General features: G+C 47.1%; 66 protein-coding genes and 3 pseudogenes (1 of these 69 running past the window's edge). 40 read left to right on the forward strand and 29 right to left on the reverse strand.

From position 1 onward, the window contains the following. Positions 1–94: 94 nt before the first annotated feature. The gene (locus CZ379_RS01000; protein ID WP_110929894.1) at positions 95–310 is read left to right on the forward strand and encodes a hypothetical protein; all 216 of its coding nucleotides are present in this window, start codon (positions 95–97) and stop codon (positions 308–310) included. Positions 311–745: 435 nt separating this feature from the next. Here the strand turns inward: CZ379_RS01000 and CZ379_RS01005 are convergent, their stop codons facing one another. Continuing rightward, a complete protein-coding gene (locus tag CZ379_RS01005) occupies positions 746–4,753 on the reverse strand; it encodes an endo-1,4-beta-xylanase (protein ID WP_110929895.1) in 4,008 nt (1,335 codons plus the stop codon). Positions 4,754–5,187: 434 nt separating this feature from the next. Between CZ379_RS01005 and ahpC the strand changes: the two genes are divergently transcribed. Then, on the forward strand, positions 5,188–5,751 hold the full coding sequence (ahpC, locus tag CZ379_RS01010) for an alkyl hydroperoxide reductase subunit C (RefSeq protein WP_110929896.1): 564 nt from the start codon (positions 5,188–5,190) through the stop codon (positions 5,749–5,751). A gap of 14 nt (positions 5,752–5,765) precedes the next feature. Beyond that, the gene (ahpF, locus tag CZ379_RS01015) at positions 5,766–7,295 is read left to right on the forward strand and encodes an alkyl hydroperoxide reductase subunit F (protein WP_110929897.1); all 1,530 of its coding nucleotides are present in this window, start codon (positions 5,766–5,768) and stop codon (positions 7,293–7,295) included. Positions 7,296–7,458: 163 nt separating this feature from the next. Here ahpF and CZ379_RS01020 read toward each other — a convergent pair whose 3' ends face one another. Beyond that, a complete protein-coding gene (locus CZ379_RS01020) occupies positions 7,459–8,175 on the reverse strand; it encodes a helix-turn-helix transcriptional regulator (protein ID WP_234404764.1) in 717 nt (238 codons plus the stop codon). Further along, positions 8,168–8,398 carry a helix-turn-helix transcriptional regulator gene (locus tag CZ379_RS26485; RefSeq protein WP_234404765.1) on the reverse strand — a complete coding sequence of 77 codons (231 nt, stop codon included), beginning with the start codon at positions 8,396–8,398 and terminating at the stop codon, positions 8,168–8,170. Before CZ379_RS26485 ends, CZ379_RS01020 begins: the two co-directional genes overlap by 8 nt. 112 nt (positions 8,399–8,510) lie before the next feature. Here CZ379_RS26485 and CZ379_RS01025 point away from each other — a divergent pair, with 112 nt between their 5' ends. The 13 genes and pseudogenes from CZ379_RS01025 (at position 8,511) to CZ379_RS01080 (ending at position 50,747) form a co-directional block, all read left to right on the forward strand. Beyond that, the gene (locus CZ379_RS01025) at positions 8,511–8,960 is read left to right on the forward strand and encodes a VOC family protein (RefSeq protein WP_110929898.1); all 450 of its coding nucleotides are present in this window, start codon (positions 8,511–8,513) and stop codon (positions 8,958–8,960) included. A 680-nt stretch (positions 8,961–9,640) separates the two neighbouring features. Further along, positions 9,641–10,228, forward strand: a complete 588-nt coding sequence (locus CZ379_RS01030; RefSeq protein ID WP_110929899.1) for an anthranilate synthase component II — start codon at positions 9,641–9,643, stop codon at positions 10,226–10,228. Positions 10,229–10,273: 45 nt separating this feature from the next. Beyond that, positions 10,274–12,076, forward strand: a complete 1,803-nt coding sequence (gene pabB / locus CZ379_RS01035) for an aminodeoxychorismate synthase component I (protein ID WP_324616319.1) — start codon at positions 10,274–10,276, stop codon at positions 12,074–12,076. 19 nt (positions 12,077–12,095) lie between these two features. Then, on the forward strand, positions 12,096–15,902 hold the full coding sequence (locus CZ379_RS01040) for a condensation domain-containing protein (protein WP_110929900.1): 3,807 nt from the start codon (positions 12,096–12,098) through the stop codon (positions 15,900–15,902). Between the two features lie 79 nt (positions 15,903–15,981). Further along, positions 15,982–18,366, forward strand: a pseudogene (locus CZ379_RS01045) (non-ribosomal peptide synthetase); the annotation flags it as partial. Further along, entirely contained in the window at positions 18,359–31,921 is a 13,563-nt protein-coding gene (locus tag CZ379_RS01050) for a non-ribosomal peptide synthetase (RefSeq protein WP_110929902.1), read from the forward strand. The pseudogene CZ379_RS01045 and the gene CZ379_RS01050, both read left to right, overlap by 8 nt. A gap of 106 nt (positions 31,922–32,027) precedes the next feature. After that, positions 32,028–46,151 (forward strand): non-ribosomal peptide synthetase, encoded by a 14,124-nt coding sequence (locus CZ379_RS01055; protein ID WP_110929903.1) that lies wholly within the window; start codon positions 32,028–32,030, stop codon positions 46,149–46,151. A 44-nt stretch (positions 46,152–46,195) separates the two neighbouring features. Then, complete coding sequence (locus CZ379_RS25835; RefSeq protein WP_199925387.1) at positions 46,196–46,360, forward strand: hypothetical protein; 165 nt, start codon at positions 46,196–46,198, stop codon at positions 46,358–46,360. A 249-nt stretch (positions 46,361–46,609) separates the two neighbouring features. Next, on the forward strand, positions 46,610–47,224 hold the full coding sequence (locus CZ379_RS01060) for a TetR/AcrR family transcriptional regulator (protein WP_110930448.1): 615 nt from the start codon (positions 46,610–46,612) through the stop codon (positions 47,222–47,224). A gap of 75 nt (positions 47,225–47,299) precedes the next feature. Beyond that, positions 47,300–48,517, forward strand: a complete 1,218-nt coding sequence (locus tag CZ379_RS01065) for an MFS transporter (RefSeq protein WP_110929904.1) — start codon at positions 47,300–47,302, stop codon at positions 48,515–48,517. A gap of 293 nt (positions 48,518–48,810) precedes the next feature. Beyond that, positions 48,811–49,578: a prolipoprotein diacylglyceryl transferase gene (locus CZ379_RS01070; RefSeq protein ID WP_110929905.1), complete on the forward strand. Its 768-nt coding sequence runs from the start codon at positions 48,811–48,813 to the stop codon at positions 49,576–49,578. A 154-nt stretch (positions 49,579–49,732) separates the two neighbouring features. Next, a complete protein-coding gene (locus CZ379_RS01075; RefSeq protein ID WP_110929906.1) occupies positions 49,733–50,089 on the forward strand; it encodes a hypothetical protein in 357 nt (118 codons plus the stop codon). A gap of 82 nt (positions 50,090–50,171) precedes the next feature. After that, positions 50,172–50,747, forward strand: a complete 576-nt coding sequence (locus CZ379_RS01080; RefSeq protein WP_110929907.1) for a dihydrofolate reductase family protein — start codon at positions 50,172–50,174, stop codon at positions 50,745–50,747. A gap of 209 nt (positions 50,748–50,956) precedes the next feature. On the opposite strand, the gene CZ379_RS01085 is transcribed toward CZ379_RS01080, so the two are convergent. The 3 genes from CZ379_RS01085 to CZ379_RS01100 all read right to left on the reverse strand — a co-directional run bounded on the left by CZ379_RS01085 (position 50,957) and on the right by CZ379_RS01100 (position 54,075). Continuing rightward, positions 50,957–51,253, reverse strand: coding sequence for a hypothetical protein (locus tag CZ379_RS01085; RefSeq protein WP_110929908.1), 297 nt, complete (start codon positions 51,251–51,253; stop codon positions 50,957–50,959). Between the two features lie 850 nt (positions 51,254–52,103). Beyond that, on the reverse strand, positions 52,104–52,583 hold the full coding sequence (locus CZ379_RS01095; protein WP_110929910.1) for a hypothetical protein: 480 nt from the start codon (positions 52,581–52,583) through the stop codon (positions 52,104–52,106). A 160-nt stretch (positions 52,584–52,743) separates the two neighbouring features. Continuing rightward, on the reverse strand, positions 52,744–54,075 hold the full coding sequence (locus CZ379_RS01100; RefSeq protein ID WP_199925389.1) for an ABC transporter substrate-binding protein: 1,332 nt from the start codon (positions 54,073–54,075) through the stop codon (positions 52,744–52,746). 245 nt (positions 54,076–54,320) lie between these two features. Between CZ379_RS01100 and CZ379_RS01105 the strand changes: the two genes are divergently transcribed. After that, complete coding sequence (locus CZ379_RS01105; RefSeq protein ID WP_110929912.1) at positions 54,321–57,743, forward strand: AAA domain-containing protein; 3,423 nt, start codon at positions 54,321–54,323, stop codon at positions 57,741–57,743. Between the two features lie 243 nt (positions 57,744–57,986). Then, a complete protein-coding gene (locus tag CZ379_RS01110) occupies positions 57,987–59,966 on the forward strand; it encodes an ATP-binding protein (protein WP_110929913.1) in 1,980 nt (659 codons plus the stop codon). Positions 59,967–60,943: 977 nt separating this feature from the next. On the opposite strand, the gene CZ379_RS01115 is transcribed toward CZ379_RS01110, so the two are convergent. The 5 genes and pseudogenes from CZ379_RS01115 to CZ379_RS01135 all read right to left on the reverse strand — a co-directional run bounded on the left by CZ379_RS01115 (position 60,944) and on the right by CZ379_RS01135 (position 67,617). Then, positions 60,944–62,134, reverse strand: coding sequence for a restriction endonuclease subunit S (locus CZ379_RS01115; protein ID WP_110929914.1), 1,191 nt, complete (start codon positions 62,132–62,134; stop codon positions 60,944–60,946). Between the two features lie 3 nt (positions 62,135–62,137). Continuing rightward, the gene (locus CZ379_RS01120) at positions 62,138–63,691 is read right to left on the reverse strand and encodes a type I restriction-modification system subunit M (RefSeq protein WP_110929915.1); all 1,554 of its coding nucleotides are present in this window, start codon (positions 63,689–63,691) and stop codon (positions 62,138–62,140) included. Positions 63,692–63,712: 21 nt separating this feature from the next. Further along, positions 63,713–64,303, reverse strand: a complete 591-nt coding sequence (locus tag CZ379_RS01125) for a restriction endonuclease subunit S (protein ID WP_110929916.1) — start codon at positions 64,301–64,303, stop codon at positions 63,713–63,715. Between the two features lie 161 nt (positions 64,304–64,464). Then, positions 64,465–67,224 (reverse strand): annotated as a pseudogene (locus CZ379_RS01130) (type I restriction endonuclease subunit R); the annotation flags it as partial. Positions 67,225–67,383: 159 nt separating this feature from the next. Continuing rightward, positions 67,384–67,617, reverse strand: coding sequence for a helix-turn-helix domain-containing protein (locus CZ379_RS01135; RefSeq protein ID WP_110929918.1), 234 nt, complete (start codon positions 67,615–67,617; stop codon positions 67,384–67,386). A gap of 161 nt (positions 67,618–67,778) precedes the next feature. Between CZ379_RS01135 and CZ379_RS01140 the strand changes: the two genes are divergently transcribed. The 11 genes from CZ379_RS01140 to CZ379_RS01185 all read left to right on the forward strand — a co-directional run bounded on the left by CZ379_RS01140 (position 67,779) and on the right by CZ379_RS01185 (position 77,940). Then, positions 67,779–68,081 (forward strand): DUF6809 family protein, encoded by a 303-nt coding sequence (locus CZ379_RS01140; RefSeq protein WP_110929919.1) that lies wholly within the window; start codon positions 67,779–67,781, stop codon positions 68,079–68,081. 371 nt (positions 68,082–68,452) lie between these two features. Then, the gene (locus tag CZ379_RS01145) at positions 68,453–70,873 is read left to right on the forward strand and encodes an AraC family transcriptional regulator (RefSeq protein WP_234404766.1); all 2,421 of its coding nucleotides are present in this window, start codon (positions 68,453–68,455) and stop codon (positions 70,871–70,873) included. A gap of 24 nt (positions 70,874–70,897) precedes the next feature. After that, complete coding sequence (locus CZ379_RS25840) at positions 70,898–71,119, forward strand: hypothetical protein (RefSeq protein WP_199925390.1); 222 nt, start codon at positions 70,898–70,900, stop codon at positions 71,117–71,119. A 152-nt stretch (positions 71,120–71,271) separates the two neighbouring features. After that, positions 71,272–72,885, forward strand: a complete 1,614-nt coding sequence (locus CZ379_RS01150; RefSeq protein ID WP_110929920.1) for an ABC transporter substrate-binding protein — start codon at positions 71,272–71,274, stop codon at positions 72,883–72,885. A gap of 11 nt (positions 72,886–72,896) precedes the next feature. After that, positions 72,897–73,811 (forward strand): ABC transporter permease, encoded by a 915-nt coding sequence (locus CZ379_RS01155; RefSeq protein WP_110929921.1) that lies wholly within the window; start codon positions 72,897–72,899, stop codon positions 73,809–73,811. 25 nt (positions 73,812–73,836) lie between these two features. Beyond that, positions 73,837–74,856: a carbohydrate ABC transporter permease gene (locus tag CZ379_RS01160; RefSeq protein ID WP_234404767.1), complete on the forward strand. Its 1,020-nt coding sequence runs from the start codon at positions 73,837–73,839 to the stop codon at positions 74,854–74,856. Positions 74,857–75,158: 302 nt separating this feature from the next. Further along, positions 75,159–75,533, forward strand: a complete 375-nt coding sequence (locus CZ379_RS01165) for a PH domain-containing protein (RefSeq protein WP_110929922.1) — start codon at positions 75,159–75,161, stop codon at positions 75,531–75,533. A gap of 254 nt (positions 75,534–75,787) precedes the next feature. Further along, on the forward strand, positions 75,788–76,243 hold the full coding sequence (locus tag CZ379_RS01170; RefSeq protein WP_234404807.1) for a MarR family winged helix-turn-helix transcriptional regulator: 456 nt from the start codon (positions 75,788–75,790) through the stop codon (positions 76,241–76,243). Beyond that, positions 76,224–77,099: a DUF6544 family protein gene (locus tag CZ379_RS01175; RefSeq protein WP_234404768.1), complete on the forward strand. Its 876-nt coding sequence runs from the start codon at positions 76,224–76,226 to the stop codon at positions 77,097–77,099. Before CZ379_RS01170 ends, CZ379_RS01175 begins: the two co-directional genes overlap by 20 nt. 248 nt (positions 77,100–77,347) lie before the next feature. After that, positions 77,348–77,545 (forward strand): helix-turn-helix domain containing protein, encoded by a 198-nt coding sequence (locus CZ379_RS01180; RefSeq protein ID WP_110929924.1) that lies wholly within the window; start codon positions 77,348–77,350, stop codon positions 77,543–77,545. Positions 77,546–77,616: 71 nt separating this feature from the next. Then, positions 77,617–77,940 carry a helix-turn-helix domain-containing protein gene (locus tag CZ379_RS01185; protein WP_199925392.1) on the forward strand — a complete coding sequence of 108 codons (324 nt, stop codon included), beginning with the start codon at positions 77,617–77,619 and terminating at the stop codon, positions 77,938–77,940. Between the two features lie 419 nt (positions 77,941–78,359). On the opposite strand, the gene CZ379_RS01190 is transcribed toward CZ379_RS01185, so the two are convergent. The 5 genes from CZ379_RS01190 to CZ379_RS01210 all read right to left on the reverse strand — a co-directional run bounded on the left by CZ379_RS01190 (position 78,360) and on the right by CZ379_RS01210 (position 84,330). Next, positions 78,360–78,656: a M26 family metallopeptidase gene (locus tag CZ379_RS01190; protein ID WP_110929926.1), complete on the reverse strand. Its 297-nt coding sequence runs from the start codon at positions 78,654–78,656 to the stop codon at positions 78,360–78,362. A gap of 578 nt (positions 78,657–79,234) precedes the next feature. Continuing rightward, complete coding sequence (locus tag CZ379_RS01195; protein ID WP_110929927.1) at positions 79,235–81,226, reverse strand: glycoside hydrolase family 31 protein; 1,992 nt, start codon at positions 81,224–81,226, stop codon at positions 79,235–79,237. Positions 81,227–81,265: 39 nt separating this feature from the next. Further along, positions 81,266–82,090, reverse strand: coding sequence for a carbohydrate ABC transporter permease (locus CZ379_RS01200; RefSeq protein WP_110929928.1), 825 nt, complete (start codon positions 82,088–82,090; stop codon positions 81,266–81,268). Further along, entirely contained in the window at positions 82,087–82,950 is an 864-nt protein-coding gene (locus CZ379_RS01205) for a carbohydrate ABC transporter permease (protein ID WP_110929929.1), read from the reverse strand. Before CZ379_RS01205 ends, CZ379_RS01200 begins: the two co-directional genes overlap by 4 nt. An 81-nt stretch (positions 82,951–83,031) precedes the next feature. Continuing rightward, positions 83,032–84,330 (reverse strand): ABC transporter substrate-binding protein, encoded by a 1,299-nt coding sequence (locus CZ379_RS01210; RefSeq protein ID WP_110929930.1) that lies wholly within the window; start codon positions 84,328–84,330, stop codon positions 83,032–83,034. 200 nt (positions 84,331–84,530) lie between these two features. Between CZ379_RS01210 and CZ379_RS01215 the strand changes: the two genes are divergently transcribed. Continuing rightward, positions 84,531–85,424: an AraC family transcriptional regulator gene (locus tag CZ379_RS01215; protein WP_110929931.1), complete on the forward strand. Its 894-nt coding sequence runs from the start codon at positions 84,531–84,533 to the stop codon at positions 85,422–85,424. Between the two features lie 73 nt (positions 85,425–85,497). On the opposite strand, the gene CZ379_RS01220 is transcribed toward CZ379_RS01215, so the two are convergent. Together CZ379_RS01220 and CZ379_RS01225 are read right to left on the reverse strand one after the other, a co-directional pair. After that, complete coding sequence (locus CZ379_RS01220) at positions 85,498–85,803, reverse strand: hypothetical protein (protein ID WP_407668588.1); 306 nt, start codon at positions 85,801–85,803, stop codon at positions 85,498–85,500. Positions 85,804–85,954: 151 nt separating this feature from the next. Beyond that, positions 85,955–86,830, reverse strand: a complete 876-nt coding sequence (locus CZ379_RS01225; RefSeq protein WP_110929932.1) for a TetR/AcrR family transcriptional regulator — start codon at positions 86,828–86,830, stop codon at positions 85,955–85,957. A 161-nt stretch (positions 86,831–86,991) separates the two neighbouring features. On the opposite strand from CZ379_RS01225, the gene CZ379_RS01230 reads away from it, so the two are divergent. Both CZ379_RS01230 and CZ379_RS01235 read left to right on the forward strand, forming a co-directional pair. Beyond that, the gene (locus CZ379_RS01230) at positions 86,992–88,488 is read left to right on the forward strand and encodes a DHA2 family efflux MFS transporter permease subunit (RefSeq protein ID WP_110929933.1); all 1,497 of its coding nucleotides are present in this window, start codon (positions 86,992–86,994) and stop codon (positions 88,486–88,488) included. A gap of 199 nt (positions 88,489–88,687) precedes the next feature. Continuing rightward, positions 88,688–90,709: a sialate O-acetylesterase gene (locus CZ379_RS01235; RefSeq protein ID WP_110929934.1), complete on the forward strand. Its 2,022-nt coding sequence runs from the start codon at positions 88,688–88,690 to the stop codon at positions 90,707–90,709. Between the two features lie 847 nt (positions 90,710–91,556). Here the strand turns inward: CZ379_RS01235 and CZ379_RS27105 are convergent. From CZ379_RS27105 to CZ379_RS01270, 8 genes are all read right to left on the reverse strand, one after another. Further along, positions 91,557–91,754, reverse strand: coding sequence for a GyrI-like domain-containing protein (locus CZ379_RS27105; RefSeq protein WP_199925393.1), 198 nt, complete (start codon positions 91,752–91,754; stop codon positions 91,557–91,559). After that, on the reverse strand, positions 91,687–91,974 hold the full coding sequence (locus CZ379_RS26490) for a helix-turn-helix transcriptional regulator (RefSeq protein WP_234404769.1): 288 nt from the start codon (positions 91,972–91,974) through the stop codon (positions 91,687–91,689). Before CZ379_RS26490 ends, CZ379_RS27105 begins: the two co-directional genes overlap by 68 nt. Before the next feature lie 223 nt (positions 91,975–92,197). After that, positions 92,198–93,943, reverse strand: a complete 1,746-nt coding sequence (locus CZ379_RS01245) for an extracellular solute-binding protein (protein WP_110929936.1) — start codon at positions 93,941–93,943, stop codon at positions 92,198–92,200. A gap of 58 nt (positions 93,944–94,001) precedes the next feature. Continuing rightward, positions 94,002–94,892: a carbohydrate ABC transporter permease gene (locus CZ379_RS01250; RefSeq protein WP_110929937.1), complete on the reverse strand. Its 891-nt coding sequence runs from the start codon at positions 94,890–94,892 to the stop codon at positions 94,002–94,004. Between the two features lie 10 nt (positions 94,893–94,902). Next, positions 94,903–95,871, reverse strand: coding sequence for an ABC transporter permease (locus tag CZ379_RS01255; protein WP_110929938.1), 969 nt, complete (start codon positions 95,869–95,871; stop codon positions 94,903–94,905). A gap of 309 nt (positions 95,872–96,180) precedes the next feature. Then, entirely contained in the window at positions 96,181–97,698 is a 1,518-nt protein-coding gene (locus CZ379_RS01260; RefSeq protein WP_110929939.1) for a response regulator, read from the reverse strand. Between the two features lie 13 nt (positions 97,699–97,711). Continuing rightward, positions 97,712–99,481 carry a sensor histidine kinase gene (locus CZ379_RS01265; RefSeq protein WP_110929940.1) on the reverse strand — a complete coding sequence of 590 codons (1,770 nt, stop codon included), beginning with the start codon at positions 99,479–99,481 and terminating at the stop codon, positions 97,712–97,714. A gap of 30 nt (positions 99,482–99,511) precedes the next feature. After that, complete coding sequence (locus CZ379_RS01270; protein WP_110929941.1) at positions 99,512–100,372, reverse strand: helix-turn-helix transcriptional regulator; 861 nt, start codon at positions 100,370–100,372, stop codon at positions 99,512–99,514. A gap of 211 nt (positions 100,373–100,583) precedes the next feature. Here CZ379_RS01270 and galA point away from each other — a divergent pair, with 211 nt between their 5' ends. Then, a complete protein-coding gene (gene galA / locus CZ379_RS01275; RefSeq protein ID WP_110929942.1) occupies positions 100,584–103,355 on the forward strand; it encodes a beta-galactosidase GalA in 2,772 nt (923 codons plus the stop codon). Between the two features lie 90 nt (positions 103,356–103,445). Here the strand turns inward: galA and CZ379_RS01280 are convergent. Further along, a pseudogene (locus tag CZ379_RS01280) lies at positions 103,446–103,771 on the reverse strand (family 1 glycosylhydrolase); the annotation flags it as partial. Positions 103,772–104,028: 257 nt separating this feature from the next. Here CZ379_RS01280 and CZ379_RS01285 point away from each other — a divergent pair. Further along, positions 104,029–106,887, forward strand: a complete 2,859-nt coding sequence (locus CZ379_RS01285) for a glycoside hydrolase family 3 C-terminal domain-containing protein (RefSeq protein WP_110929943.1) — start codon at positions 104,029–104,031, stop codon at positions 106,885–106,887. Between the two features lie 613 nt (positions 106,888–107,500). On the opposite strand, the gene CZ379_RS01290 is transcribed toward CZ379_RS01285, so the two are convergent. After that, positions 107,501–108,661, reverse strand: coding sequence for a DUF4261 domain-containing protein (locus CZ379_RS01290; protein ID WP_199925394.1), 1,161 nt, complete (start codon positions 108,659–108,661; stop codon positions 107,501–107,503). A gap of 177 nt (positions 108,662–108,838) precedes the next feature. Here CZ379_RS01290 and CZ379_RS01295 point away from each other — a divergent pair, with 177 nt between their 5' ends. The 6 genes from CZ379_RS01295 (at position 108,839) to CZ379_RS01320 (ending at position 114,790) form a co-directional block, all read left to right on the forward strand. Next, positions 108,839–109,477 carry a PspA/IM30 family protein gene (locus tag CZ379_RS01295; protein ID WP_110929945.1) on the forward strand — a complete coding sequence of 213 codons (639 nt, stop codon included), beginning with the start codon at positions 108,839–108,841 and terminating at the stop codon, positions 109,475–109,477. A 33-nt stretch (positions 109,478–109,510) separates the two neighbouring features. Continuing rightward, positions 109,511–110,542: a TFIIB-type zinc ribbon-containing protein gene (locus CZ379_RS01300; RefSeq protein ID WP_110929946.1), complete on the forward strand. Its 1,032-nt coding sequence runs from the start codon at positions 109,511–109,513 to the stop codon at positions 110,540–110,542. Positions 110,543–110,634: 92 nt separating this feature from the next. After that, the gene (locus CZ379_RS01305) at positions 110,635–111,357 is read left to right on the forward strand and encodes a TPM domain-containing protein (RefSeq protein WP_110930452.1); all 723 of its coding nucleotides are present in this window, start codon (positions 110,635–110,637) and stop codon (positions 111,355–111,357) included. Positions 111,358–111,378: 21 nt separating this feature from the next. Further along, a complete protein-coding gene (locus CZ379_RS01310) occupies positions 111,379–112,428 on the forward strand; it encodes an SPFH domain-containing protein (protein ID WP_110929947.1) in 1,050 nt (349 codons plus the stop codon). A 245-nt stretch (positions 112,429–112,673) separates the two neighbouring features. Continuing rightward, the gene (locus CZ379_RS01315; RefSeq protein WP_110929948.1) at positions 112,674–114,056 is read left to right on the forward strand and encodes a hypothetical protein; all 1,383 of its coding nucleotides are present in this window, start codon (positions 112,674–112,676) and stop codon (positions 114,054–114,056) included. 125 nt (positions 114,057–114,181) lie between these two features. After that, positions 114,182–114,790 carry a hypothetical protein gene (locus CZ379_RS01320; RefSeq protein WP_110929949.1) on the forward strand — a complete coding sequence of 203 codons (609 nt, stop codon included), beginning with the start codon at positions 114,182–114,184 and terminating at the stop codon, positions 114,788–114,790. An 85-nt stretch (positions 114,791–114,875) separates the two neighbouring features. Here CZ379_RS01320 and CZ379_RS01325 read toward each other — a convergent pair whose 3' ends face one another. Then, on the reverse strand, positions 114,876–115,343 hold the 3' portion of the coding sequence (locus CZ379_RS01325; protein WP_110929950.1) for a hypothetical protein. 3 nt of this gene lie beyond the right edge of the window; the window shows 468 of its 471 coding nt (coding positions 4–471); its start codon lies off the right edge, out of view; it ends in the stop codon at positions 114,876–114,878.

The following is a 115,343-nucleotide window of genomic DNA, read 5'->3' on the forward strand; positions in this document are numbered from 1 at the left end:
AGTGACAAATGTCACGGAAACAAATATTTAAATTTTGAATAATAGCACTAGTAGCTGTACCACGGAGATCAATTGGTAAAAGGGGGCATGAGACGTGGCAGTCCGTCGTGGAGCCGTAGAGCAGGATTATATTATTGAGCGTGTACGAGATATATTTCAATGCAGGGTTTTGTGGAGCGAAGGGCGACCGTGCCTGGAGTATAGAAGCATCGAAGAACTGGATCAAATCTCAGAATACATCCGGGTTAATTTCGAAGTAGAGCTTTTAGATGTATTTTTTACAGCGGTTGAAAGCTTGCCCACAGAATAATTAGAACGTTTAGCAGAGTGGGAAAAGATATTAACTTCTCGATGAAGCTAATGCAGGTCTCCAAACGGACATCATCTGCTCAATGTCACTAAGATAAGGCTTAACTTAATGACATTGATCATTTGGTGTCCGTTTTGGCTTGCCGTACTACGATCCAGCTTTGTTAACTACGGGGCGGGCTATTTTTAAGAGATAGAGCATTTATGGATGATATGAAGGAGAAAAAGGAGCTCAGAATCGAACTTTCATATGGTGGATTTCAATGGGGGCGAGAATAATAAGATTGGAAGCTTTAACTTAGCTGTCTAGCTGACTAGCTAACGACAAATATTTTGCTTCAAGTGAATTATCCAACAAGCATAATTTTAAAAAAGCATAAATTAAAAAGCTGACGTCGGTATGACCGGACGCCAGCTTTTTTGTCAAAGGCTCAACTTACGGTGATGACAGCTTCCAAATGCGGTACAGAATAGCGGCCGCTTCAGCGCGGGTGAGCGGATCGTTCGGCGCAAGTTTGTCGTTCTTGCCTGCTACGATGCCGTTCTTCACCAGCGATGCGATGCTGTCTTTGGCATAGTTGGCAATGCTCTCTGCATCCGTATAAGCATCTAATGCAGCGCTGCCTTCGAATAGCTTGCCAGCAGCCGCAAGCGCGCGTGCTGATAGAGCCATCATATCCTGGCGTGAGATCGAACTATCGGGCCTGAACGTGTTGTCCGCAAACCCGGCGGCAATGCCGAGTTCCTTTGCAATAGCCAGCGCATCCTGATAATAAGCCGTGGATGGAACATCGCTGAAGCTTGCCTCATGATTGCCGGTACCCTTCAGTTCCAAGGTTCTTATAAGAAGGGCGATGAAGTCAGCCCTATTTATAGTAGCTTCAGGAGAGAAGCTGTCATTCGCTGTCCCATGGATGATTCCCCGGGAGGCCAATGCATCAATGGCTTGTTTTGCCCAGGATACGTTCTGCAGATCGTCGAAGGTCTTGGACACATAAGCTACGGCATAGGTACCGAATTGAGTAGTTTGGAAAACCACCGTTCCGGTTGCCGCGTCATATCGTCCGTTCGGAATCGCTGTCGCATTGCCGTTGCCATCGATATACAGAACGACGATATGATCTGAATGGATCAGCTCATCCGCTGATGGCGAGTAAGGAATGGATACCTTTACAGACGCATTGGGATTATTCCAGGCAATCACCGTGTCGCCCGCTATGACGCTCAAATCGATCATCGGACGACTGCCGATCTGCTGCCGGGCAGCTGCATCCAAACGATCTGTAGAAGCATTGCCTATGCGGATGGATACATGATCACCATCTGCAGTTACGTTAGATAGCATATTGCTAGGAATTTGAAGTGTCGCGTTTTCCGTGTTTATCAATAGCTCGAAGGCTTCTTGACCTTTCAGGCTTTCAGACGGCAATTGTACATCGTACGTCTCCACGTCGCTCTGATTCGGCACGTCGATTACGATTTGCTTCTTGCCGTTTGCTGCTGGAGCAGCTTGCTCAAGCGCCCTTTTCAGTTCGTCGCCAGAAATGCTGCTTGTCGCACGTCCATTGTCGATCTTCCCTTCCGGCTTGATCGTGACTACACCGTCTTTAGCCTCGACGGTTCCTGTCTGCTGTGCAGTTCCGCTGCCGGTAGTAGTGCTGCTGCCACTGCCTACGTGACTACTGCTGCCTCCACTACCTCCACTACCTCCACTACCTCCGCTAGTACCGCCACTTCCACCGCCGCCTGGGCTGCCGGGTTTGTCGATGAGGGTGAGCACGCCGTAAACGGAAGTATCCTGATACCCATTGCCAGTGGTATCGTTCCATGCAGCGACGCTTTGACGGGCGCCGTCTTTGGCATCATTGATCTGGGCATCGAAGCCTATTTGCAAATTATTAGCCGGAGTAATCGACTTGAACGGGATCTTCATTTCCACTGTGTAATTTGAGCCGGAAACCTGGGTTGCCGATTCGAATCCTTCGGCGATGCTTGAAGGGTTGAATGAAGTCTCGTTGTCAAAGTTGATTCTGTACTGTCCATCGTCGTCTTGATAGAACGATGTCTTGGCATTGTTCTCGTCAAGGAAGATTTCGACGGAGTCCTGCTCCCACTCGTTTGCGCTGGATTTATCAAGCTGGGCATCGCTAACCTGAATCAGAATATAAAGATGCTCATCATCCCACAATGCCTTGGCTACTCCATTGGCACCCTGCCATGCCATTTGATAGCGGTTGATCGGCATCCCAGGGGTATCGCTCCAGACAGCATCTACGCTGCCGTCAATTACAGGGGTAGCAAATTTAGCAGTTGAACGATTGGCATTACTATACTCAGGCTCATGCTCCGCGATAAATTTGTCCGGATCGATGACCGCATAGTAAGCTGGTTTGGCCTGCAGTCTTTTGTTGAACAGCAAAGGATTAGTCGATGCCCTCCAGCTTGAGGCGTCATCCAATCCCCAGAAGGTAACGCGTGCGATATGATCGGCGTGCTCTTTATAGATATTGAATAGCTGTGCGTATAAATAGCCTTGTGCATCGGCAAGCTTATCGGAGAGCTGATAGTCGCTGCCAGCCTGAATGTCCAGCTCGGTGATGCTGACCTCTACGCCCAAGGAAATGAACTTCTTCAAGGACAGTTCAACATTGGCCGGGTTGGTGTTCACTGAATAGTGTCCCTGCATACCTACACCGTCGATCAGCAGCTTGCCAGGATGTTCTTTCGCATAATTCTCATTGATTTCTTTAACCATTCTATAGATGGCTTCGGCTTTATTCTGGTTATCATCGTTGTAATCATTGTAGTACAGCTTGATATCCCAGCCCTTCTCATCCAGCACCTCTCTTGTTGCCAGGAAAGCCTGCTCGACAAAGTCCGGACCGATCGCCTGGTACCATGGGGACTTGCGAAGTGCCCCCTCCCAATCGGCCGGGTTAGGCGGGTTATCCGTCATTGCTTCGTTGACGACATCCCAGGAAATAACTCTTTCGCCGAAATGCTCGACGACTGTTCTGATATGGGTTTTCATATTATTGAGAGCTTCTTCTCTGCCCAGTGGAACGTTGTTGTCTAGATCCGTATACATCCAATCTTTGGTTTGCTGATGCCATACCAGCACGTGACCATGCATCTGCATGCCTTCGTCTAGAACCTTATTCACCATTTTGTCGGCTGCATCAAAGGTAAAATTGCTTTTTTCAGGCTGCAGCGCATCGGGCTTCATGGCATTGCCGGCTGTAGCGACATTGTGATGCATCTTTAGCAGGTCAAGACGGATGCCTTCCAGATCCTCCGCCGTTATTGCGTTTCCGATCAGGAATTCGTTTTGGTAAACATTCTTGATTGGAGTCAGATCCTTCTCGAGCTCGATCGGTTCGGATTCAAGCTTTGTAAAGCTAATATCATCGATATAAAAAGAGGCCGTAGAATTTGTGCTTTCTACATAGATCGTAATATATTCGCTGCTAACGCTGTTGTAACGGTAGATGCCTTCGAATTGAACCCAATCGTCGCTGGCGCTAATCGTTTTGGAGGCAAGAGTCACATAATTCGCGCTGCTCTCGCTGCCGATTTGCGTAGATAACTGCAGCTGCGAGCTTGTGGGTTCGATCAGCTTGACCCAGGCTGAGATTTTATATTCGCTGCCTTTATCGACATATTCCTCGACATGCAGTGAGGGCCCGTGCCAGGTGTTGGATCTGCCGTCGACTTTCAAAGCGAAGGAGCCGCCTTCGGTATGATTCGCTTCACTTGTGACCGTCAGAGTTTCAGTCGTTGCCCTGCCTTCAAAGCCGCCAAGTGTCTGATCCTCGAAGGTAATGGTAGTAAAGTCCTTTGCTGGCGGTCTTGGTGGTTCAGGGTCGCCGCCGCCGGATGTCGCCTTCTCGATGATCAATATGTCCCCGATGTAGAATGGGACAGTCGCACCAGCATCGTTAGATTTAATGCGCAGGGCCTCATCTTTGCTGGTATCCACGGTAAAATCTTTGGTCAATATTACGGCGCCTCCAGCTGCAAAATCGGCACCGCCCACATCGCTATAACTGCTAACCGCTTGCAGGTTGAGTTGTGCACCGCTTGGTATATTTTCATCCACATCAACATACACAGACACCGTTACCGTGTAAGTGTTGTCGTTGACCAGGCCGAGATCGGCGAATTTGAAATCAGCTCCATCCCAGTTATCTGATCTGTTGTTTACATATAAAGCCGCTCCGTCGTCATTGCCGTCAAAAACCTTGCCGGTAACCGGAGTCAAGCTGACTCCGCCCGACTGCACAGCTTTTCCTTTGCCGTCTGCAAAAGTCTCGTGATACACCGTTCTCGTATCATCTGCGCTTGGCGCCTGAGCAGCCTCCGCTGCTGGAGCCAGCCAGCCTAAAGGAATAAGCAGGATTGCCGCAAGCAAAGTTGAGACGACTTGTTTGAACATTTTACCCATTCGCTCTACTCCCCTTAAACAGATAAATTTTATTAAGCGCTTTCATTTGTTAAGATGAGTCCTCCTTTCCCAACCCAAATCATAGCACCCGTGCAAAATGCGCTTCTAGCTAGAAATTAAAGAATATTCCGTAATTTCTATATATAATTTTCAATGTGTTCTTCTAGTTGAGGAACAGAGACCCTATATTGATGAAGTAATGCGTTTTAGGGGGGGATAGAACAACACTTACAAATAACTCTAGCCATATAATCCCCACCCATTCAGGGCATAATAAAATTATGAAGACTTGGTGAATACGTTTGACAATGAGAATCAATAGCATATAATAATGATTATAAATAAGAATTAGTTTTGGTTGCGTGAGGCAGTGTGATAAACTATTCTTAGGCAGCTAAACTATTACGAAAAATATTTAGGAGGTAGAATTAACCATGGCATTGATTGGAACAGAGGTACTACCGTTTAACGCAATGGCTTACCACAACGGTGAGTTTATCGAGGTAAGTGATGAGAATCTTAAGGGAAAATGGAGCGTAATTTGCTTCTATCCAGCAGACTTTACATTTGTTTGCCCTACTGAGCTTGAGGATCTGCAAGATCAATATGCAACTTTGAAAGATCTTGGTGTTGAAGTGTATTCCGTATCCACGGATTCCCACTTTGTGCACAAAGCTTGGCATGACAGCTCCGAAGCAATCGGTAAAGTTACTTATATTATGATTGGCGATCCATCCCATACCATTTCCCGTAACTTTGAAGTACTGGATGAAGCAACTGGTATGGCAAACCGCGGTACCTTTATCGTTGATCCAGACGGCGTAGTTCAAACGGTTGAAATTACCGCAGACGGTATCGGTCGTGATGCAAGTAATCTAATCGACAAGATTAAGGCTGCTCAATATGTTCGTAACCATCCAGGTGAAGTTTGCCCGGCTAAATGGAAAGAAGGCGGAGAAACATTGAAGCCTAGCCTCGATCTCGTAGGTAAAATCTAAGGAGAGAGAAAATTATGAAACTGGACGCAGACATTAAACAACAACTGGAGCAATATCTTCAGCTTTTGGAGGGCGATGTTCTGCTGAAAGTCAGTGCAGGTACGGATTCTGTATCTAACGACATGCTGGATTTAGTGGGTGAACTATCCAGCATGTCGGGCAGAATCACTGTAGAGCACACGCAGTTGGCTAGAACGCCAAGTTTTAGCGTAAATCGCGTAGGTGAAGACACTGGCGTAACATTTGCCGGAGTTCCATTGGGACATGAATTCACTTCGCTCGTCCTGGCACTGCTTCAAGTCAGCGGAAGAGCTCCGAAAGTTGAACAAAGCGTAATTGATCAGATTAAGAGCATTAAAGGCGAGTACCATTTTGAGACTTATGTTAGCCTATCCTGTCATAACTGTCCTGACGTTGTGCAGGCGCTGAATTTGATGAGTATCCTCAACCCTGGAATCACTCATACGATGATTGACGGAGCGGCCTTCAAGGAAGAAGTGGAGAGCAAGGACATTCTGGCTGTGCCAACGGTTCATCTAAATGGTGAATTCTTCGAGAGCGGCCGAATGACGATCGACGATATCCTCGGTAAATTGGTCACCTCGGATGCGTCCGAGTTCGAGAACAAAGAGCCATTCGACGTATTGGTGGTCGGAGGCGGGCCAGCCGGAGCTAGCGCAGCGATTTATGCGGCTCGTAAAGGAATCCGCACAGGTATCGTTGCTGAACGCTTTGGCGGACAAGTAAATGATACTCTGAGCATCGAGAATTTCATCAGTGTAAAATACACCGAAGGCCCTAAGCTTGCTGCAAGCCTTGAGGAGCATGCGAAGGAATATAACATTGATATTATGAAGGCACAGCGTGTGAAGCGCCTGGAGAAGAAAGAGCTCATTGAAGTTGAACTCGAGAATGGCGCCGTGCTGAAGAGTAAGACCGTAATCATCTCCACAGGTGCCCGTTGGCGTAATCTAGGTGTGCCTGGTGAAACAGAATATAAGAACAAAGGTGTGGCTTACTGTCCGCATTGCGACGGCCCTCTATTCGCAGGCAAAAGCGTTGCAGTGGTGGGCGGCGGCAACTCTGGTATTGAGGCAGCGATTGACCTGGCAGGTCTAACGAAACATGTTACCGTTCTAGAATTTATGCCAGAGCTAAAGGCTGACTCTGTATTGCAAGACCGCCTGAACAGTTTGCCTAACACGACTGTTATCAAGAATGCGCAAGTGAAAGAAATCACTGGTTCTAACAGAGTTGACGGCATCAGCTACATCGAGCGCGAGAGCGGTGAGACGAAGCACGTTGATCTGGAAGGCGTATTCGTTCAAATCGGCTTGGTTCCAAATACAGATTGGCTGGGTGATACGATTGAGCGCACCCGCATGGGCGAAATTGTCGTAGACAATCATGGTGCAACGAGCATGCCTGGCGTATTTGCTGCAGGAGACTGCACGAACTCGCCGTACAAACAAATCATTATTTCGATGGGATCCGGTGCTACCGCAGCGTTAGGTGCATTCGATTATCTGATTCGAAATCAATAAACATATATTTAACGGCTTTGGTCCTGACCTGCATCGGGACCAAAGCCGTTTTTAGTTTTGGAAGGTAATAAATTTACTTTGGACAGGGCTCTTTTTCTCCGCCCATGGTATATAAGTGGTTTTCTTAACTTGAAGGAACATCCTATTTTAATTTAATGCGGATTCACAATTTTTGATAATGATGTAAAAGACGCTCTACCCGGTTCTGGATCAATCGCTTCAAGGATTCGGGCTTCACGGATACAACAGAACAGCCATATCTCATAAAATAATTCGCTATAAATTCTTCCTCTCCCGGATTATAGAATCCCCTAATAATTGCTGTATCCCCACTTTCCATGCTCATTGAAGGATAATGTTCTTTATGGAAAATATCCTTGGCCTTTTCTAAAATCTCCACTTCAAATTCAATACTATCCTTAGATTGATAAATTGCTAATGAACGCCGAAGGAGCTCGTCTATAGAAAAAGGAGATTCGGCTTCCACTACTTCTACAGAGGTGATTCGGTCACATCTGAAAACCCGATGTTGCTGCGTATGTAACTCGATTCCGGCAGCATACCATTGACCAAACTTCGCGGAAATTTTGAAAAATTGAACGTGGTAGCTTGTTGTCTGCTTATTTTTAAAATATTGAATCTTACAGCTACTTTCATGAAGAATGCTATGCAGAACTCGATCTAAAAATCGGCTCACATACGGATGCGGATAAATCTCAAGCTGTAGAATTTTTCTCATGTTGTGAATCTGCTCGACTTGCTTTATGGAAAGGCAGTTTTCAAACTTCTCATGAAGTTGATTCGCGCTAAGATGAAATGGCGTGGATTGATAAGCCTCCAACGTCAGCATGGCAAAATACAGAGCATACACTTCATCCATCGTAAAAAATTATGGGGGATAACAATCTGTTTTTTAAGATACCATATCGTCCATGCCTGCCATGCTCGGAGAAGATTGGCATGCCTAATTGCTCTAATGAGCTTATATCCCGCAGAGCTGTACTTTTTGAAATATGGTATTTATCCATTAGGTCACTTAAATTAAAGTACTCTCGGCCGTTCAAGTATCGAATCATGTCATTTAATCTTTCCGCTTTCTTCATCACAAATCTCCTTAGTAAAGGTGTCGTGTTTTGATACCTTTATAAATTATGATGATTTTAAGGTCAAGTATCAAATGTATCTCAAAACACGATATCGAAGGAGTTGGATCCCATGAGTGCAACGCTAGAAGTGGCTATTTTCTTATCCATGGACGGAAGAGCGAAAGAAGCCATCGATTTTTACAAAAAGCATTTTAATGCCGAGGAATTGCTGCTGGTGACCTATGAAGACATGGCCAAACTCGACAGCTCGTTCCAGCTTACGGACGCGAATAAGCATTATATCACTCACTCCGTCCTGTCCATTGGAAGAACAAAGATCATGATGGCAGAAGATACAATGGATGCAACAGAAAAATACACCGTGGGCAACAACACCTCCTTGTGCATCCAAAGTGCGGATCTAGAGGAAATTGAGCATTTTTACGAGAGCTTGACCACCGATGATCGAGTGAGAATTATCGTTCCATTATCCAGCAATGTGTTTAGCAAGGCGTATGGTATTGTTGAAGACCCGTTCGGGATTCAAATCCAGTTGATGTATGATGAGAGATTACGGTAAAAATTTAGTTGATCAAAATTAATATTCAAAGTTCATGACCAATATGAACTGACGAGCATCACCTCAATTTCAAGAGGTGGTGCTTTTTTAATCTATAGAAAAAATTGATTATGAATAGTCACTTATTGGAGGATTATGCAAGCACTGCCGAAGAGTTCTATAGTCTCGGAAGATTCGTCATTGAATTTTGCAGAGATATGAAGCTCGCGCAGGTCGATCTATAGGAGCCGTAAGAGCTTACGCCACCTGTAGTTGTGTGAGACTCACATTAGGCTACAAGCAAATTAATGATGATTAACATTACGATTTTGTTTAATGTAAGCCAGCATCTTATTTAAATTGTTCGCCATTACGGTCACAGTGTTCACCTCTGAGGGGGATATTTTTCATGGAAATTACATTCGACATTTTTTGGAAAATGTAATTTGTGTAGCCGGCAGTAAGTAGGAAAAAATAACTATTTCCCACAAAATGCATCTATGGTATTATTTTAGGAAAATAGCTCAAATCCTGAGTATGCTTAGGTTTTTATTTACTTCTTGTACGTCGGCTGTTTTTTTGGAGCCTATGATTATGCTATAAGTCAGGGGGTGAAAAATGTCGTTTTATGTATTAAAAGACCGAATAGTCGGTCTTTTGGAGGATGGCAAATCCAGAGGGGTTCGAGGTGAGACAAGAAGATGATTGCGATGATTGATAATTTTGATTCATTTACGTACAACCTTGTTCAATATTTCATGGAACAAGAAGAAGAAGTGAAGGTATTTCGCAATGATTCGATTACTATTCAAGGAATTGAAGCGCTGCATCCTGATTATATCGTTATTTCACCAGGGCCGTCCAATCCAAGCAATGCCGGGATCTCTATGGATGTCATCTCGCATTTTGCAGGGCGAGTACCAATTCTGGGCGTCTGCCTGGGACATCAGGCCATTGGACAGGCCTTCGGAGCTAAGGTTGTCCCGGCTGGGCATTTAATGCATGGGAAGACATCTGATATTACGCATGATGGCCGGACGCTATTCCGCAATTTGCCAACACCTTTAACAGTGGCCAGATATCATTCGCTAATTGTTGATCCGGATATACCGGATGATCTTGAGGTTACCGCTTGGTCACCTGAGGGCGAAATAATGGGTTTGAGGCATAGAGAGTTTGCGGTAGAGGGAGTGCAATTTCACCCAGAATCAATAATAACCCCCTTCGGTAAAGAGATCATCGCCAATTTCTTAAGTTATTACGCTATGCATAGTCATAGGGTCAGCTGAATAAGGCGTCCCGTTAATTTACTAATCAATAAGGGAGGTTTCTGGGTGGCGAACTTGGATTCTGGGCCTTTTATTTTAATGGATTTCATGGACGAGCATCAGGAGATGCAACGTCGTGTGTTTACCGATCCTGTAGAGATTATGGAAGCAGTTCATGTGAGTGAAGTCAGGCCAGTGCTGCAAAGGGTACAGGATGCCGTAGACCAAGGCTATTACGCTGTTGGATACGTATCCTATGAAGCTGCGCCGGCATTTGATTCTGCGTTTCAAGTTCATTCCGATGTCGTAATGCCTCTCGTTTGGTTCGGAATCTTTCGTGGATATGAACCGGAAATGAGAGCAGCTGAAGCAGCTGAGGCCAACGGGAGTTACCATATATCGGAATGGACGCCGACAACGAGTGAAGATACCTACCATGAATGTATTCATCAAATTCGGGAGTCTATCGCCAAAGGGGATACATATCAAGTTAATTACACCATGCGATTGCGTGCGCAATTTGCCGGAGATACATATGCCTACTATAAACGATTGTGCGATGCGCAGCAGGCCCGTTACTCTGCAATGCTGCATCTAGGCGATTTCAGTATACTGAGCGCTTCGCCGGAGTTGTTCTTCAGAAAGAGCAAGGGCATCATCAGCACCCGACCTATGAAAGGAACGGTCAAGCGGGGCTTGTGGCTAGAAGAGGATGAGCGTCTGGCCCAATGGCTTAGGCAATCCGTGAAAAATCAGGCCGAGAACGTCATGATTACCGATCTTTTGCGTAATGATCTAGGAATCATTGCTGAGCCAGGAACAGTTCAGGTGCCAAACCTTTTTGATGTTGAAAAATACTTTACGCTGTTTCAGATGACCTCTACGGTTACAGCGATTCCCAAGGCAGATGTCGGCATGGAAGAAATCTTCTCCGCTCTGTTTCCCTGCGGTTCCATCACGGGTGCTCCCAAGATCAGCACGATGGGGCTGATTCAACAGCTTGAAAATTCCCCAAGGGAGATATATTGCGGAGCCATTGGCATGTTGAGCCCGGACGGATCGGCGGTGTTTAATGTCGCCATACGTACCGTATGGATAGACCACCGAAGCGGCCAGGCGGAATATGGCGTTGGCGGCGGCATTACCTGGGATTCCACCGCAGCGGACGAGTATGCGGAAGCAAAGACGAAGGCGCTGCTTCTTACGGAGCAGAGACCTAAATTTGAATTGCTGGAATCATTCCGTCTAGAGAACGGACAATACACGCTGCTTGAGGAGCATTTGGAACGGATCCGTAAATCGGCTGCATATTTTGATTACTGCTGCGATATAGAGGAAATTCGACGCATTCTTGAGGAACATGCCGTCATACATAACAAGGAACTTCGAAAAGCTAGGCTCCTCTTGTCTGCGGATGGCAGCATAACCGTGCAAAGTGAACCGATTTCCGAGATTTCGCACCCGCTGAACGTTGTTCTTGCGAGCGAATCTATCGATTCAAAGCATCGGTTTCTTTATCACAAGACAACATACCGACAGATATATGAGCAACATGCCCGGCACAAGGGCGAAGCATTTGATGTTCTGCTCTGGAATGAGAAGGGCGAGCTTACGGAATTTACGATGGGGAATGTCGTGGTGGAGATGGATGGCTGCCGATATACACCACCCCGGGAGAGCGGCCTTTTGGCAGGAATATTTCGCAGCAAGCTTCTACAAGAAGGCAGACTGGAGGAGCGAAGGCTCACTCTTGACGATATTAAGGAAGCGACCCAGGTCTGGCTCATCAACAGTGTAAGAGGATGGGTTCCTGTGGAAATTACGCAAAAGAGTCTGGACGATGTACTACACAAATTAATGGTTTATTAGTGAGGGGGAAGTTGTGTTCATGGCGATTCAAGCCGACCTGAAACATCGTATCCAACAGCTTTGCCGGATGGAGGATATTACGTTTGAACTCGTAAAAGGAACATGGCCTCATATAGAAAAGCCGAAGGCTACTGCCTCTGCTTCGGAGCTATTAAATCGGCAGCAGCATTTTCAATATCACGCCGCCCCTGCATTTAAGAGGGACTACAATCGGCAGTCGAACGAAACGAAGGAGGCCCTCATCGCGGGTACCCCGCTTCATTGGGAGGGGGAGCCGACAACGCTGGTTGAGGCGTTTCATAGAACCTTAAAGACAAGCGGTAACAAGAAGCTGCACATACATTTGCAAGACGGGACGATAAGGTGCTTGACCTATAACGAACTGAATCAACTGGCCAGTCGGATTCTTCAGGGATTAAGGGAGCACGGATTGAAACCGGGGGATGCGGTGCTGCTTCAAGTGGAACAGATCGATCGATTTATCGCCTTGTTCTGGGCTTGCATCCTGGGCGGGCTACTGCCTGCCCCGTTAAAACCTTCATTGAGCCAGGCTCCGGAACACGCGGAGCATAAGAAAGTTGAGCAAGTGTGGGAGGTGCTCGATCGTCCGCTGGTTGTGTGCGATCCATGGTTGGAGACACGTGACCCAGGGGTGGATCATCCATCGGTCATTCTTCGTGAAGGACGCATGGTTACTGTGGACGAGCTGCTCCAGCTTCAGCAGCAAGCAGAGCCCCAGCATTATGCCCCTGCTCCAGAGGATGGAGCACTGTATTTGTTTACCTCCGGCACAACCGGCATTCCCAAATGCGTCCGCTATCGTCATACGCACGTATTGGCTAATATTATCGGCATTCAACAGCATCTTGGGCTGTCCGGCGAAGGCGGAGAGGTGACACTGAACTGGATGCCGCTCTATCATGCTGGCGGGCTGCTGACGAACCATGTCCTTGGAGTCGTGCTGGGCAGTGAGCAAGTGCTTCGGCCAGTTGAGCAATTTCTTAATAATCCAAGCACATGGCTTGCCGATATCGATGCCTATCGTGTCACGTTTACATGGGCCCCCAATTTTGCATATGTACATATCAATCAAATGGATGAGACGCTTGAGCAAGGAACCTGGGATCTCGGGTCTCTTCGGATCATCTTGAATGTCGGCCAGCCTATTTCGGCGGAGACGGCGAAAGCTTTTCTAAGGCGCTTGGCTCCGTATGGCCTTTCCCCGAACTGTATAGTACCTGCATACGGAATGACCGAGTTTTCCGGCAGTCTTTGCTTCAATCGGCGGTTCAGCTTGCAAACCGAGAGCGGAGTTCAGTATGTTTTGAAGGATTCACTAGGCAATGAGCTTAGCTTTCTGGAGGAAGGAGCATCGCCGGACTGCGCCGCATTTACCGAAGTCGGAGAGGTGGTTCCGGGAATTCGTCTTCGTATCGTGGATGAGGATAACCGAATCATGCCGGAAGCCTGCATTGGAAAAGTTCAAGTCCAGGGCTCGTCCATTGTGGATGGATATTATAAAAATGTGGCGGCAACCTCAACCGCATTTCCCGAAGCAGGCTGGCTGGATACGGGGGATCTTGGCTTTATTCGCGAGGGGAGATTGACGCTAACCGGCCGGGAAAAGGATCTACTCATCATGAATGCCAAAAACGTCTACAACTTTGAAGTGGAATCCGTCATGGCCCAAGCCTATGGGGTGGATCCGGCTTATGCAGCAGCTGCTGGCATCTCGGGCGGCGAAGCCGGTAACGACGATCTGCTGCTATTCTTTTCTCCACCGGATGAGGATATAACGCTCAGTGTACTCATTGTACAAGAATTGAGAGGTCTTATAACCAGGTATTTCGGTGTCAATCCCCGCTATATTGTTCCTGTAAGCAGAACACAATTTCCACGCACTCCAACTGGCAAAATTCAAAGATTGCATCTGGTCAATGATCTCCTGAGCGGACAATTTGATTCCATATTAGAGACGGTCGAGAACAGGCTTCAGAGCCGTTTGGAACTTGAACGGCAGCTGTCCGGTCTCTTACCGGACAGTGTTCCCAATCATCATCCGCAGCAGGAAGAGCAGGAGCCGCAAGCCTTAATGGTGTACTATTCATCGCCTCGTATGGATATTAGCGAAGCCGCACTGTACGCAGATCTGCGCGACAGTTTGAACGGATGGCCGGATAGCTTTGAACGGGTCGAAATAATCAGGCAATTTGCCGAGCCCGCGGTGGGTTCAGCAGTCTCGGAAGAAGATGAAGAACGGCAGCTTTTTCTCTCGCAATGCTTCCAACAACTGTTGGGGCGGTCGCGAATTTCGCAATATGATGACTTTTTCCAGCTTGGCGGAGATTCCTTGCGGATGGTCAAATTGCTGACGATGATTGCTTCCCGATATCGTTACAGCATTCCGCTCCGGCAATTTTTCGACCAACCGACGATCGGCGGTCTGCTGCAGGCGCTGCGGCACGCTGAATCAGAAGCGGCTCCTTCCACGCTGACTTGGTGGAAGCCGGATTCTGATAACAGGCATAAAGCACGCCTCCCTCTGACACTAAAGCAGAAGAGTCAATGGATTCTGCATATACTAGCTCCTCAAAGCGCTTTTTACACCAATACATTTACCCTTCGATTTCAGGGGGACTGCGACCCGGTCAAGCTGGAGGATAGCCTCCAAGTACTGATGCAAAGGCATGAGGCGCTGCGCCTTCAATTTACGGTAGAAGAAGGAGAGCCTTTTCAATATATTGCTGCTTCTGCTGTCTTGCCAGTCCGGGAAATCGACTTGAGGGATATGGAGCCAACGGCACGATCGGCAGCGGAGCACGAATTAATCCATCAGGAAGCCAATCGGCGCTTTGATCTGCTGAATGAGCCCTGCCTTCGTCTGCTAATGATTGTATGCAGTGAGCAGGAGCATGTCCTAGTCGTATCGATGCATCATATTATGTCTGACGGATGGTCATCGAATCTGTTTGCAAGTGAGCTTTTGCATATCTATGAGCGGCAATTATGCGGACAGGAGCCGAATCTTCCGCCGCTGCCGGCATCTTATTCGGATTACGTCCTCTGGCAATGTTCACTAGAACAGGATCGTTCCTCACAGCTGTGGAGCAAGGCCGAATATTGGAACCAATCGCTGAGCGAACCGCTCCCGATGATTGAAGTGCCGGGCGACTATTCTCGCCAAGCGGACAAATCGTATAGAGGAAGAACGGCCAAGCTTATCATCGATGAGCACCTGACAGAGCTTGTGCGGGAGACGGGCCGCCGTTCAGGAGTCACTTTGTTTATGCTTCTGTTTGCGGTTTATTCTTATATGATTCATCGATTTACAAGACAAAATGTGATCCCGATCGGCACTGTGATGGCGAACCGTACCCTGCCTGAGACGGAGGGGATGATCGGCTTCCTAGCCAATACCGTCGTTCTATGCGTTCAGTTCGATGAGCAGATGACCTTCGGTGAATTGCTAGAGCAGGTTAAGGAGACTGTATTGGACGGCTGCCAGCACCAGGAGGTGCCTTTCGAGATGGTACTGCCTGTACTGAAGGAAAGGAATGCGGTGGCTCAGGGGAATTCATCCTTATTCCAGGTGATGTTTACGCTGCAGAATGAGTTCACCCACCGCTATCAAGTGGAAGACACGGAAGTAAGCTTGGGCATCGAGGCGGGAGACACGGCCAAATATGACCTTATTTTGCATGTATATGAGCAGCCGGGCCATTTGGAGATCCGGTTGGAATACAGCACCGATTTATATACCGGGGAAACGGCCGAACGTTTTCTTGAATTTTACAAAACGATATTAGAAGGGGTTGTCGAACATTAAACTATCCAGCTTGAACGTGATTCCGGAAGCGGAGAGGCGGAAGCTTTTGTATGAGTTTAACGATACAAAAGCCTCTTATCCAAAGGAGGCGGTTCTTCATCGCCTGTATGAACTGCAGGCGGACAGATGGCCGGATCGGATTGCGATTAGCATGGGAGAGTCGGCGCTGACTTATGAGCAATTGAATGCCAGGGCTAATGCGTTGGCAGGAGTGCTGCGGGATCGCGGCGTCAAGCCTAACCAGATCGTTGGAATTTTGTGTTCCCGATCAGAGAATATGGTGATCAGCATTCTTGCCGTTTTGAAGGCTGGCGGGGCTTACATGCCCATTGATCCGCAGTATCCCAAGGAACGCATCAAATTTATGATCGAGGATAGTGGCTCCGTATTGTGCATTGTTGAAGATGCGGCTCTTGCCCCTGTCGGGACATCTGTGCCGACTGTGAACCTTGAAGATAGAGAGGTGCGGCTGGAGCTAGGCGTTCAAAGCGCCAGCAATCTGGAAGCGGTGAACAAGCCGGAGGATCTTGCCTATATTATTTATACGTCCGGCTCAACCGGAACCCCGAAGGGGGTTATGATCGAACATCGCAATGTTGTCAGACTATTGTTCAATGACCGCAATTTATTTGATTTTAATGAGCATGATGTGTGGACATTGTTCCATTCCTTCTGTTTCGATTTCTCCGTCTGGGAGATGTACGGCGCGCTGCTGAATGGCGGCAAACTGGTTATCGTGCCGGAAGCGGCGGCCAGAGAGCCGCAGCGCTTCCTTGAGCTGCTGCGCAAAGAAGGCGTAACGATATTAAACCAGACCCCTACTGCCTTTTATCAACTGGCCAAGCTCGAGACCGGACAGCCGTATCCCGCAGATCTTCGCGTTCGTCATGTGATCTTCGGCGGGGAAGCGCTCCTTCCGATACAGTTGGCCGCCTGGAAGAAGAAATATCCGAATATCAAATTGATTAATATGTACGGGATTACCGAAACAACGGTTCATGTGACATATAAGGAGATAGGCCTGTCGGAGATAGAAGGTAGAATCAGCAACATCGGCAAGCCGATTCCAACGCTGCAGATATATCTCCTTAACGAAGACAGCGAGCTTGTTCCAATCGGGGTGGAGGGCGAAATATATGTGGGCGGCGAAGGTCTGGCCAGAGGATACGTCAATCGGCCGGAGCTGACGCAGGAACGCTTTGTTCCCCATCCGTTCGAGCCCGGACAGCGGTTGTACCGGACAGGAGATTCGGCCCGGTGGCATGCCCATGGAGAATTGGAATACCTGGGGCGAATCGACCATCAGGTGAAAATTCGCGGGTATCGTATCGAATTGGGTGAAATTACGACCCGGCTGCTTCACTGCGCCGGGGTGGAGGACGCTGTCGTTACGGTCAAGAAGGATAGTTTTGAGGAGGATATGCTTTGCGCTTATTTTGTAAGCGAACAGAAAATCAGCGGGTCGGAACTGCGGGAACAATTGAGCCGGCATTTGCCGCAATACATGCTGCCTTCTCATTACATCCAAATCAAGAGCATACCGATGACCTTGAACAACAAGGTGGACGTCAAGTCCCTTCCCGCTCCGGGGGAGCATGTGCAGCCAGCAGATGATTCAAACTTGGTCATGCCCTCCAATGAGATGGAACAGCGCATGTTGGATATTTGGAAGCTGCTGCTGAACCATTCGAATATTGGCGTTACCAGCAACTATTTCGGATGCGGCGGGGATTCGATCCGGGCGATTGAGCTGATAAGCCGCTGCAACCGGGAGCTTGGACTGCACCTGGAAATTGTCGATCTATATATGCATCCGACTATCCAGGGCCTGCTGGAGAACTGTTCCGCACCCGGGCTCACCCATGATATACAGCAGGAAATTAGGGGAGATTTAGAGCGTCAACGGCAGGAATGGCTGGATAATCCCGATTATCGCGGGATGCTTCCTCCCCAGGTGGAGGATGTGTTTCCGATGAGCGATATCCAACAAGGCATGGTGTATCACTATATGAAGCATGAGGGCTCTGGAGTGTATCACGATCAATTCGTATATCGGACGCCAGGCCGCAGGCTGAGCGCAGAAAAATTGAGAGAAGCCATCGCACTGATCAGCAGTAGACACCCGATGCTTCGGACAGGGTTCAATCTGACGGATTTTCCCGTCCCGGTTCAATTCGTATGTTCACAGATGGAGTATCCACTGGATGAGGTGGCGTTAGCAAATGAGGGGGACGACGGTCTCATAGAGCTGGAAATCAGGGCTTATCTGGAGCGGGATCGTAAGCGTCCGTTCCGAATCGAGAAGGCGCCGTTGTGGCGCATCGTCCTTTTTCATTCGGAAAGTGAGACCTACCTATGCTGGATATTCCATCACGCTATATTGGACGGCTGGAGCGTAGCTGCTTTTATATCAGAGCTGTTCAACCTCTATAAGGATTTGAAGGGGGAGGAAGTCAGTGCTTAGTCCGCTGCAAACAAGCTATAAAGATTATGTTGTCGAGCAATTGGCGATGGCTCAAAATCGGGAGACCGCTGAATATTGGCGCAATGAACTGGTCGATTACCGGAAATACGCCTTTCCCGATCCGCCAGTACTTTCCCAGGACGATCCGCCTAATTCCACGGTTACGCCGCTGCCTCAAGCGCTGTATAACAGCTTGCTGCTATCAGCTCAGCAGCAGCAGGTCAGCGTAAAATCACTATGCCTGGCGGCTTTTATCGGCACGCTGTACATGTATTCCTACGAAGAGGACATTCTCATCGGACTTGTAGAAAATGGGCGCCCTGTCCATGAGGATGGAGGACGGGTATTGGGTTGTTTTCTCAACACCGTTCCGATGCGCACGAAATTTCTTCCCTCGATGACCTGGGCAGAGCTGGCTGCGGACGTAAACCGCAAACAGATTGAATTGAAACAGCATGGACGCATGTCCCTGGTGCAGATTTTGAACGCGCTCGGAGAACAAAGCCATCGCGACAACCCGCTATTTGACATCGCTTTTAACTTTATTGATTTTCACATTTATGAATCGGTAGACAAAGGGTTGTTTGAGTTTATGCCGTACAGCTTCGAGAGAACGAATACGGTGCTTGATTTCAGTGTCTCGGTCACATTGGGGGAGCTGTCCGTTAAGATGGTGTCCTCCTATGACCAGGACTTCACCTCGCAGCTGCTGCAAATGTACATAAGAACACTGCATTGCATGACTCGTCAGCCCTCGGAGCGAATAAGCCCGTATTTCTGGATGACCGAAGAGGAGAAGGCGAAGCTGCAATCATTTAATCACACAGATGCTGATTATCCTAGGGAAGCTACGGTGGTCAGCTTGTTCGAGCAGGCGGTGCGGAATTATCCCCGCAATACGGCTCTCGTGAAAGGAGAGGAGGAGCTAACTTATTCCGAGCTTGACCGAAAGGTTAACGTGCTTGCCAGCCGATTGCTGGGCTCGGGAGTTGCGGCGGGAGAGCATATCGGCCTGCTGGCTGATCGCTCCTTCGAGATGATCATCGGCATCATGGCCATATTAAAGGCCGGATGTGCCTATGTGCCGCTGGATCCGGAGTTTCCGCAAGAGCGGCTTAGAGGCATTCTGGCGGATTGCGGGGCGAATTGGCTCCTCGCCGGCGAGGGCTTGTCTGTGGAGGGCTATGAGGGGACGAGTCTTGACTTGAGCGGGTTATGCCAAGACCTCTCAGAGGCTCAGGCTATATCCTTACCGGAGGTTCAGCGTAAGCCGGCCGATCTTGCCTATATTATGTATACCTCAGGCTCCACCTCGGCTCCAAAGGGCGTAGCGGTAACCCATGGAAACATTGTCAAAACCGTGTTCAATAACGGATTTATGGATATTTCCGATTCTGATCGGATGCTCCAGCTATCCAATTATGCCTTTGATGGAAGCACGTATGAAATTTTCGGCGCGCTCCTTCATGGGGCTGTCTTGGTTCTTATTGCGAAGAAGGATGTGCTGAATGCCTCGGAGCTGGCAAGGACTTTGGAGGAACAGAGGATTACATCCGCCTTTATGACCGCTGCATTGTTCAATACGATAGTGGATTGGGATGTTCATTGCTTGCGGCATGTGCGGCGGATGTTCTTCGGGGGCGAGGCCGGGTCGAAGAAGCATGTGCTCAAGGCGTTGGATTGTCTGGGGGAAGGCCGACTGGCGAACGGATACGGCCCCACAGAAACGACTGTATTTGCTTCAACTTATGTGGTCAATGACCAATTGCGCAAGTATAACTCCGTACCTATCGGACGTCCTATTCATAATACGCGCGTTTACATTTTGAATCAGCAGGGGGAACGGCAGCCGATCGGTGTGCCGGGAGAACTCTACATCGCTGGTGAAGGCCTTGCCAGTGGTTATTATGGACAGCCGGATTTGACCGGGGAACGGTATCTGCCGTGTCCCTTTGAGCCGGGGAACAGAATGTACAGAACCGGCGATCTGGCGAGATGGCTTCCCGATGGGAATCTCGAATACTTGGGACGGATCGATCAGCAGGTCAAAATACGCGGCAACCGGATCGAGCTTGGCGAGATCGAAGGAAAGCTGCGATCCATGGAGACGATATCCGAAGCTTTGGTCATCGCGGCACAGGATGATCGTGGGCATTCGTATTTATGTGCTTATGTTGTTCCGGCAGGGGAGAAGGGGACTGTTTCCGCTTGGAAGAAGGGTCTGCGGGAATCGCTGCCGGAATATATGGTTCCAAGTACATTCGTATCGCTGGAGAGCTTTCCTCTTACGACGAATGGCAAACTGGATCGCAGGGCGCTCCCGAAGCCGGAGCGAGTTCAGACTCAGAAAGGCTATACGGCACCGGCCAACCCAATGGAAGAGCTGCTGTGCCAGCTGTGGGAGGAAGTTCTGGATACTGAGGGTATCGGGGTTGAGGAGCATTTCTTCGAGATCGGCGGGCATTCTCTGAAGGCGATGCTTCTGGCAGCGAAGCTGCAGAAACAAACGGGCGTCCGTATTTCGCTGCAAGAGATGTTTCTGCGTCCAACGATACGCGAAATGGCGCTATGGCTGATGGATACGGAACCAGCGCAGGCAGCGAAGGGAAATATCGTACCCGCTCCGGTTATGGAGACCTATCCCGTCTCCTCCATTCAGAAGCGAATCTATATTGTGCAGCAGTTTGAAAATGCCGGGACAAGCTACAATATGCCCATGGTGCTCGAATTGAACGGCCAGCTTGACAAGGAACGGCTGCGAAATGCATTTTACGCACTGATCGAGCGTCATGAGAGCTTGCGGACCTCCTTTGAACTGGTGGACGGCGAGCTCATGCAGCGTGTTCATGAAATGAATGAAGTTAACGCTGCTCCTATATTTTCAGAAAAGTCATTTAGGGACAACGCCGAGCCTGAGTGGACAGAGGAACGGTTAAGCGATCATGCAAGGATGTTCATCCGTCCCTTTGATCTAGGTAAAGCTCCGCTAGTGCGGGCTGATCTGCTGGGGATTTCCCCGGAGCGGCATATTTTGCTTCTGGATATGCACCATATTGTGTCGGATGGCACATCAATAGAAATATGGGTGAGAGAGCTTGTCCAGTTGTATCAAGACGTCTCTCTGCCATCGCTGCGAATTCAATATAAGGATTTTGCTTACCAGGAGCAGCAAAGGGATGACGAAGCATATGCGAAGGGCGAGCAATATTGGCTGTCGCGCTTCAGCGGAGAATTGCCGCTTCTGGAACTTGAGACGGATCAGCCCCGTCCTCCGATTCGCAGCTTTGCGGGGCAAAGGCTGGTGAAGGAGCTGGAAGTTGAACTGGCGGAGGAGATCCAAGCTGCTGCTGCCTCCCGTCAGTCTACGGTCTTTATGATCATGATGGCGGCCTACCACGTGCTTCTCGCCAAATATTCCGGTCAGCATGACATTGTTGTGGGAACGCCGTTTGCATGCCGAGGAACTGTGCAGGACGAGCCGATCGTCGGTATGTTTGCCAATACGCTGGCTCTGCGCAGCCAGCCGTTGTCTGAGCTGACGGTTAGTGAATATTTTCAGCAGGTACGGGAGTTGGCTTTGACTGCCTTCGAGCATGGGGCTTATCCGCTGCACGAGCTGATCGGCCGTTTATCCTTGCCATACGATGCGAGCCGGCACCCTTTATTCGACACCATGTTTGTACTCCAAGAGGAGGGCCAGTCGGTTTATCGCCTGCCGGGGCTAAGCATTTCATCCCGTGAGTTTGATCAAAGCGCCGCGAAATTCGACCTGACCTGGGTATGTACAACATCCTCCGAAGGAGTAAAGATCGGGGTGGAATATCGGGTCGATCTGTGGAAGGAAGACTCGATACATCGCATGTTAGCGCATTATGTTCATCTTCTGCGGCAGATGGTGGAAGACCCGCACTTGCGGATTGGCGAATTGGAGCTGGCCACCGAGACAGAGCTTCAGCAGCTTGAAGCCTGGAATGCTACTGAAGCCGAATATCCGCGCCACGCATCCGTTGCTGATCTGTTCGAAGAACAGGTTATACGCCGCGGATCGTCCTCGGCCGTGATGATGGACGGCGAGTCCCTGACCTATCTTCAGCTTAACGAAGCTGCCAATCGGGTGGCATGGTACTTGATCGAAAAGGGAGTTCAGCCGGGAGAAACCGTGGGGATGCTGATGGAGCGTTCGCCGGAGATGATTGTCGCCATATTGGGCATCATCAAGGCTGGCGGCGCTTATGTTCCGCTGGATCCTGGATTTCCGGCGGAACGTATGGCTTATATGCTGGATGACAGTGATGCAAGATGGCTGATCGCATCGTCAGGGCATGCTGTGCCTGGCTTCCAGGGAGAAGTAATTCCTTATGAGGAGAGCAATTGGGCGCATCTATCCGGCAGCAATCCTGGCGGATCGTCCGAGGCTGGCGGCTCGGCGCAAGCTGAGGCTGTTGCCAGCCGACCCGGCCCGGATCATCCGCTTTATATCATGTACACCTCCGGGTCGACGGGAACGCCGAAAGGGGTCGTGACCACCCATCGCAACGTGGTGAAGACGAGCATCAACAACGGGTTTATCGAGGTGACTCCGACGGATCGGATGCTGCAGCTATCCAACTACGCTTTTGATGGCTCGACGTATGAAATCTTCGGAGCGCTGCTGAACGGAGCGACGCTAGTGCTGATTCGCAGGGAGGATGTGCTGAACCCCGCTGAGCTGGGGAGAATCCTGGAGCAGGAGCGCATTACGTCAGCGTTCATGACGGCTGCGCTGTTCAACACGGTGGTGGACTGGGATGTAAGCTGTCTGAAGCATGTGCGCAAGCTGTTCTTCGGAGGGGAAGCAGCATCGCAGAAGCATGTGCTGAAGGCGCTGGACTACCTGGGAGCCGGACGGATCGCCAACGGCTACGGCCCGACGGAGACGACGGTATTCGCGGCCACGTATACGGTGGATGAGGGGCTGCACGAGCGGGACAGCGTTCCGATCGGCCGGCCGATTCACAACACGAAGCTCTATGTGCTGAATCCGGATGGACTGCGCTTGCCTGCGGGCATTCCTGGAGAGCTGTATATTGGCGGAGACGGGCTTGCCCGGGAGTACTTGGGCCAACCGGAATTGACCTTGGAACGATTCGTGGACAATCCGTATGCTCCGGGGGAAAGGCTGTACAGAACCGGGGATCGGGTAAAATGGCATACCGATGGAAGCCTGGAATTTCTGGAGCGGATCGATCATCAGGTGAAGATTCGCGGACACCGGATTGAGCTTGGGGAGATCGAAGGGTGTTTGCGTCAGTTATCCGGGGTGAGGGAGACGGCGGTTACTGCCGGCAGGGACGAACAGGGGCATTCTTATTTATGCGCTTATGTTGTTCCGGCAATGGAGAACCCTGATGTGGATTCAGATGAAGCGAAGAAGCTTGTCGCATACTGGAAGAGGGAATTGAAGCGGCAGCTGCCCGACTATATGGTGCCTACGGCATTTACACTATTGAAGGAGCTTCCGCTGACAAGCAACGGGAAGCTGGATCGCAAATCCCTGCCGGAGCCGCAGCAAATCAGGGGTAAAATGTATGCTCCTGCTACGAACCATTACGAGGAAAGACTGATCGGGATATGGGAGGAAGTTCTGGGCGTATCCGATGTCGGAATTCACGACCACTTCTTCGAACTGGGCGGGCATTCGCTTAAGGCGATGCTCTTAGTCGGCAGAATCCATCAGGCGCTCAGCGTCAAGCTGCCCCTGCAGGATGTATTCCGCCATCCTGAATTGAAAGAAATGGCGGCATGCATTTCGCGTTCGGATCGGAGCAGTTATCAATCGATTCCGCTTGCTCCGAAGCAGGAGAGCTACCCCGTAACTGAAGTACTCAAGCAAATCTATTATACACGCGAGTCTGATCCTGCCGATGTCAGCTACAATATGCCGATGCTATTCGAAATTGCCGGCATATTGGACACGGATCGACTGACTGCGGCTATTCATCAGTTGTTGGCGCGTCATGAAGCGTTGCGTACCTCTTTTCATATGGAAGGAACAGGGCTTCTACAGAAAAATCATGATATCGGCGAAGTAGACTGGAAGCTGACATTCTTGATTGCAGAGGATGCCGCTGACAATGCCGAGAATGGGGAGGGCATCGCCGCTGCTCTGGATCAGTTTATGGATCAATTCGTTGTTCCATTCGATCTGGCGCAAGCTCCGCTGTTCAGGGCAGGGCTGCTGAAATTGGCAGCGGATCATCATTATTTAGCTCTGGATATGCATCATATCGTGTCTGACGGGGTATCTGCCCGTGTCATTTATGAAGAGCTGCTGCAGCTTTATCAGGGACTGCCTCTGCGTCCGGTTCGCCTGCAGTTCAAGGATTACTCCGTATGGGAGCAGCAACGGCGAGACAGCGCAGAATATGCCGAGCATGAGCAGTTCTGGCTCAATCAATTCGAAGATTATGATGGCACTGCGGAGCTCCCGTTGGATCGGCCTCGCCCAGCCATGCGGAATAATCAAGGCCAGGTGTACCGGTTTGCAATCCAACCCAAGCTTTTGCAGAAGCTGAAGGGGGAAGCATCCAGCCGCGACACGACATTATTTATGCTGCTGTTGTCTGCTTATGGAATTCTTTTATCCAAATACACTGGGGAAGAAGCCGCGATTGTGGGCACACCGACGGCCGGACGCGGACATGCTGATGTTGAAGAGACGGTGGGGATGTTTGTCAATACATTAGCGTTTCGCCTAAAGCCGGAGATGGAGCTCCAAGTTTGCGAGTATTTAACCCGAGTGAAGCATGAACTGCTGCAGGCTTATCAGCACGGGGCTTATTCGCTTAGCGAGCTTGTGGACAAGCTGAATATTCCCTACGAGTCTGGCAGAAATCCGCTCTTTGATACGATGTTTGTCCTTCAGGATATGGATTTGGAGACAAAAGAGCTTCAGGATCTGACGGTTACCCCATTATTGTGGCAGAACCGCCAGGCCAAGTTCGATATGACTTGGGCTTGGCAAGAGCGCGGGGGACAATTGAGCTGTGAAATTGAATACCGTCCGGATTTATGGGAGGAATCAACGATCCAGCGGATGGCTCGGCACTATGAATGGCTGCTGGAGCAGATGATGAACGATTTTGAAGTCAGAATACATCATCTGGAGCTGATCACGCCTGAGGAGAGAGAGCAGATCGCCGCATGGAACAGCACCTATGCTGAATATCCACGTTTTGCGACCGTGACTTCCTGTATCGAGGAAGCCGCGGCTGATAGACCGGATCAGACAGCGGTTGAAATGGGCGAATACTATTTGACCTATAGGGAATTGAATGAACGGGCTGACCGAATGGCCGCTTACTTAAGAAGCCATGGTGTCGAGGCAGGGGAGTTTGTCGGACTGATGACCCAGCCGCAGCCGGATATGATTGTGGCGATACTGGCTATTCTGAAGGCGGGCGCCGCCTATGTGCCGCTGGATCCAACCTTCCCTGAAGAACGGCTTGCCTACATGCTTCGCGCTAGCCATGCAAGGTGGCTTGTTGCGGAAGAGGGCAGCCAGCATATCGAGTTCGGCGGAACCCGCATTGGCTTGAAGGAGGCATATTCGCAAGCAGAGACTGGTGTCATGCCTGTTTCGGTTTCGTCTGCCGCTGATCAGCCGTTGTACCTGATGTTCACTTCGGGATCAACAGGAACTCCGAAAGGGGTCGTGATTACACACCGAAACGTAGTCAAGACCTGCATGAACAACGGCTATGCCGAAATTACCGCTGAAGACCGCATGCTCCAGCTGTCCAACTATGCTTTCGATGGCTCTACGTATGAAATTTTCAGCGCATTGTTAAATGGGGCTACTCTGGTGCTGGTATCCAGAGAGCAGCGACTGGATGCTGCCGAGCTGGCAGGAACGATTACAGGGAAGAGAATCTCCGCGATGCTTGCGACAACGGCTCTCTTTAATACGCTTGTTGACTACGATGTTCGTTGTCTTCAAGGGGTGCGGAAGCTAATTTTTGGCGGAGAGGCAGCATCGTTTAAGCATGCCGTTAAGGCTCTGGAGCATGCCGGAGAACATAGAATTATTAACGCCTATGGCCCGACGGAAACCACGGTAATTGCCGCAACCTATTCCTTAACGGATGACGTCAAGAAGCGAGGCCGTATTCCCATCGGCAAGCCGATTCATAACACAAGATGTTATGTCGTTAGCGATTGGGGTCAGCTTCAACCGATCGGCCTTCCGGGAGAGTTGTGGATTGCAGGCGACGGACTCGCCCAAGGATATCTGGGGCAGGATGAACTGACGTCTGAAAAGTTTATAGTCTGCCCTGAGCTCCAGGAAGAGAGGCTTTATCGTACCGGTGATCTTGTGCGCTGGCTTCCAGACGGAAATCTGGAATATGTTGGGCGAATGGATCATCAGGTCAAAATTCGTGGAAACCGGGTAGAGCTTGGGGAGGTCGAAGGAGCTATTTTATCGCTGCCTTCCGTAAAAGAGACCGTTGTCACCGAGTTCAGGGATAAGCAGGGGCATTCCATGCTGGTTGCTTATGTAGTCTCGGACGTTCCAGCGGAGGAGCAAGGAAGCGCTCATAGCGTCGGAGCTTCCGAATGGAAGCAGGCTCTGAAGGATCGATTGCCGGAATACATGATTCCTTCCGTCTTCATTTCCTTGCCGGATATTCCGCTTACGCGCAACGGCAAGCTGGATCGCAAGGCATTACCGGCTCCGAACATCGGGGATAATCATGAATATATTCCTCCCGGCAGTGAAACGGAGGCGGCTTTAGCCGAAGTATGGCAGGAATTGCTGGTCATTGAACAGGTAGGGGCTACGGATCATTTCTTTGAACTGGGCGGCCACTCGCTCAAAGTCATGATGCTTGCCGCCAAAGTGCACGAGCGCTGGGGAGTCAAGCTTGCCATCCCAGAGTTGTTTCAGAATCCGGTACTATGCGACATGGCCCGATTGATCGATGGCAGCTGTATGGAAGTGTTTGAGGAAATTCCTTCTGCTCCAGAGCAGGATACTTATCCGGTTTCTTCTGCGCAAGAAAGGCTGTATCTGGTCGAGCAGTTCGAGGATGCGAAGACGAGCTACAATATGCCGATGATTCTTCAGCTTACCGGCTTGCTCGATCGAGACCGCCTTGAATATGCCCTGCAGGGCCTGCTCCTGAAACATGAATCGCTCCGAACATCCTTCATCATGATCGAGGATGAGCTGAGGCAGCGCATTCATCCGATGGAGGAGCTGGATTGGCAATTGGAGCAAGGCCCGAATTTGTCGGGAGGGAATTTACCCGAAATGGGCAGGAATGCTTTCATGGAGTATGCAGGGAACTGGATTCGTCCTTTTGATTTAAGCCAGGCTCCTTTGTTCAGAGCGGTTCTTTGCTCCATAACGGAGTCCGAGCATTATTTGCTGCTGGACATGCATCATATGGTGTCGGACGGGGTAAGCACAGGGATTCTATACGAGGATATTACCGCACTGTATCAAGGTATGCCGCTGAAGCCGGCCGCGGTTCATTTCAAGGATTATGCGTATTGGCAGCAAGAGGAGCGCCAGAAGCCGCGCTATCGTGAAAGCGAGCAGTACTGGCTGAATCAATTCAAGACGGAGCCTCCGGTGTTGGATGTGCTGACTGGTGGAACGCGTCCCTTACAGCGCAGCTTCGAGGGGGATACGTACTCTTTCGATTTGAAGCCCGAACTGAGCGCCAAGCTGCGACAGCTTGCAGCAAGTGCAGAGGCGACCTTGTATATGGTCTTGTTCGGCGCATACAGCGTTATGCTTTCCAAGTATACGGGAGAAGAGGATATCGTCGTCGGAGCTCCGTATGCCGGAAGAAATCACGCCTCCATCTCTTCAGTGGCCGGAATGTTCGTCAATACGCTGGCCATGCGCATCGCTCCACAAAGCGATTATAAGGTTCGGCAGTGGCTGGGCAAAGTTCGGGAGGAACTGCTGAACGCATACGAGCATGGAGACTTCCCGCTGCATGAGTTAATGGAGAAGCTGCGCATTCCGCGTGATCCGGGCCGCAATCCATTATTCGATACGATGTTTGTTGTTCAGGATGTGAAGAGACGGGAAATACAGCTTCAGGAGCTGACCATCGCGCCCGTGGAATGGAGCGGAGGAACCGCCAAGTTTGATATGACCTGGGTCGTGGATGAAGGCGAGGATGCACTGCGTCTTACGATCGAGTATGGAACGGTGCTGTATTCGGAAGCGCAAATCCGGCAAATGGCAGAGCATTACGAGCACATTCTCTGGCAGATGGCCGACAACCCGGAAGCTGTATTACGGGAGATTGAACTAGCTACAGAGGAAGAAAAGCAGAAAATACTATACGAATTCAACGATACGGATGCCGAATACCCGAAAGAGGCGACGATTCAACAGTTGTTTGAACGGCAAGCAGCCATTCGGCCTGAGCATCCCGCTATTCTGACAAGACACGCGGCAATCAGCTATGGGGAATTGAACCGCCGGGCGGATCGTCTGGCCCGGTATATCGGGCAGGCAGGTATTCATCCAGGTGAACCGATTGGTCTTCTAGCTGATCGGTCTGTAGAAATGATTGCTGGAATCCTGGGGATATTGAAGGCCGGCGGGGCCTACGTACCGCTAGATCCGACGTACCCTGCGGAGAGGCTGCTGTTTATGCTCGGCGACTGTCAGGCCCGGCTGGTCCTGACTGACGATCAGGCGGCTCTGACCGGGTTCGATGGAACCTTGATATCCCTGTCTGATTCCGTCATGGAAGAGGCAAATGGACAGAGTGAAATGCGTTCTATTTCCTCGGGCACGCCAATGATCCATTCTGGCCCTGATGCGGAGAGCAGCGCGTATATCATGTACACCTCGGGATCGACGGGCACGCCCAAGGGTGTCGTAACTACGCATCGCAATATAGTTAAGACCTCTGTTAACAATGGCTTTATCGAAATTACGCCGCAGGATCGAATGCTTCAGTTATCCAACTATGCGTTTGATGGCTCCACTTATGAGATATTTGGCGCATTGCTGAATGGCGCTGCGCTGGTTCTAATACCTCGGGATGATGTCCTGAATGTGTCCGAGCTGGCTGGAACGATGAGGGATATGCGTATCACGACCGCTTTTATGACGTGTGTGCTGTTTAATGCGCTAGTGGATTACGATATGAGCTCTCTTCGCCACATTCGGCGGCTGTTTGTCGGCGGGGAGGTCGTGTCCAAATCACATGTGCTGAAAGCGTTGGACTATTTAGGCGAGCACCGCGTTGTCAGTGCTTATGGCCCAACGGAGACCACGGTTTATGCCACGACTTATCCTGTAGGCGAAGAGCTTCGCACTCGGGGAAGCGTCCCCATTGGCAGGCCGATCCATAACACGAAGGTTTATGTGGTTGACCGCCATGGCCATTTGGCGCCCATCGGCGTTCCGGGGGAGCTGTATATTGCCGGGGACGGGCTGGCGAAGCATTATTTGGGTCAGCCTGAGCTGACGGAGGAAAGGTTCCTTAAAGATCAGTTTTTGACGGATGGCCGGATGTATCGGACAGGGGATCTCGTCCGCTGGCTGCCGGACGGAAATTTGGAATTCCTGGCCAGAATTGATCAGCAGGTCAAAATACGCGGACACCGCATCGAATGCGGAGAGGTTGAAGCCAGACTTCTTCAGCATCCATCCGTTCGGGAGGTGGCCGTTATCCCTCGGCAGGATACCGGCAAGGGTACGTACCTGTGCGCTTATATTGTTCCGACGACGGCTTGCCGTCCGGAGGAATTGCGCAAGCACATGCAGGAAGCGCTCCCCGATTATATGGTGCCTGCTTACTTCGTCGAGTTGGCGGAGCTGCCGCTAACCTCGAACGGGAAGCTGAACCGCAGCGTCCTGCCGGAGCCGGATGTCAGCCAGGTTCAAGAAACGTACATGGCGCCGGAGACGGAGGATGAGCGTATTCTGGCGGAGGTCTGGTCCGACATGCTCGGGGTTGAGAAGGTCGGTATAAACGATAATTATTTTCTGCTTGGCGGGGATTCTATCAAGTCCATCCAAATTGTTTCAAGGCTTGCCCGATACAACCGTAAGCTGCAGGTTAAGCATTTCATGCTCTATCCGACGATTGCCGAATGCGCTCAATATATGGAGTACATCGAGGATAAGAGAACCTGTCAGGATCCGGTTGCGGGAGAACTGCCGCTGACGCCGATTCAACGCTGGTTTTTTGAACAATCGTTTACGGAACCGAATCATTGGAACCAGTCCATGATGCTGTACCGGGAGCAGGGCTGGAATCCGGAGCTTGTAGATAAGGTATTCCATCGTCTAGTGGCGCATCACGATGCGCTGCGAATGAGATTTGTTCGGGAGTCAGGCTCGGTACGGCAGATCAATGCCGGAATCGAAGGTTCTCATTTCTTGCTAGAGGTTTGCAAAGTGGGGAAAGACGAGACAGAGGCGGAAATTGAACGTCTTGCCAATATGCTGCAGGCCAAGATGAAGCTGGAGGAAGCGCTTGTCCGGCTTGGTCTGTATCAGACAGAGGACGGCGATCATCTGCTTATTACAATCCATCATCTGGTTGTAGACGGAGTATCCTGGCGGATCTTGCTGGAGGACTTCATGCATTTATATGATGCCATGCTGAACGATGAGCCGGCGTCTTTGCCGGAGAAGACGGATTCGTACATGGAGTGGAGCCGCAAGCTTGTCGAGCCTGCTACCCTGGCTAAGCTTGCCGCCGAGAAGGATTACTGGCGGGATGTCGAGAAGCAGGCCGCGCAGCTAAGCTATGCGGGAAGAAGGCCTTGTGCGATTGCGGATAGCAGGACGGCGGGCTTCCAATTGGATGAAGCTATGACCCGGAAATTGCTGACCGAAGCGAACCGGGCCTACCATACGGAGGTTACGGATCTACTGCTTACAGCACTGGCGCTGGCTTATGGGGAACGCAGCGATGAGGGCGTAGCCATACACCTTGAGGGACACGGCCGGGAGGAGTTTATGGAAGGTATGGATCTGACCCGAACCGTGGGCTGGTTCACTTCGATTTACCCCGTTGTACTCCCTGCTCCAGCTTCGGAGCTGGGAGAAACCGTACCTGTCATCAAGGAGTTGATTCGCAATATTCCAAATAAGGGGGCGGGGTATTCGATTCTAAAATATGCTGGTGCAACCTCGCAGGATAATCCAATCCCGAGCGGATTCCAGCCTGAGGCCGTCTTTAACTATTTGGGGCAATTCGGGACGTCAGCCTCATCGGGAGGATTCGATCCGTCTCCTATGCCTATGGGAAGTCTCATTAATGAGCTTAATTCGATGACTCATTTACAGGAATGGAACTGCGTGGTCAGCGAAGGCAGGTTCCAGCTCACGTTCCGCTACGATCCTTCAGCGATGGGAGATTCGGAAGCTATCCAGCTGCTTGAGAGCTATTCCCGGCATTTGCAGGCCTTGATCGAGCACTGTCTAGCCCAGGATACAGAGCAATTTACACCGAGTGATTTCAGCGACGATGATCTTACGTTCGAGGAGCTTGACGAAATATCGGATATGCTTCGCAAGCTTGAATGATAGAGCGAAGGAAGCGTAACACGGAAGCACCCAGTTAGGGTAGGGTGCTTCCCGCGTTTCGCTTGCAGCAACGCTCATACCGACGAAGAAAAGGATGTGATGGACCATGAAAAACTGGGAAATTAAAGACATCTACCCGTTGTCGCCCATGCAGGAAGCGCTGTTGTTTCACTCTCTTTATGAGCAAGGGGACGTCTATTTTGAACAGATGATTTTCTCTATTGAAGGGAAACTCGATATCGGGGCCTTGGAGCGCAGTCTGAATCAGGTTATTTCCAGATACGATATTTTAAGGACAATCTTTATTTACGACAAGATAAACAAGCCCAGGCAGGTCGTTTTAAAGGAAAGGACGCTAAAGATTGATGAAGCGGATATTTCCGACTGCAGCACGGATGAGCAGAATCGGCGCATCCAGGAATTTGCGGAGGCGGATCGCAGGCGTTCTTTCGATCTATCCAAGGATTTGCTTCTTCGGCTTACGGTGATCCGCCGAGGGGAAGAGAGCTACGAGCTGATGTGGAGCAACCACCATATTCTAATCGATGGCTGGTGCCTGGGGATTGTGCTTCAGGAATGGTTCTCTTTATATCAGCAGGAGACTGCGGGCCTGCCGGCTAAACTGGGCAAGGTGGTGCCGTACAAGAGATATATCAAGTGGCTGGAGTCGCAGGATCAGAACGCTGCCAGACAATATTGGCGGAGCTATTTAAGCGGGTATGGAGATTTGGCCAGTATATCGGGGCCGAACGGAGAGAAGCCGCAGGAAGAACCCGTCGTTCGGGATGAGGTATTCACTCTGGATGCCGACCTGACCCAGCAGCTCGTACAATTATCAAGAAAATACCAAGTGACGATGAGCAGTCTTATTCAGGCTATTTGGGGAGTCATTCTGCAGTATTACTGCAATACGGAGGACGTCGTGTTCGGCTCCATCGTATCCGGCAGATCGCCTTCCATAGCGGATGTAGATAAAATTGTCGGCTTGTTTATCAATGCCGTTCCGGTACGAGTCCAGTCCGGCAAGAATATGGCGTTTAGCGAGCTGGCTGCAGCCGTCCATCACAGTGCGGCTCTTTCGGAGGAGCACAGCTTCCTGTCACTCGCCGAGGTACAGGCGGAGGGGGGAGGCGCAGCTTTATTCGACCATCTGGTCGTCTACGAGAATTATCCTTCCAGTACGAGTATGTTCGATACGGAGGCATCGGGGCTTGATTTCCGCATCAAAGCTATTGAGGTCTTCGAGCATACGAACTATGATCTCAACATTTCTGTTGGTCCCGGCGAAGAGATGCTGATTAAGATAAATTACAACGAAAGGGTATATCCTGCCGAATTCATTCAGCGGCTGTACGGCCACTGGGTAGAGGTGTGCTGCCAAGTAACCGCTAATCCGAATGTGAAGATTTCACAGCTGCATCCCATGACCCGCGAGGAGCGGGAGCTGCTGGCCAGCTTTAATGAAACCTTCGTACCCTATCCTCGCGACAAGACACTGATCGAGCTGTTTATGGAACAGGTGCGCCGTCAACCGGAGCAGCCTGCCGTCATCTTCGGAGAGGAGCAATGGACGTATGCAGAGCTGAACGATCGGGTCAGCCAGTGGGCTGGAGGGCTGCGCAGGCAAGGTGTGGAGCGGGGGGATGTCGTCGGATTGCTGGCGGATCGCTCGGTAGAAATGATTATTGGCATTCTAGCAATACTAAGGGCCGGAGCGGCATATATTCCACTCGATCCGACGTTTCCTGCAGACCGGATGGCGTTTATGCTCCGGGATAGCGGTGCGCGGTTTCTATTGAAATTAACGAATGCCACCGGCTGGAGCTTGCCTGAATTCGAGGGTCTTGTAATATCCCCCGGGGATTGGACAGCGCCGTTCCCTGCAGACGAATCGCTGACCGGGCATGGCGCGGATAGTCCGGCATATATGATGTACACCTCCGGTTCAACGGGAACGCCTAAGGGCGTGGTCGTTACACATCGGAATATTGTCAAAACCGTGCTGAACAATGGCTATGTGGAACTGGACAGCCGCGACCGGATATTGCAAATTTCCAATTATGCTTTTGATGGTGCTGTTTTCGATATTTTCGGCGCATTATTGAATGGTGCGGCGCTAGTCCTGCTATCCAAGGAAGCCCTGCTGGATGCATCATCGCTGGCCGCCTCCTTTGACCGGCATGAAATCACGGTGGCCTTTATGACCACGGCTTTATTTAATACGCTTGTCGATCTGGATCCGGACTGTCTCCGCGGGCTGCGTCATGTATTGTTCGGCGGGGAGCGCGTATCGGTCAGACATGTGAATAAGGCGCTTCGGGTGCTGGGGGAAGGACGTCTGCTTCACATGTACGGCCCTACCGAGACCACGGTGTTTGCGACTTGCTCCCCGGTTCGGGAGGGCGAAGTTATACCGATTGGCCGTCCGATTCACAATACGACTGCCTACGTACTGGATATTTGGCAGCGGCTAATGCCGGCCGGTGTTCCAGGCGAGCTGTATATCGGTGGAGAAGGTCTGTCTGCAGGCTATCTGGGTCGCTCTGATCTTACGACAGAGTGCTTCGTTGATAATCCATTCCGGCCGGGAGAGAAAATGTACCGGACCGGTGATCTAGTCAGACAGCTTCCGGATGGTCAGCTGGAGTTTCTGGATAGATTGGATCATCAGGTGAAGATTCGCGGTCATCGGATCGAGCTTGGAGAAATCGAGGAGAAGCTGAAAGGACTGCCCGACATCCAGGATGTCTTCGTAACGGCATTTCAGGAGGAAGGACAGTCAGCCTATTTATGCGCATATATCGTGACTGGTGGCAAACCGCTTTCTCTCGCGGATGAAGACGAGATGTTGGAGGAGCGGATATCCAGCTGGAAAAGAGAATTAAAGGCCAGTCTGCCCGAATATATGGTGCCAGCTGTCTTTGAGCTTCTCCCATCATTTCCGCTGACCTCCAATGGCAAAATTGACCGCAAGGCGCTGCCCAAACCGACGACGGGCTTACAGCGAAGCTATAGTCCGCCTGCGGATGCTGCGGAGGAGAAGCTGGCCGCAATCTGGTCAGACATTCTCGGCTGTGCGCCGATTGGAAGAGAGGACCATTTCTTTGAGCTGGGAGGGCACTCTCTGAAAGCGATGGTGCTTGCAGCTAGAGTACATAAAGAGCTGGAGGTCAAAATTTCGCTGCAGGAGGTATTTCGTTATCCGCTCCTCCGGGAGATGGCTCAGCATATCCAGAGCTCCCGGCACAGTACCTACACGGCGATCCTTCCGGCTCCTTCGCAGGATACTTATCCGGTCTCCTCGGCTCAAAAGCGGGTGTATATTGCCCAGCAGCTGTCGCCGGAATCAACCAGCTATAACATGCCTATGGTGCTGGAGGTGGAAGGCAGCATAGATGCAGAGCGGCTGGAGCGCGCTTTTCTCCAACTGCTTGCCCGTCATGAAGCGCTGCGGACTATTTTCCTGTGGGATGAGCTGGAGCTGCGGCAGCAAATTGTTCAGGCTTCGGACTTAAGCTGGCAGCTTGAACGCCGCGATTTGGAAGACGGGATGAAGAATCTGCAGCCTGACGTGAAATCCAAGACGGATTTCTCATACATATTGTCGTCTTTCATCCGGCCGTTTGATCTAAGCGGCGAACCGCTGCTTCGAGCGGCTCTGGTCTCCTGTTCAGACACGCGGAGCCTGCTGCTGATCGATGTGCACCACATCGTCTCCGACGGGGTGTCGACCGGTATCCTGTATCGGGATTTAGTCGCTCTTTATGAAGGAAAGGCGCTGCCGCCGCTTTCGCTGCAGTATAAGGATTATGCCGTGTATGAGCAAGGTCTTCATACCGGCGAGAGCTATGCGGAGAGCCGGAACTATTGGGTGAGCCAATATGCCGGGAAGCTGCCGGAATCGGAGCTGTGGACCGATTTTGTGCGTCCTTCTGTGCGTTCCTATGAAGGTCGAACCATTTCCTTTCAATTGGATCCTGATTTGACAGATCGGCTAAAGAAGCTGGCGAGCCGCTACGAGGCAACCTTATACATTGTACTGCTTGCTGCTTACAATCTACTGCTCTCCAAATACAGCGGGCAGGAGGATATTGTCGTGGGAACGCCTGTTGCCGGACGGAACCACGAGGATGTTCAGGGGATTGTGGGGATGTTCGTCAATACGCTGGCGATTCGCAACGAGCCTCGTGGATCGCTGGCGTTAAGCGAATATATCAAGCAGGTCAAATCCACGGTAATCGAGGCCTATGAACATGCGGAGTACCCGCTTGAGGAGCTGCTGGAGGAGCTCGAGCTGTCCAGGGACTTAAGCCGCCATCCCTTGTTTGATACGTTATTCGTCCTCCAGAACATGGATATCGCACCGTTGGAGCTTCCGGGAACCGTGTTCCGTGCCGCCGAGTGGGAATGGAATCATGCCAAGTTCGATATGACGTGGGCCGGGCGCGAATCGGAGCAAGGAATTGATTTCACGGTGGAGTTTGCGGTGTCCTTGTACCGGGAGGAGACGATCCGGCAGATGATCGGGCATTTTACCGTTCTTTTGCAGGCGTTGGCGGAAGCATCGGACACATCTTCGGAGACGTGCTTGCTTCAGGATATAGAAATGCTGACCTCCGAGGATCAAATACAGCTGGCTAGTTTTGCCGGAGTTCGCGTTCCGTATCCGCAGGAGGATTCCATCGTATCCCTGTTCAGCCAAAGTGCGCTTGCGCATGCGGATCGTCCTGCGCTGATCCATGACGACCAGGTCATGACGTACCGCGAGCTGGCGGACAAGTCCGATCAATTGGCTGCCGCCCTGATAGGAGCAGGAGTCGTACCAGGGGACGCAGTCGGCCTTTTGTCGGACAGGTCGATGGAAATGATCATTGCGATTCTGGGTATTTTGAAAACAGGAGCCGCATATGTCCCGCTGGATGCCACATTCCCGGCGGAGAGACGGCTGTTCATGCTTGCAGACAGTGGGGCGAAGCGGCTTGTCGTCAGCGGGGGGATGTCTCTGGCTGGATTTGATGGAGAAACGCTTCATGTAGCGGAGCTCCTTGACCAGGAGGGAGGAAATCCCTCCAGCGGGGCTAGTTCGATCCTGCCTCATATTCGTCCGAATGATGCAATTTATATTATGTATACTTCAGGTTCTACAGGCAGACCGAAGGGTGTCGTCGCCACGCACGGGAACGTGGTAAAAACGATGGTGAATAACGGCTACGTAGAAATTACGGAACAGGATCGGATGCTGCAGGCATCCAATTATGCTTTTGATGCATCAACCTTGGAAATATACGGCGCTCTGCTGAACGGCGCGTCATTAGTTCTCATCTCCAGAGAACAAGTGCTGGATGCGGCAGGATTGGCAAGCACCATTGAGCGTCAGCGGATTACCTTAATGTTTATGACCACGGCTCTGTTCAATACGATGGTGGATTATGATGCGGGCTGTTTGCGCAGTGTGCGCAAGCTGTTCTTTGGAGGAGAGTCCGCCTCCAGGAGGCATATCGTTAAGGCGCTGGAGCATCTAGGAGAGAACCGAATTGTACATGCGTACGGACCAACGGAAACCACTGTTTTTGCAACAACCTTTCCGATTGACTTCAGCCTGCTGGACAGCCATGTCGTTCCGATCGGCCGCCCGATAAATAACACACAGTTATATGTTCTGAATCGCTGGGGGCAGCAGCAGCCTGTCGGGCTGCTGGGCGAACTGTATATTGGCGGAGACGGGGTCGCTTTGGGTTATTTGAAGCAGGAGGATTTAACGGCTGAGCGCTTCCTGGCAAATCCATTTGCTCCAGGTGAACGGATGTACCGTACAGGAGATCTTGTGCGCTGGCTGCCGGACGGTCAGCTGGAATTTTTAAGGCGAGTAGATCATCAGGTCAAAATTCGCGGCAATCGCATAGAGCTGGGCGAGATAGAAAGCCGACTGCGGGATATCGCCGAGATTAGCGAGGCGGTTGTCCTGCCCATACAAAATGAAGGTCAATGGGAATTCCTATGTGCTTATCTGGTGCTTCAAGCTGAAGAGGGTTCCATGCAGCAGGAAGGAGAGCGGACAGCCAACTGGAAGAAGGAGCTCAGGCAGACGCTCCCGGATTATATGGTTCCAGCGAAGTTCATTATTATGGAGGCTCTGCCGCTGACCGCCAATGGCAAAGTAGACCTCAGAGCGCTGCCTAAGCCCGAGCTGGGCTCTAACGATGAACATGCAGCCCCTCAGAACCATTTGGAGGAGCAACTGCAGAGTGTATGGGCTGAAGTGCTCGGCGTGAACAATCCGGGGGTGGAGGATCACTTCTTTGAACTGGGGGGGCACTCTCTGAAGGCGATGCTGCTTGTCGCCAAGGTTCGGCAGGTGCTTGATGTGAAGGTGAATCTGAAGGATATCTTCAATTACCCGACAATCCGGGAGCTGGCGAGAATGATCGGCGAGACGGGAATACGCTATGAACATGCCGAGATTCCTTCAGCACCGCATCAGGAGACTTACCCGGCTTCCTCCGCTCAGAAAAGGATATATGTCGTGCAGCAGTACGACGAGGACAGCACCAGTTACAATATGCCCATGATTTTCAGACTAGAGGGGCAGCTTGATCTCCCAAGGCTGGAGGAAGCGTTGTATCGATTGATGGAGCGGCATGAGATGCTGCGTACTTCTTTTCATCATCATGGTGAAAATGTTCGCCAGCAGATCCATCCGGTGCAGGAATTGGAATGGCGGCTTGAAATCACAGAGGGGGATGAAGGGCAGCTCAGCTTATCGGAACGGGAGCAGGCCGAGCAGGCATGGATGGCTTCGTGTATCCGGCCTTTTGATTTGCAGGCTCCCCCTCTATGGAGGGCGTTTATTCGCAGACAATCCCCGTCTGAGCATTTACTTATGATCGACATTCATCATATCGTCTTCGACGGGATGTCAACGGGGATTCTGTTCAATGAGCTTATCCAGCTTTATCAAGGGGAAGGACTGCCCCCGCTTCGCATTCAGTACAAGGACTATGCTGTATGGGAGCAAACCGGAAGGACAAGCGAATCCTATCTGGCCGCGGAGAAGTACTGGGACGAGGTGTTCGAAGAGGAGCCTTCCCTTCTCCAATTGCCGATAGATTATGCGAGATCTCCTGGGCTGCGCAATGAAGGGGCGCAGTGCTCGCATATTTTGGACGAGGGCTTGGCAAGGCGGGTTAAACAAGCTGCAGCAGAGCAGGGAGTCACGTTGTTTATGTTCCTTATGTCCGCTTATCATATCCTGCTGTCCAAGTATTCAGGGGAAGAGGACATCGTGGCAGGCACGCCGCTTGCGGGCAGGGAGCATGCGGACACCTCGGCGATGATAGGAATGTTCGTCAAAACCTTGGCCTTGCGAACGAGGCCCAAAGCGGAGCTGACCATCCAGCAATATATGGAGCAGGTTCGGGATCATACGCTGGCGTCCTCCTTGCATTCGGAATATCCGCTCGAGGCGCTGCTTGACCGATTGGACATCCCTAGAACCTCCGGACGGCAGCCGTTGTTCGATACTTTGTTTGTTCTGCAGAATATGGACAGAGCGCAAATGGAACTGCCGGGAATTCGGCTGGAGCAGGTGAGTGGCCCAACAGGCCAATCCAAATTTGATATGACCTGGGCAGGTGCCGAACATAACGACGGTCTTATTATGACTGTGGAGTATAACAAGAATTTATTCCGGGCAGAGACCATTCGGCGCATGCTGAAGCATTACGAGCAAATATTGCTGCAGTTAGCCGAGTGCTCCCGGGAGCAGCGTATTCGTGAGATCACGCTGCTGTCGCCGGAGGAGCGGGAGCAGCTGGCAGAGTTCGCCGGAGTCGCTGCGGAATATCCTTCGGCTGCGAGCATCAGCCGAATCTTCGCGGAGCAGGTGCAGCGAACGCCGGATCATACGGCATTGAGATGCGGCGTGCAGCAGTTGACCTACCGGGAGCTTGCATCTCGGGCAAATTTTCTGGCGGATGTGCTGCGCCGACAAAATGTAGGACGTGGAGATTTGGTAGCACTGCTGGCGGATCGCTCGGTTGGGATGATCGTGGCGATCATGGGCATACTGCGCTCGGGCGCAGCTTATGTGCCTCTCGATCCCGGAATTCCGGCAGAGCGGCAGGCCTATATTTTGGAGAATAGCGGAGCCCGGCTGCTCCTTGCGGAATCTAGTCTTCCAGCGCCTGACGGATATGAAGGGCAGGTCATTCTGCTGAATGAGCATGGTCAGTTGGAGCTGACCCCTAACGATCCAGTAGGAGAACAAGAGGCGAAGGCGAGTGAAGGAGCCGAAGAGCCAGGTCTGGAAGGACTGCAATCCGAAGAGCCCCAGGCGACGGATCCGGCCTATGTCATGTATACCTCCGGCTCGACGGGAACACCGAAGGGGGTTGTGACCACCCATCGCAACGTGGTGAAGACGAGCATCAACAACGGCTTTATCGAGGTGACCCCGGCAGATCGAATGCTGCAGCTATCCAACTACGCTTTTGACGGCTCGACGTATGAAATCTTCGGAGCGCTGCTAAACGGGGCCACGCTGGTGCTAATCCGCAGGGAGGATGTGCTGAACGCATCCGAGCTGGGGAGAATTCTGGAGCAGGAGCGCATTACGTCAGCGTTCATGACGGCTGCACTGTTCAACACGGTGGTCGATTGGGATGTAAGCTGTCTAAAGCATGTGCGCAAGCTGTTCTTCGGGGGGGAAGCGGCATCGCGGAAGCATGTGCTGAAGGCGCTGGACTACCTAGGAGCCGGACGAATCGCCAACGGCTACGGCCCGACGGAGACGACGGTATTTGCGACGACGTATACGGTGGACGAGGGGCTGCTGGAACAGGATGGCGTTCCGATTGGCCGGCCGATTCATAACACGAAGCTCTATGTGCTGAACAAATGGGGACAGCCACAGCCCGTTGGCGTTCCTGGAGAGCTGTATATTGGCGGGGACGGTTTGGCGCAGGGCTATTTGAATCAGCCTGAGCTAACGGCAGAGCGGTTCCAGGAGGGTGCAATTGATCTTGTTGATACGGCGCCTGGAGAGCGGTTATATCAAACCGGGGATTGGGTACGCTGGCTGCCGGATGGAAACCTCGAATATTTGGATCGGCTTGACCGTCAGGTGAAAATCCGTGGACACCGAATTGAGCTGGGCGAAGTAGAAGGGGCGTTGAATGCCTTGCCTGAGGTGCGCGAAGCGGTGGTGGTGCCTGGCAAAGACGAGCAGGGCCATTCCTTCCTGGCGGCATATATTGTGTTGGAAAGCGGGTCTATTCCATCCAGAATTGCATATGAGAGTACGCTGCGCGACCGGCTTGAAGCTTCATTGCCGGATTATATGATACCGTCCATAATGACGTTCCTGGATCGGATGCCGCTGAATAGAAATGGCAAGGTGGATCGGCGCGCGCTGCCGAAGCCGGAGCTATCAAGGACGAAGCAGTACCTGGCGCCAACCAATGAAACGGAACGCATGCTTGCGGAGATTTGGGCCGATGTTTTGGGGATGGAGCAGGTAGGCATTCAGGATCACTTTTTCGAGCTTGGCGGCCACTCCCTGAAGGCCATGAATTTGATTGCTAGGGTTCAACAGGCGTTCCATGTTCGATTATCGCTGCAGGACGTATTCAGCTATACGACAGTTCAGCAGATGGCTCACTTTATGCTCACCGAAGGCCGGGAAGAGGTACACCACGCTATTTCGGCAGCACCGAAGCAGGAGGCTTATCCGGCGTCGTCCGCCCAAAGGCGAATATATGTAACGCAGCAGCTCGATCGGAGCGGAACAGGGTATAACATGCCGATGGCTATGGAGCTTGAAGGTGAGCTGGATGCATCCCGGCTGCAGGAAGCGTTCCTGCTGCTGATTGAAAGGCATGAATCGCTGCGCACCTCCTTTGAGATGGCGGACGGAGAGCTTAGACAGCGAATCCACGAGGTTTCCGAGCTGGGCTGGAAGCTGGAAGAAGTGCAGGATGAAGTGGATTCGGCGGATCGGAAGAGCATGGACGAGCGGATGCAGGAGTTTATAGCCCAATTTATACGTCCGTTCAAACTCTCCGAGAAATCATTGCTGCGTGCGGGACTGCTCCGCTTATCGCGGCTGCGGCATTTGCTTGTATTGGATATCCACCATAGTGTGTCTGATGGCATCTCGATGGGCATTATTATGGCAGATCTTCTTCAGCTCTATGAAGGGAATAAGCTAGCCCCGTTGGCGTTGCAGTACAAGGATTATGCCGTTTGGGAGCATCGCCGGAAAAGGGAGACAATCTACGGAGAGAGCCAGCGATACTGGCTCGATGAATACCAAACTGTGCCTCCGTCCTTGAGCTTGCCGTACGATCATCCGGCTCATAACCGGAGAACGTCCGTAGGCGACAGCAGCGAACTGCTGCTTGGCAAGGAGCTGACAGGACAGCTTGAAGGGCTCGCGGGAGCAAGCGGCACCACCCTGTATGCCGTACTGTTGTCGGCCTATTCCATTCTTCTCTCCAAATATTCAGGGGAGGAGGACATGGCCATCGGGGCGCCTGTGGCGGGTCGTCCGCATGCGGATACAGCGCAGATCGTCGGGATGTTCGTTAATACGCTGGCACTAAGGCTTAACCCGGAGGCAGAGCTTCCTTTAAGCGGATTTATCAGTCAAGTAAGGGAGAAGCTGCTGCTTGCCTTGGAGCATGACATATATCCATTAGAGGAGCTATTGGAGCACCTGGAGCTTTCCCGCGATTCCAGGCGACATCCCCTCTTCGATACGCTGTTCGTGCTGCAAAATATGGAGTCTTCCCGTCTGGAAAGCGCCAGCCTGGGCATTTCGGAGGTGCAGACGCTAACAAGGGAGCCTAAGTTCGATATGACCTGGGGCGGCCATCAAACGGAAAGCGGTCTGCGCATCATGGTGGAGTATGATCGGGGCCTGTTCGAGGCAGCCACGGTTCAGCGGATGCTGCGGCATTTCGAGACTATTCTGCAGCAGATGGTCAAGGCTCCACAGATGCGCATTCAGGAGATTCGGCTGCTGACCGAAGAAGAGCAGCAGCAGCTTATCGGGTTTGCGGGTATAGCTGTGGATTATCCTCGGGATAAGACCGTCCCCGCAATTTTCGAAGCGCAAGTTCAACGTGCCCCCGAGCAGACAGCATTAGTGTTCGGTGACGTGCAGATCTCTTACCGGGAGCTTGGCGCTAGGGCGGATAAGCTTGCGAGAACTCTGAAGCGGCAAGGCGTGGAATGCGGCGATACGGTCGGACTTATGGCCGGACGCTCAATTGGAATGATTGTGGCCATCATGGGCATATTGCGTGCGGGAGCAGCATACGTACCGCTGGATCCGGCTTTTCCACAGCCGCGGCTGGCCTTTATGCTGGAGGACAGCGGAGCCCGGATTGTCCTGGCGGAATCAGGGCTCCTGGTGCCGGACGAATATCAAGGCGAGGTCATTCCGTTGAATGAGCACGGTCAGTTGGAGATGATCATCGATCTTCCGGCAGGGGAACAAGAGATGAAGGCAGCTGAAGAAGCAGTAGAGCATGATCAAGAAGGACTGCAATCCGAGAAGCCCCAGGCGACGGATCCAGCCTATATCATGTACACCTCCGGCTCGACGGGAACGCCGAAGGGAGTCGTGACTACCCATCGCAACGTGGTGAAGACGAGCATGAACAACGGCTTTATCGAGGTGACCCCGGCGGATCGGATGCTGCAGCTATCCAACTACGCTTTTGACGGCTCGACGTATGAAATCTTCGGAGCGCTGCTGAACGGAGCCACGCTGGTGCTTATACGCAAGGAGGATATGCTGAACGCATCTGAGCTGGGGAGAATCCTGGAGCAGGAGCGAATTACGCTCTCGTTTATGACAACCGCGCTGTTCAACACGGTGGTCGATTGGGGTGTGAGCTGTCTGCAGCATATACGCAAGCTGTTCTTTGGAGGGGAAACGGCATCGCGGAAGCATGTACTGAAGGCGCTGGATTATCTGGGAGCCGGACGGATCGCCAATAGTTATGGCCCGACGGAGACGACGGTATTCGCGACGACGTATACGGTGGACGAGGGGCTGCTGGAACAGGATGGCGTTCCGATTGGCCGGCCGATTCATAACACGAAGCTCTATGTGCTGAACAAATGGGGACAGCCACAGCCCGTCGGCGTTCCTGGAGAGCTGTATATTAGCGGGGATGGTCTGGCGCAGGGCTATTTGAATCAGCCTGAGCTAACGGCGGAGCGATTCCAGGAGGGGACAATTGATCTTGTTGATTTGGCGCCTGGAGAGCGGCTATATCAAACCGGGGATTGGGTACGCTGGCTGCCGGATGGAAACCTCGAATATTTGGATCGGCTTGACCGTCAGGTGAAAATCCGTGGACACCGAATTGAGCTGGGCGAGGTGGAAGGGGTGCTGAATGCCTTGCCTGAGGTGCGCGAGGCGGTAGTTGTGCCCGGGCTAGACGAGCAGGGACATTCCTTCCTGACGGCATATGTTACTCCAGCTATGCCCGATGCTGATATGACTCAGTCTGTGCTTCGGGAGAAGCTAAGGCCGATTCTGCCGGAATACATGCTGCCTGCCGTTATTATGATTTTGCAGGCTTTGCCTCTGACCTCGAACGGCAAGGTGGATCGCAGAGCACTGCCGAAGCCGGAACGGAAGCTTGATCTCGTGTATGCGGCGCCGGAGGATGAACTGGAAAGGAAAATGGCCGGGATTTGGGCTGAAATTCTGGAGGTGGAGCGGGTAGGCATCAACGATTCTTTCTTTGAGCTGGGCGGGCACTCGCTAAAGGCTATGGTGCTTGTCTCCCGCATCCAGCAGGAACTTCAGGCTCCTGTTGATCTGCAAGCTGTTTTTGAACATCCGACAGTAAGAATGCTGTGTCAATATACAAGGAATAAGTTGAATATGGAAAGACAGCATCCGGATTACGATGAGCACATTGTGTCTGCCCCTGAGCAGGAGGTGTATCCGGCAGCTCCATATCAAGCCTATAGCCATGAAGTGAGCGAGCAGAATACAGAGTGGAACATGCCTATGGCATTTCGCATCGAAGGAGCTTTGGATACGGAGCGCTTGGAACAAAGCTTCAGGCTGTTGATCCATCGCCATGAGGCACTGCGAACTGCACTGGAGCGCGAAGGAGAACGGATCGTTCAACGCATTTACCCGGAGGTAAGCTTCCAGCTTCAGGCCGAAAGGGTGGAGTCGGAGGCGGATAAAATCCGGATTATGGCTGACTATATCCAGCCGTTTGATTTGTCCAGTCCCCCGCTGCTCCGGGCGAAGGTGCTGCAAATGAATCAGGAGGAGTATGTGCTGCTGCTGGACATGCACCATGGAATATCCGATGGAACTTCGGTAGGCATTTTGCTTAGTGAGCTGTTCCAGCTTTATGATGGTTTGGACTTGGCGCCAGTGTCTGTGCAGTATAAGGATTACGTGGTCTGGTGGAAAAGTCGGCTGGATCGCGGACAATATTCCGATTCGAAGCAATTTTGGATGGACATGCTGGAGGGATACACGCCATGCCGCCTTCCTGTGGATATCGAAAATGCGGATCCATTCAACTCGACCGGTGACAGTGTTGTGGTTGAGGTTCCGGAACCATTATTCCGCGGGGTCAGGAGTCATTTTACTTCGCAGATTACAGACTATACCCTTCTTTATGCCATGTATTTACTGCTGCTGCATTTGGAAACGGGACAAACAGATCTTATGGTAGGGACATACTCCTTTGGCCGTCAGCATCCTCAGCTTCAGGAAACGGTGGGTCTATTTATCAACTCGCTTCCCATCCGCACCCGCTTGAATCCGGAGGAATCCTTTGCTGAATTCGTCCAGAGAATCCAGCACCAGTTGATTGAGGTCTTCAAGCATCAGCAGTATCCGTTTGAGTACATGCTGGAGGATTCGGGAATACCAGTCGTTCCCGGGCTCAATTCGTTGTTTGATACGATGTTTACCATGAACAATTTCGCCAATCGTCCTGTGGAAGCAGGAGAGCTTACTATTTCGGGCCACCCGTATGAATGGAAATACTGCGAGTATGATATTTACGCCGTGGCGCATAAGGATGAAGAAAGGGTTATCGTTCACTTTAATTATCGGACGTCTTTGTTTAGTGCAAGTACCATGAACAAACTGGCGGCACGATACGTACAATTATTTGATAAGGCTGCGCGTAACCCGGAAATAAGAATCGGGGATATGGAGTACGTCTCCATGTCCTAGCAGCTGATGGGTCTACAAAATAAAAAAAACGAGGAGGAAATAAAATGAAGAACAAGTTTTTTAAAATGGGAGTCGTCAAGGGGGAGCAGGTTCCGCAGGAGGTTCGTGAGCTAGGAGAGGAGCTCGAGAAATTGCCGGAAACCATCGCGGAGGAAATCAGCCAAGCCTTTCAAGAATCCAGCGGTAAAGATGATTCGAAAGAGGAATGAGCTTTCATAAAAGAGGCTTCTTTTGCCTCCAATGACGGCGGTCTATCCTCATAGAGAATACTCTGGCTAATGTTATTCAAATCATGTCCGCTTGCCATTAGAACAAGGAAGTTATTGAATGGCAAGCGGGCATTTTGTTTTGAATTGACGTTTTTTTCCGTCTATGTTATTGTTGGACTGATCAGTCGGTTTTGTTACTGAAGCTCATGTTTGTCCGCCCAGCTTCTGTATCCGCTAATGATAGTTTATATGGGGGGATTTTCGATAGAGGTTAAGCGCAGGAAAGATGTTTTACAAATTAAGAAGGAAATCGCCATGAAGACGAAGGAGTTGTTCGCTCAGAAGGGCTATAGTGCTACTTCCATGGAGGAAATTTGTGCGATCAACAACCGAAGCAAGGGGAGCATTTATTACCACTTCAAGAGCAAGGAAGAGCTCTTCATGTTTCTAATCAGAATCAACAATGAGGAATGGATCGATTCTTGGCAGGAAATTGAGCAGCAGTACGGGACGGCGATTGATAAACTGTCCGGTCTGGCCGATTATTATGTGGATGACTTGGCCAGCCCGTTGAATCACGCGATTAATGAGTTTCTGTCGGGGCAGGTCGTCAGCAAGGAAATGATGGATGAGATGCTCTCACTGATTCGACTGCCGTACAGAACTTATGAGAACATTATTATGCAGGGGATTGAGCAGGGCGAATTGAAGCCAGGCGATCCTAGGGAACTAATGTACATTATTAACGGTTTGTTTAATGGACTTAGTACGCTTTATTTTGAAATGGAGATTGATGAACTCCGACAGCTGTTTCACAAGGGGCTAAGGGCGATACTACAAGGAATACAGCAGATGAAGCAATAGAAGACTGATAGAACCCTTGTCAGTCTTTCTTTATAAAATATATTAGACCGTACGGTCGGTCTAGGGGGGCTTGTAATGACAAATTTGTTCAGGAATAAGGCATTTCTAATAGTGACGAGTTCTGACATATTGCAAAACCTAGCCATCTGGATACGCAATATGGCCATTTTGTATTTCATCATGGAGCAGACGAAGGGTGAAGATCCAATAGCAATTTCTTTAATTACGGTGATTGAATATTTGCCGATCTTTGTCTTCTCGTTTATCGGCGGTGCGCTTGCGGATCGGTGGAAACCAAAGAGAACGATGATTTGCGGTGATATCCTAAGCTTTCTATCGATTATAGCTATCATTGTGGTACTGAATAGCGGATATTGGAAGGTGCTGTATGCGGCAACATTTGTCTCTTCCATCGTCAGTCAGTTCGCTCAGCCCTCCTCGGTTAAAATTGTCAGACGGAACGTGGAAGAAGAGAACGTTCAAGCGGCCGTAGCCATCACGCAAAGCTCGCAGTCCTTGTTCCTCATTCTCGGCCCAATTATCGGTACGTTTATTTATACGTCCTTTGGGATTGACATGTCGCTGTATTCGCTGCTTGTGCTGTTCCTGGTTTCGCCTATTCTTCTGTCGTTTCTGCCGAAGGATCCGGATCATGAAGCTAGCGGCAGCACACTAATTTCCGACATTAAAGAAGGATGGAGATATGTGACCGGCTCCAGCTCCCTTCGCTTGCTGGCGCTTGTCTTTGGATTTGTCGGATTGTCCTCAGGACTCATTCAGCCGCTGGAAATATTCATTATTACAGAGCGGCTGGGGCTTGAGCAGACTCACCTGCAGTTTCTGTCCGGGGTTTCGGGCGCGGGCCTGCTTGTGGGGGGCGGCATTGCCGCAACGATCAGCAGCAAGCTGAATCAGAATGTGACGCTTGTTGTCAGCCTGATTTGCCTGGGCCTGGCTACCGTGGGGGAAGCTCTGTCAGGATGGTTATGGTTGACGCTGTTGTTCAGCTTTCTCGGGTCGATCAGTCTGGCATTTACCAATGTCGTGATTTCAACCTTCCTGGTCAGCAGAATCGATGAGCATCTGATCGGCCGCGTTAATGGGTTAATAACGCCATTGTTTATGGGTGCGATCTTGATTGGCTCCACTTTGTCGGGGGTATTAATGAACAGTACGTCACTGCTTACGGTGTATGTCCTGTCGGCCTTCGTCTTGTTTATCGGTGTGCTTCCAGGGCTGCGCATTCAATTTCAAGGCCCTAGACAGCAGGTATCAAGTGGAATAGCCAAATAGGCTCCATATTAGAGCGATTAATTGAGAAAATGTTATAGGCGGCGATCGATTTTCGGAATTCTACCGGAGAGAGATCGCCGGTTTTTTTGAAAGCGCCGTTGTTGCAACATCGATATAATCAACAATGATTTTATGTGATTTATTGGAGTTTGGAGGAATATGACAATGGACGTCGAAGAGTTATTAAGTTAAAATCCTGTAATTTACAATTCATCCAAGATCCGTTGAAGCTAAAAGCTAAGCATCAAACAATTGTTGCAGGGATACTTTTTCTAAATGGAGATGAATAACCCATGAAAAATGAGCTGTTGAAAATCGGGCCGATAACCATTTATGGATATGGGTTGATGATCGCCATTGGCATTATCGTAGCTTATTCAATCATAATTCATAGAGCGAGAAACAAACAAATAGCACAGTCGCATATCACTTCATTAGCGATCTGGGGCGTATTATTCGGCTTTATTGGGGCTAAATTATTGTACTGGATTACGCAATACAGAAATATCATCGATAATCCTCGGGTACTACTGGAGCTATCTGGAGGCTTTGTCGTATATGGCGGTATTATCGGAGGAATATTAGCCGGTTATGTGTATTGCAAGAGGAAGCGGATAAATTTTTTGCAATGTCTAGATTTGTTTGTGCCCTCGATCGCCTTAGCACAGGGATTTGGAAGACTTGGCTGCCTTCTCGCTGGCTGTTGCTTTGGAAAAGAGACACACCATTGGTTCGGAATTACATTTCATGAATCCGACTTTGCGCCTAACGGTGTGAAATTGATACCTATACAAATTTTCGAGAGCGTATTTAACTTTGCCCTCTTTTTTGTCCTTATATGGTTGGCTAGAAGAACAAGGCCGGATGGATTTATAGCAAGCTTATACTTATTGTTCTATAGTCTCGGGAGGTTCGTCATTGAATTTTACAGAGGGGATCTCATTCGCGGGAATGTCGGCATCCTTTCAACCTCGCAGTGGATCGCGATCATCGTTTTTGTGGTCGCTTGCGGGAGCTTAGTTATGAAATTAATTAGATCCAAGAGAGTTAGTTATTATTAAGTCAACTTTCGCAGGGAAAAAGCTTGAATCTAGGCGTATGTTGGTTCGTTGGTTAAAGATGAGGAGATAAATGGGTTGGCGAAATTTTGTTGGGCAACTCGGATTGCGAATGTTCTAGCTTTTATATTTCTATAAAATAAGTGGGTGAAACAATTTGTCTGAATCCCTAGAAGAAAAGGTACAGCGATTGGAGTTATATGTGAACTTGTTACGCCAAATTACACTTGAACCGGAACAATATCGTCTATGGGATTGGATAATTGCAAATGGCTTGAATGGGGAGCAATTTGATGGCATTAAAGCTATCTTAAAGAAGTATGTATTGCTCCTTAATCATGAGCAAGATACTAATAAACCTTCCTTCGATGATATTTCTAAAGAGTTAATTGAGGTTTTATCTCCTAGCGAGTACCTGGCTAACGTTAGGGGAGTAATTCAGTTATTAAGAAACGCTGTTAAGATGACCCCATATCAGTCCTTACAATATTATCTTAATGATGCTCAGGAATAACAGAATGTTTGAGTAATCGATTTTAACGTTCCATAACACAAAAATGGATCAATAATATGTTCGAACAAAGGGAGGAAGAGTTATGCCCAATCATACAATACCCAGAAAAATAATATTAGATTTAGCAGTTACTTTAGATGGTTTTATTGAAGGGGAAAATGGGGAAGTCGATTGGTGTATCATGGATGATGAGATGGGATTTGTGAATTTCCTAAATCAAATTGACACTATTCTATATGGTAGAAAAAGCTACGAGTTATGGGGACAATATACGCCAGAGAATGAGGCTACGGACTCCGAAAAAGAAATATGGAGCTTGGTACATAGCAAAGAGAAATACGTGTTTTCTAAGTCGCAGAAAGGCACGGATCATCAAGCGTCGTTCATTAACAATAATATTCTTGAAGCAATAAACCAATTAAAGAATAAGCCCGGTAAAGATATTTGGCTATATGGCGGAGCCAGCCTGATTACAACCTTTATCCACTTAGGGCTTGTCGATGAATTGAGATTATCTGTTCACCCTGTCGTTTTGGGGGAAGGAAAGCCTTTATTTATTGATGTAAAGCAGAGGTTGAATTTAAAACTGATGGATACAAAAAGGTTTTCCTCCGGCGTTGTTCAACTATGCTATCAGATTTTGCGGACGGAGGAGTAAAGGTTTAGATTTGGCTATAAGCTTCATTTGGCCGTTGATATCGAAAAGTAAAGTACCTCCTCTTGGTTACACAGTTTGTATCAACGACGGGGTTAAGGCTTCTGCTCTGATAAATTAAATTAACCAACCGACTAAATACGCTTGCGAAGGGCCTCCTCAAAATGAGAAGGCTCCTCTATTTCTCGTATTGAAAATGGCGAATTAATCAACTAGTCGATTGCTACGAGCTTCCAATCCCCCTTGTCATTCTTATTGAAATAGAAAATCTTTGCGTTTTCTGTAATATTGTTATCTAGTAAGACTGTTCCAAGAACGACTACGGATATGCGTCCACTCCTATCTTCTTCTAAGCTATCTATTTCATCGAATGTAGCTATCGTATCAAATACATACATATTAGCCTCTATTATCACAGCATCTATAAACTGATTACTAAATTTTTCCTCGTCTTTATTGTATAAGGCTTCCAAGCTTTCTTTTAAAACCGTCTTGATTTGTTCATTCATTAATGGCTCATTGACCGAGTCCCAATCAATGAATACACCGGGAGTAAAATCAATAGCGAAATTTTACGCATTTTCTTGTACCGAGTTAGTCTGTTCTTGTGTAATTGGGGGGGGGGTGGTGCGCTATTGGGGGTTGTATTAGTTGTGTTACCACATCCACTCAAAAGGCCAATCATAAAAAAGCAACAATGCTTAGGCTTATTCTTCATTAACTCTCCTCTTTACCTGGTCTATTGATCAAGACGCTTTGGGAGTGGGAGGTTTCCGATATATGTAAAACTGATCCCGCACAATACCCCAATTTTTAGATTATAATCCTCTATAAATGCCCAACAAGTGAATGAAGCGTCTGTAATATCACCGATATTAACAGGCGATTGTCATAATTAGCTCCACATGAGGAGGGAATGTATTTTGATTAGGATCATATCGTCCATCATTTCTGCATTCATTCTATCTCTTGTATTCACTATGATTAACCATACGAATGAGGATCATGTCGTATACTACAGCTTTACAAGTAAGTTATTGAACGGGTTTGTCCTTTTGTTTGCCTTATATTTATTTATTGCTGTTCCTATATCCATATTTATCGATTTAAGAATTCAGAAGTATGGGAAACTCGCACATCTCTTGCTGTACTGTCTCGGAGGATTCATTATGGGAGGACTATTTTTATTGATCAATCCTACATCAAATCCTATGGCTGGCTTTCGCTTAACTTTACTTTTTGCATTGGGTGGCGGGCTGTTTTCTGTAGTATTGAATGTCTTTCGGTTCTTTGTGAGAAGGTGAGTTTTGGGCATGTTAGTATTCGAAGCAAATTAGTGAGGCTTTATTGCTGTTCCTGTTAATTCTCAAAAGAAAGCTTTTTGTCTTTTAGCTCCGCATTAATTCGCTTTGCGTCTTCCATATTGTTAGCAGGTGAAGTAATAGTGATCTTCTTATCCCCATCATGATAGGATTGGGTTAGTTGCTGATAAAGATCCTGGTCTGTAATTTCTATCGAGAAATGCAGGCTTTGATAATCAAAAAAGATTTGACCAAGATAAGATCTTGTTGATTCGTTGTAGCTGATTAATCCTGATCCGGGAGAAAAGGTTACATGTTCAAGCTTAATTTCATCTCCAATGACTAGAGAGCCGTTGAAACTGTGTTCTTTCGTGTTATACTCGCCATTCATGGATACCTCTAAAGTTTGATTTGTCTCGTCCCCATATATAAATGCTGCATTGTTGATATTAATCTCTTTCTTAGAAGTGGTACAACTTACGAGGACAAGAGACAGGAGGACTATAATATAAGTTTTCAGTCGAAGATTACTTTTCATTAAAGTTCGCCTTTCTTTTAAAAGAGAGGGTCATGAGTTGCCTCCTGACCCACTCTGTATAAATATTCTATTCTAACGTATCATTAGTAATGAATACAGCTAACGTATAAAAAAATGCATAAGGTACCATTAACCCCCGAATCCCTTGAATCAAAAAGACTTATTGCTCTTTGGATTCCTCAATCTTTTTTAATTCCAATTCAAGCTCTTCATTCATAGATTTAAGTGAATTGGAGACCGTTTGCTGATCAGACATCATTTCCCCCATGTATCTGGGTATGATTTCGTCCATTTTATTAAGAAAGGGTAAGGGAAACTTACGTAACTGATTAATTAGTGTAATGTTGGTTTTCTTCATTTTATAGAAAGCGCTCATGTTATCATCCATATTAGGATTTGGTCTTGTAGGTAAGTCAGCCATATTAATTTGCGGTAATATCATAAAATAGTTGTCCCCAGTTACATATTTAATTAATTCCCATGCCCCCTCTTTATTACCTGCTGTCTGAGGAATTGAGAAAATATCATTCATGTAAACCCCATTTCCCATGTCGGGGTTATCTGCACTGACAGGAAGACTGACGATTCCCCAATCTACATCTAGGGAGCCCTTATCTTTATTAATTAAGAATCTATATAAACTTGATTCGTCAATGGCCATAGCAATATTGCCATTTATAAATGGATAGGAAGCTCGTTCCATATCCTCGATTTGTACCGATTCGTTACTCTCTATCTTGTTGGGGTCATAACATGCCTCTGATTTAAAACAGTCCGTAATATCTTTAAAAATCGTTTCCCAAGAATCTGTGCTCAAAGTAAATTGTTCATTATTATACATGGATAGACCGATCGATTCTCCTATACCTAGTGCCATCATAAAAGCATTCGATGCATCTTTATGATACAATCCATACACTGGCTCGCTATGTTCATTCGACTTAGGGAATTGTCCAGCTAAATTGAACATCTCTTCCCAAGTGATGTAGTCTCTCGGGTAGGATACACCGTAGCGATCAAAGAGACTCTTATTATAATATAGTGCTTGGCCCACAAACGTTGGCGTTAGCCCGTATATTTGACCTTGTTCATCCTTAAAAAAATCAACAACAGAAGGTGTAAAACCAGAAAGATCAACATGATCCTTCTGGATTAATGTTGTTAATGAAGTTAGTTTTTCATTATCTCGAAGTATGATATAAGAATCCATTGGAATAACAATGACATCGGGGTTCTCTTCTACAATAAGCTCCTCAATTACTTCACTGATATCCTTGAATGTACCAGTAACTAAACTATCTACAATCGAAATAACCTCTACCTTGTAGGTAGGATGAGTTGCTAGGAACAAATTACCGTAGTTTTGGTTGAAAATATTTTTATTAAAAGCCAACACTTTCAAGGTCATGTCTGCGGGTTCCTCTTTAGATCCTGCTGTACAGGCAGAAAGAGTCACAACTAGTAAAAGGAACAACAAATAATACTTTCTCAACCTATTCCCTCCATGTAAATTTTTCATACGACTAACATATTACCGTTTATTTCCACGTTTGTAACTACTATATGTAATTATTTCAAATATTACTTATTTTACTTTTGAAAGGGAAGAAAATAAATCAGAACAACAAATCTGTCTAATGGCCTAACTCCAATCTATCAAATCAGGAAGGATTTCCCTGAAGTTTGTCGAAAGTACCCCTAGCTAGAGCTTTAGGCATGGAAGGGTGAATAGCAACCATGAACGTACTGAAGTATTGGAGAAACAGCTTAGCCGATGCGGACTGGTTGGATCCGAATTTTAACAAAATGAAGCCAAGTGGGTTTTTAATTCAATATGACGCAATTGAGAAAGGTGTCGTATCCTCGGATACCGTACAGCAGTTTATTTCCAAGTGTAAGGATAAGGATAAGAAGAAGACGATTTTTGATGTGGTAGTGTGCCCTGCCGTAACTTATGTAAAGAAAGAGCATGGTAGCACGATTAACTATAGATTACCTGAAGCTATTGCTCCATTATGGATTCCGGCCTTACTAGATGTATCCGGAACATTAAAGCCTCACCCACGATATACGCCCTGGATTTGTAGGGACTATCTGGAACCGAGTGAAACTGAAGTTTTACCGATGGGGAATATTGATCAGGTGGATGAGTACCTTTCAACACGATCTGTAAACCGGGAAAGCTGGGCGGATTATTTAAACTTCGCTCTCGAATTTTTTAAAAATGTCACCGGCATCCCCCTTTCGGAGTGGACACATGAACAGTATCGTTTATCCGATGAAAGCTATCTTTTCATCAACGATCTTGTCACTGGAACTTCGAGAGCCATACAGGATCTTTACGGCAATATCGAGATAGACCAAGTCCAATCGCCTTTGCAGCTAACGTTTGCAAGCATAGAAAGTCAACCACCGTTACCTGCATTGAAGGGGATAGCTTCCGAGAAGCTTTCTGTTGGTCACTATGGGCAGATGAGTAATCAGTTCTACCTTTCCAACTCGCAGCGGCAGGCCATGCATCATGTAACGCTGCTAAACGATGGGGATTTGATAGCAGTCAATGGCCCGCCGGGGACAGGAAAAACGACATTGTTACAAAGTGTTGTCGCCACTTCTGTTGTTCACCATGCAATTCATAAAATGGAGCCGCCAGTCATCGTCGTGACTTCTACGAATAACAATGCGGTTACTAACGTTATTGGAAGCTTTGGAAAAGTGAACGAAGTGGGGGAGAATCCCCTTTCCGGTCGATGGATTCCCGATATTACGAGCTACGGTTCTTATTTGAGATCTTCTTTCAATGACGAACACGAAGATGAAGACTGGTTAACCGTAATGACTGGACAAGGCGGATTTCGGGGTTACTTTGAGCACATTGAAACGACGGATTTCCTAGCTCAAGCCTCCCAGTATTATTTGGAGAAATGTTCTCAATATTTTGCACAGGATATAGCCACCGTCGATGATGCAACCGACTTATTGCACGGTAATCTTGTTAAAGTATCACAAGAAATTCAATATATCGTAAACACCCATGTTAAGTATCAAGAATTGGAAGGTTCTATTAAGGCCAAGTATCCCAAAGGTATTCAAAATGTGATTCAAGATCGAACGGAACATGTAAATCGAGTAATAGAAGAATTGGCTGAACTAGAGAAGTTCCGGATCGAGTGGAAGAAGTTTCTTTTGGAAGAACCCTGGTGGATCCCATTGCTGCTTAAAATTCCCGTTGTCAAAAATATAGCTATTCGCAAGAAGCAATTAAGGAACATACTCTTTTGTTCCCTTAACCAGCTACCAGATATGGCCCAAGAGGAGCAAATTGATCAGTGGTTCGCAGACAGTCACAGCAGATTGAGAGGCAAGAGAGAGCAGGCAGAAGCGCAGTTGTCGGAAGTAATGAAGGAATACGAGGAATATGTAACAGCGCAGAATAAATGGGAAGAGGTCGCATCTACCCTTTCAATTCAAGAGGAAGAGACCTATTTGGAATATTTGGATCGAACGAACCGTTATGAGGCGTTTAAGCTCGCCGTTCATTATTGGGAAGGTCAATGGTTGTTGGAAACGGAAAGAATGCTATCGGATCCGAGCTATAATCGGAAAAATGGAAAGAAAGGGCGTTCTCTATTGTGGAGAAGATTGGCCAAGCTAACGCCTTGTTTTGTCACAACCTTATATATGTTGCCTACTTTTTTTAGTGCATATCAAGCGAGGCTGCATCCCATGTATGAATATATTGATATGCTGATCATTGATGAAGCTGGGCAAGTTGTACCTGAAGTTGCTGGGGCTTCCTTTGCCTTAGCCAAGAAGGCGATTATTGTCGGAGATACCTTGCAAATTCAGCCCGTTTGGAGCATCCCTATTACGGTAGATATGGGCAATTTACAACGATATGGATTGCAGACAGACCCCGAGGCTTATGATGAACTTAGAATTACGGGAATCCCGGCATCTTGCGGCTCCGTCATGGAAGTTGCCAGAAGACACACCAAATATACTATTTCGGAGTCGGATGGAGGATTCTTGTTGACAGAGCATCGTAGGTGCGTACCTGAAATTATTGCCTACTGCAATGAACTGGCTTATTACGGGAAACTGGAACCTAAGCGGAAATCGATCAAAGATTATTTACTACCGCATATGGGATACGCTCATATTCCAGGTACTTCGCGGAAACGAGGAGGTAGCCTACAGAATAAACTCGAAGCGGAAGTGATTGTCAGTTGGATTGACCGAAATAAGGATAAGCTTCTGGAATACTATTCGCAAGAAGGGCTAACTCGGATCGAAGACATTGTTGCCATTGTAACTCCTTTTTCTTCTCAAAAATGGCTACTCCTAAATAAGCTGAAACGTGCAGGATTGAAAGGAGTAAAAGCGGGTACGGTACACACATTGCAGGGAGATGAACGCCCGATCGTCCTATTTTCTCCAGTGTATGACAGTAACCATTCCTCGGGGTATTTTTTCGACCAAGGGGTTCCGATGTTAAACGTAGCCGTATCCAGAGCGAGGGACAGCTTTCTTGTGTTTGGTGACATGGGAGTGTTCTCTCCTGCTAGGCCGACACCATCTGGCTTGCTTGCCAAGTATTTATTTGCCAAAGAGGACAATGAAATCAAGAACATTGATTTGGGGGACTACTTTAACACCCGTTACGGTGCACCCATCGAGCATATTCATGAGCTAGAGGCTCACCAACAACTTCTTCGAGATTGCATTCAATCGGCTAACCAAGAGGTTCATATCGTCTCCCCGTACCTATCGTCAGTCGCTATTGAAGCTGATCAACTTCAGCCGCTATTTGATGAAGCTGTGCAGCGTGGCATCACGGTGTCGATATATACGAATGAAGCAATGAACTACTATAAGAATAAGCTTAAGGATACTTATGTAAAAGCCAAACAGATTTTGCAGGAACACGGGGTACAGCTACATCTGACCGACAGAGTCCATAGTAAGGCGTTGTGGGTGGATACCAATGTCCTGATTGAAGGCTCCTTCAATTGGCTATCTGCCATGAGGAACCCATCTCATCAGTGGTGTTATTATGAGACGTCTTTGGTCTATCGTGGGCCGGATGTTGGAGCAATGATTGGGAGGATCAGGGAGGAGTTGGAGAAGAGGAAGTTGGTGCAGGTGGTCTTGGGTTAGCTTACGGCGAAAAATTCTATAAGCTTTTTTAGTTCAGAGTAAAACTGAAAATAGCTCAGTTAGTAAATACCGGCTGATATGCCCCGATGAATTGACTTTTAATATTTCTAAGAGATGTATAGTTGACGCTATTAATAGATTCGGAGAACAGTACCATAAGTAATTGATTTATCATGAGAATTGTATTGTTAATTTAGTGGATAATATAATTTTTATTAAAATAATAATTTTTGGGGGATACTAATGGAAAAAACAGAAGTATCAAATGGTCGTGTTGTAAGAGGAATTAAGTATAAATTAAATGTAAAGGGAAATGATATTGAGAAAAAAATTGTAAGGAATTTATCTGAGTTTTTTGGAGTAACCTTTTCTAGAATAGAAAGATTTAAAAATACAGATTATAACTTTAGCTTTTTACAACCAGGTGATGAATATAGAGAAAAATTTAATATGTATAATGAGTTTCTATTATTATTTTCCCCTTTTCAAGATTTTGATAGGAGGGCTTTGGATTTTGTAGATAAAACTTTAACAGATTATGATAATCGTTTAGATAAAGTTTGTATCTTTCTTGTTAGTAAAGATTTAAATATTACAAGTAAAATTGCTACTTTAAATAGTGAAAATAAGGATTCAAAGTTAATTGTACCTTTTACATATGATGAATTTATAAGAGGTATGGTTACTAAAGAAGATGTAGAAAACAAGTTAAGGGAGTATTTTTATAGTAGAGATTTATTTGCTATAGAATCTCCTATTAGAAATGATAGTTATTTTTTTGGTAGAAAGAAAATAGTGCAAGAGTTTTATTCTAAATATATAAGTGGTGAACAAGGCGGATTATTTGGACTAAGAAAGATAGGTAAAACTTCAGTACTTTATGCTCTAATGAGAACTATAGAATCTAAAGATGGAGTATATATATTTATAGATTGTCAAAATCCATCCGTGCACACTTTAAGATGGTTTGAGTTATTAGAAAGCCTAATTAATAAACTCATTAAAAAATATGATATACAAGTAGATGTATCTGAATATACTTTTAATGAAAAATATGCTGCTTCTAGCTTTGAAGATTTAATGCTTCATATTTATAAAGCATTGAATAGTAAGAGAATTTTATTTATTTTTGATGAAGTCGAAATGATTTCAATAGATACTGCTAGTGCTGAGTGTTGGAGAAATGGTTTGGATTTTGTTTATTTTTGGCAAACTATTAGGGCGTTTTACCAGGAGCATCAAAATGAATTATGCTTTTTAGTAGCAGGTGTGAATCCTCATTGTGTAGAGGTTGCATCTATTCAGGGAATTGACAATCCTATATTTTCTATGATCAATCCTGCCTATTTAGAATTATTCGGAATTTATGATGTTAAAAATATGGTCAGTAGTATAGGTAAATACATGGGATTAGATTTCGATGAAGAAATATATACAAAGTTAGTAGAAGATTATGGTGGACATCCATTTCTAATTAGACACATCTGTAGTTTAATTAATAGTTCGGTATCTTTAGAGAGACCGATAAATGTGAATAAATATGACTATAATAGAGAAAAACAAAATTATGATATTGCAATTTCAAAATATATAGAACAAATAATACAGGTGCTAAAGATTTCATATCCTAAGGAATATAACTTATTAGAAATTTTAGCTGTTCAAGGAAATGAGGCCTTCCTTTCTAAATTAGGAAAAGCGGACTTTTCAACGATTCAACATTTGATTGGTTACGGGATCTTAAAGAAATATAAAGAGACTTATTTTATTACGATAGAAGCACTAGCAATATATTTGAAAAACAATAGTACTTTATTAGTTGATAATTCTATGGAAGAGAAGAGAACCGCAATTAGTAAAAGAAGAAATAAGTTAGAAATTAAGTTAAGAGAGATGATATATACAGTTTTTATTACCAAGTATGGGAAAATTGATGCGAGGGAAAAGATTTTGAAAGCTAAAAAAACTGAGGAAAGAACAAAATTTGAAGGAATACCCCTTAATGAATTAATGGAGAAGGAATATTATTTTCCAGAATTAAAAGTTTTGATTGATAAGAATTGGGAGGATTTTTTCAAGGTTTTTGAAGATAAGTCCAAATTTAAATTGAATATGGAAATTATAAATACATATAGAGTTGATGCACATGCTAAGAGCATTACAGAAGAAGATTATTTAATGACTCATATGGCTTTAAAATGGATTGAAGAATGTGTATTTTAAAATTTTCACTTAGTTATATTACGGAGAACCGTATCACAAGTAGGACTAAATTTGTGGTATTGAACGCTTATGGGATGTGGGAAATCCTCCCCTCGAGGATAGGGCAGAGTTAACACTTTGCATATTTATTGCGTATAAACAAGCTAAAGCTATTCTGGACTTTAGTTAGGATCAACGCTGTTCGAATCCAATCGGATTCGTAAGTTACATTGTCCCTCTTGTCATTTTTTCATTAGTGAGATATTGGTTGGTTAGCATTCACTTTGCAAAGAGGGTACCGAATCGAGGTGAGGCTCATGAGGAATGGGTTAAAAGATAGAATGAAAGTTCTTGTTAAGGCGGTTAGAGAGACCGGGTGGCCGTTATCTACAAACTTAGTTGCATTAAGTGCTACACTGGCTTAAATGAAAATTTTTATATTCTGCTTACCCTTGGGCTTTCCTCTTAAAAAGGAAAACCACTTCTACTGAGCGAACGTGGCTAAGACGAGCTCGATGCTGCCAACGCGGGGCCTGTTATTTACGGTCACTTTTGGGACTTTATGAATATGAGAATATTGATTTAGGCAGTGGTGAGGCACTTATAAAATTAAAAGATAACATTCAATTCCAGAAGGATTTCATTTGTTTTCGGATTTTATTGAAGTTGGGAATGCAATAAGAATTATAGTGGATTAACCCAGTATTGAAAAGTTATCTTTGTCCATCAGCTTTATCGAAAATGTGGTCTCAAATGAAGGAATAAAAAGTGAAAATCCCACTTTTTAGATTTGTTAAAGAGCAGGAAGAGATACATTCCCTAAGAAATCAAATGCTCCTGGATTTTGAAGGGGACGAATTGTCTGTTGATTTCTGAGTATCCGATTTATGCTACAAGTATAGTTTTTCTCGATAATCATAAGTATGAATTTCGACTTTCGCTCTACAAATGGTGTGGAACAGCACCGTTCCACATTAAATGGAATGGTGCCTTTTTCACTAGATGAACATCTGTTGCATGAAGGCTTGTTTTTGGTTTAGTAAGCCCTCTAATTTTTTTTCTTCTAACTCAACTTTTTTATTTAGTATATTTAGAAACTGAGATATTTTCTTTTTTTCCTTAACGTTTGGTTCAGGGACTATAATAGATTTAATATCGTTAGAATTTACAGATTCAAAAGTGCTACCTTGAGATAATCTATCCCATTTCGAGGTATTGTTATAAAATTCTAAGTAATAGTATAAAAAGTCATCTGCTTTTATAGCACATACACCTCGTCCAATACAAGCATTAATGTTACTTTTAGCTACCATCCCAACAGGAGCTCTAACTGTCAGAATAATATCATTTTCTTCACAGGTCTTTGTTATTTCAGAAGTATAGATTCTAGGTATAATTTTACCGTTCTTTAAATCGGCATTACCTTGTATTAATACTGTATCTTCAGGATTTATAGAGTATGCATCACTATTTGGAGATTGTCCCATTGTTACCGTTGCTATATCTGCAATTTTTTTTTGTTCCCATTTAGGATATTCCAATCCATTCTCATCCTTAAACCGCAATCCCCAACTAAAAATCTTCTGCATATAGCCCTTTTTCTGTTCTTTTAACAAGTCGATTTTTTCTTGTTGAAGTTGGAGTCTTTTATCGAAATGACCTATGAAGTCAGCAATTTTTCTTTGTTCATTTTGACTAGGAATACTAATTTCAATAGAACTTAAAATAGATTGACTAACGTTAAAACGTGTACTACCACCCGCTTTGGAACTAATTTGGTTACGTACTTTAGATGATTCCAGATTGAGCTTTAAAAAATATGGGTGATAATCAACTTGTTTTTTTCCGCGTATAACAAATCCACCAAATAAAGCAAACTCATCTTCATCTAAATAGACAGAGCTTTTACCTACATCTTCTCTAGTCTCAGAGCTACGCAAAAATAATAAATCTCCATATTCAACTTTGTTTGTTTCTTCAATCTTTTCAGAAACAGATACAGAACCGATAATATCGTTATATTTTATAAAATTATTATTTAAAATATCTAATACGTTAATAAATTTTCGTCCATGTCCATAACTGTCTTTCTCAGCATTGATGCCATTATTAAATGATATCAAACTGTCTAGCTTAATGATTTTCCAGTCTTCTGTGAAATCTTTGAATCTAACTTTAGGTGTGTTCATTTCCTACACCCCCAACTCTTTAAAATACTTCTCTAACTCACGATCCACTTCTGCAATTTCCTCATCGATTTCTTTCAAGCGTTGTGCCACTGCTTGCAAATCAATCGGTTCTTCTTCTTCAAATGTATCCACGTAACGAGGGATATTTAAATTGTAGTCGTTCTCTTTAATTTCCTCTAATGTGGTTGCGTATGAATACTTATCGATTGTTTCACGATTCAAGAATGTCGCAATAATTTTTTCAACGTGCTTATCAGATAAAAGGTTCTGGTTTTTACCTTTCTCAAATTCATTGGATGCATCAATGAACAACACACTGGCATCGTCTTTACGGCATTTTTTGAACACAAGGATACATGTTGGAATACTTGTACCGTAGAATATATTAGCTGGTAAACCAATCACTGCATCTAAATAATTCTTCTCTTCAATTAAATACTTACGAATAGCTTCTTCAGCAGCTCCACGGAATAGAACACCGTGTGGCAATACGACTGCCATTGTACCGTTATCATCTAGTTGATGAATAAAGTGCTGAATGAAGGCAAAGTCTGCTTTTGATTTTGGTGCTAGCTTTGCATAGGCACTAAAGCGCTCATCGTCCTTGAACTTATCATCAGCACTCCATTTTGCGGAGTATGGAGGATTGGCAACGATTGCTTCAAAACGTTGGTCAATATGTTGTGGTTCTTCTAATGTATCTGCATTACGAATATCAAAGCGTTGGTGTGGTATGTCATGTAACAACATGTTCATGCGAGCTAAGTTGTATGTTGTTGATACTTTTTCTTGTCCATAGTATTTGTGTACTTTTGCTTCTTTCCCTACACATAGTAGCAAGGATCCTGATCCACATGCACCGTCATATACGTCACGAATCTCAGCTTTCCCAGCAGTGACGATTCTAGCTAAAATTTTTGATACTTGTTGTGGTGTATAGAACTCGCCAGCTTTCTTTCCAGCATTTGCTGCGAATTGAGAAATCATGTATTCATAAGCATCGCCCAAAACGTCAATTTCTGCGTTGTCTTGTTCGAATGGAATTTCTGCAATGTTTACAATGACTTTACTAATTAGGTTGGTACGGTCTTTTACTGTACGTCCTAAGCGTGATGAAGTGAGATCCATGTCATCAAATAGGTTTTGGAAATCATCTTGGCTGTCTGTTCCTAAAGTAGAGGATTCAATCGCTTTGACACCGTTCTGCAGCATTTCGACATCAAAGTTACCATTGGCTCCTTTTTCAATTTCTTTAAGGAAGTGAGAAAATAGGAATTGTGGCTCTACAATATAACCTAATTCATCGACTAGGTACTCTGCTAGATGCTCACGATACTCTTCGTTTTTCCATGCATCAGCAAATGATATATCATCTTCTTTTAGTAACACATTTGCACGAGCTTCTACTTTTTCTGAAAGGTAACGGTAGAAAATTAGTCCTAAAATATAGTCTTTAAATTCGCTGGCGTCCATTTGACCTCGTAAATCATTTGCCATTGCCCATAATTTTTTATGCAGTTCAGCTTGTTGTTGACGTTGTAACTCACTTGTTGTCATCGTGTTTCCTCCCAAGGTCGATTATTTATTATTAAAACTTTGAATTAGTCTTTGCTGAATATAGAGCTGCTGTAATTCACCCTTTTCAGCCATTAGTGATTCTTTTCTTTTTTTAAGTTGAACGATTTTTCCGATAATAATTTGCTGTTGGGTAGGGGGTAGGTCAATTTCTATATCTTTTAAGTGAGATAGTTTCAATAATGAAAAGGAGGTTCCTTCACTTAATACCGCCAACTGTTTTTGAATGGCTGGATGTTCATTAAAGTACCATTCAAAAAAGGATTCATCTATATTAGTTACTAATTTAATTTTAATAAAGTTATTTGTTAATAATAGTCCACTATACTTCTTAGGTAACAAAGCAACCTTTTGCGTATGTGTATGTAGAATAAGACTATTTGTATCGGTTAATAGTTGGGGGATTAATTTTTCCTTCGGCACGGTAATTTCCACATTTTTTTCATTTGATATTCGATAAGCTAAGCCAAGTGTTTCGTTAAATTCCTTTAAAGAAAGTGGTTTGACTTTTGTTATTTCAACGTTGGAGGATAATGTTTCTACACGGTTTGTAAATGCACCTTGTGTAAATTTAGCAATTTCATAAAGTTTCATCGGACACCTCCTTGATATTTTTTAATATATCAGGTTAGATAAACGTAAATATATATGATATTTTAAAAAATATCAATAATTATTGGCTCTTTTTATGATATTTTAAATAATATCACAAAAAGAGCGCTTGATTAGCGCTCTTTAATCCAATGAAATAAAGTTTAAGCACCGTACTTTTCAGTAAAATTACGGATAAAGGATGTAATAGCTTTGATTGTTTTGTTCTTTTTTAGGAATGAACCTGTTAAAGAATCCATAATTGCATTTTTTTCGATTAAATTGGAGTACTCATAGGTTGATACTTGTTCACGTAATACACTGTCTTCAATTTCTATTTCTTTCGCAAATGCAGAGAGCTCTTGCTCACTCATTTCTTCTTCATAACGATTGTATGCATCTATAACAGACTCACCAGGCGTTAACGTTGGCGCAACCTTATCTAAGAACTCTTTAATTAATTCAATTTTTAGTCGTAACTTCGGATCAGATGCATGGTCTAATTCTTGTTTGATGAAACGAATTTCTTTGGCACGTTCTTTTTCATTTTCTGTGTTAAGGCTTGCAATCAGATTCAAAATGTAGCTGACATTAATTTTGTCTGTATGCATTAGCTCTAATTCAAAGTCAATGTCATATAAAATCGATTCTTTTGGCGCTTCGCTACGCTTAAAACCCTCGTATACTTTGAAGTATTTGCTTTTGAAATCTTCATAGGACTGCTGTGAAATTGTAAGCTCTTTTTCATCAAACTCAAAATCAGAAAACGATTGTAACCGTTGAAGCAATTTCGTTACATTTTTGAATGCAATGATAAATTGACGTTTATCTTCTTCACTCTCTAGCTCGTCTACTTCTTCTGGAATGACTGTAATTGCTCGTAAATTCCTCACGGCTTCTTTGAACGCTTTTAAGTATTCGTCATAGCTACCCATTAGAACGGTATCAACATTGTCTGTTTTAGAAAATAATTTAATTGCATCATCTGTATTCTCTTTTAGGTTTCGATAACAAACGATATTGCCATATGGCTTAGTTGATTTCTCTACACGATTTGTACGGCTATATGCTTGCAACAAATCATGATATGCCATGTTCTTATCTACATAAAGTGTGTTGAGAGGCTTACTATCAAATCCAGTCAGGAACATTTTTACGACAAGTAAAATATCAATTTGGGCCCTTTTTACCTTCCTCGATACATCAGAAAAATAACGATCCCATGTTTCTGTAGAGAAGTCTGTGTCATACATTTTGTTATAATCTGCAATCATGCGGTCTAGTGCTTCTCGGGAATGTTCACTTGTTCCATCACTGTCCTCATTTTGCCCATATGAATAAATACCAGCAATTTTTAAGTCGTGATGTTTCGATTTAAAAATATCGTAGTACTTAATTAATGTTGGAATGGAATCTATTGCGAACATTGCACAATATCCTTTACTCTTCGAACGTCGTAGATGATTATCAATAATATGGTCAGCTACGAGTTCCAAACGTCGTTCATCATGCCATACTTCATCTGTATCAATCGCTTGTACTTTTGTATCATCCGTTTCATCAATACGGGCGTTAAATGTACGAATATATTCGACTGAGAAACCTAGTACGTTCCCATCACGAATCGCATCTTTAATGAGGTAATGATGCAGGCACTTGTCAAAAAGATCAGCAGTTGTACGTCCATCTTGGCTCTTGTTATCGACAAAGCGTGGCGTTCCTGTAAAACCGAAGTACTGTGCATTTTGGAAATACTTACTGATTTCATTGCGCATATCACCAAATTGGCTGCGATGACATTCATCAATGATGAACACAACATGCTCTTGTTTGTATAGCTCCATGACTTTTGTATATTTAGGTTTTTTGATAGCATTATTCATTTTTTGAATCGTTGTCACAATAAATTTTCTCATTGGATCTTGTATTTGTTCGATAAGGATTTCCGTTTTGTCTGTACGGTCAACCGCGCCTTTTTGGAACTTGTTGAACTCCGTAATCGTTTGGGTGTCTAGGTCTTGACGATCGACAAGGAAGAACACCTTTTTGATGCTTTCCTCATCGGCTAATATTTGCCCAGCTTTAAAAGAAGTTAAGGTTTTACCAGAGCCAGTTGTATGCCAAATGTAGCCGTTATTACTTGTTTCCGTTGCCCGTTGTACCAGTGCTTCTACTGCATACATTTGATAAGGACGCATGACCATTAAAGCTTTATCTGTATCATTAATGACCATATAGCGACTAATCATTTTTGCTAAATGGCATGGTTTTAGAAATGCGCTCGTAAAATCTTTTAAGTTTGTAATGAGTTCATTGTTTTTATCTGCCCAAAAGAACGTAAGGCCAAACTGAATGTCATAGTCTGAGTTAGAGAAGTACTTCGTATCTACTCCGTTACTCACAACAAAGATTTGTAAAAATCGATATAGACCATTAAACGTATGGCGACGATAACGTTGAATTTGATTGAACGCTTCTTTAAAATCCAAACCACGACGTTTAAGTTCAATTTGTACAAGCGGCAAACCATTAATAAGTATTGTGACATCATAACGATTGGTATATGTACCTTTTACTGTTGTTTGCGTTGTTACTTGGAATAAGTTCTTGCACCAGTCTTTTGTATTCATGAGTTCTACATATAACTGTGTGCCATCTTCACGTTCAATCAATAACTTATCACGCAAAATCTTCGCTGAATTATATATGCTCTTCCCTTCAATCAGCGTCAAAATGCGCTTAAACTCAATATCAGTTAATGGTTGCCCACCAAGTTTAGGTTCATTAAATAGATTAAGTTGATTTTTAAAGTTTGTAAGGAGTGCATCATAATCTGCAATCTTTACGGGTTGATAGCCTTGATCAACGAGCTTTATATGTAATTTTTTTTCGAGTTGTGCCTCAGATTGATAGCCCATCTTAGGAGTCTCCTTTGTTACTTCTTTTTTTTATTATACTGGAAATAAGTAAAGAGGGTTCCATGAACACCATATATATCAATGTTAAGGCTTTTAAATGGGAAACATGGTTAATAGATTAGTATAATAAGTAGAGATATCTAACCACAAGCGATAAATTCGAATTTACTGATTCGCGGCGTTCCCTTCCTCCTCCACTAACTCAATAATCTCCCGAATATCGCTTATATTTAGCGCCTCCGCTATCCTTTCAATGTGGCTGAAGCTAATGCTCTCTCGTTTACCGTTGGAAAGCTCACTCAATGCTGCATGTCTGACATCAGATAGTCTGGATAATTCCCGTAGAGAAATATTATGTTTTTTAGTGAGATCCCCTATTTTTATGACAACCTTCTTCATTTCCAAAATCACCCCTAATGGAATCATTCCCAACTTGACTATACGCATAAGCGTAACGTATAATGATTTCATTAGTGGTACGTGGATACGTATCGAAAGCGGGTTTATATGCTATGATTCATGATTGTCTAATGAACCCGCCCTAAAAGGAGGCCATCCCCATGCAATCCCTACTCGAATCCCTATACTACGGTCATCTCATACCCGAAGAACAACTGGTTCCCAAAGATCCCATGTATCGCAAGAAGGGCAGGGAACTATCCGAGAAAATAGAAGCCTGGAAGAAGAGGCTATCCAGCGATGAGTTTGCCGAGCTTGAGGCGTTATTGGACTTGCGGCAGCAAATCCAGAGCATGGAGATGACTGCGGCGTTCACCTACGGCTTCAAGCTGGGGGCGGTTATGATCATTGAAATCCACCTCGATCATGGGGTGGGTAATATCGCCAAACATGATGATGAATAAGCAGCAGTCCAGTCTCAACCTAACCATAGCCCCCCTAATAAATGCTCTTCACCCTTAAGTCCCCCCCAAATTCCTTCCATGTTCTCTAACTCCCTTCTACGTCTACATTTATAATATAGTCACACAGCAGCAAGGCTAAATTAAGCCACATTACTACTAACGAGGTCTGCAGGTGATGGGCCTTATAGCGGTCAACTCGCGGCTAGATCGCTGCGCAGCCTCTTTGCTGCCTACATTCACTGCTTCCATCGCCGTCATACGGCGACAATCTAAAGAAATGGTTGTAAATTTCAATTTCTTCTTATATTTTCTTTACTAACAGGAACTTCAAAAAGGAAGGTGAGCGCGGCTTGGGGGAGACTGAACTGAATATGAGCAAGGTGAGCAATAACAAGGTGGATCCTAACAAGTTGACTAAGGCTAGGGGAAATAATAACAAGATCAATTTACTGACCAAGCTATTGATTTCCTATTTGCTGGTGCTGCTGTTTCCGGTCATGATCATTGTGCTGTATTACTATCCGTATTCGGCGGAGGTGGTCAAAGAGAAGGAGATGGACTGGAACGCCCACATTACGGAGCAGTTCATGACGTCGATGGATACGTTCACGCGGTATGTGTACAATCTGCCGTTTGAGCTGGTGCAGAACCGGGAGTTCCGGTTGTATCAAGCCGAGGAGAGCGATTATCAGCGCGTCCTGATTGCGAATGAAATGAAAAAGTACAACGCGACCGATGCTTTTATATACAACACCCTGCTGTATGTAAGAAGCAACGGTTATTTGTTCTCCAAAAGTGGAAGCGCATACAGTATGGAGGATATGGGGAAGCCGGGGGTTGGCTTTTATTATGAGAGCTGGCCTCATCAGGAACTGAGCGCGACGCTGAACACGCTGGATTCTCTCATGGTTCGGCCCGTAGAGGGGGTGCTGATTCCCGGTCATAACCGGGTACGGATGCTGACCTTTCTGCAGCCGCTTCCGGTGGGCGGCACGAGTTCGCCTGGTGTGGTGATGATCATGGTTCGGGAGGATACGATTCTCCGCATGATGCGGTCGGTCTCGGAAGCGTATAAGGGGGACTTCTTTATTTTTGATGCGCAGGGACAGCCGCTCGTTGCCTCCAACGAGGCATTGGTTCAGAGCTCGGAGGATTTACCACAGTTGATAAGTCGTATGGGAAAAGATAGCGGCCCGACCTCTAGCTCGATCTCAGGCTCGTCCTCCGGCATTCACCGGATCAACGGCGTGTCCTACCTCGTATCTTATTCAGTCTCGGATAAGAACGGCTGGAAGTATGTCAGCCTGCTCCCGGTGTCGGAATCGCTCCAGGGGCTGCGCGCGATTCAGCTTAACACGATTCTGCTTGTCGGATGCATTCTGCTGCTTGAAGTGATTGTCATCTACGTCTCAATCCGCAAGAATTATCACCCGATCAAGCGTCTGGTCGAGTTCGCGGCAGGCTTGTTCGAGCCCCAGCAGCGCGGGCCGATGAACGAGATTGAAGCGATTCGCTATACGTTAAGCGGTCTATCTGCGGTCAACAGTCGGCTGGATGAAGAGGTGAAGGAGACGCTGCCGATCATGCGGGACAATATGCTGCTTGAGCTGGTCAATGGGCACTTCCTGACCGGGGAGCATATGCAGCGGGAAGCGGTGAAGGTCGGGGTAAGTCTGGACGGAGTCTGCCTGACGGTGGCGGTCATCTCCTGTGATTCCGAGACGGAGGAGACGAATCTCGTGCTGCTCTACTGCAAAAACCAAGAGAGCCAGTTGCCTGAAGGGGTTCAGGGTTATTTTTTCAAAAGCAATTACCATCATGAGATCGTGTTCGTCTGCTCCCATGGGGAGGACTTCTCCGTTCAAGCGTATTTAGCCCGGCTGCAGGAGGAGCTCCAGGTACAATCGGGCTGGAAGACGATCATCGGCATCGGCGAGCCAGGGGAGACACCAGCAGAGGAGGCTCACTCCGAGGAAACTCACTCCAAGCAGACCCACGCTAACACTTGTACGTACATCCTCGATCCCAACTCGGCGCATGTTTCCTATTTGCAGGCGCTTCGTACGGTTGAGCAGCTGCGGCTGCGCCATACGAGCCCGATTCTGAGCTTTGCTGAGATCGAGACATCGCCGTCCGGTACGGTCTCGTATTTTGCCGAGCTGCTGCAGTCGCTGGAACTGGCGATTTTGAAGAACGAAGCGACTCTAGTGGAGTCGCTGATTGAGCGAATCGTTTGCTATCTGAGCAGCGATGGGCTGCCGCCGCATATGCTGCGCAGTGTGTATTTGAACACGGCTAGCGTCATTTTTAACGGGCTGCAGCGGTTCCGCCATGATGATCAGAGCCTGCTGCGTCTAACGGATGCGGCTTTCCAGCCCCGCTATACACTGGAGCAGATGACCGGGATTTTGCAGGAGAGCGGTGCCAAGCTGTGTGAGATGATTCGCGAAACGCTGCCGAAGGGACGCGCAGCTTCCCGCGAGGAGATTCTTGCGGTGATCGAAGACAAGGGGATGGATCCGAATTGCTCGCTGCAGCTGATGGCTGAGCATTTTGGCATGTCGGTCTCGAATTTCAGCCACCATTTCAAGAAGGAGATGGGCCAAAACTTCAAGGAATATATCGACCGTCTCAGAATACAGAGGTCGATCGGGCTGCTAAGGGAGAGCGAGGAGACGCTGGAGGGCATTGCAGCACAGGTCGGGTTCACGAATCCTTCAAGCTTCATCCGTTCTTTCAAAAAAATCGTCGGCACCACGCCCGGCCAATACCGAAATACGCACAGAAGCTAAGCTCTGTTTCATCAGAAGGATGTCATGGCAAGATGCGGTATGACCGACAACCATCCAAGCATGCCCGGATCCGCACCGTCCGCAAAAGGAGCAGCGCGCACGATGCAGCTCTCCACCAACTGGGCAGTATGCTGTTACCGGGTCGCCTGCATACTGCCATCGCAATGGGCATTTTTTGAACATCTACAAAATTTGAATATGGTCTGGAACGGCCGGGAACAACCGTCTTACCAAGTGCTTTGTTAAGCGCTTTCAAAAAATGAAGACCCGCACAAAATCTGTCCATTTACGCGGCGTGCATCTCCCATTACAGTCTAAGGTGCCTGCGAAGCCAGGCGAAGCAGTGGTAGCGATCCGCAGGGATCGGCCGCCCATAACAAAAACGTGGAGGTAGGGATATGCGGAAAAAGGTAACCGTTTTCACGTCAATCATCTTCATCACGGTCATACTACTGTCAGGGTGCGGTTCAGGGGGAGAGAGCAAGTCCGCAGGAAAAACGCCCGGGAATGCTTCCGGGGAGAAGGTGAAGCTGACGGCGATTATGACGAAGCATCCATTGACTAAGCCATTAGCCGAAATGGAGTGGCTGCAGCAGGTGGAGGATGCCGCCGGAGTGGAAATTGAGTGGCAGGAGATTACCGCCGATTGGGGGCAAAAGAAAGGTACGATGCTAGCGAGCGGCGATATCCCGGATCTGTTCATTGGGCCGAACGTCATTACGGATGCTGATTTTGCCCAGTTCCAAGGGCTGTTCCAGGATCTGTCCGGTATGCTCGATCAGGCGCCGAACGTGCAGAACATGTTCAACGAGAAGCCGGAGACGAAGCTGATTGCCATGCAGCCGGACGGCAAAATTTACGGCCTCCCAAAATATCAGCGGTTCTGGCCAGCCTCGGCTAGCAGGCAGTTCATTAATCAGAAGTGGCTGGATGAGCTGGGTCTGGATATGCCGACGACCTGGGATGAGCTGTATGACGTGCTCGTCGCGTTCAAAGAGAAGGACGCCAATGGCAACGGTGATCCGAAGGACGAGATCCCGATGGATTGGCCGGGCGGCATTGGCGGGTACTTCAACCCGGCTGTGCTTCTGGGCAGTATGGGGATTACGCTGTCGGAAGGCAATGGGCAAGGCTATTTCGTGGAGAATGGTCAGGTCAAGAATTTTCTGATCGACGAGCGCTACAAGACGATGGTGGCTTTTCTGAACAAGCTGTACAAGGCCGGACTGATCAATCCCGAAGTTTTTACGCATGACTATACCAAATATCAATCGATCGCTCGCGGCGAAGGGGATACGGCCAAGGTCGGCTTCACTTGGGGCTGGGTGGCCTCTGACCGATTTGGGGAGCAGCTGGCTTCGCAATATGCATCCATGCCTCCGCTGAAGGTCTCGGCGGATTATACCGGGGAGCTCTCCTGGAGCTATGACCATTATTCTCTGAACTACGGCACGAATCACATCGTGATGTCAGCGAAGACCAAGCATAAGGAAGCGGCCATACGGTTTATCAACGAGTTGTACGATCAGAAGGTGGGGATGCAGGTGCTGTTCGGCTCAATTGGCCCGAATATCCAGGATAACGGGGACGGCACATATACCGTTCTGCCTCCAGCCAACCCGGAGATGGATCCCGGTACCTGGAAATGGACATCGACGATGGCGGATAACGGCGCTTTTTATATCCCGGACGATTTACAGCTGACGCTCGGCAAAGACATGCAGGAGGTGCTCGGCCAATCCGAGCCTTTGGAGGAAGCGCTGAAGGTGGATATGGACAAGGATGTTTTTCCCGGCCTGTTTATTAAATACTCGACGATGGACAACAACACGATGAATCTGAACAACACGAACATTATGAACCTGGCCGAGTCCAGCTTTGCCAAGTGGGTGACCAAGGGCGGCATCGAGGCGGAATGGGATGCGTACGTGAAGGAGGCCCAGAAGGCCGGTATCACCAAGAATCTGGAGATCATGCAGAAATACTACGAAGAATACAACAGCAAGAAATGAGGGGGGATCATATGCGGGCCCGCAAAGGATTGCTTTCAGCCGTAACGCGCGACTATCAACTCTGGATTATGATCCTCCCGGCGATTATCGTCATTCTAATCTTCAATTATATTCCGATGTATGGGATTCAGCTTGCTTTTCGCGACTATGATTTCAGCAAGGGGTTGACCGGGGGCGAGTGGCGGGGGCTGGCGTATTTTCAGCAATTCATCGACAGTTATCTGTTCACCGACTTGATGAGGAACACTTTTCTGATCAGCTTGGCAAGCCTTGTGCTTGGATTTCCGGCTCCGATCATTCTGGCCTTGATCCTCAATCAAATTCGGCGCAAAAAAATGAAGCAGCTCATGCAGACGACTGTGTATTTGCCGCATTTTATCTCCGTGATCGTGCTGGTCGGTATGCTTAATGTGCTGCTGTCGGCGGAGACTGGCGTCGTCGGTCATCTGATGAAAGCGATCGGACTGGGGCATATCAACCTGCTGGCCTCGACCGGAACCTTTATTCCGGTGTACGTGCTTTCGGATATTTGGCAGCACTGCGGCTGGAACAGCATTATTTACCTTGCTGCCTTGTCCACGGTCGATCCACAGCTCTATGACGCGGCCCGAATCGACGGCGCTAGTCGGTGGCAGACGATCCGCTATGTTGATATCCCGGCGCTCGTCCCGACGATCATCATTTTGTTCATTCTCAGCATGGGCAACATTCTCAGTACCGGCTTTGAGAAAATATTTCTGATGCAAAATGCGCTCAATCTCCCGGTGTCCGAGGTCATCGCTACCTATGTGTACAAGATCGGGATCGTCTCCAATCAGTTCAGCCTGGCCTCGGCCATCGGCCTGTTCAATACGCTGATTAACTTCGTCTTCCTGTTCGCCATGAACACTATTTCGAAGCGGGTATCCGAGACGAGCCTATTCTAAAGCTTAGGAGGAAGGAGGAACCCCTATGAAACCTACACATAAGCGTAATAGTGGAACCGATATCGAACTTACTCGAACGGGCCGCCATGGAGCTGGGTTAAGCGCCCATAGCACCGGGCCAAGTATTCGTGGAACCCGGCCGCCTACCAACGGAGCCCGCCCGCGCCTCAATGGCAAAGAGCTGGCCTTCCAAATCACGCTGGGGCTGCTGTGCACCTTTATTTTCCTGATTATCGTTTATCCGCTGTATTTCATCGTGATCGCTTCCTTCAGCGATTCCACACTCGTAGCGACGGGCAAGGTATGGCTGTTTCCGAAAAACATCAGCTTTTTCGGGTACCAGGAAATTTTCAAGGATATGCGGATCTGGACGGGCTACCGGAATACGGTGTTCTACACCCTGTTCGGCACCTTGGTCAACATGCTGTTCACGCTGCCAGCCGCGTATGTGCTGTCCCGGCGGGAGTTTCGGGCGAGGAAGGTCATTATGTTTCTGTTCGTGGTGACGATGTTCTTCAACGGTGGCCTTATTCCGACCTACTTGCTGATGAAGGATTTGCATCTGACGAATACGATTTGGGTGTTCATTATCCCGTTCTGCGTCAACGTGTTCTATTTGATTATCGCCCGGACGTTCTTCGAAAGCTCGCTGCCGCAGGAGCTGTACGAGGCGGCGGTGATGGACGGCTGCTCGCACTTCACCTTTTTCTTCAAGGTGGCGCTGCCGCTCTCGAAGGCGATGATCTCCGTGATCGGTCTCTATTATTTGGTCGGGCATTGGAACGATTTCTTTACCGCGCTGATCTATATCCGCAATAACAATCTGCAGCCACTGCAAATTATTTTGCGGGACATCCTGCTGTCCAATCAGGTGTTTGCCAACGGGGCGGGTACCGGGGGAGACGCGGGAGGCTATGCGCAAAGATATGCTGACCAGATAAAATACGGCGTCATTATCGTGTCCACGCTGCCGATTCTGGTGATCTATCCGTTTATCCAGAAATATTTTGAGAAGGGTGTCATGATCGGTTCAATCAAGGGGTGACCTTGCAGGGGCAGGAGCAGGGAAAAGTGAGAGAGACCTAGAAGGGCTCGGCGGAACCCGAAAGATTCCGTAAGATCCCGGCAGAACCCGGAAGACCCGGGGAAGTGTTGTACAGCATCGGGCTTATGCATAACAAATACCGTCCAATTCGGCAGCACTATGCGGTCGTTGGGCGGTATTTTGGTGTTAAAACAGAGGAGGATCGTAAGTTTAAAAAAACCATCACACGCAAGCGTTCCAGGCCTCCGGCCCTTGTGTTACTCTTAATGAATAGAAAGTAATATCATTAGGAGGTTAGAATTATGGCTGAGACACGTCATATACTCGAGTGGACGTTGGTTTCCGAGTGTCCGATTCCCCCGGATGTAAGCAGCTTGCTCGTTCCTGGAGAAGAAGCAGTAGCTGCCTATAAAACGTTTCGGGACAGCGCTATTTTTACCAACAAACGGTTAATTGTCAGGGATGCACAGGGGTTTTCGGGCAAGAAGGTCGAGATCTACTCGCTACCTTACTCTTCAATTGATATGTGGTCTACAGAGAATGCCGGAGGGTTTCTGGATATGAACGCAGAGGTCGAACTGTGGACGCGTGCGGGTCATATTAAGGTGAAGCTGCAGAAGGGTGTCGATATCCGCCGATTCGACATGCTTATCGCTCATGCGCTTTTAACAAAGTAAGCCCGAGCAAGTCTTGTTCCTTATCTTAAGTACATAATTAGCTTTATACTGCAAAAATACCGTCCAATGGCAGAAAATGCAGCCGTTGGGTGGTATTTTTCATGTTCACCATAATAAAAGCATGAAGAATAATTACAATAACCATAATATTCATTGCAAATGTATATGTACAGGCTTTGACAAAAGGTAACTAGTTGCATATTATATATGTAACCAGTTACCTTTTTGATGCGGAGGGATTTATATTGATCGATATGGAGAAGCAGGCCTATATTTTTGGTGGCATTCTTACTCTGGCGAACCGGCTGCAGGCGCTAGGCGACAAGCTGGATGAGAATATGACGCTGAAGCAGTGGCTGTTCATCGCGGTGATCTCGAAGCTTGAACAGCCGGCTCCAACGATAAGCGAAGTGGCCAAGGTGACCGGGCACTCCCGGCAAAATGTGAAGAAAATGGCGGCCCTGCTAGAGAAACAGGGCTTCGTAGCGCTAACGAAAGATGAGCGGGATGCGAGAATCGTCAGAATTCACCTCACGCCTAAATGTATCGCTTATTTCCAGAACAGAAGCGGCAAAGAGGAAAGGTTCATGTCCAGCTTATTCAACGCTTTTGATCACAAACTGACGGATGGGCTGTACGAAGGAATGATGAAGCTGGCTGACAATGTGAATAGAATGGAGAATGCGCGGGATGAGAAGGAAAGGGGGTAAGAGACGCATGTGGATGATCGTGGTGATTTTAGCAGTAATTGCAGCTGGAATTCTTGTCTTTTTTAACTTACCTTATTCTGTCACTAGAGCCCAATTCTCGAAGACCGTTACGGAGCAGATGGCTGCCTCCCCAGCTAATTCAGCTTCGGATGATATGTTTACGTTGGAGGAAATTCAGGAATTACCGGAGCCTGTCCGAAAATATTTCGAATACAGCGGATATATCGGCACTCCAAAAATGTCTTACATGAAAGCCGCCTTCAAAGATGTCGATTTCATCATGTCGCCGGATAAGTCGGCGATCCGAATCGATTACACGCAGTATAACTTCGTTCACGAGCCTGTAAGGCTTGCTTATATTGATACGTCGATGTACGGCATCCCGTTCGAAGGGCTTGACTCATATGTCGATGGTCATGGCGGCATGAAAGGAGTTCTCGGCAAAATCATCCCTTTATTTCATCAGACAGGAGAGGCGATGAATCGAGCTTGTCTGGTCACCTTCCTCTCAGAATCTTTGGTCATGCCTAATGCGGCCCTACAAGACTACATCACCTGGGAAGCCGTGGATGTTACCCGAGCCAAAGCAACGATTACCTATAAAGGCATATCGGCCAGCGGGATATTTACTTTCAGCGACAGCGGGCAGCTGCTGACCTTTACGACGGAAGACAGGTCGATCATATCTGCCGACGGAACCGTTCAGCAGGTGGCATGGTCGGCTTTATTTAACGATTACAAGACCATTGGGGGCATCAAGCAGCCGACTCATTTGCAAGCCGTCTGGAATTATGAGCAAGGCGACCTCGTTTATTTTGACGGAGAAAACTTTACGATGGAGTATCATCCCTATTGACGACCCTTAGCTAGTGAGTTTATTTTTGGCAGACTTCAGTCCGTATGTTCGACATTTAAAAAAAGCAAGCCCCTGTTCTCATAGGTTATATGCTTCCATCATAGTAGACAGTAGAAAAAAAACTTCTACTTCTACAATGATGGAGTTTTTATGATGTCTAAAAGGAGTCCAATTTCTTTAGAGGTAAAGTTCGTGTCGTAAAGCAATGCCTTCAAAATGAAACAAACCCGAGTCATGAGGCGAAACAGTTGGGGATAGATAAAAACTCCATTACAGATTGGGTAAGGAAGTACTTGGAAGGTGGTTATGAAGGATTGAAGGAAGCCAAAGCATGTAAAGTCTACCCCAAAGATTGCAACTGGCTGCAAACAGGGATGTACTATCCGGTAATCATTCCATACGAGGAGCAACAAAGAAGTATCATATTTCAAGCAAAAGTGTTTTGACGAATTGGATTTCCAAGTATACTAGTGGGGAAGAAATAAAACCTACTCGTAAAGGAAAAGGACAATCCCCCATGAATAAAGGACGTAAAACCACTTTTGAAGAACGCATTGAAATCGCGCAATATACCATCGCAAATGATCTAGATTACCAGAAGTCGATGGATAAATATGGTGTTTCCTATCAACAGGTGTATGCATGGGTTCGTAAATATAAATCGGGCGGTGAGGCAGCCCTCAAAGACAATCGTGGCCGTAATAAGTCTGTAGAGGAGCTGGATGATCATGAACGGCTCAAGCTCCGGATTAAAGAGCTCGAAGTCCGAAACGAGTATTTAGAGATGGAGAACGCCTTCGCAAAAAAGTTGGCAGAGATCCGGCGACGAAATACACGCTAACCTTAGTTCGGCATGCAGACTTGTATCAAGCTATCCAAGAACTGCACGCCGAGAAAGGCTATGCCATCACGAAGCTGTATAAGCTAGCAGGAGTCGCCCGATCTGTCTATTATAAATGGCTTAGCACCTAATGAATTCCGACAAGCTGCATAAAAGAAGAAAAAAACTCCGTACAATTTAATTGAACGGAGGGAACACTATTTTTGCCTTTTTACATTGTCTACTTGACAGGGGGCACTTCACAAGCCGCTGATCCCGCCGTTTACACCAATAACGACTGAAGACGATGCCTTCGTAGCTGCCAAGCTCACGAGGGCGGATGAGCTATTCATCGAACCGCCTGAAGCTCTGCCAACCAGTCCGCCAAAAATAGAAATTCCGCGAACTTCACCTTCTACGGAGCTGCCGGTGATAAGGCTCTAATCCGCCTGACCGATTAAACCTCCGATATAAATCGTACCCTCCACAAAGACATTCTTTAGATGGATATCACTAAGAGTGGCCTGGTTAACATATCCGAACAACCCAAACCAGGCCCGTTCAACCTTGATATTCATATTTGAGATGGCATAACCGCCGCCGTCATAAGAACCCTTGAAAGGATTAGGATACTGAGTATTGTTCCTTACGTTAATTTCACCGATTGGTGCCCAGCCCTCCCCTGAACTGTAGGAGGATAAATCGATATCGGCCACCTGTTTGAATGAAGCACTCATATAATAACGCACCTCATTCAAAAACTCGGCGGAGCCGACCTGATAAGGTTTTCGATTGCACCTCACTTGCTGAATTTATGTTAAAATTTTAGTTAAACTACTGAAATAATTATAACTAAATTATTAAAGCATTTACTAAATATGCAAGGATCGGAAGCACTAGTCAAGAGCCAAGCTGTAAGGTTGTTTATTGCCTTTTCTTTAAGTTAGAGTCCGTGTTATATAATCATAGAATAGAAGATTACCTGGAAGATTAACTCCGGTGACGAACCCGCTTTCGGTTTCATCGATTCGAACTTTGTATCCCAATTCACCCACCTTGGAAAACCCTTCCTTTCTTGATTGGCCGGGCTTCTGGATAAAAAAACATGTTCTTCTTCAAGTGCATGATCTCTTGTTTCATTTCTATATTATCACTTAACTACTCAATTGATAAAAATGCAAGCTATATCCTTAAGGTATAAACGACACTCTGATTATATATCAATGTAACAATAGAGGCCAAGAACAGGCACGTAAGGGTCAACCCAATAAATGAGGATCGCAGCCCATGCATGCCTGAACGGCCTATGTTTGTTCTACTGACCCGTAATTGCCTCGAGTAGGTCAGGAAGTAATTCGCCAGCTTTAACGAATAGGGGCAGTCTCTCCAACGGGGCTTCCACGGTCAAGCTTTGTCCTCCTTCATACTTCCTTCCGGTATATGAATCGACCCAAGTCTCTCCTTGAGGCAAATATACTTCGCGACTTCTGGCCCCTTCCTGCAACACGGGTGCAACCAATAGATGAGGACCGAACATATACTGATCGTCGATATCCCAAGCCGAAGCATCTTGAGGAAAGTCATAAAACAAAGGCCGCATTGGAGGCGTTCCGACTTCATGGGCTTCTTTCATTAAATCACTAATATAGGGCCGGAGACGTTCACGGATGAACATGAACCTTCTCAAGATCTCATAATTTTCTTCTCCGAAACTCCAAACTTCGTTGGCAGCACCGCTGGGAAAAATACCTCCTCCGGATGTGCTAAGCGGCATTCCTTGCGGTTGTCTGTCACCATGAATGCGGAATACTGGACAGAATGCTCCATACTGAAACCAACGCACCAAACACTCTTGAAATGACGGATTGTCTGGATTTCCGCTATGGAATCCTCCGATGTCCGTGGTCCACCATGGTATGCCGGCAATCGCCATGTTCAAGCCGGCCTTGACCTGGATTCGCAAAACCTCAAAGTCAGAACCAATGTCGCCCGACCAGACAAGCGCGCCATAACGCTGACTTCCCGCCCACGCACAGCGAACGAGGTTGATGATGTTGGTTTGTCCCGCTTCTTCCATTCCTTCATAGAAGGCTCGGCTGTATTCTCTGGGATAAATATTGCCTACCTGCAAAGCGGATCCCATATGATAACGGTAGATATCGTGATCATATACGCTAAACTCCGGCTCAGCCTCGTCCAACCAGAAGACTCTTATCCCTTTGTCATAGTAATTCTCTTTAATTTTCCCCCACAGAAATTGGCGTCCCTGGGGATTTGTCGCATCAAAAACCGCATTTGGGCCAACAAAGTTAAAGTGGGTTCGAACCCCTCGATCCGATTGGATCAAATACCCTTTCTCCAGCATTTCTTCGTAGTTATCACTATCTTGCTGAACAGTTGGCCAAACCGAAACCATCAGTTCTATTCCCATTTCCTTCAATTCTTTTACCATGCCTTCAGGGTCCGGCCAATATTCCGGGTCAAATCTCCAATCACCCTGATGAGGCCAGTGAAAAAAGTCAACCACAATGACTGAAATCGGCAAATTTCTTCGTTTGTACTCCCTGGCTGTCTCTAGCAATTCTTCCTGCGTCTGATATCTCAATTTGGATTGCCAAAAACCCATTCCATAGTCAGGCATCATAGGCACTTTTCCGGTGACGGATGCATAGGTCTCTTCAATTTCTGCAGGCGAATCCCCGGCCGTAATCCAATAATCCATCTGCTTGGTTGAAGGCACGGACCACTCCGTAACATTAAGGCTAAAGTTCACTCGTCCGATGGCGGGGTTGTTCCACAAGAAACCATAACCCAAGCTGGACATTACAAAAGGGACGCTGATTTGGCTGTTCCGATGAGTCATTTCCAACGTACAACCTTTCAAATTCATAAAATCATGTTGGTATTGCCCCATACCAAACAGCTTTTCCTTCGGATCAGAGTTGAATCTAACAGTCAATCGATAATCGCTGTTACCCGGGTGAGGAATTAATTCTCTTCCACCGTATTTGAGCTGGTAAGTATTCTCGGTTTCTTGTAGCAGCATTTCGCCTTTTTGATTATAGATTGCAATCTGTCCCGTCCGTTGAATCACCGCTTTGATCTTTCCATTGACGATCGTAGCCGTGCTCTCTTCGATTGTGATTTCGGTCTGACCCTCATTCACCGGCAACAGCGCCCAGTCTTCATTATTCATTTGGGGAATGCGGGAGGCACGAATACGCAGAGCATTATTCCCCCAAGGTTCTATCCAAAGTTGTTCTGAATCATATTCCCTGATCAATCGATTACCATCTATTCTAAACATTCTCTCTCTCCATTCTTCTATCGAATTTGTCTAGTACATTTATTTTACAGCGCCTTCCGAGATGCCTTGTACGATATATTTCTGAAGAAACATATAGAAGATTATAATCGGAATTATTGCAATGACTAATCCGGCAAGGGCCAAATGCCATTGTTTTGTGTATTCCCCAAAAAAGTAAAACATCTTTAACGGGATCGTGTATAATCCTTCTTTATTAATGACAATGGAAGGCAACAAATAATCATTCCAGAACCACATTACATTGATAACAATCACTGTCACGGTTGTAGGTCTGAGTAAAGGTAAAATAATGTGCATATAAATTTGGAATCGGTTGGAACCGTCTATTAACGATGCTTCATCCAGTTCTTTCGGCAAACCTCGCAACGCACCAAAATAGAGGAATATCGACATACTTGATGCAAGTCCCAAGTACATGATCATTAATCCTACGCGATTCAGCATATCCAAGGAACCAAAAACCGAAACAAGCGGGATCATAATAGCCTGAAACGGCACTAACATTAATAGAGCATAAACAAAGTAGATTATCGAGCTTATTTTTCCTGGACGTCTTGAAAGAGCATATGCAGCCATGGAAGTACAAACACAGATAATTAGTACACTGCCACAGGCAATAATCAAACTGTTCGCAAAACTCTTATAAAAATCCAAGGCGAGAAAAGCGTCTTTATAATTAGCCAATGTCGGATTAGATGGAAAGCCCAATTTGTTAGTAAAAATCTCAGCTTTTGTTTTGAATGAATTTGTAATTACAAGATATAATGGATAACACCAAAAAAGGGACATTACAATACCCAGTAATATATTGATCGTTTTTGAGATCTGTTTATGTCTACTCATAAATCAACCTCTCGTTTCCTGGTAAAATAAAGCTGTACCAGCGTAATGACGGTAATGATGAGCATAAATATCATGGCTTTAGCTTGTGCAAACCCCATATCCATGACTTGAAAGGCCGTGTCGTAAATATTCATTGTGGCCATCTCCGTGGATTTGAAGGGACCTCCTTTTGTAAGTGCCATATTTTGATCGTAAATTTTGAATGTATTGGATATGGTCAGAAACAAACTGATGGTAAACACGGGCGCCAGCAATGGAAATTTAACTCTCCAAAAAGTTTGCCATGCACTTGCTCCGTCAATCACCGATGCCTCTATCACTTCACCGGGAATATTCATTAAAAAGGAAATATAAATGATCATGATATAACCGCTCATTTGCCAAATGAGCAAAATAATCAATCCCCAAAAACCGGTCACAGTCGTGGACAGCCATCCTTGAAAGAAGGTAAATCCCGTGAACTGGTATAACCCTTCAAAACCTTTCAAAAAAATAAATTGCCATATAAATCCAAGTATGATACCCCCGATGAGGTTCGGCATAAAAAAGATGGTTCGAAACACGGTGCTGAATTTGCCCATTTTTTGTGTAACCAACAGCGCCAAAGCCAGACCCATCAAATTTATGCAAAAGACGGCAACCAAAGAAACTGAGCCGGTAAACCACAAACTGTGTAAAAACTGATCATCTTGAAAGGAATTATAATAATTATCGAGACCCACGAACTCAAGCACTTGAAATCCATTGTATTTCGTTAAAGAATAATAAATTCCTTTCATAAATGGAATGATAATTACCAATAACAATGCTAGCAAGCTAGGTGACATAAAAAGCCAATAAGTTGATCGTCTCATCTTCATTATGACACACCCTTAATCCATTCAGTTGGAAATTGGCGCCACTGATGATGTGGGAAAATGGCGCCAATTTATTGTGCAAGGTTACCTACTGCTCAACTTTGTAAAATCGTTTTTGGTTATTTCTATAAATTGATCCCAAGTAATGTTTCCTGCTAAATATTTTTGAAATTCGCCATGCATATTGGAATAAAAACCATCCGGATATTGATTGAACACCCATACTCTCGTTTTGCCTGCTTCAAGCATTTGATAGATTTCTTTGGATACAGGATCCTCGATACCTTCAATGTTATAACCTTTATGCGCCGGAATGTATTTAAAGCTCGATAGAATTTGTTCTTTCCCAAAATCGGAAGTATACATCCAATCCAAGAACTTTTTGGACGCCTCCACCGTCTGTTCGTCCTTTTGTTTGTTTACAAACCAAAACCAAGACGGTCCTGCGCTGATGTACCCCTCCGAATCACTGTCCACAAAGAAGGGTAAAATCCCCAATTTTTCTTTTGAGAAAGTCGGGTCAATGCTGTCAAGCGTCGGTACAATCCAATTCCCTTGGCTTAAAATGGCGACTTTATTGTTTGCGAATAATTCCTCAACCGCTGTACTATAGTCGAGTGATACAATAGGCTGGACATTGTATTGATTAATCAAATCCGTATATTCCTTCATTCGATCTCCGTATTTCCAATTCAGTTGGTCGGCTTCGTAGGTAACGTTCAAGTCATTGTCAAATTCCGGAGCCGTGAAGTGATTGGAATACTGGCTTGCAAATCCGCCGTCATCGCCGACAAAAGCAAACACAGCATTCAGACCAAGCGACTCTTTTTGGCTGTCTATCTTTTTCACCGCTTCAACAAATTTGTCATAAGTTGTTACAGTTTCTGGATCTACGCCGGCAGCCTGAAAGATCTCTTTATTAATCATCCAACCGAAACCCTCAATATTTAATGGTATACCGTACGGAGCTCCATCGATCATGGCTCCTTGCAAAGTTCCATCGATCGCCTGCTTGGCAGATTCCATGTCGGATACATCCAATAAGTAGTCTTTATAGTTAACTGCAATTGCACGACCGGGTAAAATAAACAATGCCGGCTCCTCTTTAGATGCGAATTTGGCTGCCAAAGCGGACATGCCGTTTTGTCCCGCGCCTACCGTTGTTAAGACGATGTCTATATTTTTGTTTTCGCTTTCAAATTGCTCTATCAAAGCCTCCATTTGAGCTTTCGTTTCGGCTTTTGGGTTAAATATTTCGACAACGGTTTTTTTTCCGTTATCACTACCCTCTGATTGAATCTGATCCTTGTTATTATTCAATGAACATCCGGCTAACACAACAACGACTAACAATGCGATCACAGAAACTTTTCCTAATTTCATAGATGACCATTCCTCCTCAAGCCTTTTTTAGTGAGTAATCATACTTAATCGAGAAGTTCGCATTTGATTTACCTCCCTGATTGGTCTACACTTTAATCATAATGGTACTTTTTTATTGTTACTTTAATTATTTTTCTAAGAAACTACACTATATTGATGTTTATACTTGGATCTTTTGCATGGGGGAGTGAGGACTTTTGATGGAAGAACAGATTTATGTCTATCGAGATTGGAAGGAAAAGCATAATCATGGTACGCCTTTATTGCCTGTCTCGCTTCATCACACTAGCGTCCCTTCCAATAAGGAAACTATCCTCTATACACATTGGCATCCGGAATGCGAGTTTTTGATTGTGTTGGAAGGTAAGGCTGTTTTCACTATTGAAGACAAAAAATACCACCTGAAAAAATCAGATGGTCTCTTTATTCCCCCCAAGTGTCTGCATTCTGCCACACATTTGGACTACTCGGAATGTAAATTCTTTGCCGTTGTATTCGATCACGAATTTTTAATCAGCAGTAATAACACGTTCTTGTTCAATAAATACATAAATCCAATTATTGTAAGCGGAAGCGCATACTCCCTTCACTTTTCCTGTGAAAATTCATGGCAAAAAGATGTTCATGATTTGATCAAGGCCATTGGTTTCCATTTTGATCACACCATGGAGACCACTGCGCTCTCCATAAAAGGTAAACTGCTTGAATGCTGGCAAATTATGTATAATCATCACTTTGTCTCAATTAATAACAATTCAGCCCAGAAGAAAAAGCAAGAACGCCTAAAGTCCGTTTTTGATTATATAAATGAGCATTATCGGTTTGACATTTCGCTTGCTGATCTTTCCAAACTCCTTTCCATTAGTGAGGGTCAATTTTGCAAAATATTTAAAGATGTGACAGGCCATACTCCTTTTCATTACATTACGAGATTACGAATTTTGAAAAGTTGTGAGCTCTTGCTTTCTACAGATAAAAAGATTACGGAAATTGCTGATCTTACCGGATTCAATAATATTAGTTACTTCAATCGAACTTTTAAAGAGTTTATGAATTGCAGTCCGAATTCTTACCGAAAAAGATCCAAATCTTAATGCAGGCGCTTACGATATCCAAAAAAGGCAGTACAGCGTGTTCCCACGCCGTACCGCCTTTTATTTCTCTCAATTATGCTTCTACACCAGCCGATCCTTTGCTCGCTTTCCCTTCCTGCGGTACGGCAGGAGCCGCCTGATTCGACGTGCGGTGCGGAAGTTCCTTCAGGAAGAAGACCAGGACAAATGCAACGCCAAGCACAAGCGTAGCAGTCAGGAACACGACGGACAGCGTATCACCGAGCACGGAGCGAAAGCCCGCGATCATCTGCGCGAACAGAGGCTGCACATCTGTAGGCAAGCCCGCCTGAGTTTGTTCAATCAATGGCTTATTCATCAGCGTCTGCGGATTTGCGAAGCCCATCATTTGCTTAGCCATTTCCCTAGCCGCACAACTTCAGGCGTCTATATAAACAATACCGTCCAATAAGGCAACTGATGCCGATGCTGGCGGTATGATTTTTGTTTCCCCTCGATTCCACGATGAAAGCCCAGTTCCGATAAGGATTGGGCTTTTTCCTGCAGTTCATCTATTGCTTCATATATCTCCAGATCATGGTCATAATATCTTTAGCCTGGTCATAGCCCTCCAAGCTCTTAAAGGCATCCACATATGGCTTTAGCAGGGCGTTGACCACCGATTCTCGTAGAGGCTGCTGTTCGATTTCATAGCGCAGCGCTGCTGTGAGATCCGCCTGCGGCTTGGTGAATCTAAGCTGACGCGCGGAATCGTCCAAGGCTTGGAGAATATCCTCCTGCTTGACCTCCTCTTGCGTCACTGAGTTTTTTGCCACAAACAGCTTCTCGTCGTCAATGACGGAGGTATTCTTCTCGACCAGGCAATCGATTATATAGCTCATGTAGTGCAGCAATACCGTACGAGCGACATGCTTGGGCTCGATATTGGACTGGTTGATCGATTTGGCTGTAAACAGCAGATGCTGTTGAATTCCCATAAAAATAACAGCTGCTTCAAAGGCATGCTGGCGTAATTTCTCGCCGAACACGTCGACCAGGCGGCCTGCAAGCCATTCGATTTCGAAGAGGCGGTGCTGCATCACGTATTGCTTCATTTCTTTATCGCGAGAATGCAGAATTTCTTCGAACAAGGCGGACAAGCCGTACTTTTGACTGCTCTTCGCAATCATCGAGATTTGTTCGATTAAGACATCAGGGTCGCTGGGATCCTTGCCGATCTGCAGCTCGCTTCTATTCATATGCGCTTCATACCGGAGCTGCTCCAGCACGGCACTGACGCATTCATTCTTCGAGGCGAAGTAATTGTAGAACGTTCCTTTTGAAATGCCTGCCCGCTCAATAATATCTTGAATAGAGGTGGGCATGATTCCTTTCTCAATAAATAAGGCAAAGGCATGGTTGACCACTTGGATTTTACGTCGATTCATGAGTTCCTCCGTACAATCTAATACCAACAAGTATATCTACGATGATTGGAAAACACAATGCATATTATACCCACGGTATAAAAACTTGATTTTATTAGACCGATGATATAAAATCATCAAGTAACTTTAAATTTTAATATAGAGATAGGAGAAGCATCAGCATGAGCAATACTGTTAAACAGTTAGAAAAACCACCCTACTTAATGCTAGGCTTGTTATTTTTCGCAACCTTTGTTGCATTTCTTAATAATTCATTGTTAAATGTCGCTTTGCCGACCATCATGAATGATTTCAAGATTGACTATTCTGCCGTCCAATGGTTATCTACAGGCTATATGCTCGTAAGCGGGATTCTGATTCCTGTATCAGCCTTCCTGCTTACCAGATTTACGAATCGCAGTTTATTTATTACGGCCTTATCCATTTTTACTCTTGGTACGGTCATTGCCGCTTATTCTCCAAACTTTGGTTGGTTAATCGCTGGCCGTATGATCCAGGCGGCAGGCTCCTCCGTCATGTCTCCTTTGTTGATGAACATTATGTTAATCAGCTTCCCACGTGAGAAGCGTGGCGCGGCCATGGGGATCTTTGGTCTGGTTATGATCGTGGCTCCGGCTATCGGGCCTACGTTATCCGGTTATATCGTGCAATATTATGACTGGCGCATCTTGTTCGAAATGATTCTTCCATTCGCCGTAGTTGCCTTACTCCTGGCGGTTTGGAAGTTCCGCAGCGTTATGCCAACTAAGCCGACACAGCTTGACTATCTTTCTGTGGTCCTGAGTACAATCGGCTTCGGCGGACTGCTCTATGGCTTCAGTGATGCAAGCAGCGCCGGCTGGGATGATCCTGTAGTTATCACCTGCTTAGTTGCTGGTGCAATCGCATTGGCGCTATTTATCATTCGTCAGCTGCGTCTCGACATTCCATTATTGAATCTCGACATTTATAAATACCCGATGTATTCGATGGCTTCTATCATTTCGGCCGTCAATGCTGCGGCTCTATTCTCAGGTATGATTTTGACGCCTGCTTATGTGCAAAATGTTCGCGGGATTACACCGCTGGAGTCTGGATTAATGATGCTACCAGGTGCCATCGTCATGGGGATTATGTCACCGATTACAGGGAAGCTGTTCGATAAGTTTGGGCCTCGTATTCTTGGCTTTATCGGATTATCTATTACAGTAGTAACGACATTCTTGATGTCGAAATTTGATCTTGAAACAACGTATAGCTATATCATTACCTTGTATTCTGTGCGAATGTTCGGGATCTCCATGGTCATGATGCCGATTATGACCAATGGTTTGAATCAGCTGCCTACACGGCTGAATCCGCATGGTACAGCGGCTAACAACACAATTCAGCAGGTAGCTGGCGCGATCGGCACGGCGATCTTCGTATCCATCATGAACTCCAAGACCAAGGCAAGTGCGGCTAGTCAATTGGCTGCCATCGATCCAACCACGATTACGGATCAAGTTAAGGCTCAGATTGGCCAAACGGCGCTGCTAGAGGGCATTCAATATTCCTTCGTCATTGCAGCTGCGACCACCTTAGTTGCTCTGATTCTTACTCTATTCCTCAAACGTGTAGACGTAAGCAAGGAGGCTCTCGCTAAGATTGAAGCCGAGCCTGTGCCTGGAGTGAAATAAGCGAAACGAAATAAGTAGAATGATATAACTCAACCCTGAGAGCTCGAAGCGATAGTCTTATGACTGCCAGCTTCGGGCTTTTCTTTACTTCGACTTGTTAAAATTTTGGGGTTTGATCTTTAGATTCGACCATTTAATCAGGCATGGGGATAGAGTAAGATCGAATCAGGTATACCTTTGAAAGAGGAGGTTGTCGGCGATGAGGCTATCTAGCATGCTGAGTAATGGCATGGTATTGCAGAGGAACGCAATGGTGATGATATGGGGGACTGCCGAGAGCGGCAGGAAGGTACAGGTTTCTTTTCTCGGAAAAGAATACGGCACGACGGCCGACTCTAAGGGAGATTGGCGTGTGGCATTAGAGAAGCTGCAGTCTGGCGGTCCGTATGAAATGACGATATCCATGGAGCATCAGGAGAGCATCATTCAAAGCGTCATTCGCGATATTCTGATTGGCGATGTATGGGTGCTTGGCGGGCAGTCCAATATGGAGCTGCCTGTGCGAAGAACGCTCGATGTGCTGGCGGAGGAAGTGGCAAGCGTAAATCTTCCCTTCATTCGCCAGTTTGCTGTACCACAGACTTACAACTTTCACGGTGTTCAGCATGAGCTTCCTCGGGCTGAACACCGTGATGCGGCGCAAGGGGGAGAATGGATCGCAGCCACTCCGGAGGAAGTGATGAACTTTAGTGCGGTTGGGCTCTTTTTTGCCAAGGAATTGTATGAAAAATATCAGGTGCCGATTGGTTTGATTCACGCCGCGGTAGGCGGGACGCCAATCGAAGCCTGGATCAGCGAGCCAACGCTTAAAGGCATCGGCGGTTATGAAGCTGTACTTGAGCAGTGTAAGGACGATAACTATGTAAGCGAAACCAAGCATAGGGATGAAGAACGTAACCGCATATGGTATAACCATTTGAACGATACTGACCTGGGGCTGAAGGAGGGCTGGTTTTGTTCCTCGTATGACACTTCGGATTGGAAAGATATCGAGGTTCCGGGCTCCTGGGCGGGCAGCAAGCTGGCCTCGGTGCGCGGCGCAGTTTGGCTGCATAGAGAATTCGATGTGCCGGCCTCCATGCTGGAGGATGAAATGTTGGATAATCAGATGCGGAATGGCGAAATGTTGAATGATCAAATGCTGCATGATGAAATGCAGAATAGTGAAGTGTGTAATAGTGAAGTTCTTCTGAAGCTCGGCACGATTGTCGATGCGGATGATACGTATATCAACGGGGTTTGCATCGGCAGTACCGGGTATATGTATCCGCCGAGACGCTACCCGGTTCCGAGGGGACTATTGAAGCCGGGGAGGAATAAAATTGCCGTGCGCGTGATCAGTACGCAGAATACCGGAGGCTTTGTGAAGGACATGCCGTATAAGCTGGTTGCAGGCAATCAGGAGCTCGACTTGCAGGGCACATGGAAATATCGTGTCGGTGCGGTTACTGAGGCTTTGGAGCCTCAGACCTTCTTTCAATACATTCCCTCAGGCGTCTACAACAGTATGATTGCGCCTTTGCGGGATTATCCAATCAAGGGAATTCTATGGTACCAAGGCGAATCCAATACGGGGCGGCCTGCTGGATACAGCGAATTATTCGCAAGCTTAGTTCAGGATTGGCGGCGCAATTGGGGTGACGACGACATCCCGTTCATTTATGCGCAGCTCGCTAATTTGGGGGAAGAGGACGACACGCAAGTGAACTGGGCAGAGCTTCGAGAGGAGCAGCGCAAAGGGTTGCAGGTACCCGATACCGCGATGGCTGTAACGATAGATGTCGGAGAATATAACGACCTGCATCCCCAGGATAAGAAAACGGTGGGTCAACGGCTCGCGCTGTGTGCCCGTAGGCTGGCCTATAGTGAGGAACAATTGGTGTACAGCGGCCCGATGTTCAAAAGCATGGAGCTTACTGGGGTTGCTAATCCAGAAGATGTGATTACGGCGGATGATGCGAGAGCGATTGTCCTGCATTTCGACCATGTCGGCAGCGGACTAACCACGTGGGGTGGCGGCAAGCTCCAAGGGTTTGCGATATGTGGCTCGGATGGCCGCTTCGTCCCTGCGGATGCGGTCATCTCCGGCGACACCGTCATCGTTAAGCATGACGAGATCCGGCAGCCTGTTCATGTCAGGTATGCATGGTCGAACAATCCTGCGAGGGCGAACTTGTATAACCGCGAAGGTCTTCCGGCTTCGCCGTTTAGTACATGGTGAGAACTGCTGGGAAATAAGCGATGGCCTGGATGAGATGAGCGAATAAGCTTCGTTATAGCCTCCAACCCTTTGCATCCTTACGGAAACTTATGCAATAAGCGTGGGGACAGCTTAACTAAGAGCACCGCCTGACCTGGCATGGAGGGAAGTGCGCCTGAATTCGTGCAAAAGTGCTACGATTTTATTTTGATAATGCAAGATGAATCGGAAATTGGGGTTATTTAGGATAGATGACCCTCGCCCACATCCATTTTAATAATTTAACTTGTATAAATGGAATTATAGTAGTTACTTTCTACGGCAAGGAAGGAAAAGTAGATTTAAATGGGTTTCATGTCGTTAGAAGAAGGGAATGGCTAATCATGGGCTGGATTCTTAATTTTAGGAGCATCAAATCCAACTAATCCCCTAAAATATTCGTTTAGAGCATAACTAGATACAGGAATTCCATTTAGTGTTCAGTAGCTTAGTGTTCAGCAGCTTAATGTTCAGCAGTTTTGTATACGCGTCTTAGTGTACGATACAGCTTAGTATACGCAAATGGCTCCCTGTAATGTCAAGGACAGCATGTACGGGACTATCCAGTCCCAAATAATGTAATATTTCTACTGATGCAATTTTAATATATTCCCCCTCCACGGTTTCTTTAGGACTAAAAAGGGAGAGTTTTTAATCTATGGGTATAACGGGCATCGCTTTACAAGGGAATTAACAAGTATTACCACCACTATTGGAGTTATAAAAATAGCGATCTGTTAATGAGCCATAAACGCTCGATAACAGATCGCTCTTTATTTGAGTTCGGCATAATAATTCTATATTCCACGCTCATACCATTTAGTTCAGCTTAATCATCCCATGCCAACTGTATTTTCACGACAGGCGTACATAAGAAGGTCAACAATAATTCCGGAGGCACATTGTGGTTCTGGTACCATTCGTAATTCGGTCTGGTTGGATCGATTGTCCAGCCGCTGTCAGGCAGCCATTCCTGAATCCACCGATCCCAGGTCGGGCCGATCTCTTCGGAAGAGCCGAAATGCACAATAACGGCATATAGCCCCCTGCTCCATACGGAGCCGTTTTAAGCATTCATGCACATTCTCGCAGGTAAGCTCGCGAAACTTACGGTGAAAATGATACGGCGAGGAATATACCTCCTTGGAGATTTGCCGGAAATTCAACGGTTCATCGAGAGCATTCATCATCCGCAGAATGGCTTCCTCCACTTTACGATGCCAGTCAATCTTCGTATTGGTTCTCATAACACCTCTAATGATAGTTCCCTTGGGAGTATTTGACCTGTCTCGTATTGCGCTTTTCAGGATGTGCTACCCATTTCGGAATGAAATTTCACTATGAAAATAAATTCTCCACAAAACAGCTCCATACCTGTTTAGGTATGGAGCTGCTTGCCTCTACATAGATCCACATTGACCTACATAGATATACATGAATCCCTCTGAATCCCCTGGAAGCTGCTTTATTCTACTTATACTCGCCCGTGTATTTCGGAGATACCAGGTTGACGCCCGTTGCCTTCTTAAACTCTTGAACGCGTGTATTCTTCGCTGCTTCAATGCTGCCAAGGCCAAGCTTATCCAATGTAGCCATAGCCTCACTGTAGAGGGACTCGAACTCAGCGGCGTTCTTGGCCAAAATCATCTTCGGAACGATTTGCGCCCAGTAGACGGTGATCTTGGCTTCCGCGTTCGCTTCCTTGGAGCCCGGCTCATAAGCGTCGAACAGGTTGCCTGAGTCTAAGACGTCATTGCTGTACATGTACTTGGCTGCGCCATGGAACAGGCCGTCCATATATTGGGTTTGCTCATTCTCTTCGGCTTCTCTGACATGCTTAAGCCATACCTCGTTCGTTAACCACCAGATCGATTCGAAGCCCCATTTCTTCGTAGCGGCGTTCCAATCCGCGTTGAACTCTTCATCGATCTCCGGATTGCGCTTGTATTTGCCATCGGAGGTAACTGTGAACGTCTCGCCTTCTTTGCCGAAGAAGCTGGCTACATGACCCTGCTCACTGTACAGGTATTCCAGAAATTGAATCGCACGGTCTGCGTGCTTGGACTTCTTGCTGACGAAGGTCAGCGTCCAGCCTTTGTTCAATGACCTCGGATATTGAGGCAGTGTGCCTTCATTGGACTTGATGGCATCGATCGTAATGTATTTTGCATTGGGATCGGAAATATACAACTGGCTGATCGGTGTCGTATAGTCGGCGTAGCTTCCGATCTTCATGAAGACGGCGCCCTGCGTCATTTTCTCTTCAATTTGGTTCCGTGCACTGGTGAAGTTCTCCAGAGACAGCAGACCTTCGGAGTATAATCGATTGCTGAACTCCAGCACATGCTTGAATTCATCTGTTCTGCGGAGGTCAACATAAGAACCGTCCTCCGCTTCCGGTACCGCACCGAAGGAACCGGCCAGCACGCCCAGGGAATCATTGATATATTTATCCTTGTCATCGAAATACAGCGGCATTACGGTCATGCCATTGTATTGAATATTCGCCTCTTTCACTTTCTTCAGGGCCGCGATGAAGGAGTCTTCCTGCTGCAGATCCTCTACCGTAATCCCTAATTGATCCATGATGTCTTTTCTTACAATAATTTGGCCATTGGAGCGTTCGTTATAGAATTTCTTGACGTCGGGATACTGCTCCAGCATTTCTGGCGACACATAGTAGTTCGGGATCGCGTAAAGATTACCGTCTGCCTGCGTATACCATTCGACCATCGTCTCCGGCAGAATCGTAGTCAAGTAAGGGTCATATTGCTCCATTAATTCATTCAGCGGAGCTACCATCCCGCTATTCATCAGCGTCTGGATAAGCGAAGTGCTGTTCCAGCGATCCAGCGTAATAATATCCGGCAGATTGCTGGTTGCCATCATGACGTTGAATTCCGCGTTTACATCGTTGCCCGCATGAATGAAGTCCACGCTGACCCCGGTTTCTTCCGTAATGAGCTTATCCACATAGTTATTTTTGGCGTCCCACTTCTTGGAATATCCCGCCACCCCGGTGTACCAGGACAGAGACACAGGCGAGGTGTCCGATTTCCAGCCAGGCTCGCTGGCAGACTGAGAGGCTGCTGCATTTTGAGAAGCATTCGGTTCGGCCGGCGTATTGTTGCCTGCCCCTTTTTGACTGGAACAGCCGGTGATCATGACCGTCAGAGCCAGCGCAATCGCCATGAATCGTAGTGATGCTTTGTTCATTGTATTTCCCCCTATGTGTAAAATAGTAAACTTTATATCATCAATCCTCAAATGCCGCTTAACCTTTGACAGAACCAATGAGCATTCCTTTGATAAAGAATTTCTGTACGAAAGGATAAACGAGCACAATCGGCAGTGATGCAGCAACCATGGCGGCTAACTGTAAGGTGGTGGTGGTGACTGAACCCTGCGCCGCTCCGAGTGTGCCCGACATATTCGCAAGCAATAGGGCGGCCTCCGTACTCTGAATCAATTTCAGGATATACAGCTGCACGGTCTGCAGGCTGTCGCCCTGGGTGAAGATCATGGCATCGTAGTAGGCATTCCAGTGTCCAACCGCTGTAAATAGAGAAATGGCAGCAATAACAGGCTTGGACAGCGAGAGGATAATGCGGAAAAATATCGTGTACTCGCCTGCGCCGTCAATTTTGGCCGATTCGATCAATGCTTCAGGAAGCTCGGCAAAATAAGAGCGGAACAGAATCACATTCCAGAAGCTAAACAGCGTCGGAATAATAAAGACCAGGAAATGATTGTAGAGCCCCAGCGCGTTAATCAGAATGAAATAAGGGATCAGGCCGCCGCTCAAATACATGCTCATCAGCCCGAGTGTGGAATACAGCCTTTTAAATTTCAGGTTCCTCCGCGAGAAGGCATAGGCGAATAAGGCGGTAAAAAGAACATGGCTCGCGGTTCCGATCACTGTTCTGGATAAGGTTACAGCGAAGGATTTCACTAAGGCGGTATCGCTGAACAGCGCGCTATAGTTATCCCATGTGAACTGTCTTGTCCACAGATACACGCCGCCCTTGGCATAGTCGAGGCCATCATTGAATGAGCCGATAACGGAATACCAGAAGGGATATAGGGTGAGTACGATTAAGCAAGCCATGATGAATACGTTGAACATATTGAACAGCCGGTTGGGCCATGAATGATCTTTAACCATAAGTACCTCCTTAAAAAATCCCTTTCCCGGTTATTTTCTTCGCTATGAAATTAGCCAGGTACAGTAGGAATAGCGCAATAACGGTTTTCATTAATCCGACGGCCGTAGCGTACTCCATACGGAATTCCCGTAAACCGACCTTATACACATAAGTGTCGATGACCTCACTGGCGTCAATGTTCAGCGGATTCTGCAGGACGAAGAACTGGTCAAAGCCGCTGTTCAGAATATTGCTAATGGAGAAGACGAGCAGGATCACAATCGTACCCGTAATTGCCGGCAGCGTTATATGCCAAATGCGGCGAAACCGCGAGGCACCGTCCATATAAGCCGCTTCGTACATCTCCTGGTCGATGCTGGCAATCGCCGCAAGATATAGAATGGCGCCCCAGCCTAATTCCTTGACTAAATTCGTAAGCACCGCCAGCATCCAGAAGTAATCCTTCTCCGCGAGGAAATGAATCGGCTCGGAAATGATGCCGAAGTTCACGAGCAGGTAGTTCAATACGCCATTGCTCGGCGACAGGATGTTGATGATTAATCCCCCGAAGATGCTCCAGGAAATAAAGTGCGGCAGATAAGTGATCGTCTGCGTTAGCTTCTTAAAGCGCGGGAAGGTGAGTTCATTCAGGAACAGCGCAAACAGGATCGTGACCGGAAAGGTAATGATGAGACCCAATAAGTTGATCCCAAGCGTATTGCGCAGCATGTTCCAAAAGTTAATATCCGAAATGAATTCTTTGAAGTTCGCCAACCCGACCCATTCCGACGAGAAAATCCCCTGGATTCCCGTGACGATGTTGTAATCCTTAAAGGCGATAATGACACCGTAAAGCGGAATGAACGTGAAGATTAGAATAAATAAGATGCCCGGTATAATCATCGATTGGAGCGAAAGCTGATCCCGATTGCGGAAAGATCGTTTCTCTCGTGCCAAAGCTGGATTTGAATTCGCTGTTGAAGCTTCCGAGTCTGTCATCTCTCTCTAAACCCCTTTCTCTTTTGCTGTATAACTAAATTGTAAGCGCATTATTTAAGAGGAAACAGGACTCAGATTTGTGAAAAGGTATCATTATTCGTCATCCGAAAACCATCTATCGACATGCAAAAACCTTCACATTCGCCGCATCGAACGTGAAGGTTGGAAACTTGCAGAGAGGCCACAGCCAACATAAAGTCGCGTAAATCCACATAAATCCGCATAAATCCGTATACATCCGTTACAGCCTACATCAAGCTCAGCACTCAGCATAAAGTGCTAAAGCCACCATGTGCCGAGCAGCATCAACTATTTCATGAGCTTCTGGTATTCCTTTGGGCTCATGCCGCAATAATTTTTGAACACGCGGGTGAAATTTTTCGGATTGCTGTATCCTAATGCGGAAGCGACGTCGCAAATTTTGACATTGATGCCGTTCAATGCTTCCTTGGCATAGTCCATTCGCTTCATCGTGACGTAGTCTTGAAAGTTCATGCCAGTACTCTCTTTGAACATTTTGCTAAAATATGTGTAGCTGACATTGCAATAATTGGCGATGACGGCCATATTAATCTCGCCCAGCAATTGCTCATCGACGTACTTCTTGGCGATTTCCACCATATCATAGCTGCGGATTAAGCTCTGGCGCGCCTCAATCGTCTGAAGTATCCGGGATATGAGGTATAAGCGCAATTGCTCGCTTTGCTCAAATGCAGAGAATTCCTGCTTCTGATGAGGAACCCAACTGATGGTATGCAGGATCGCGTCATAATTGCTCCGAATGCTGTCCAAGGTGCTTCTTCTTAATGACTCGTCTTTGAAGTATTTTTGAATATAGGGGAGCACCTGATCCTTCCGGCCCATATCGATCATTTCGGCCAAAATCCGCAAATCCGCCGGCGCGATACGGCGGTCTTCCCTTGTTAGAATATCTTCATGAAGTAGAATGGATTGCGGGTTTGCGGTCAGCTTGCAGCCCAGTACTTCCAATGCGCTCCAATATGCTTGTGCCAGCTCTGCTGCCGCAGGGACTGTCTTGCCTACAGCAATCACGATGGGAAGTTCGGGATTTCTCCATAAGAATTGCTGCAGGATCTGCTTGACGGGAGATATATCATTCAGCTCCCCAGCGTAGTTGATCCATGCGACAAGGTCATTTTGCCTGTTATAGAAGGAGTACAGCTTCATGGGTAAACGATCCGTGTCCGGCCTGGTCAGAAACGCCTCCCAATTGGCGCCCAAAGCTTCCGTATTTGGGGTGGAATGCATAGGGGAGATAATCGCCGCCGCCGTATTCGGATAAGGCAGGCTGAAGCCCAATTCCGCGAATGCGCGTTCCAAAGCGTGCTCATCCTGCTCGGTGTTTTGGATCGCCCAATTCATGCTTCTGCTGATTCTCTCCATCTGGGATAACTTTTTCTCTGATTCGCCCTTCTTGTACTGCTGCTCCTCCAGTTGAAGCTCCTGGATAATCTTATCCAATACCTCCAGCAGCTCTTCCGAATGGGCAGGCTTGAGCAAATAATCGCGCACCCCCAGCTTGAAGCTCTCTTTGACAAGATGGAAGTCATCATATCCGCTAATCACAATGATTTTATGTCCATGCTTCCCTTGTAGCTGCTTGATCATTTCAATTCCATCAAGCACCGGCATATTCAGATCGGTGAGTATGATTTGCGGATTTTCCCTTTCAATCATGGACAGCGCATCCGCACCGTCCTTTGCCGTCAGAATTTGCTCGATAGGCTGAATCTGCAGGTACGCGACAATGTCCCGAAGTCCTTCGCGTACGATTTCTTCATCATCAACGATAAGCAGTTTATACATGGCGGAATGCCTCTCATTCGTAAGGTAATTTGATCTGTACTTTGGTATAATCGTTGTCTTTGCTTTCGATGGTGATATAGTAGGATTCCCCGTAATACAAGCGCAGCCGGGAGTTGATATTATACAGCCCAATGGAGCGCCCGGGCAGATCCGGGGCGGACTCATCATAATGAAGCGGAGCCTGAAAATGTTCGTTAAGCTCGTCCATCTTCGCTTCGGTCATCCCCGCGCCGTTATCGGTGATATCCAGCCAAACCTGCTGCCTATGCACATAGCAGCGGATTTGAATCTGCAGCGCATCTCTTTGCACGGTTTTCCCGTATTTAATGCTGTTCTCCACGATCGGCTGCAGCAGGAATTTGATTACTGGATATGATTTCAGCGCCTCCGTAATCTCGATATCGAGCTGAATGGTCTGACTGCTGCTTAGCGATTGAAGGCTGACATATTTGCGAATCAGCTCAATTTCCTCTTTTAGCGTGGTATGCAGCGTATTGCTGCTCAGATTGTACCGAAGTATCTTTCCAAAATCGGCCATTCGATCTGCCGTGCTGAACATGCGTTCCTTAATGAGCTTCATGCGGAAAATATCCAGCGTATTGTAAATGAAGTGCGGATTGATTTGATATTGCAGCGCTTGGATTTGCGCTTCCTTTCGTAATCGCTCCTTCATGACGATTCGTTCAATTAAGTGATTATTCGTCTCAATGAGACCATTAAAGTCCTGCGCAAGCTGTCCCAGCTCATCCGGCTTGGTATCCGCAATTCGCAAATGGGAGCTGCCGTTGATGACCTTCCTCATCGTCGATACGATACGATTCAGCCGCAGGAAAATCGTCTTAAACATGAAGTAGCATGTCACGATGAGCAGCATGACGCTGAAAATGATGAGCAATAGCTGGTTCAGCATGCTTTTGCGAATCGATTGATTCAACTGCTCCAGAGATACCTTGTACACGAAGGTCTGCTGTATGGCATCGAAGGCTCGGTGCAAATACAGATGCTGATCGTAAGTGAAATGAGCTTCGGCTTCAGTCAAATGCTGCTGCAGAATTTCGGCTTCGGCGGCTTCATCAACATCGGGCGCAGCTAGCGCAATATTGGACTCGTGGTACAGAAATTGCGTAATATCTGACGGGTAAGCGTCTTCATTTGTGATAAGCAGACGATCCTCGGCTACCATGACGGCGACTATTCCCAACAATTCACGTGAAGGGGAGTATAGCTTGGTAAGAAGCGTGTACTTGCTGCGATCTGAATTTAAGGAGCTTGGCCCAAGCTGAAGGTCATCCGGTCTGAGCCACATTTGCGTCTCATTCACTTGCGTCATAAAGGCTTGTAGCTTCGTATTGGAGGCCTGTCTCTTCAGGTGCAGAAAATACGGCCAGGATTCCGGGATTTGATCATTCATCATATAGATGCGGATGGAATAGTCGTCGGTTTCCGTAAAGGCAGTCGCATATTGAAGGATCGGAATCACGCTGTCCAGGTATTGGCTGAGAAAGTCCGCCTCATCTCCCAGGAAGGGATCGCCTATGAACGTAATAATTTTGCTGTTCTTGCTGACGATCTCAGTTAAGTCATACGCCATATCAATGCGTCTTTGGATTTCCTGCGAAGCTTGATCGAAGGCGTGGGACATATTCGAAATGAAGCTGTCCTGAATATTTTGCGTTGATTTCTGGCTATTCCAGATGAGGATCAGGGACAGCAGGATAAATGGAATGGTGTACACGATGATCATTTTGACCATGATGCTGTTTTTCTTGATTTTGAATAACATAGCTGCACTCCTAATGGATAAGAAATAGGGTTACTGCAATTGATGTCTATAGGCATATGCATTTCTGTAGCTTCTCGGTGTTACCCCGTATTTCTTCTTGAAAATACGTATAAAATAGCTGGTTTCCATCCCCAGCCGATGGGAGATTTCTTGAACGGAGTATTCCGGATGGCTTTCTAGCCAGGCCGCCGCCTGCTCCAAGCGGACGCGCTGTAAATAGGCGTGGGGGCTGACACCGTAGGCTTCGCGGAAAAGGCGCTGAAAGTGCTGGACGGAGTAGCCTACGGCATGGGCGATATTAGAAATGTGCAGATTCTCGTCATAATGCTGCTTCATGAATTGAACGGCCTGCTGCAGCGCATCCTGTGACGCTTTGGGCTGGTTGGGTAGGATGGGACTCTTGTGGCTAATAACCTGCTCGGACAATAGAAGCATAAATTCATATAATTGGACAGAGAGCTGCCCCTGGATGCCCGGGGAGTCAGCAATACTGGCCTGCCAGATCGTTGTTAATTTGTGATTCAATACATCAAGGGCCGCCGGGTTCAGCGGAATACTGGTCATGAATGGAAGGTCGAAGCCTTTAATCATAGGCTCTACTGAGGTGCCGTGAATGCCAATGAACCCTAGATGCCAGGTCTCGTCTGGGCCGGGATAGTACTCATGGGCAGCCTTGGCTGGCAGCAATAGGGCATGATTTGGGGCCAATACGAGCTCTCGATCATTGGGAAAGCGAAATGTACCATATCCGCCGAAGTTAATGAAGCACTGCAAGGTCGGGTATCCCATCGGTCTATATTGATAGTTCTGTTCATGCAGCCCGCAGCTATAAAGCGCTAAAGGCAGCGGATAGGAAGACGGATTTGGAAACAATCGAAAGGGCATCAGCATAGCGTCTACTCCAATTCATCCTCATAATGGGTCTAATTGTCTACTAAGCTTGAAAGTCTACTACTTATATACTTAAACCTACTTGGGAAAAAGAACAATAGATAAATCGAGGGATGTTCATTTTGTACTATTTTCCGTACGTTTTTGTCCTAACTTACTCTCCTCAAACTTTCATAGAATGGGGATATCATAGGGAGAAGGATTTGAGAAGATGAGAGAAAGACTAAGCATGGATAAAGACTGGCGTTTTCATCTGGGTGATCCAGCTCAAGCGAAGGAAAGCAGTCATAAGGCCGTGTACGGCCATGCCAAAGCAGGCGGGAGCCGAGGGCCCGCAGGGATCGAGTGGGATGACAACGAGTGGGACACCGTGCAATTGCCGCATGATTGGTCCTACCAGCAGCCGCTGGATCGCGAGAATGGGGTTCCTGACTTTGGTTATTATCCCCGCGGGATAGGCTGGTACCGCAAAAAGTTCAAACTGGATCCCGCTGACAAGGGGAAGCAGCTTCTTCTGGAGTTCGACGGGATTGCCACGCATGCTACCGTGTATTTCAACGGGAGCATCCTTGAGAGGAATTTTTGCGGATATACGAGCTTTGTCGTGGATATTACCGACCGTGCCTACTTCGGCGATCAGCCGAATTTACTCGTCGTGAAGGTGGATGCTACCGTATCCGAGGGCTGGTGGTACGAGGGCGCGGGAATATACCGGCATGTTTGGTTAACGAAGACCGCACCCGTCCATATTGCCCATCGCGGCATATGGGTGAATCCAATTAGACAGGGCGCTGGTCGATGGCTTACGAATGTGGAGACGACGATTGGGAATGAATCGGAGGCGGCTGTAGAATACCAGCTCATTTCCCGCGTCGCGCATGCGGACGGCGATATTGTGGCGGAGGAGCTGGCATACGGGAGCTGTGAGGCAGGACAATCTGCCGTGGTTGCGCAGGATCTACCGATTGAGCATCCGGCACTATGGGACGTGGAAGCTCCTCATCTATACAAGCTGCACTCCATCCTTATCGTGAATGGGGAAGAGGTGGATGCGACCGTTACGAATTACGGGTACCGCACCATCCGCATCTGTCCCGATACGGGCTTCTATTTAAATGACAGGCGGCTAAAAATAAAAGGCACGTGCAATCACCAGGATCATGCGGGAGTAGGCGTCGCCCTGCCGGATGGTATCCAGGAGTATCGCATTCAGCGCTTGAAGGACATGGGCAGCAATGCGTATCGCTGCGCTCACCATAACCCGACGCCGGAGCTTCTGGATGCTTGCGATCGATTGGGGATGCTGGTTATGGATGAGAACAGGAACTTTGACAGCTCGCGGGAGGGACTGCGGCAGCTGGAGAACATGGTGACACGGGATCGCAATCATCCATCCGTTGTATTTTACAGCCTATTCAATGAAGAGCCTCTTCAAGGGACGCCGATTGGACGCAAAATGGTGAAACGCATGATTCGTGCCGTGAAGAAGCTGGATCCTACCCGGCCTATTCTAGGGGCTATGAATGGCGGGGTGATGGAGGACGAGGGAACGGTGGATGTCACGGATATTGCAGGCTTCAACTATATGAATGGCGGTTACGATAAGTTTAGGGAGAAGCATCCGAATCAGCCGATCATCGGCTCCGAGACGGTCAGCGCCTTTTCGACCCGCAGCAATTATATCAGCGACAACAGCCGGCAAATATTCGACAGCTATGATCGGGAGAAGGCTAGCTGGGGGAATACCGTAAGAGAGTCGTGGAAGACCATTAATACTCGCGATTTTGTCATGGGAACCTTTGTATGGACGGGGTTTGACTATCGCGGCGAGCCGACGCCGTATGAATGGCCGAGTGTCAGCACGCATTTTGGAATCTTGGATACCTGCGGGTTCGCGAAGGATTCCTACTATTTATATCAAGCCTTCTGGCTGGATGAACCGGTGCTGCACATTGTAGGACATTGGAATTGGCCAGGCAAAGAGGGGCAGCAGGTTAAAATCATGACGCATACGAATTGCGATGAGGTCGCGCTGTACCTGAATGATGTCTTCATCGATCGACAGTCCATTGATATCTACGAGCAGTATGAATGGGAGGTGGCGTACGAGCCGGGAACCTTAAAGATGGAGGGGTATCAGGGCGGCCAGCTCGTCAAAGTATCGGAGATCCAAACCGCGGATGAGGCTCATACTTTGCGTGTCGAGACACAGAAGCCTTCTTTAGCGGGTGACGGCAGAGATGCGATGGCGGTCAACGTGTATGCGATAGATATAGCGGGCCGATTTGTCCCGACGGTGCAAAGCAAAGTGTCCTTCTCCATCAAGGGAAGCGGAGTCATACTTGGTGTAGGCAATGGGAACCCGAATTGTCATGAGTCTGATCACGCTATGGAGCGCAGCTTGTTTAACGGGTGCTGCCAGCTTATTGTCCAAAGCCAGGCCGGAGATGAGAATATCGTGCTAACGATCGAAGGAGATGAATTGCAGCCCGTATCGTATGTCATCCCGGTTCAACCGGCAGAGGAGCTGCCTTTCGTTCCGTCCATAGATGAGCGGTATATCAACAACTGGCTGATCACGCAGGAGATTGCTGCGCAGCGCCCGGACCCGAACGTAACGATTCATCCTACGGACATGAACTCATGGGAGAAGGTCGATGTCAGCTTTGGCGCCCTTCAAATGCTGCGCGGCGGCAGCGGATATGTCATTTACCGCAATCAGGCACCGGTATCGGATGCGGAGAGATCGGGGCAGCCTTATCTTTGGTTCCATTCGATTAGCGGGGATGTGGAGATTTATGTGGATGGCAGGCTGCACCTGAAGCAATTCATTCCTTGGCCTGAGAATCTGGAGGTTCCGCTGCAAGGAGCCGAGCTGAAGGATCAAGTTACGATTTCCGTATTAATCGGAATCTCGCCCGATATGTACAGCCCGGGTATCCAAGGATCCGTCTTGATCCGCACGAAACAGAAGGGAAGCTGATTGAGCAGTTAAGCGGTAGAGACGGAAGAGATGAAAAGCAGCCCCCATACCGAACGAAGTATGGGGGCTGCCCGTTCTTAACGTCGTCTCTTAATCGTTATCAAGATTCGTGCCATAGGATGCAATAACTTTTTGATACCAGTAAAAGCTCTTCTTTGGGGTTCGCTTGAGTGAGCCTTTACCTTCGTCGTCCTGATCGACATATATGAACCCATATCGTTTACTCATCTCGGAGGTGGAGGCGGAGATCAGGTCGATGCAGCCCCAGCTTGTATAGCCCCAGAGCTCTACGCCATCCTTGATCGCCTCGCCCATCTGTTCGATATGCCGGGCAAGTATTCGATCCGGTAATCGTCCCGGATGCTGCCGTCATCCTCGACACGGTCGATCGCCCCCAGCCTGTTCTCCACGACGAATGTATAAGAACAGTTTGGATTATGTAATTTGGATTGGCAGAAATCATTGGATATAATATTTTGTCCAGATTATTCCTACTTATGAAAGCTTGCCAAAGGTCAGGCGCTCGGATTAAAGTGCTGTTCGAATGCCTTGAGCCTAGGGTAGTCCGCTTCCCTTGTTAGCTTCTGTTAGAGCATTGAAACATAAATTATACTAAGATAGATGAAATAAGAGGTATAATGTTATCTAAAAAATAATACAGGGAGAGAATCAAGTGACGACTAGCAAACTGGGAATTCCATTAGAAGGCTTTGCTGAGTTTAGTAGAAAAGTTGCCGCTGAAGGCGCTGTGCTGTTAAAAAATGACGGTCAGGCCCTGCCGCTGCAAAACAATGAAAACGTAGCTGTTTTCGGCCGGATTCAGATCAATTACTATCGCAGCGGCACAGGCTCCGGCGGCAGCGTGAATGTCGCTTATACGACGAACCTGCTGGACGGTCTTCGCAGCAAGAAGAACATTACCGTTAACGAGGAGCTTGCATCCGTTTACGAGAAGTGGATCGAGCAGAACCCCTTCGATAACGGCGGCGGCGGGTGGGCGGCAGAACCCTGGCATCAGAAGGAAATGCCGCTGACCGATGAGCTGGTTCGCGAAGCTAGGAGCAAATCGGATAAAGCGATCGTGGTGATCGGGCGCACGGCGGGCGAGGATCAGGATAATGCCGATGAGCCGGGCAGCTATCGGCTGACAGCAGAGGAACAGATCATGCTGAAGCAGGTCACTGCTCATTTCGAGCAGACGATCGTGGTGCTGAATGTTTCCAATATCATCGATATGAGCTGGCTGGATGATGCGGATTACGTCTATTCGATTCCATGTGTCATCTATGCTTGGCAGGGCGGCATGGAGGGCGGCAATGCGATTGCGGATGTGCTCGTCGGAGACGTCACGCCGGGCGGTAAATTAACCGATACCATCGCTTATTCCATTGCCGATTACCCATCTACCCGCAACTATGGCGATGAATTCAAGAACCTGTATCAGGAAGATATTTATGTGGGGTATCGGTATTTTGAGACATTTTGCCCGGAGAAGGTCCAATTTGAATTTGGCTATGGTCTATCTTATACGGAATTCGATGTAAAGCCGGAAGAGGCGAAGCTGGTCTCCCGGGATGGGAAGCCTTGGATTGAAATCGGGGTTTCTGTAAAGAATACGGGGTCTGTCTTTGCGGGTAAGGAGGTTGTTCAGGCCTATTATGAAGCACCGCAAGGCAAGCTCGGGCAGCCGGCCAGAGTATTGGCCGCATTCGGCAAGACGAAGCGGCTTGAGCCGGGTGAAGCGCAGCGTCTAACGCTAAGCTTCGCTATCGATACGATGGCCTCTTATGATGACGGGGGTGCAACTGGGCATCCTTCTGCCTATGTGCTGGAGCCTGGAGTCTACCATTTCTATGTAGGAACCAGTGTGAAGAATGCAGCGCAAATAGGTGTTGAGGGCGGGCAGGCTGGTTATGCCATTGAAGCTCTTCAAGTGGTGGAGCAGCTGGAAGAGGCACTTGCCCCAATTGAGGACTTCACTCGAATGAAGCCGGGTTCCCGGAAGGAAGACGGCTCTTATGAGCTCACGTTCGAAGCTGTGCCGAAACGGAAGATTTCGATTGCGGAGCGTATTGAGAGGAATCTGCCGCGAACCTTGGAGCAAACGGGAGACCAGGGATATAAGCTGAGAGACGTTCATGAAGGCAAAGTGAGCATAGAAGCTTTTATCGCTCAGCTCAGCGACCAAGACCTGGCGACGATCGTTCGGGGCGAGGGTATGGTCAGCCCGCTGGTGACGCCGGGCACGGCTTCGGCCTTTGGTGGAGTGAGTGATCAGCTGTTGAACTTTGGAATCCCGGTAGGCTGTACGGCGGATGGGCCATCTGGCATCCGTATGGATAGCGGGGATAAGGCGACCCAGGTATCTATCGGAACACTGCTGGCCGCTACTTGGGATGTGGAGCTGGTCGAGGAGCTCTATGTCATGGAGGGGCAGGAATTATTGCGCAACAATATCGACACTTTGCTCGGCCCTGGTCTGAATATCCGGCGCAGCCCGCTCAATGGACGCAACTTTGAGTATTTTTCGGAAGATCCGCTAATCACAGGGATTTTTGCCGCAGCTTGTACTCGGGGGATCATTAAAGGCGGATCTAACGCCACACTGAAGCATTTTGCCTGCAACAACCAGGAGAAGCACCGGAGCAAGGTGGACGCGGTCGTATCCGAACGCGCCCTGCGGGAAATCTATCTGAAGGGCTTCGAAATCGCTGTGAAGGACGGCGGCGCGAATTCGATCATGACCTCTTATAACCCGGTTAATGGGCATTGGGCCGCTTCGAACTACGATTTGAACACGACGATTCTGCGCGGAGAATGGGGCTTTAATGGGATTGTAATGACGGATTGGTGGGCGGTCATGAATGATGTTGTTCATGGAGGCGCGGCGGATCGCAAATATACGAATTGGATGGTGCGCGCGCAGAACGATCTTTATATGGTTGTCACCAACTATGGCGCTGAGGTCAATGCTTATGATGACAATACGCTGGAATCCTTGGAGAACGGTACTTTGACCCGCGGAGAACTGCAGCGCTGTGCGATCAATATATGCGAATTCCTGATGCAGGCTCCCGTGTTCTCCCGGAAGCAGGAAATTGTGGAGACGGTTCATGCCTTTAAGGCCAAGCACTCGTTGGTGCCAGACCAGGTGCAGGCTCAGATGCCGGAGCCGGAGCAGGGTCAGGAGCAGGTACAGGTACAGGCACAGATGCAGGTGCAGGTGCTGTCTGGCGATGATGCGCAGATCAAGCCAGCGGCAGCGGGCGCGACTTATATGAGGGTGGAGCAGGCGGGGCAGTATCGCATTATCGTCAACATCATGTCCCCGGAGCCGGAGCTGGCGCAAAGCGTATGCAACGTCATGCTGAACGGCCAGCCGATGGTCACCATTCAGACAAACGGAACGGAGGGCAAATGGATTCGGCAGCGGCTGGTGAAGATCGAGCTGGAAGCAGGGCTGTATGAGCTTACGTTGGACTTCCTCAAGCCCGGCCTGCAGATCGGCTGGATTGAGTTCAAGCAGGTCTGAGTGTGAGGTTAGATAAGTTGAACTTTTATCTTATATATGCTGCGGATACAGCTGTCCTACACTTAGATGTGGACTCAAGCTTTGTGTACCAAAGCAATGCAATACTGCCGTACACTTAGATGCACACACCAAGTTGTCAGCTGTCGCACAGTAAATGGAATTTATGTATCTATTTAAGTGCTGGACGAATGTTTCTGCGAATTAGATGGATTTTTATGTACCTAAAGTTAAGAATCCAGCCTATGATGGCAAATTGTCTTCTTTTAATGACTTGAGATCCATTTAAATTTACTGTTCCTGTCTTGCCGCCGAAACTAACTACTATAAATCCATTTATATAAGTTGAACTATTGAAATAGGCATGTTACTTGGATGATAGAGGTTCATATGAGGCAGGAATCCGGTCAGAAATGCGAGCACAAGCTTATGCTCGGGAAACAGCCTTCTTTCAGAAAGCTGATTCCGTTCTTCGAAATTAATTTTTCACTCTTGCCCGCATCCCACTCATTAGTTCGTTTTATATAGGTAAAAGTAGTAAAAAGACACCGTACGGTGTCTTTTTACTCCATCATTCGATGTCTAGTAATAACTTTAGCGATAAGAATTATAAAATCTAATATCTGATTTTGAGACTGTCTCCGTTGACATATACACCTTCTGAGCGTGTAATCGGCAGCTTTTGCTCGGAAGTGAAGCCGATTGTTTCTCCATCTCTTAAAGTGACATCGTGTTCTACGACATAACCCGAAATATTAATCAGGAATTCACGCAGCTCGGCAGGGCTTGCCTGACTATCCAAAACTTCAATCTCATCCTTGCCAAAGGATGTCAGCCCATAGGTATATCCATTCATACCAGTTTCGCTGCTGACTAAGCCAAAGTAAACGAGATTCAACAAAGGGAACGCATCATCGGATCTCATGATGTCGGCCATATCCAAAAAGAATTCAGGCTGAAAGACGGTACCCGATGTATAGATCCCTATCGCATTCGGCAGCTTTAAACAACTGGCTGCTAGCTTCGTATAAAGCCTGCCGCTGTCCAGTATTGAACCGGAACGATTAAGGACGGCCACAATGATCTGCGCTGTATGCGTCTTGGTCACCTCGACGGCTTCTGGCCAGAGATAATTGCTCTGGGCATGGTGTTCGGCCTCACCATCCGGGATCGGAGCCTCGATAAAGCTCAAAGCCACGGTAAAGTCATCAACTTCAAAGACAAGAGTTCCTTCCTTTTCCTCATTGGGATTTCGGTTCACTCCTTCTTCGGGGTGGCAGGAAATGCTCCAATCCTGTATAAGCAGTTTCTTCACCAAATCAAGATCGCATTCTGGAGAGCTCAAGAGGACGAACCCGTGAAAACTACCGGATGCCTCGTTTTCGGGAGATTCAAGATTTCCTTGCTCTTGTTCGTGCTCCTGCCCCTGCTCCAGTTCTTGCCCGGCCTCCAGCTCTGCAGCCCGCTGCATCCAGTAGTTGCGGATCATCTCTACCATAGCGATGGCTTCCTGCTCTGCCGTTGCAGGATCATAATTTGTCATTTCACTGAATACATGTCCGCAATGCTCGGTATCGGATGGATTTTCATATCCACCGCAGACACCAAGAAGCCATTTTCCGAGTAGTGATTTTTTATACTTGAATATGTAGTAACGCATGTCGTGCAGGTCAAATTCTCCTGCAATTTCAATTTTGCTGGGCTTTCGGCCGAGTTCATGCTCATGCGTCAGCCAGTCTATCATGGCTTGCATTGCCGCCTGCTGTTGGGTCGTCATTATTCCTCTCCTTTATTAAAATATGAGCAAAGACCTATATTTGTATATTCTACTAATCGGTGGAATGCAATTCAATATAGAGCCTCTCTTATTTCTTCATCTTTCTACGGAAATGAAACCTTTTTGTCGAAATACATGTATTATAGGTAAATGCGAACTTTCGAAGGAGGACTCACAATGGGAATCTTGTCGAGGTTTAGAGATATTATGAGAGCCAATGTGAATTCGTTCATGGATCGGGCAGAGGATCCGGCGAAGGCCCTGGATGAATATATGCGGAGCCTGCGCAGTGATCTAAGCCAGGTTAAGGCGGAAATGAATGCTGTGCTTGCGGATGAGCGAAGGGCGAAGGCCTCCTGGAATGAGTGCCAGATGGAGATCAAGAAGCTGCAGCGTTATGCCGAGAAAACGGTGGAAGCGGGAAATGAGGATGACGCTATAAAGTTCCTGGAGCGGAAAGCGCAGCAGGCGGACAAGTTGAGTGAGCTGCAACAAGCTCACGAGCTAGCGGCTGCCAAAGTGACCCGCATGAGGCAGATGCAGGAGAAGCTGACGAATGACCTCGGCCAACTGGAGGCTCGATATTCCGAGATGCAGGAGAAGCTTGCTGCCGCCAAGCTGCAGCAAGGCTTCGGGGCGGGCAGCAGCACAGCGGCGGACTCATTTGATGAAATTGAGGAGAAGGCTTATCTCGCCGCAGAAGAGGCAATCGCCCTGGCGGAGCTGAGATCATCAGGGGCGCGCCAGGATGCTTCTGCAAGCGTTGAAGATGGACTAGCTGCTATTAAAGCAAGAATCAACAAAAAGCAATCATGATCCAAGCTACTTTTTATGACCTGAGGTGAGTAAATGCCGGTAATCGATTATAAATGTCCCAATTGCGGCAGCGGCATGGTCTTTAACGGTAGGACGGGAGCATTGACCTGCCAAGGCTGCGGGAGACAAGACAATATTGAGCAAATCCCTGATCCTCTCGAGCAGCGGATATTTTCAGAGGAGACGGGGAAGGGGTATCAATGCAACAGCTGCGGGGCTCCTATTACAGCCGAGGAGGTAACGACCGCCACGGTGTGCAGCTTCTGCGGATCGGCCGTCGTTCTTGGCGACCGTTTGACTGGGGAGCTTGCCCCGGCGAAGGTACTCCCCTTTGTGATCAGCAAGGACGAGGCGGTGGCGGCCTTTCGGAAATGGTGCAGGAACGGCCTGCTTACCCCCGGAGGATTTATGACCGCGGATCGCGTTAAAGGAATTACGGGAGTGTATGTTCCCTTCTGGCTGTATGAACTGCATAATCGAGTTGAGGTTCATGGCCAGGCGACGAAAGTAAGAACTTATACGCGGGGCGATTATCGGTATACGGAGACCCAGCATTTCGCGATATATCGGAAGCTCCGTCTGAATTACGTCAATTTGCCGATCGATGCGTCGCATAAGATGAACGACGAGCTGATGGATAAGCTGGAGCCTTTTCCTTATGAGCGGTTAAAGGGCTTCAGGAGCCCCTACCTTGCTGGTTATATTGCGGATAAATACAGCTACAACGATCGGGAGCTGCTCCCTCGGGCCAAGGAGAAAATCAGAGGCTTCATTGAATCCTCGATTTCATCTGCGGTGACCGGGTATACGTCTGTCAGCTTCACCAATAAGGATATTGATACGACCTTAAAGCAGGCGGACTACTGCTTGATTCCGGTATGGATGGTGAAGTATGACTATAATCGAAAGGAATACGTATTTGCAATGAATGGTCAGACGGGCAAGGTAGTCGGCAAGCCTCCGCTCAGCAAAGGGAAAATCACAGCCTGGTTTGCAGGCGTATCGGGCGCAACACTTCTGGCTTTGAAGCTGATCTCCTGGATGATGGGAGGAGGATTCTTGTGAGAAAGTATGATGCAGCACCTACAGCACCGACAATACCGACAATACTGGTCATTCTGATCTTCTTCTTCGCATCTCTCGCTGCGCCAGTACAGATGGCAGCAGCAGCGCCAACAAAGACGCTGATCTATGATAAAGCGAACCTGCTCAGCTCGGAGGAATATGATGAGTTGAACGCGATGGCGAATGAGTACGGCGCGAAAAGGGAAACAGATATCATAATTATTACTTCAAATAACGCTGATAATATCGACGTCGAGAAGATGACGGAGGATTTTTACGACAATGAGGCCCCCGGTTATGATAAGTCCCATGGCAATGCGGTGATTCTAACGCTCGACATGAGGAATAGGGACGTATATTTGGCCGGATTCTACAAGGCGGAGCAATATCTGGACGATGGCAGGCTGGACAAAATACGCAACAGGATCACGCCGGATTTATCCAATGGAGATTATAAGCGAGCTTTTGAAAAATACATTAAAACCGCCCATAAGTATATGGGCTTCAAGCCGGGAGTGAACCCGGATAACCCGCTGTTTAACATTTGGTTTCAACTGGCAGCAGCCGGCATCTTTGGCGGTATTGTCGTCAGTACCATGGCTTACCGCTCGGGCGGCCGCATTACGATTAATCGGCGCACCTATGAGGATGCCAGCACTTCAGGAATAGTGGATCGCCAGGATCAATACCTTAGAACGACGACGACGAAACGGAAGATCGAGCGGAACACGGGCAGCAGCTCAGGCGGCGGTGGCGGCGGTGGGGGAATCACCGGAGGCGGTCATTCGCATAGCAGCAGCAGAGGGAAATTTTAATCGAAGGGATGGGGAATCAACATGGGATTCTTTAGAAATCAATTTGCCAACGTCGTAGAATGGGAAGAATTCAGAGATGATATGATCTTCTGGAAATGGAGCAACCGGGAGATTAAGAAGGGCAGTAAATTGATCATTCGGGCGGGACAAGACGCGATTTTTGTGAACAATGGCAAGATCGAGGGAATTTTTGAGGATGAAGGTTCTTATAACATAGAGTCAGAAATCATTCCGTTTCTATCCACGCTAAAAGGCTTTAAATTTGGCTTTAACAGCGGCATGCGGGTTGAGGTATTGTTCGTCAACACGAAGGAATTTACCGTTAGATGGGGAACGCAGAATCCGATCTTGATTCCGACGCCTCAGCTGCCGGGCGGCATGCCGATTCGCGCCAACGGAACGTTCAATTTTAAAGTCAATGACTATGTGACGTTGATCGATAATATCGCCGGGATGAAAGGCAGCTATCTGGTTGAGGATGTTAAAATCCGCATCACTTCCGTATTGGATCAGCTGCTGATGAAATGGATCAGCCGAGAAGGCAAGGACATGTTCAATTTACAGGCGAACGCTGTGGACATCGCGAGAGGAATTCGCGAGGATTTGGATATGGAAATGCTGGGCAACGGCATGACGATTACCGGCTTCCAGGTGATGAGCTTCAACTATCCTCAGGAAATCCAGGACATGATTACGAAGACGGCATCCCACGAAATGATCGGCAACCTGCAGAAATACCAGCAGGTCAGCATGACGGACGGCATCGCTTCCGGCAAAGTGCAGGGCGGCGGCATGGCCTCGGACATGGCAGGCATGATGATGGGCATGACCATGGCGAATGAAATGATGAAGAACATGAACATGAATCCGGGCCAGAACCAGAACCAGAACCAGAACCAAGGCCAGAGTTCGAACCAGAATCAGCACTCTCAGAATCCAAGCCAGCAACCTTCTGGGGGCGGCGCTTCATCCGCTCATGAAGAGGGCAAACGGCCAAACTTTTGTCCGAACTGTGGTGCGAAGAACGAAGGGGCGAATTTCTGTCCGAATTGCGGCCAGAAGCTGAATTAAACATAATATATTGCAAGCAAAGAATTAGACGATGAGCCGTAGTGATGATGGCTCATGCGTTTAATTCTTTTTTTGTAGCTATGAAACATATTTAATGAGGGAATATGAGAGATTATTGGTGTGTACTAGATTGCTAATAAGCCAAGTTGAAATTAAAGAAATATACATTGAAATAATTGACAATAAAATAATTAAATGGTAATTTTAGGTGGTTGTAAAAATACTTACTTAGGAGATGAGTGCCTGTGAAGAAGATTACTAGCCTATTTTTACTCACAGTACTAGTTTTTGCCCTCAGTGTTCCTGCTTATGCAGCCGAAGAAGAATTATTCACCACAACCAGTGAGCCAGGTATCGTTATGTCTATTGAAAGATTTAATCAGCTTTATGGTAGACCTAGTAGTTCATCTGATACAATCAGTAACATTGAAAAAAATGCAACTATCAGTCTTGAAAATATTCAATTGCAAGGGGATGTTCTAAATTTTAACGCTATTATAAATTATAATAATACCGAGAAGAGATTAGCAGCTTCGGGTAATCTCTACAAGAGCTATAAACAAGATAATTCCATAAATAGTGTAGTGGGAGATCTTGAAGATAGTACTCATAATTTTAATGTTCTTTTATTTGATATTTATAATGACAGCTCAGAAGATAAAGTTATCACCAATAAAAAATATGAAAATTCACCACATTTAAAAATTTATATGAAAGATCAGGAAGGAAATATCCTGCTATTTGAAGTTGATGTACCAAAGGAACTGGAAAGTGTTGAAGTTAGCACTAACGATAGAATAGATACCGAAAAGGACTTCTTTTGGTTTATTAGTGTAATTCAACCCTATGAACAAAAGGAGATTCCTACAGACAAAAAAGTAATGGAAAAGCTTGGTGTTCAGAAATCAACTATTTCTCCCACAGCTGTAGGTTATTTCTCTGACTGGACTCACAGTACAACGTATTATAAATCTTTTTACATTGGATCTGACTATATCCAAGCTTGGTCTTTGCCGTACGGGTCATGGAAGGCTCTGGATGTAAAAAATCAATCTACCTGGGTGAATAGCTTTAAAATCGCTGAACATGTAACTGTTAATGGAACTACTTACAGGAATATAGATAATCCTTTCAGGTATAAAAATGTTCGACTTAGTACTGGAGTTGGGGCTAAGTCAACAATTGTAAATGCTATCGTGGATGGAAGGCTTGATGGTTATAGCACAGGCTCCTCATTAGCATTGAAAATTGCCGAAAAAGCATGGTCGACAGCACTTCCGGCCTTGCCTTCAATAAGTGAAATTACAGGATGGATTAATGCGATTATTGATGCAGGAACGAGTAAAACAATTACACTTGGAACTTCTAATATTAAATTGAATTCAAATCCTACAGTAGTTGAAAGTGCAAACTCAGGTAATCATCAACTGTTCAGGTATACCGATATTTCTGGTGCAAATACAGGTCACCATTTACTTCTTCAAAGCACAGTTCAGTATGAAAGCACTACAGGTACATCTGCAACGGCGAACGGTGTTATGAAAGTTAAGTGGGATGTTTACTACGATGGCTTACTGTATAACTCCAATAGCAAGGATATATCTTTTCAATACACTGTTTCCAAATAAAATAACTTGAATCTTTCAACGGCGGCTAAAAGTCGCCGTTGTCTTTGTCCACTTTTTAATGTATATGTTAATTATTAGTGAATATAATTTCTGAAACAATGAACGGAAGTTTAAGGGGGGATTTAATGAAACAAAAAAATTCTGGTAGGACTGCCATAAGGATCATTTCATTGTTAATATTTATTATATTAATTATTATCAGCATTTCGGAACATCAAACTAAGGAATTGTATAAAGAGCATATTTCTATGATCATCAATGACAGCTTGCACAATATGGTCTCGGCGTTTCAAGAAAATGAAAATATGTATGACACGGTACTGCGAAGTGGAAAAATTACGTTGGATCAAGCTAGGGTTTTAGCGATGAATAACGAACTGATCCAACGTACGATTCAAGAAAATGCGGATGTTGCAGTGAAACTGAAATATAAAAAGGAAGGATTTCAATATAATCAAAGCTCTTTAAATGCACAGAAGATTGCTCTTTTATTTTCTGAAATAAACGAATCAAGTATAGATTCAGAAGAGAAATTAGCTATAGAGAAAATTCGGGAGTTGAACAAAAAATGGATATCTTCGAGCTTGCCGGAGAATGGAACCGACTATAGTTTATCCAATTCCCATTGGATCGAGCTAATTGACAGAATTGAGAAGAGTACTCTGATTTATTTGCAAGAGAATAACATAACCAATGTAGAAGAAATATGGATCGAACGTACTCAGATTAATTAGGGATAAACAGAAAGCTACTCTACCGAGAGACTTACTCAAAAAGTCTGCTCGATAGGGTTGCTTTGCTTTAATTGAACTAATTGCCTTACAACTCCGTCCATGTAACGTTTAATTCAATGACCCCTTCTTGGGAAGATAGGAGTCCGCCGATCATGGACCAGCTTTCATTCTTGTCAGGATTATCTCCTTGAATAATGATGTTCTCCTCATCCAGAGTTTGACCGGAGTCGTCTAAATTTTGCGCTTTAAAATAATCCTTGTACAGCTTGGTGATTGTCTCCATGTCTTCTTCTGTTGAGAAAATAAGCAGCACGGATTTCTTGCCGTCATTGATTTCAGAGTGGGATGTACTGATCTTCGCATCGTCCGGCAATGGAAAATCCACCGGCAAGTATTCAGGTCTTTGATCGTTGGCTGCGGCTTCGGCTGCAATGTCTTGCACGGCTTCCGAGTTCGATGGTTGTTGTGTCGGCTCGTTCTTGGAGGATTGGCAGGCGCTTAATCCTACCAGTACAAGAATGGATATTAATAAATACATCCATTTGCTGTTCTT

The sequence above is a fragment of the Paenibacillus bouchesdurhonensis genome, assembly GCF_900155685.1.
Lineage (GTDB): Bacteria > Bacillota > Bacilli > Paenibacillales > Paenibacillaceae > Fontibacillus > Fontibacillus bouchesdurhonensis.

Excerpts from the sequence above, each read along its gene's own strand:
- CZ379_RS01005 (WP_110929895.1), bottom strand. The coding sequence starts at position 4,753 with ATGGGTAAAATGTTCAAACAAGTCGTCTCAACTTTGCTTGCGGCAATC.
- ahpC (WP_110929896.1), top strand. The coding sequence starts at position 5,188 with ATGGCATTGATTGGAACAGAGGTACTACCGTTTAACGCAATGGCTTAC.
- ahpF (WP_110929897.1), top strand. The coding sequence starts at position 5,766 with ATGAAACTGGACGCAGACATTAAACAACAACTGGAGCAATATCTTCAG.
- CZ379_RS01020 (WP_234404764.1), bottom strand. The coding sequence starts at position 8,175 with ATGGATGAAGTGTATGCTCTGTATTTTGCCATGCTGACGTTGGAGGCT.
- CZ379_RS26485 (WP_234404765.1), bottom strand. The coding sequence starts at position 8,398 with ATGAAGAAAGCGGAAAGATTAAATGACATGATTCGATACTTGAACGGC.
- CZ379_RS01025 (WP_110929898.1), top strand. The coding sequence starts at position 8,511 with ATGAGTGCAACGCTAGAAGTGGCTATTTTCTTATCCATGGACGGAAGA.
- CZ379_RS01030 (WP_110929899.1), top strand. The coding sequence starts at position 9,641 with ATGATTGCGATGATTGATAATTTTGATTCATTTACGTACAACCTTGTT.
- CZ379_RS01040 (WP_110929900.1), top strand. The coding sequence starts at position 12,096 with ATGGCGATTCAAGCCGACCTGAAACATCGTATCCAACAGCTTTGCCGG.
- CZ379_RS01055 (WP_110929903.1), top strand. The coding sequence starts at position 32,028 with ATGAAAAACTGGGAAATTAAAGACATCTACCCGTTGTCGCCCATGCAG.
- CZ379_RS25835 (WP_199925387.1), top strand. The coding sequence starts at position 46,196 with ATGAAGAACAAGTTTTTTAAAATGGGAGTCGTCAAGGGGGAGCAGGTT.
- CZ379_RS01060 (WP_110930448.1), top strand. The coding sequence starts at position 46,610 with ATGGGGGGATTTTCGATAGAGGTTAAGCGCAGGAAAGATGTTTTACAA.
- CZ379_RS01065 (WP_110929904.1), top strand. The coding sequence starts at position 47,300 with ATGACAAATTTGTTCAGGAATAAGGCATTTCTAATAGTGACGAGTTCT.
- CZ379_RS01070 (WP_110929905.1), top strand. The coding sequence starts at position 48,811 with ATGAAAAATGAGCTGTTGAAAATCGGGCCGATAACCATTTATGGATAT.
- CZ379_RS01080 (WP_110929907.1), top strand. The coding sequence starts at position 50,172 with ATGCCCAATCATACAATACCCAGAAAAATAATATTAGATTTAGCAGTT.
- CZ379_RS01085 (WP_110929908.1), bottom strand. The coding sequence starts at position 51,253 with ATGAATGAACAAATCAAGACGGTTTTAAAAGAAAGCTTGGAAGCCTTA.
- CZ379_RS01095 (WP_110929910.1), bottom strand. The coding sequence starts at position 52,583 with ATGAAAAGTAATCTTCGACTGAAAACTTATATTATAGTCCTCCTGTCT.
- CZ379_RS01105 (WP_110929912.1), top strand. The coding sequence starts at position 54,321 with ATGAACGTACTGAAGTATTGGAGAAACAGCTTAGCCGATGCGGACTGG.
- CZ379_RS01110 (WP_110929913.1), top strand. The coding sequence starts at position 57,987 with ATGGAAAAAACAGAAGTATCAAATGGTCGTGTTGTAAGAGGAATTAAG.
- CZ379_RS01115 (WP_110929914.1), bottom strand. The coding sequence starts at position 62,134 with ATGAACACACCTAAAGTTAGATTCAAAGATTTCACAGAAGACTGGAAA.
- CZ379_RS01120 (WP_110929915.1), bottom strand. The coding sequence starts at position 63,691 with ATGACAACAAGTGAGTTACAACGTCAACAACAAGCTGAACTGCATAAA.
- CZ379_RS01125 (WP_110929916.1), bottom strand. The coding sequence starts at position 64,303 with ATGAAACTTTATGAAATTGCTAAATTTACACAAGGTGCATTTACAAAC.
- CZ379_RS01135 (WP_110929918.1), bottom strand. The coding sequence starts at position 67,617 with ATGAAGAAGGTTGTCATAAAAATAGGGGATCTCACTAAAAAACATAAT.
- CZ379_RS01140 (WP_110929919.1), top strand. The coding sequence starts at position 67,779 with ATGCAATCCCTACTCGAATCCCTATACTACGGTCATCTCATACCCGAA.
- CZ379_RS01145 (WP_234404766.1), top strand. The coding sequence starts at position 68,453 with ATGAGCAAGGTGAGCAATAACAAGGTGGATCCTAACAAGTTGACTAAG.
- CZ379_RS25840 (WP_199925390.1), top strand. The coding sequence starts at position 70,898 with ATGGCAAGATGCGGTATGACCGACAACCATCCAAGCATGCCCGGATCC.
- CZ379_RS01150 (WP_110929920.1), top strand. The coding sequence starts at position 71,272 with ATGCGGAAAAAGGTAACCGTTTTCACGTCAATCATCTTCATCACGGTC.
- CZ379_RS01155 (WP_110929921.1), top strand. The coding sequence starts at position 72,897 with ATGCGGGCCCGCAAAGGATTGCTTTCAGCCGTAACGCGCGACTATCAA.
- CZ379_RS01160 (WP_234404767.1), top strand. The coding sequence starts at position 73,837 with ATGAAACCTACACATAAGCGTAATAGTGGAACCGATATCGAACTTACT.
- CZ379_RS01165 (WP_110929922.1), top strand. The coding sequence starts at position 75,159 with ATGGCTGAGACACGTCATATACTCGAGTGGACGTTGGTTTCCGAGTGT.
- CZ379_RS01170 (WP_234404807.1), top strand. The coding sequence starts at position 75,788 with ATGGAGAAGCAGGCCTATATTTTTGGTGGCATTCTTACTCTGGCGAAC.
- CZ379_RS01175 (WP_234404768.1), top strand. The coding sequence starts at position 76,224 with ATGAGAAGGAAAGGGGGTAAGAGACGCATGTGGATGATCGTGGTGATT.
- CZ379_RS01185 (WP_199925392.1), top strand. The coding sequence starts at position 77,617 with ATGAATAAAGGACGTAAAACCACTTTTGAAGAACGCATTGAAATCGCG.
- CZ379_RS01190 (WP_110929926.1), bottom strand. The coding sequence starts at position 78,656 with ATGAGTGCTTCATTCAAACAGGTGGCCGATATCGATTTATCCTCCTAC.
- CZ379_RS01195 (WP_110929927.1), bottom strand. The coding sequence starts at position 81,226 with ATGTTTAGAATAGATGGTAATCGATTGATCAGGGAATATGATTCAGAA.
- CZ379_RS01200 (WP_110929928.1), bottom strand. The coding sequence starts at position 82,090 with ATGAGTAGACATAAACAGATCTCAAAAACGATCAATATATTACTGGGT.
- CZ379_RS01205 (WP_110929929.1), bottom strand. The coding sequence starts at position 82,950 with ATGAAGATGAGACGATCAACTTATTGGCTTTTTATGTCACCTAGCTTG.
- CZ379_RS01210 (WP_110929930.1), bottom strand. The coding sequence starts at position 84,330 with ATGAAATTAGGAAAAGTTTCTGTGATCGCATTGTTAGTCGTTGTTGTG.
- CZ379_RS01215 (WP_110929931.1), top strand. The coding sequence starts at position 84,531 with ATGGAAGAACAGATTTATGTCTATCGAGATTGGAAGGAAAAGCATAAT.
- CZ379_RS01220 (WP_407668588.1), bottom strand. The coding sequence starts at position 85,803 with ATGGCTAAGCAAATGATGGGCTTCGCAAATCCGCAGACGCTGATGAAT.
- CZ379_RS01225 (WP_110929932.1), bottom strand. The coding sequence starts at position 86,830 with ATGAATCGACGTAAAATCCAAGTGGTCAACCATGCCTTTGCCTTATTT.
- CZ379_RS01230 (WP_110929933.1), top strand. The coding sequence starts at position 86,992 with ATGAGCAATACTGTTAAACAGTTAGAAAAACCACCCTACTTAATGCTA.
- CZ379_RS01235 (WP_110929934.1), top strand. The coding sequence starts at position 88,688 with ATGAGGCTATCTAGCATGCTGAGTAATGGCATGGTATTGCAGAGGAAC.
- CZ379_RS26490 (WP_234404769.1), bottom strand. The coding sequence starts at position 91,974 with ATGAGAACCAATACGAAGATTGACTGGCATCGTAAAGTGGAGGAAGCC.
- CZ379_RS01245 (WP_110929936.1), bottom strand. The coding sequence starts at position 93,943 with ATGAACAAAGCATCACTACGATTCATGGCGATTGCGCTGGCTCTGACG.
- CZ379_RS01250 (WP_110929937.1), bottom strand. The coding sequence starts at position 94,892 with ATGGTTAAAGATCATTCATGGCCCAACCGGCTGTTCAATATGTTCAAC.
- CZ379_RS01255 (WP_110929938.1), bottom strand. The coding sequence starts at position 95,871 with ATGACAGACTCGGAAGCTTCAACAGCGAATTCAAATCCAGCTTTGGCA.
- CZ379_RS01260 (WP_110929939.1), bottom strand. The coding sequence starts at position 97,698 with ATGTATAAACTGCTTATCGTTGATGATGAAGAAATCGTACGCGAAGGA.
- CZ379_RS01265 (WP_110929940.1), bottom strand. The coding sequence starts at position 99,481 with ATGTTATTCAAAATCAAGAAAAACAGCATCATGGTCAAAATGATCATC.
- CZ379_RS01270 (WP_110929941.1), bottom strand. The coding sequence starts at position 100,372 with ATGCTGATGCCCTTTCGATTGTTTCCAAATCCGTCTTCCTATCCGCTG.
- galA (WP_110929942.1), top strand. The coding sequence starts at position 100,584 with ATGAGAGAAAGACTAAGCATGGATAAAGACTGGCGTTTTCATCTGGGT.
- CZ379_RS01290 (WP_199925394.1), bottom strand. The coding sequence starts at position 108,661 with ATGACGACCCAACAGCAGGCGGCAATGCAAGCCATGATAGACTGGCTG.
- CZ379_RS01295 (WP_110929945.1), top strand. The coding sequence starts at position 108,839 with ATGGGAATCTTGTCGAGGTTTAGAGATATTATGAGAGCCAATGTGAAT.
- CZ379_RS01300 (WP_110929946.1), top strand. The coding sequence starts at position 109,511 with ATGCCGGTAATCGATTATAAATGTCCCAATTGCGGCAGCGGCATGGTC.
- CZ379_RS01305 (WP_110930452.1), top strand. The coding sequence starts at position 110,635 with ATGGCAGCAGCAGCGCCAACAAAGACGCTGATCTATGATAAAGCGAAC.
- CZ379_RS01310 (WP_110929947.1), top strand. The coding sequence starts at position 111,379 with ATGGGATTCTTTAGAAATCAATTTGCCAACGTCGTAGAATGGGAAGAA.
- CZ379_RS01320 (WP_110929949.1), top strand. The coding sequence starts at position 114,182 with ATGAAACAAAAAAATTCTGGTAGGACTGCCATAAGGATCATTTCATTG.